100 protein-coding genes (2 of these 100 cut by a window edge) are annotated in these 115,343 nt (G+C 33.8%); 45 read left to right on the forward strand and 55 right to left on the reverse strand.

The genetic code is table 11. The annotated features are described in order from the left end of the window. Both CDH49_RS00225 and CDH49_RS00230 read left to right on the forward strand, forming a co-directional pair. Positions 1-1,182 carry the 3' portion of an MFS transporter gene (locus tag CDH49_RS00225; protein ID WP_100613321.1) on the forward strand. It extends 255 nt beyond the left edge of the window, so 1,182 of the gene's 1,437 nt are visible here — the last part of the coding sequence; the start codon falls outside the window, past its left edge; it ends in the stop codon at positions 1,180-1,182. Between the two features lie 26 nt (positions 1,183-1,208). Beyond that, on the forward strand, positions 1,209-2,246 hold the full coding sequence (locus CDH49_RS00230; protein WP_100613322.1) for a glycoside hydrolase family 43 protein: 1,038 nt from the start codon (positions 1,209-1,211) through the stop codon (positions 2,244-2,246). Positions 2,247-2,327: 81 nt separating this feature from the next. Here CDH49_RS00230 and CDH49_RS00235 read toward each other — a convergent pair whose 3' ends face one another. The 4 genes from CDH49_RS00235 to CDH49_RS00250 form a co-directional block, all read right to left on the reverse strand. Beyond that, positions 2,328-5,606: a VCBS repeat-containing protein gene (locus CDH49_RS00235; RefSeq protein ID WP_239970521.1), complete on the reverse strand. Its 3,279-nt coding sequence runs from the start codon at positions 5,604-5,606 to the stop codon at positions 2,328-2,330. Positions 5,607-5,795: 189 nt separating this feature from the next. Further along, positions 5,796-7,295, reverse strand: a complete 1,500-nt coding sequence (locus tag CDH49_RS00240) for a RagB/SusD family nutrient uptake outer membrane protein (RefSeq protein ID WP_239970523.1) — start codon at positions 7,293-7,295, stop codon at positions 5,796-5,798. 16 nt (positions 7,296-7,311) lie between these two features. Then, complete coding sequence (locus tag CDH49_RS00245) at positions 7,312-10,329, reverse strand: SusC/RagA family TonB-linked outer membrane protein (protein WP_239970524.1); 3,018 nt, start codon at positions 10,327-10,329, stop codon at positions 7,312-7,314. A 336-nt stretch (positions 10,330-10,665) separates the two neighbouring features. Next, positions 10,666-11,901, reverse strand: a complete 1,236-nt coding sequence (locus CDH49_RS00250; protein WP_100613325.1) for a 3-deoxy-D-manno-octulosonic acid transferase — start codon at positions 11,899-11,901, stop codon at positions 10,666-10,668. Between the two features lie 144 nt (positions 11,902-12,045). Here CDH49_RS00250 and CDH49_RS00255 point away from each other — a divergent pair, with 144 nt between their 5' ends. Both CDH49_RS00255 and galE read left to right on the forward strand, forming a co-directional pair. Next, on the forward strand, positions 12,046-13,200 hold the full coding sequence (locus CDH49_RS00255) for a DegT/DnrJ/EryC1/StrS family aminotransferase (RefSeq protein ID WP_100613326.1): 1,155 nt from the start codon (positions 12,046-12,048) through the stop codon (positions 13,198-13,200). Continuing rightward, on the forward strand, positions 13,193-14,215 hold the full coding sequence (galE, locus tag CDH49_RS00260; RefSeq protein WP_100613327.1) for a UDP-glucose 4-epimerase GalE: 1,023 nt from the start codon (positions 13,193-13,195) through the stop codon (positions 14,213-14,215). Before CDH49_RS00255 ends, galE begins: the two co-directional genes overlap by 8 nt. 49 nt (positions 14,216-14,264) lie before the next feature. Here the strand turns inward: galE and lspA are convergent, their stop codons facing one another. The 6 genes from lspA to CDH49_RS00290 all read right to left on the reverse strand — a co-directional run bounded on the left by lspA (position 14,265) and on the right by CDH49_RS00290 (position 19,474). Next, complete coding sequence (gene lspA / locus CDH49_RS00265) at positions 14,265-14,777, reverse strand: signal peptidase II (protein ID WP_100613328.1); 513 nt, start codon at positions 14,775-14,777, stop codon at positions 14,265-14,267. 12 nt (positions 14,778-14,789) lie between these two features. Next, positions 14,790-15,674, reverse strand: a complete 885-nt coding sequence (gene fabD, locus CDH49_RS00270; RefSeq protein ID WP_100613329.1) for an ACP S-malonyltransferase — start codon at positions 15,672-15,674, stop codon at positions 14,790-14,792. 32 nt (positions 15,675-15,706) lie between these two features. Then, positions 15,707-16,267: a sugar O-acetyltransferase gene (locus CDH49_RS00275; RefSeq protein WP_100613330.1), complete on the reverse strand. Its 561-nt coding sequence runs from the start codon at positions 16,265-16,267 to the stop codon at positions 15,707-15,709. Positions 16,268-16,277: 10 nt separating this feature from the next. After that, complete coding sequence (locus CDH49_RS00280) at positions 16,278-17,834, reverse strand: NAD(P)/FAD-dependent oxidoreductase (protein WP_100613331.1); 1,557 nt, start codon at positions 17,832-17,834, stop codon at positions 16,278-16,280. A 134-nt stretch (positions 17,835-17,968) separates the two neighbouring features. Then, positions 17,969-18,532, reverse strand: coding sequence for a DUF4256 domain-containing protein (locus CDH49_RS00285; RefSeq protein WP_100613332.1), 564 nt, complete (start codon positions 18,530-18,532; stop codon positions 17,969-17,971). Between the two features lie 57 nt (positions 18,533-18,589). After that, positions 18,590-19,474, reverse strand: a complete 885-nt coding sequence (locus tag CDH49_RS00290; protein WP_100613333.1) for a dihydrofolate reductase — start codon at positions 19,472-19,474, stop codon at positions 18,590-18,592. 286 nt (positions 19,475-19,760) lie between these two features. Between CDH49_RS00290 and CDH49_RS00295 the strand changes: the two genes are divergently transcribed. Then, positions 19,761-20,051 (forward strand): isoamylase early set domain-containing protein, encoded by a 291-nt coding sequence (locus CDH49_RS00295; protein WP_100614419.1) that lies wholly within the window; start codon positions 19,761-19,763, stop codon positions 20,049-20,051. A gap of 51 nt (positions 20,052-20,102) precedes the next feature. Here the strand turns inward: CDH49_RS00295 and CDH49_RS00300 are convergent, their stop codons facing one another. The 5 genes from CDH49_RS00300 to CDH49_RS00320 all read right to left on the reverse strand — a co-directional run bounded on the left by CDH49_RS00300 (position 20,103) and on the right by CDH49_RS00320 (position 25,127). Next, complete coding sequence (locus CDH49_RS00300) at positions 20,103-20,927, reverse strand: thymidylate synthase (protein WP_100613334.1); 825 nt, start codon at positions 20,925-20,927, stop codon at positions 20,103-20,105. A 158-nt stretch (positions 20,928-21,085) separates the two neighbouring features. Continuing rightward, the gene (locus CDH49_RS00305) at positions 21,086-22,609 is read right to left on the reverse strand and encodes a NupC/NupG family nucleoside CNT transporter (protein ID WP_193434704.1); all 1,524 of its coding nucleotides are present in this window, start codon (positions 22,607-22,609) and stop codon (positions 21,086-21,088) included. Positions 22,610-22,621: 12 nt separating this feature from the next. After that, positions 22,622-23,239 (reverse strand): bifunctional nuclease family protein, encoded by a 618-nt coding sequence (locus tag CDH49_RS00310; protein ID WP_100613335.1) that lies wholly within the window; start codon positions 23,237-23,239, stop codon positions 22,622-22,624. A gap of 121 nt (positions 23,240-23,360) precedes the next feature. After that, entirely contained in the window at positions 23,361-24,320 is a 960-nt protein-coding gene (locus tag CDH49_RS00315) for an electron transfer flavoprotein subunit alpha/FixB family protein (RefSeq protein WP_100613336.1), read from the reverse strand. Between the two features lie 60 nt (positions 24,321-24,380). Continuing rightward, positions 24,381-25,127 (reverse strand): electron transfer flavoprotein subunit beta/FixA family protein, encoded by a 747-nt coding sequence (locus CDH49_RS00320; protein ID WP_100614421.1) that lies wholly within the window; start codon positions 25,125-25,127, stop codon positions 24,381-24,383. A gap of 290 nt (positions 25,128-25,417) precedes the next feature. On the opposite strand from CDH49_RS00320, the gene CDH49_RS00325 reads away from it, so the two are divergent. Together CDH49_RS00325 and CDH49_RS00330 are read left to right on the forward strand one after the other, a co-directional pair. Further along, positions 25,418-26,395, forward strand: a complete 978-nt coding sequence (locus CDH49_RS00325; protein WP_100613337.1) for a pyruvate dehydrogenase complex E1 component subunit beta — start codon at positions 25,418-25,420, stop codon at positions 26,393-26,395. A gap of 64 nt (positions 26,396-26,459) precedes the next feature. Next, complete coding sequence (locus CDH49_RS00330; RefSeq protein ID WP_100613338.1) at positions 26,460-28,955, forward strand: DUF5686 and carboxypeptidase-like regulatory domain-containing protein; 2,496 nt, start codon at positions 26,460-26,462, stop codon at positions 28,953-28,955. 21 nt (positions 28,956-28,976) lie between these two features. Here CDH49_RS00330 and CDH49_RS00335 read toward each other — a convergent pair whose 3' ends face one another. The 7 genes from CDH49_RS00335 to CDH49_RS00365 form a co-directional block, all read right to left on the reverse strand. Continuing rightward, positions 28,977-29,297, reverse strand: a complete 321-nt coding sequence (locus CDH49_RS00335; RefSeq protein WP_157805251.1) for a hypothetical protein — start codon at positions 29,295-29,297, stop codon at positions 28,977-28,979. A gap of 201 nt (positions 29,298-29,498) precedes the next feature. Continuing rightward, entirely contained in the window at positions 29,499-30,731 is a 1,233-nt protein-coding gene (gene clpX, locus CDH49_RS00340) for an ATP-dependent Clp protease ATP-binding subunit ClpX (RefSeq protein WP_100613340.1), read from the reverse strand. 75 nt (positions 30,732-30,806) lie between these two features. After that, the gene (clpP, locus tag CDH49_RS00345; protein WP_100613341.1) at positions 30,807-31,481 is read right to left on the reverse strand and encodes an ATP-dependent Clp endopeptidase proteolytic subunit ClpP; all 675 of its coding nucleotides are present in this window, start codon (positions 31,479-31,481) and stop codon (positions 30,807-30,809) included. 138 nt (positions 31,482-31,619) lie between these two features. Beyond that, a complete protein-coding gene (tig, locus tag CDH49_RS00350) occupies positions 31,620-32,948 on the reverse strand; it encodes a trigger factor (protein WP_100613342.1) in 1,329 nt (442 codons plus the stop codon). 136 nt (positions 32,949-33,084) lie between these two features. Next, the gene (locus CDH49_RS00355; RefSeq protein WP_100613343.1) at positions 33,085-33,438 is read right to left on the reverse strand and encodes a phage holin family protein; all 354 of its coding nucleotides are present in this window, start codon (positions 33,436-33,438) and stop codon (positions 33,085-33,087) included. Positions 33,439-33,472: 34 nt separating this feature from the next. Beyond that, a complete protein-coding gene (locus CDH49_RS00360) occupies positions 33,473-34,237 on the reverse strand; it encodes an alpha/beta fold hydrolase (protein WP_100613344.1) in 765 nt (254 codons plus the stop codon). Positions 34,238-34,266: 29 nt separating this feature from the next. Beyond that, the gene (locus CDH49_RS00365; protein WP_100613345.1) at positions 34,267-34,980 is read right to left on the reverse strand and encodes a pyridoxine 5'-phosphate synthase; all 714 of its coding nucleotides are present in this window, start codon (positions 34,978-34,980) and stop codon (positions 34,267-34,269) included. Positions 34,981-35,088: 108 nt separating this feature from the next. Between CDH49_RS00365 and CDH49_RS00370 the strand changes: the two genes are divergently transcribed. The 8 genes from CDH49_RS00370 (at position 35,089) to murI (ending at position 43,364) form a co-directional block, all read left to right on the forward strand. Beyond that, positions 35,089-35,748: a CBS domain-containing protein gene (locus tag CDH49_RS00370; protein ID WP_100613346.1), complete on the forward strand. Its 660-nt coding sequence runs from the start codon at positions 35,089-35,091 to the stop codon at positions 35,746-35,748. 3 nt (positions 35,749-35,751) lie between these two features. Next, positions 35,752-36,633: an NAD kinase gene (locus CDH49_RS00375; RefSeq protein WP_100613347.1), complete on the forward strand. Its 882-nt coding sequence runs from the start codon at positions 35,752-35,754 to the stop codon at positions 36,631-36,633. A 99-nt stretch (positions 36,634-36,732) separates the two neighbouring features. Further along, entirely contained in the window at positions 36,733-37,419 is a 687-nt protein-coding gene (porG, locus tag CDH49_RS00380) for a type IX secretion system protein PorG (RefSeq protein ID WP_100613348.1), read from the forward strand. Between the two features lie 3 nt (positions 37,420-37,422). Next, complete coding sequence (locus CDH49_RS00385) at positions 37,423-38,163, forward strand: isoprenyl transferase (protein WP_100613349.1); 741 nt, start codon at positions 37,423-37,425, stop codon at positions 38,161-38,163. Beyond that, on the forward strand, positions 38,096-40,735 hold the full coding sequence (locus CDH49_RS00390) for a BamA/OMP85 family outer membrane protein (RefSeq protein WP_100613350.1): 2,640 nt from the start codon (positions 38,096-38,098) through the stop codon (positions 40,733-40,735). Before CDH49_RS00385 ends, CDH49_RS00390 begins: the two co-directional genes overlap by 68 nt. A gap of 254 nt (positions 40,736-40,989) precedes the next feature. Continuing rightward, a complete protein-coding gene (locus CDH49_RS00395) occupies positions 40,990-41,979 on the forward strand; it encodes an OmpH family outer membrane protein (RefSeq protein WP_100613351.1) in 990 nt (329 codons plus the stop codon). A gap of 31 nt (positions 41,980-42,010) precedes the next feature. Then, positions 42,011-42,517, forward strand: coding sequence for an OmpH family outer membrane protein (locus tag CDH49_RS00400; protein WP_100613352.1), 507 nt, complete (start codon positions 42,011-42,013; stop codon positions 42,515-42,517). Positions 42,518-42,584: 67 nt separating this feature from the next. Beyond that, entirely contained in the window at positions 42,585-43,364 is a 780-nt protein-coding gene (gene murI, locus CDH49_RS00405) for a glutamate racemase (protein ID WP_100613353.1), read from the forward strand. A gap of 75 nt (positions 43,365-43,439) precedes the next feature. Here the strand turns inward: murI and CDH49_RS00410 are convergent, their stop codons facing one another. The 3 genes from CDH49_RS00410 to CDH49_RS00420 all read right to left on the reverse strand — a co-directional run bounded on the left by CDH49_RS00410 (position 43,440) and on the right by CDH49_RS00420 (position 47,063). Then, the gene (locus tag CDH49_RS00410) at positions 43,440-43,955 is read right to left on the reverse strand and encodes a gamma carbonic anhydrase family protein (protein WP_100613354.1); all 516 of its coding nucleotides are present in this window, start codon (positions 43,953-43,955) and stop codon (positions 43,440-43,442) included. A gap of 104 nt (positions 43,956-44,059) precedes the next feature. After that, positions 44,060-44,794 (reverse strand): LytR/AlgR family response regulator transcription factor, encoded by a 735-nt coding sequence (locus CDH49_RS00415; protein ID WP_100614422.1) that lies wholly within the window; start codon positions 44,792-44,794, stop codon positions 44,060-44,062. A gap of 94 nt (positions 44,795-44,888) precedes the next feature. Beyond that, the gene (locus tag CDH49_RS00420; protein ID WP_100613355.1) at positions 44,889-47,063 is read right to left on the reverse strand and encodes a tetratricopeptide repeat-containing sensor histidine kinase; all 2,175 of its coding nucleotides are present in this window, start codon (positions 47,061-47,063) and stop codon (positions 44,889-44,891) included. A 203-nt stretch (positions 47,064-47,266) separates the two neighbouring features. Between CDH49_RS00420 and CDH49_RS00425 the strand changes: the two genes are divergently transcribed. Further along, on the forward strand, positions 47,267-47,992 hold the full coding sequence (locus tag CDH49_RS00425) for an SIMPL domain-containing protein (protein WP_100613356.1): 726 nt from the start codon (positions 47,267-47,269) through the stop codon (positions 47,990-47,992). Positions 47,993-48,028: 36 nt separating this feature from the next. Here the strand turns inward: CDH49_RS00425 and CDH49_RS00430 are convergent, their stop codons facing one another. The 6 genes from CDH49_RS00430 to CDH49_RS00455 form a co-directional block, all read right to left on the reverse strand. After that, a complete protein-coding gene (locus tag CDH49_RS00430; RefSeq protein ID WP_100613357.1) occupies positions 48,029-48,607 on the reverse strand; it encodes a PhnA domain-containing protein in 579 nt (192 codons plus the stop codon). 51 nt (positions 48,608-48,658) lie between these two features. Continuing rightward, the gene (locus CDH49_RS00435; protein WP_100613358.1) at positions 48,659-49,021 is read right to left on the reverse strand and encodes an MmcQ/YjbR family DNA-binding protein; all 363 of its coding nucleotides are present in this window, start codon (positions 49,019-49,021) and stop codon (positions 48,659-48,661) included. 12 nt (positions 49,022-49,033) lie between these two features. Further along, positions 49,034-49,435: a GNAT family N-acetyltransferase gene (locus CDH49_RS00440; protein WP_100613359.1), complete on the reverse strand. Its 402-nt coding sequence runs from the start codon at positions 49,433-49,435 to the stop codon at positions 49,034-49,036. Positions 49,436-49,462: 27 nt separating this feature from the next. After that, positions 49,463-50,578, reverse strand: coding sequence for a radical SAM family heme chaperone HemW (hemW, locus tag CDH49_RS00445; protein ID WP_100614423.1), 1,116 nt, complete (start codon positions 50,576-50,578; stop codon positions 49,463-49,465). Between the two features lie 103 nt (positions 50,579-50,681). Continuing rightward, positions 50,682-51,284, reverse strand: coding sequence for a crossover junction endodeoxyribonuclease RuvC (ruvC, locus tag CDH49_RS00450; RefSeq protein WP_239970525.1), 603 nt, complete (start codon positions 51,282-51,284; stop codon positions 50,682-50,684). 3 nt (positions 51,285-51,287) lie between these two features. Beyond that, complete coding sequence (locus CDH49_RS00455; RefSeq protein ID WP_100613360.1) at positions 51,288-51,917, reverse strand: outer membrane beta-barrel protein; 630 nt, start codon at positions 51,915-51,917, stop codon at positions 51,288-51,290. Positions 51,918-52,023: 106 nt separating this feature from the next. Between CDH49_RS00455 and CDH49_RS00460 the strand changes: the two genes are divergently transcribed. Next, positions 52,024-53,166, forward strand: coding sequence for a glycosyltransferase family 2 protein (locus tag CDH49_RS00460; protein WP_100613361.1), 1,143 nt, complete (start codon positions 52,024-52,026; stop codon positions 53,164-53,166). Positions 53,167-53,283: 117 nt separating this feature from the next. On the opposite strand, the gene CDH49_RS00465 is transcribed toward CDH49_RS00460, so the two are convergent. Genes CDH49_RS00465 through CDH49_RS00480 form a run of 4 tightly spaced genes read right to left on the reverse strand, consistent with a single transcriptional unit; the run spans position 53,284 to position 57,200 of the window. Continuing rightward, positions 53,284-53,760, reverse strand: a complete 477-nt coding sequence (locus tag CDH49_RS00465; protein ID WP_100613362.1) for a hypothetical protein — start codon at positions 53,758-53,760, stop codon at positions 53,284-53,286. Positions 53,761-53,802: 42 nt separating this feature from the next. Next, positions 53,803-54,912: a tetratricopeptide repeat protein gene (locus CDH49_RS00470; RefSeq protein ID WP_239970526.1), complete on the reverse strand. Its 1,110-nt coding sequence runs from the start codon at positions 54,910-54,912 to the stop codon at positions 53,803-53,805. Positions 54,913-54,969: 57 nt separating this feature from the next. Next, the gene (locus CDH49_RS00475; RefSeq protein ID WP_239970528.1) at positions 54,970-56,838 is read right to left on the reverse strand and encodes a M56 family metallopeptidase; all 1,869 of its coding nucleotides are present in this window, start codon (positions 56,836-56,838) and stop codon (positions 54,970-54,972) included. A gap of 2 nt (positions 56,839-56,840) precedes the next feature. Next, a complete protein-coding gene (locus CDH49_RS00480) occupies positions 56,841-57,200 on the reverse strand; it encodes a BlaI/MecI/CopY family transcriptional regulator (protein WP_100613364.1) in 360 nt (119 codons plus the stop codon). A 200-nt stretch (positions 57,201-57,400) separates the two neighbouring features. Here CDH49_RS00480 and CDH49_RS00485 point away from each other — a divergent pair, with 200 nt between their 5' ends. Then, a complete protein-coding gene (locus CDH49_RS00485) occupies positions 57,401-57,904 on the forward strand; it encodes a DUF456 domain-containing protein (protein ID WP_100613365.1) in 504 nt (167 codons plus the stop codon). Positions 57,905-58,164: 260 nt separating this feature from the next. Here CDH49_RS00485 and CDH49_RS00490 read toward each other — a convergent pair whose 3' ends face one another. From CDH49_RS00490 to CDH49_RS00505, 5 genes are all read right to left on the reverse strand, one after another. Next, positions 58,165-58,842, reverse strand: coding sequence for a response regulator (locus CDH49_RS00490; RefSeq protein WP_317044360.1), 678 nt, complete (start codon positions 58,840-58,842; stop codon positions 58,165-58,167). Positions 58,843-58,858: 16 nt separating this feature from the next. Beyond that, positions 58,859-60,892 carry a tetratricopeptide repeat-containing sensor histidine kinase gene (locus CDH49_RS00495; protein ID WP_100613366.1) on the reverse strand — a complete coding sequence of 678 codons (2,034 nt, stop codon included), beginning with the start codon at positions 60,890-60,892 and terminating at the stop codon, positions 58,859-58,861. A gap of 107 nt (positions 60,893-60,999) precedes the next feature. After that, a complete protein-coding gene (locus CDH49_RS15600) occupies positions 61,000-61,149 on the reverse strand; it encodes a hypothetical protein (RefSeq protein WP_157805253.1) in 150 nt (49 codons plus the stop codon). 369 nt (positions 61,150-61,518) lie between these two features. After that, the gene (locus CDH49_RS00500) at positions 61,519-62,523 is read right to left on the reverse strand and encodes a LacI family DNA-binding transcriptional regulator (RefSeq protein ID WP_100613367.1); all 1,005 of its coding nucleotides are present in this window, start codon (positions 62,521-62,523) and stop codon (positions 61,519-61,521) included. Between the two features lie 262 nt (positions 62,524-62,785). After that, positions 62,786-67,756 carry a LamG-like jellyroll fold domain-containing protein gene (locus CDH49_RS00505; RefSeq protein ID WP_100613368.1) on the reverse strand — a complete coding sequence of 1,657 codons (4,971 nt, stop codon included), beginning with the start codon at positions 67,754-67,756 and terminating at the stop codon, positions 62,786-62,788. A gap of 311 nt (positions 67,757-68,067) precedes the next feature. Between CDH49_RS00505 and CDH49_RS00510 the strand changes: the two genes are divergently transcribed. Together CDH49_RS00510 and CDH49_RS00515 are read left to right on the forward strand one after the other, a co-directional pair. After that, complete coding sequence (locus tag CDH49_RS00510) at positions 68,068-68,979, forward strand: SMP-30/gluconolactonase/LRE family protein (RefSeq protein ID WP_100613369.1); 912 nt, start codon at positions 68,068-68,070, stop codon at positions 68,977-68,979. A gap of 52 nt (positions 68,980-69,031) precedes the next feature. Continuing rightward, on the forward strand, positions 69,032-69,988 hold the full coding sequence (locus CDH49_RS00515) for a tetratricopeptide repeat protein (RefSeq protein ID WP_100613370.1): 957 nt from the start codon (positions 69,032-69,034) through the stop codon (positions 69,986-69,988). Positions 69,989-69,991: 3 nt separating this feature from the next. Here the strand turns inward: CDH49_RS00515 and rsmG are convergent, their stop codons facing one another. Continuing rightward, positions 69,992-70,621, reverse strand: a complete 630-nt coding sequence (gene rsmG / locus CDH49_RS00520) for a 16S rRNA (guanine(527)-N(7))-methyltransferase RsmG (protein ID WP_100613371.1) — start codon at positions 70,619-70,621, stop codon at positions 69,992-69,994. Between the two features lie 142 nt (positions 70,622-70,763). Here rsmG and CDH49_RS00525 point away from each other — a divergent pair, with 142 nt between their 5' ends. The 3 genes from CDH49_RS00525 (at position 70,764) to CDH49_RS00535 (ending at position 76,480) form a co-directional block, all read left to right on the forward strand. After that, complete coding sequence (locus CDH49_RS00525) at positions 70,764-71,864, forward strand: fatty acid desaturase family protein (RefSeq protein ID WP_100613372.1); 1,101 nt, start codon at positions 70,764-70,766, stop codon at positions 71,862-71,864. A gap of 18 nt (positions 71,865-71,882) precedes the next feature. Beyond that, on the forward strand, positions 71,883-73,067 hold the full coding sequence (locus tag CDH49_RS00530; RefSeq protein WP_100613373.1) for a pyridoxal phosphate-dependent aminotransferase: 1,185 nt from the start codon (positions 71,883-71,885) through the stop codon (positions 73,065-73,067). Positions 73,068-73,789: 722 nt separating this feature from the next. Continuing rightward, a complete protein-coding gene (locus tag CDH49_RS00535) occupies positions 73,790-76,480 on the forward strand; it encodes a T9SS type B sorting domain-containing protein (RefSeq protein WP_100613374.1) in 2,691 nt (896 codons plus the stop codon). Positions 76,481-76,499: 19 nt separating this feature from the next. Here the strand turns inward: CDH49_RS00535 and CDH49_RS00540 are convergent, their stop codons facing one another. Further along, the gene (locus CDH49_RS00540; protein WP_193434705.1) at positions 76,500-77,993 is read right to left on the reverse strand and encodes a TrkH family potassium uptake protein; all 1,494 of its coding nucleotides are present in this window, start codon (positions 77,991-77,993) and stop codon (positions 76,500-76,502) included. A gap of 91 nt (positions 77,994-78,084) precedes the next feature. Further along, positions 78,085-79,434, reverse strand: coding sequence for a Trk system potassium transporter TrkA (trkA, locus tag CDH49_RS00545; protein WP_100613375.1), 1,350 nt, complete (start codon positions 79,432-79,434; stop codon positions 78,085-78,087). 312 nt (positions 79,435-79,746) lie between these two features. Here trkA and ubiE point away from each other — a divergent pair, with 312 nt between their 5' ends. Next, positions 79,747-80,472: a bifunctional demethylmenaquinone methyltransferase/2-methoxy-6-polyprenyl-1,4-benzoquinol methylase UbiE gene (ubiE, locus tag CDH49_RS00550; RefSeq protein ID WP_100613376.1), complete on the forward strand. Its 726-nt coding sequence runs from the start codon at positions 79,747-79,749 to the stop codon at positions 80,470-80,472. A gap of 4 nt (positions 80,473-80,476) precedes the next feature. Next, positions 80,477-81,202, forward strand: a complete 726-nt coding sequence (porT, locus tag CDH49_RS00555; protein WP_100614426.1) for a type IX secretion/gliding motility protein PorT/SprT — start codon at positions 80,477-80,479, stop codon at positions 81,200-81,202. A 41-nt stretch (positions 81,203-81,243) separates the two neighbouring features. Here porT and CDH49_RS00560 read toward each other — a convergent pair whose 3' ends face one another. Next, positions 81,244-81,996, reverse strand: coding sequence for a TrmH family RNA methyltransferase (locus CDH49_RS00560; protein WP_100613377.1), 753 nt, complete (start codon positions 81,994-81,996; stop codon positions 81,244-81,246). A gap of 346 nt (positions 81,997-82,342) precedes the next feature. Between CDH49_RS00560 and tamL the strand changes: the two genes are divergently transcribed. The 11 genes from tamL (at position 82,343) to CDH49_RS00615 (ending at position 95,582) form a co-directional block, all read left to right on the forward strand. Continuing rightward, a complete protein-coding gene (gene tamL / locus CDH49_RS00565) occupies positions 82,343-84,874 on the forward strand; it encodes a translocation and assembly module lipoprotein TamL (protein ID WP_100613378.1) in 2,532 nt (843 codons plus the stop codon). A gap of 125 nt (positions 84,875-84,999) precedes the next feature. Next, a complete protein-coding gene (fbaA, locus tag CDH49_RS00570; RefSeq protein WP_100613379.1) occupies positions 85,000-86,067 on the forward strand; it encodes a class II fructose-bisphosphate aldolase in 1,068 nt (355 codons plus the stop codon). Positions 86,068-86,342: 275 nt separating this feature from the next. Then, positions 86,343-87,200, forward strand: a complete 858-nt coding sequence (gene accD / locus CDH49_RS00575) for an acetyl-CoA carboxylase, carboxyltransferase subunit beta (protein ID WP_100613380.1) — start codon at positions 86,343-86,345, stop codon at positions 87,198-87,200. A gap of 147 nt (positions 87,201-87,347) precedes the next feature. Beyond that, positions 87,348-87,617: a 30S ribosomal protein S15 gene (rpsO, locus tag CDH49_RS00580; RefSeq protein WP_100613381.1), complete on the forward strand. Its 270-nt coding sequence runs from the start codon at positions 87,348-87,350 to the stop codon at positions 87,615-87,617. Positions 87,618-87,851: 234 nt separating this feature from the next. Then, on the forward strand, positions 87,852-90,113 hold the full coding sequence (locus CDH49_RS00585; RefSeq protein WP_100613382.1) for a polyribonucleotide nucleotidyltransferase: 2,262 nt from the start codon (positions 87,852-87,854) through the stop codon (positions 90,111-90,113). Positions 90,114-90,270: 157 nt separating this feature from the next. Beyond that, entirely contained in the window at positions 90,271-91,284 is a 1,014-nt protein-coding gene (locus tag CDH49_RS00590) for a glycosyltransferase family 2 protein (protein WP_100613383.1), read from the forward strand. A 188-nt stretch (positions 91,285-91,472) separates the two neighbouring features. Then, a complete protein-coding gene (gene gpmI / locus CDH49_RS00595) occupies positions 91,473-92,990 on the forward strand; it encodes a 2,3-bisphosphoglycerate-independent phosphoglycerate mutase (RefSeq protein WP_100613384.1) in 1,518 nt (505 codons plus the stop codon). A gap of 48 nt (positions 92,991-93,038) precedes the next feature. Further along, a complete protein-coding gene (locus tag CDH49_RS00600) occupies positions 93,039-93,449 on the forward strand; it encodes a BT0820 family HAD-type phosphatase (protein WP_100613385.1) in 411 nt (136 codons plus the stop codon). Positions 93,450-93,541: 92 nt separating this feature from the next. Next, entirely contained in the window at positions 93,542-94,360 is an 819-nt protein-coding gene (gene map / locus CDH49_RS00605) for a type I methionyl aminopeptidase (RefSeq protein WP_100613386.1), read from the forward strand. Positions 94,361-94,426: 66 nt separating this feature from the next. Continuing rightward, the gene (locus CDH49_RS00610) at positions 94,427-94,789 is read left to right on the forward strand and encodes a GxxExxY protein (protein ID WP_262496601.1); all 363 of its coding nucleotides are present in this window, start codon (positions 94,427-94,429) and stop codon (positions 94,787-94,789) included. Between the two features lie 25 nt (positions 94,790-94,814). Beyond that, positions 94,815-95,582 (forward strand): class I SAM-dependent methyltransferase, encoded by a 768-nt coding sequence (locus tag CDH49_RS00615; protein ID WP_100613388.1) that lies wholly within the window; start codon positions 94,815-94,817, stop codon positions 95,580-95,582. Between the two features lie 103 nt (positions 95,583-95,685). Here the strand turns inward: CDH49_RS00615 and CDH49_RS00620 are convergent, their stop codons facing one another. Then, on the reverse strand, positions 95,686-96,663 hold the full coding sequence (locus CDH49_RS00620) for an FAD:protein FMN transferase (protein WP_100613389.1): 978 nt from the start codon (positions 96,661-96,663) through the stop codon (positions 95,686-95,688). Positions 96,664-96,715: 52 nt separating this feature from the next. Further along, complete coding sequence (locus CDH49_RS00625; protein ID WP_100613390.1) at positions 96,716-97,093, reverse strand: Na(+)-translocating NADH-quinone reductase subunit F; 378 nt, start codon at positions 97,091-97,093, stop codon at positions 96,716-96,718. 120 nt (positions 97,094-97,213) lie between these two features. On the opposite strand from CDH49_RS00625, the gene CDH49_RS00630 reads away from it, so the two are divergent. Further along, a complete protein-coding gene (locus CDH49_RS00630) occupies positions 97,214-98,653 on the forward strand; it encodes an SLC13 family permease (protein WP_100613391.1) in 1,440 nt (479 codons plus the stop codon). A gap of 29 nt (positions 98,654-98,682) precedes the next feature. On the opposite strand, the gene CDH49_RS00635 is transcribed toward CDH49_RS00630, so the two are convergent. Next, positions 98,683-99,384 (reverse strand): arylesterase, encoded by a 702-nt coding sequence (locus CDH49_RS00635; protein ID WP_239970531.1) that lies wholly within the window; start codon positions 99,382-99,384, stop codon positions 98,683-98,685. A 56-nt stretch (positions 99,385-99,440) separates the two neighbouring features. On the opposite strand from CDH49_RS00635, the gene CDH49_RS00640 reads away from it, so the two are divergent. The 3 genes from CDH49_RS00640 (at position 99,441) to CDH49_RS00650 (ending at position 103,274) form a co-directional block, all read left to right on the forward strand. Further along, the gene (locus tag CDH49_RS00640; protein WP_100613392.1) at positions 99,441-100,124 is read left to right on the forward strand and encodes an ABC transporter ATP-binding protein; all 684 of its coding nucleotides are present in this window, start codon (positions 99,441-99,443) and stop codon (positions 100,122-100,124) included. Further along, entirely contained in the window at positions 100,124-102,676 is a 2,553-nt protein-coding gene (locus tag CDH49_RS00645; RefSeq protein ID WP_239970533.1) for an ABC transporter permease, read from the forward strand. Before CDH49_RS00640 ends, CDH49_RS00645 begins: the two co-directional genes overlap by 1 nt. 136 nt (positions 102,677-102,812) lie before the next feature. Continuing rightward, positions 102,813-103,274 (forward strand): Na(+)-translocating NADH-quinone reductase subunit F, encoded by a 462-nt coding sequence (locus CDH49_RS00650; RefSeq protein ID WP_100613393.1) that lies wholly within the window; start codon positions 102,813-102,815, stop codon positions 103,272-103,274. Positions 103,275-103,347: 73 nt separating this feature from the next. Here CDH49_RS00650 and nqrF read toward each other — a convergent pair whose 3' ends face one another. From nqrF to CDH49_RS00680, 6 genes are all read right to left on the reverse strand, one after another. Continuing rightward, a complete protein-coding gene (nqrF, locus tag CDH49_RS00655; protein WP_100614429.1) occupies positions 103,348-104,655 on the reverse strand; it encodes an NADH:ubiquinone reductase (Na(+)-transporting) subunit F in 1,308 nt (435 codons plus the stop codon). Positions 104,656-104,659: 4 nt separating this feature from the next. After that, entirely contained in the window at positions 104,660-105,379 is a 720-nt protein-coding gene (gene nqrE / locus CDH49_RS00660) for an NADH:ubiquinone reductase (Na(+)-transporting) subunit E (protein ID WP_100613394.1), read from the reverse strand. 74 nt (positions 105,380-105,453) lie between these two features. Beyond that, entirely contained in the window at positions 105,454-106,098 is a 645-nt protein-coding gene (locus tag CDH49_RS00665; RefSeq protein ID WP_100613395.1) for an NADH:ubiquinone reductase (Na(+)-transporting) subunit D, read from the reverse strand. Positions 106,099-106,102: 4 nt separating this feature from the next. After that, a complete protein-coding gene (locus CDH49_RS00670) occupies positions 106,103-106,855 on the reverse strand; it encodes a Na(+)-translocating NADH-quinone reductase subunit C (protein ID WP_100613396.1) in 753 nt (250 codons plus the stop codon). A gap of 2 nt (positions 106,856-106,857) precedes the next feature. Beyond that, complete coding sequence (locus tag CDH49_RS00675; protein ID WP_100613397.1) at positions 106,858-108,084, reverse strand: NADH:ubiquinone reductase (Na(+)-transporting) subunit B; 1,227 nt, start codon at positions 108,082-108,084, stop codon at positions 106,858-106,860. Continuing rightward, a complete protein-coding gene (locus CDH49_RS00680) occupies positions 108,081-109,439 on the reverse strand; it encodes a Na(+)-translocating NADH-quinone reductase subunit A (protein WP_100613398.1) in 1,359 nt (452 codons plus the stop codon). The genes CDH49_RS00675 and CDH49_RS00680 overlap by 4 nt, the downstream gene beginning before the upstream one ends. A 152-nt stretch (positions 109,440-109,591) precedes the next feature. On the opposite strand from CDH49_RS00680, the gene CDH49_RS00685 reads away from it, so the two are divergent. The 4 genes from CDH49_RS00685 (at position 109,592) to CDH49_RS00700 (ending at position 112,261) form a co-directional block, all read left to right on the forward strand. Further along, positions 109,592-110,842, forward strand: coding sequence for a type IX secretion system plug protein (locus tag CDH49_RS00685; protein WP_100613399.1), 1,251 nt, complete (start codon positions 109,592-109,594; stop codon positions 110,840-110,842). Between the two features lie 107 nt (positions 110,843-110,949). Then, positions 110,950-111,336 carry a Co2+/Mg2+ efflux protein ApaG gene (gene apaG, locus CDH49_RS00690; RefSeq protein WP_100610988.1) on the forward strand — a complete coding sequence of 129 codons (387 nt, stop codon included), beginning with the start codon at positions 110,950-110,952 and terminating at the stop codon, positions 111,334-111,336. A gap of 197 nt (positions 111,337-111,533) precedes the next feature. After that, entirely contained in the window at positions 111,534-111,803 is a 270-nt protein-coding gene (locus tag CDH49_RS00695; protein ID WP_100613400.1) for a hypothetical protein, read from the forward strand. Then, on the forward strand, positions 111,803-112,261 hold the full coding sequence (locus tag CDH49_RS00700) for a PIN domain-containing protein (RefSeq protein ID WP_100613401.1): 459 nt from the start codon (positions 111,803-111,805) through the stop codon (positions 112,259-112,261). The genes CDH49_RS00695 and CDH49_RS00700 overlap by 1 nt, the downstream gene beginning before the upstream one ends. A gap of 32 nt (positions 112,262-112,293) precedes the next feature. On the opposite strand, the gene CDH49_RS00705 is transcribed toward CDH49_RS00700, so the two are convergent. Both CDH49_RS00705 and CDH49_RS00710 read right to left on the reverse strand, forming a co-directional pair. Then, positions 112,294-113,286, reverse strand: coding sequence for a DUF6695 family protein (locus CDH49_RS00705; RefSeq protein ID WP_100613402.1), 993 nt, complete (start codon positions 113,284-113,286; stop codon positions 112,294-112,296). After that, a complete protein-coding gene (locus CDH49_RS00710; protein WP_100613403.1) occupies positions 113,279-114,004 on the reverse strand; it encodes an NRDE family protein in 726 nt (241 codons plus the stop codon). Before CDH49_RS00710 ends, CDH49_RS00705 begins: the two co-directional genes overlap by 8 nt. A gap of 150 nt (positions 114,005-114,154) precedes the next feature. On the opposite strand from CDH49_RS00710, the gene pruA reads away from it, so the two are divergent. Then, positions 114,155-115,343 carry the 5' portion of an L-glutamate gamma-semialdehyde dehydrogenase gene (gene pruA, locus CDH49_RS00715; protein WP_100613404.1) on the forward strand. Its footprint extends 440 nt past the window's final position, so 1,189 of the gene's 1,629 nt are visible here — the first part of the coding sequence; the start codon lies at positions 114,155-114,157; the stop codon falls past the right edge of the window.

Raw genomic sequence — 115,343 nt, forward strand, 5'->3', positions numbered from 1 at the left:
ATTTTATGGACAGCAATCCCTTTGGGTGTGGCTTCCATGTTGGCTTTTAGCACACCAGATTTTGCCTATAAAGGGAAGGTTATTTATGCAGTAATTACTTATACGTTATTGCTTTTACTGTATGCTGCAAACAATTTGCCTTATTCCGCTTTAAGTGGTGTTATAACAGGGGATATGAAAGAACGAAATAGCTTATCTGCTTACCGCTTTATAGCTGTAATGGGTGCTCAATTTTTTGTTCAAGTTTTCATGTACGACTTTATTTTGAAAGCAGGTAGTGGTAACAAAGCTGCAGGAATGGAAACAGTAATGACTTGGTTAGCCGTTATTGGCACCATTATGTTACTCATTACATTTTTTACTACAAAAGAACGCGTTGTTCCTAATTTAGATCAAAAATCCAGTATAAAAGAAGATTTAGGTGATTTAGTAAAAAACAAGCCATGGGTTATTATGCTTACCTTAACAACGTTGGTTTTTATAACTTTAGCTATGAAAGGTGGCTCTTATGTATACTACTTTGAAAACTATGTGGATCAAAATGAATTAAAATCGTTCTTAGACCCTTTAAAGAGTTTTTTACCTACTTTTGAAAATGAAACATCTTTAGGATTGGGCGTTTTTAATGGAGGTGGTATCCTGATTGGATTGATAGGTATTGCACTTTCCAAAAGATTTGCAGACAAATATGGTAAACGTAATGTTTTTGGTGCATCATTGTTCATTTCAACATTGTTTATAATTGCCTTCTATTTTTATCCTCCGAATGCGATTGAAATAATTTTTGCATCTCAAATCTTACACATGTTTTTCTATGGAATTAGCACCCCTATTTTGTGGGCAATGATTGCCGATGTCGCGGATTTCTCTGAATGGAAAAACAACCGTCGTGCTACCGCAATTATATTTTCTGCAATGATGGTAGGTTTAAAAGGTGGTTTAAGCATAGGAAGCGCTTTAGTATCTTGGTTTTTAGGTGTATATGGATATATAACTAAAGAAGCCGCTGTAGTAGGAATAACAACTGTGCAACCAGAATCTGCTATACAAGGCACTAGAATGCTAGTAAGTATTTTTCCAGCAATACCTTTTTTAATTGGTGTAGGATTGTTGTTTTTCTATGAGATCAACAAAAAAATGGAGACTCAGATAGAAGCTGATTTAAAAGTAAGAAGATTATAAAAAATAAATAAAATAACATATTAACAATGCCAGAAGAAGCCATTGACCATATTGATTTTGAGATTTTAAACAAAAAAGCTATTTCCAAACCTTTGGTATCTCATATTTATACCGCAGATCCATCGGCGCATGTTTTTAATGATAAAATTTATATCTATCCGTCGCATGATGTAGATGCAGGCGAAGCATTTGATGATTTAGGAAGTCATTTTGCCATGGAAGATTACCATGTAATTTCTATGGATAGTATTGATAGTGATGCCGTAGATAATGGTTTAGCATTACATGTAAACGACGTGCCTTGGGCAGAAAAACAGATGTGGGCACCAGATGCTGCGCAAAAAGACGGAAAATATTACTTGTTTTTCCCAGCAAAGGGATACGATGGTATTTTTAGGATAGGAGTCGCTGTAAGTGACTCTCCTGTCGGTCCATTTACACCTCAAGCAGAACCAATAAAAGGAAGTTATTCTATTGACCCTGCTGTTTTTGAAGATAAGGATGGAAGTTATTATATGTATTTTGGAGGTATTTGGGGCGGACAATTACAACGTTGGAAAACAGGCGTTTTTAATGCTGAACATCCAGAGAGTCCAACCGCACATCTTCCTAAAGACCATGAACCTGCATTAACTGCTAAAGTTGCCAAAATGACCAATGATCTATTGGAATTTTCCGAAACCCCAAGGGATATAGTTATTTTGGACGAAAATGGAACTCCATTATTGGCTGGAGATCATGAACGACGCTTTTTTGAAGGTCCATGGTTACACAAGTATAATGGCAAATACTATTTTTCATATTCAACAGGAGATACTCATTTTATATGCTATGCTATTGGGGATAATCCTTATGGCCCTTTTACTTATCAAGGTAAAATTTTAAATCCCGTGGTTGGCTGGACTTCACACCATTCAATTTGCGAAGTAAAAGGTAAATGGTATTTATTTTACCATGATTCAAGTTTGTCTAAAGGGGTAACTCATTTAAGATCTATTAAAGTTGCCGAAATCACTTATAATGAAGATGGCACCATTAATACTTTAAATCCTTATAGAGATTAATCATTTATAAATTTAAATTAAGAAAAAAACCCTCAAAATGAGGGGTTTTTTGGTTAAATATAAATTCCTTATCTGGTTTAATTAAGGCTTTAAACACTCTATAAACTGTAAATAATCATTATTCTTTGCTGCGATAATATATGATTTGGCACCTACTTTTATTGTAGCCATATCTTTTACATCTCCAGGAACAAAGAACCCACTCTTGGTAACGGGCACTGCTTGAAAACCACCTTTACCATTACCTTTTAGAAAAAGACCATAGCCTGCATCATTACGAGGTGTTTCGACTTCAGAAGCGTGTAAGTTTCCTGCTATCAAAGCATCTAAGTAACCATCATTATCATAGTCATCAATTAAAATCTGATTGATACTTGATATTTGAGCCAAATTTGGCAATTTATGGACAATGAACTTACCATCTTTATTTTCTAGATATATACTTGCAAACGATTTAACTTGATAATGTAATGAATTCTCCAAATCTTTCTTTGAGTAAACATCAACTAAAGAGGCTTCAGCAAACGTTTCATAATTTTTGAATTTTTCTTTAATTGAAGGTATTTGTTGGGAAGAGCAACCCCTGCCTCTTACTGGATATTGAATCCCTTCATTGTAATAACTTAACACTATATCTGTTTTATTATTCTTATCAAAATCATTCGCATAAATATCGAAAGTTTCGTATTCGTTCGCTTGGTATTTATAATTCAATCCGTTATTTCCAATTATATAATCCATGTCGCCGTCGTTATCAAAATCACCTTGATTGATGCTCCACCACCAACCTGCTGAGCCTTCATCCAGACCCATGTCTTTTGATACTTCTTTAAACCCAGTTTTTACATTCTTGAAGACACGTATTGGCATCCATTCACCAACTACAATAATATCTAGCCATGTATCATTATCTATATCTGTAATAATGGCACTTGTAGCCATTCCTAAATCTTTAAAAACATTTGGCGATACTATATCAAACTTTACAGAGTTTCCCTCACTTTTGTTGATTAGTACAAAACTATCTGCCGGGGATGGATAATTTCCTGGAACTTGCCTTCCTAAAGTTAAAATATCCGGTTTTCCATCTTTGTTAAAATCGGCAGAATAAGCCCTTGACCCACTTGTAATCATTTCAGGAAGTGCATTATTTACTTTAGTAAAGTTGCCTTTTCCATCATTTAAATACAACCTGTCCTGTAAACTTTTTGCTTTTTTATCACTTAAAAATTCATAGCCTCCACTTACTATATATAAATCATTATCTCCGTCGTTATCTACATCGATAATTAAAGCGCCTAAATCTTCCGAAACTTTATCCTCAGCAAAAAAGTTTTGTGTTTGTTTTTCAAAAATTCCTTTTGATGTTTGATAAAACAACTGACCTTCAAAACCAGAGGCGCCACCAATAAAATAATCATCTAAACCATCATTGTTTAAATCGCCAACAGCAAGTGCTGGACCAAATGTTGACATTTTATGAGGGAGCAATACTTGTGTTTCAAAATCATCAAATATATTTTCTTGGTGTTTAAATATTGGGAAAATTTGGGAAGATTCTAAAACTGTTTGAAACAAAACATCATTATCCAATTGATTCTCATCAACTGTTTGTGTTATGGCATCAGCGTACTTTAACTTTAATTTTTGGTTGGCATTTACATTATTAAGTTCTTGTATTTTTCCGTCTCCCCAAACTACTTTTAGTTTTTCTATCGTTTGAGATTGTCCTAGTCCAAAATGTAATTCCGGTGCAACAGACGATTGAAATCCGCGAGTTAAAGTTAACTCTTGCATTTGGGTTTCATCTTTATTGGTAACATACACTTTATTTCCAAGTCCGAACTTATTACCATCCTTTCCTTCAAAATTTATGGAGATGAAATTTGCAGTTTCAGAGCTTTTATTTTCAAAAAGGGTCGCAATATCATCTATATTACTTATTACTATTTCTAAATCACCATCATTATCTAAATCTGCATAGGCAACACCATTGGAAAATCCTTCTATTTCTATGCCCCACTTTGCATTTACCTTTTCAAAATTAAGGTCGCCATTGTTTTTAAACATGAAATTATCAATCTTTTCAGAAGGAATTCCTAAGCTTTTTTCTAGAATAGACAAATCTTTCTTTTCATTATCAATACTTTTGAAATAGTCGTTATGGTTTATTTCCTTTCGTGTGCCATTAGTAATATATAAATCTTTGTTACCATCATTATCAAAATCAGCAAATAACGGTCCCCAGCTCCAGTCAGTTGATGTGGTTCCTGTAATTCCAGATACGTTTGTAAAATAAGGAACACCATCATCTGTATAAACCCCTGTGTTAACCTGCATCACATTATTCATGTATTGATAATGAAATCCAGCATCAACTACATCCCAAAATAATTGAGGGTTCATACTTGCCATATTGGCCTTTTTTCTACGGTTATTGTTGGCATCCATATCTACCTGAAATATGTCAAGGTGGCCATCATTATTTATGTCGGCTATATCGGCACCCATACCATAAAATGCGGTGTGTGGTGATGCTTGTTTGGTAACTTCTTTAAACGTACCATCTTGATTGTTAATGTAAAAATAGTCAGGTGAATTAAAATCGTTAGAAACATATATATCAGCCCAACCATCATTATTTACATCACCTACAGTAGCACTTAAAGAAAGTCCAAAGTTTTTAACCCCCGCCTCATTTGTTACATTTACAAACTTTCCATTATCATTTCTATATAAATGATCAGAATCAATATCCTTAACATTATTCATGGCATATGTGTAAACTTCTACAGGTGCAGAAAACGGTGTTGGCGGATAATTGGCTACATAAACATCCAGGTCACCATCGTTGTCATAATCAAAGAAAGTAGCTTGTACACTACTACCTTTGTCATCAAGACCATACTCGACAGCTCTTTCTGTAAAAGTTAAATCTCCATTATTAATAAATAATTGATTTTGTCTTGAACCCGATTGGCCACTAACAGAACAATAGATGTCCAACAACCCGTCATTATTTACATCGGCCATTGTAACACCCGTATACCAACGATTATCTCCTCCTACGCTGGCTTGTTCTGTAATATCTTCAAACTGAAGATTACCCTTATTTAAGTACAGTCTATTTTTAACCTGATTTCCTGTAAAATAAATATCTATTAAACCATCATTATTTATATCTCCAACAGCTACGCCACCACCCATATAAAGATAGCCATATGTAAAATAATTTAAAGTATCACTCTCTGTAAGTGTATTTATAAAATCAATTCCTGTTTTAGAAACCTCAAGCTTGCTAAATATTTTATTGGCGGCATCAGTAGTATCTGATTCCTCTTTTTTTACACAGTTTTGCAAAGTGGTAAATAAAAAGAGACCAATACAAAATTTGAAAAAATATATAGATATTAATCTATTACATATTATTATTCTCATGGTAAATATTTGTATTTATAATATAAAGTAAAGATAAAAAGCAGCGTATATAAAATACGCTGCTTTAATTTAAACTAACTCAAAATAAATTAACTAATAATATCCAAAATTTTAATACCCAGGATTCTGATCTTCTGGCCCTATAGCTTCATTCGAATCTATTTCTCTTCTTGGAATGGGCCACAAAGCGTGTATGGCTTGATATCCTTGACCTGACAATTCAGTAGCAGCTAATCCCCATCTTACTAAATCATTAAAACGTGATTGCTCGCCTGCTAATTCTACTCTTCTTTCATGAATGATAGCTTCAAAAACCGCAGGTGCTGCTAGTCCAAGTGGTAAAGCAGGTAACATAACGCTTGGTCTTTGTCTAACTTGATTTATATAACCAATTGCAGCATTTTGACTACCACCTGGTCTCTTATTCTCACATTCTGCCATCATCAACAAAACATCAGCATATCTTATATATTTGAAATTGATACTAGAGTCAGTATTCTCATTCAAACGTTTGTAATAATTTTGATATTTCTTCCATCCAGCTGCTCTTACAAATCCTGGTACTGTTAAGTCGGCTGCTAACACAGTTCTTCCTCCGGTGCCACCAAAGAAATCTCCAGCAACATAAAAAGTATCATCAAATCTTGTATCACCAGTTTCATATTCAGCAAGTAAGTCATCTGCAGGATATGTATTAAACCAATCGTTAAAACCATATTCTTGTCCGCGAAGTGTAGACTCATTAGCTCCTGCACCACTAACACTACTGTTCCATAAAGCACCAGCACCTAATGTTTGATCATATTCAATTTCAAATATTGATTCTACACCATGCTCTGTTTCATCCATGAAGTTATCATAAAAATCAGGCTCTAATGAAAATAGACCATTCAATTTATTAAACTCTGCCAAAGCTAAATCATACTCTTCTTGGTATAAATATACTTTACCCAATAATGCGATAGCAGCCTGTTTTGTAGCTCTACCATTCACTTCAACTCCTTTATCCATTAAAGCGGTTGAAGCACTTTGTAAGTCTGTTATGATTAAATCATAAACAGCTGCTTTAGGAGATTTAGGCACACCATCTGTAGTAGTTGGAATATCAGTTATTAAAGGTATATCACCCCATCTGGTAACCAAAAGAAAGTTATACAAAGCTCTTAAAAACTTTGCTTCTCCAATAAATTTATCCTTTTTTGCTTGACTTATTGGAGCCTCATTTATAGCTTCAGCATTTCCTATAACAAAATTTGCTTTATTTATACCTCTATAACAGCTTTCCCAATAATCACCAATATTACCATGGTTAGCATCAAAGGTGAATTCTAAATATTGTCTTTTGTCAGCTTCTAACTGTGGATTGCCACCAGCATCACCACCCATTAAATCGTACATGAAAAAATAGGCTCTTGAGAACAAACCTATAGTTTGTAGATTAGCATAGGCTGCATTTACAGAAGATTGAATTTGAGCTTCTGTTCTAAAAAAAGTTTCAGGAGATAACTCATTCGGGTTTACCAATTCCAAATCTTTTGTACTACAAGCACTTATTATCACAATGGCAATGCACATTGAGAAAAATGCAAAAATAATTTTGTGTGTTTTCATAAATTTTTTTTTTTAATTAAAATGTAAGTTGAAGACCTAGTAAATACGTCTTAGGCTGTGGATATGCACCTCTATCTATACCATAGTCAAATAAAGCACCACTAGCAATTTCAGGATCCAAACCAGAATACTTAGTGATAGTAAACACGTTTTGACCACTCACATAAATTCTGAATTTAGAAAACATCTCTTTACCAAACATATTATTAGGTAATGTATAACCTATAGTAAGGTTTTTAAGTCTTGTGAAAGAAGCATCTTCTAAATAACGTGTAGATATTGCAAGATTTTGAGGTGCTCCTCCTGCTCTAGGCACTGAGTTAGAAGTACCAGGACCGGTCCATCTATTTAAAACACCTACTCCAGCATTAAATAACCTTGGCATACCCTCAAGATCATATATATTGGTGTTCATTAAATCTCTACCAACTAGCCCAGTAAAGAATACGTTAAAATCCCAATTTTTATAAGTAGCATCTAAGTTTAAACCAAATGTAAGATCTGGATTGGCATTACCAATAATTGTTTTATCGCTGTTATTTATAAGACCATCACCATTTAAATCTTTGTATCTTATATCTCCTGGTTGTACTGTAGTTTGGCCTGGATTAGCAGTAAATACAGCATCTACCTCAGCTTGTGTTTGATAAATACCATCCATTACTAAACCAAAGAAATGAAATAAAGGCTGACCTTCAACAACTCTTGTGATGTTTTCGCCTTCAAAACCTCCTCCGTTTAACTCTTGTATTGTACCACCTAAAGATTTAGCAGTATTTTTACTGGTTCCTAAATTTAAATTTGCAGACCATTTAAAATCGCCTTCACGATCATTATATCCTAAACTTAACTCAAAACCTGTAGTTTCAACAGAACCAACATTCCTAGTTTGATTACCTGCATTGATACCTAATGATGTAGGTGTAGGCACACTAAGTAATAAATCATCACTAGTATTTACATAGTATTCAAGTGCTGCAGTTACCTTTTCGTTAAAAAGTCCTACATCCAAACCAATATTTGATTGCACTGTTTGCTCCCACTTTAAATTAGGATTTGGTAATCCAGCAGATGTTGTACCAACAGCATTCACACCACCTATTGGGTATTGAAAATTATCAGTTAGTGTAGCACTATATAAATAATTTCCAATTCTGTCGTTACCTGAAGTACCGTGACTACCTCTTAATTTTAAAGTACTAAATGCTGAGTCGCTCATGAAATCTTCTTTAGCAATGTTCCAGCCTAAAGACACAGAATAGAAACTACCCCAACGATTATTAGCTCCAAATCTTGATGAGGCATCACGTCTGATAGAACCTGATGCAATATACTTATCCATGTAATTGTAATTCAACCTTGCTAAATACCCTAATCTATTATATTCATTAGAGTTACTACCCAAATTTGAATCTTGGTTTGAAAGTTCAATAACATCGTTAGTTATATTATTTCTACTAGTTCCATTTATGCTACTGAATGTATTTTCATATTTCTCACTAAGTAATAACAATTCAAAATTATGAGCATCTGCAAGAGTTTTCTTGTAAGTCAAACTATTAGTATATATGATTGTTTGCCCAGAAGATCTATTTCTGTTGATATTTGCAAAAGCCTGATTGTGAGTTGCTCCTAAACTATCATCATTAAATGATGGAGTAAACGTAAAGTTGTTTGTACTGAAATAATCCAAACCTACTTGAGTTTTAAATTCTAAACCTTCAACAATCTCTAACGTAGCATAGATATTTCCAATAAGACTAAATCCATTATTCAATCTAGAACCATTTCTCATGATTCTTACTGGATTTTCTGCATCTTGTCCATCACCCGCACTATTAGGTCCTTGAAAACCTCCTGGATTATTAGGGTTATATACATTATAATATGGTGCCATTTTAATAGCATGCTCTAATAATGAACGTCCTCCAGCTCCAATTTCTGGCATGGTGGAATTAAAGTTAGCAGACATTGTTTGTCCTACTTTTACTCTTCCTAAATCAAAATCACTATTTCCTCTGAAAGTGAACCTTTCGAAACCTGTCTCTATAATAATACCTTCTTTTTCAGCATAACCCGCAGAAAATCTAAAAGTACTTTTTTCGCTACCTCCAGAAACCGCAAAATCATAATTCTGTACTAAACCACTTTGGTATAATTCATCTTGCCAATTTGTGTTTACTCCAGATTGCGATGCCGGTGTAGTTGGTACTACTCCAAATGCCTCTTGAGCGAATTGTAAATATTGGGCTGTATTCAATACATCATATCGTTGATTTTGTACTTGAAACCCTGTAAATACGTTAGCGGAGAATTGAGTTACTCCTTTTTTACCTTTTTTGGTTGTAACAATAATAACACCATTAGATCCTTGTGATCCATATACAGCAGTAGTTGATGCATCTTTTAAAACGTTAACCGATTCGATATCGTTTTGGCTAATACCAGAAAGATTGCCAACAATAACCCCATCAATTACATACAATGGTGCATTGTTACCAAAAGTACCTAGACCCCTTATAGTAACAGATGGCTCAGTACCAGGAGATCCAGTATTTACAACTAAAACACCCGCTGCACGACCTTGTAATGCCTCAACTGGATTTGCTACAGGAATTGCAGCAATTTCCTCTGTTTTAATACTGGAAATAGCTCCAGTAACAGATGCTCTACTTTGAGAACCATAACCTACAACAACAACCTCATCAAGAGCTTGTAAATCTTCGACTAGTGAAACGTTAACAGTTGTTTGTCCATTTACAGGAATCCTTTGGGTAACAAACCCAACATAACTGATTACAAGTGTTGCATTAGAAGCCACATTAGACAATGTGTACTTACCGTCAAAATCGGTAGCAGCTCCATTCGAAGTACCATCAACAACAACAGTTACACCAGGTAATGGTCCATTTTGGTCAGACACAGTACCGGAAACCCTAATTTGTGCATTCATACCTGTACAAAACATAAACACAAGCAAAAGGAATCCTAAATGCTTAATGCCTTCTTTTTTAAAAAATAAAAATTTTGTCATAAAATTTAGTTTAATTTAGTTTTAGTAATTAATTAGTATTAATACTTAGTTATTAAATAAAATAAAATATGTCCTATTTTAACCAGAACATGTTTTATTTTGCCAAATATAGAAATTTTTTCAAACCAAACAACCGATTGCGTTAATTTTTTCAGTTTTTTTTCTTACTAACATTATGTTAAATTTTCAATAAGTTAATAACAGAAATATGATTGTAATCTTTATTTGATAAGTTTGATTATGGCTTAAGCTATTGGATGATTTTTTTTGTATTTGTATTCTCATGAAAATATAAACACAGATGCAAGTGGATTCTTTAAAATATTTTGAATAAAATTACTGAGTTAAATATTCAATTATTTTGTTTGATGCTCCCTTGTTTTTTTTAATATAATTTGAATTACTATAACCTGAAAGAAGACGTTTATTTGGATTTTCAATTAAGTGGGTTAAAATTGAGTTTAATTCATTTTGGTTAGAAATTGAAAAAACACCTGTATTCTCAATCATCTCTTTGGCCTCAGGAAATTTTGAGTGATTGTTACCTATAATAATAGGTATGCCAAAGACGGCCGGTTCTAAAATATTATGCAATCCTGTTGTACCTACTGCTCCGCCAACAAAAGCAATATCAGCATAGCTATAAATTTTTGAAAGAATCCCAATAGTGTCAACTACAAACACTTTTGCTGTTTTAAGTTCATCATGGCTCATTTCTGAAAACAAAACAACTCCAACCCTTAGGCTTTCTTTAATACTCTTTATTTGATTTGGCTTAATATTATGAGGGGCAATAATGAACTTTACATCTTTTGGACTTACATAATTTATATACTCAATAAGAAGAGCCTCGTCTTCTGGCCAAGTGCTTCCTGCAACAACACATAATTTGTCTTGCTTAAAGATTTCAATAAAATCTAAATTATTGTCTTGTTCTAACTGACTTGAAACTCTATCAAAACGCGTGTCACCAGAAACTGTAATATTATTATAGCCTATAGATTGTAATAATTTTTCAGAACTTTCTTTTTGGGTAAAAATATGCTCAAAAGCAAATAATGCTTCTCGCCTTGGTTTTCCGTAAAACTTAAAAAAAGATTGATTAGCTCTAAAGTTTGCCGAAATAAGAACAGCTCTTAATTTCCGCTTCTTTAATTCATTTAAAAAATTTGGCCAAATATCATATTTAACAAAAACGATTAATTCTGGATTTACTATTCCTAAAAACCTTTTGGCATTATTTTTTGTGTCTAATGGCAAATAAATTACAACGTCAGCAATAGGTGAATTTTTTCTTATTTCATAACCTGACGGAGAAAAAAAACTAAGTACAATTTTATGGTTTTTATAATACTCCCTAATAACTGTAAATACAGGAAGTCCTTGTTCGTATTCTCCTAAAGATGCACAGTGAAACCAAAGCGCTTTATCGGTGGCTTTTAGATTGTCTTGAAGGGTTGTAAATGTATTTTTACGACCAATAATGCCTTTCTTTATTTTTTCATTAAAAGGCGCTGCACATTTTAAGCCAAAATGCACAAGATGAATACCAATATTATAGATAAAACCCAATTTTTTTTCTTTGATGCTAAATTACATTTCTTTAAAATAAATTAATCAATTACGTGAATGAATTTTGTAATTTTGTATGTCACTAAATCAAATTTTAGGAGTTATTAAAATTGACCATGCCTAAATGGTCTGTAATTTTTTTAGATGAAGAAAATTCAAATGGTTGACCTGAAAGGTCAATACGCCCAAATTAAAGATGTTGTAAATAGTTCCATCCAAGAGGTTATTGAAACCACCACATTTATTAACGGCCCAAAAGTTCATGAATTTCAAAAAAATTTAGAACAGTATTTAAATGTTAAGCATGTTATTCCATGTGCCAATGGAACAGACGCTTTGCAAATTGCTATGATGGGCTTGGGATTGAAACCTGGTGATGAAGTTATTACTGCCGATTTTACTTTTGCCGCAACTGTTGAGGTTATTGCTTTATTGCAATTAACACCTGTTTTGGTAGATGTCAATGAAGATGATTTCAACATCAATATCGATGCTATAAAAAAAGCCATATCCCCAAAAACCAAGGCTATAGTTCCAGTGCATTTATTTGGACAATGTGCTAATATGGAAGCTATTATGGAGATTTCCAAAGCACACAACTTATATGTTATTGAGGATAACGCACAAGCCATTGGTGCTAATTATACTTATAAAAGTGGTAAAAAAGTAAAAGCTGGAACCATTGGACATGTAGGGGCAACCTCATTTTTCCCTTCAAAAAACCTGGGATGTTATGGTGATGGTGGTGCTATTTTTACCAATGATGACAATTTAGCGCATACCCTTAGAGGCATAGTAAATCATGGCATGTATGAACGCTATCATCATGATGTGGTTGGCGTTAACTCCCGTTTAGACAGCATTCAAGCTGCTGTATTGGATGCCAAACTACCATATTTAAATGATTATAATAAAGCTAGACAAAACGCTGCAAGAAAATATAATAACGCATTTGAAGGTATTGATGCCGTGGTTACTCCAAAAGTGACAATCGGCTGTTCTGCTATTTGCGATACTTGTGACTGCCATGTGTTTCACCAATATACACTTCAATTAAAAGGGATTGATAGAGATGCTTTAGTAAAGCACCTAAACGAAAAATCAATTCCTTGTGGAGTTTATTATCCCATTCCCCTTCACAATCAAAAGGCATATGCAGATTCTAGATATAATGAATCGGATTTTCCTGTGACAAATCGATTGGTTAAAGAAGTCATTTCATTGCCCATGCATACGGAATTAGATGATGAACAAATTGAATACATAACCTCAACAATTATAAATTTTATAAATGGATAAAATATTAGTCACGGGAGGATTAGGTTTTATAGGATCCCATACCGTTGTAGAATTGCAAAATGAAGGCTATGAAGTCGTTATCATTGATAATTTATCGAATTCTTCTATAAATGTTTTAGATGGCATAACATCCATAACAGGCAAGACCCCTTTTTTTGAAAAATTAGATTTAAAAGATAAAGAAGCCGTTGAAACTTTTTTTAAAAAACATAATGATGTAAAAGGTGTTATCCATTTTGCTGCCAGTAAAGCGGTTGGTGAAAGTGTTCAAGAACCTTTATTATATTATGAAAATAACATAGGGACATTGGTCTATATTCTGAAAGAATTAAAAAAATTGCCTTCAGCAAATTTTATATTTAGCTCTTCTTGTACGGTCTATGGACAAGCAGATGAATTACCTATTACCGAAAATGCTCCTGTAAAACTAGCAGAATCCCCATACGGAAATACCAAACAAATAGGCGAAGAAATTATTAAAGATACTTGCAAAATAGCGACAAACATAAAAGCGATTGCATTACGTTATTTTAATCCAATAGGGGCACATGAATCTGCTAAAATTGGGGAATTACCTATTGGTGTACCTCAAAATTTAGTGCCTTTTATTACACAAACCGCTATGGGAATCCGTGAACAACTGTCTGTTTTTGGAGATGATTACCCCACGCCCGATGGCACTTGTATCCGAGATTATATTCATGTTGTTGATTTGGCGAAAGCGCATGTTATTGCTTTAAAGCGCCTTTTAAAAAATCGCAATAAATCCAATTATGAAACTTTCAATTTGGGAACAGGAAAAGGAAGTTCCGTATTAGAAGTTATTAATTCATTTGAGAAAGTTTCTGGTAAAAAATTGAACTATAAAATTGTTGACAGACGAGAAGGGGATGTTATTTCAGCTTATGCTGACACAAAAAAGGCTAATAATGAATTAGGCTGGAAATCACAATTAACATTAGATGACGCTATGCGTTCTGCCTGGAAATGGGAACAAATAGTTAGAGGAAAATAACTCTCAATTTAAAATAAAAAAATACTGCTAGTAATTTAGCAGCATTTTTTTATTCAGTAACTTTTTTCTTTTTAAAACTTAGTAACACTAGGATAATCATCCCCGTAGTTACGGATAGATCTGCCATATTAAAAATGCCCGTTTTAAATACACCTCCTAAATCTATGAAGAAAAAATCGGTTACAGAGCCATAAACAATACGATCGAAAACATTGGCTATGCCACCTCCAATAATACTTGAAAAGGCGAAAAGTGAAAGATTGTCTAAGCTTTTGTCTTTTAGAATATAACGCAGAACAAATCCTAATACAATAATTGGTAAAATAAGTAAAAAGATGAGCCTGAGTGTGGGATTCAAATCACTTCCCATTCCCAAAAATGCTCCTGTATTTTCAACATTCATCATTATGAAAGCATCTCCAATTAATGATATGCGCTCACCTTGTTGTATGTCAGTTTGCGGCTCTATAGAAGCTCTTACGAGTGTTTTTGATATTTGATCGACGGCAATAGTCAATACAATTATCAATATAATGTAGATAGAACGTTTAGATAATTTCATTTATCTTTTATATTAAGATAACGTTGCCGAAGTAGTTTCAGCATCTCTATAAATCTTCTTTACTAAGCCCTGCAAAACGTTTCCTGGTCCCACTTCAGTAAATAAAGTAGCTCCATCGTAAATCATTTGTTGCACCGATTGGGTCCAACGTACTGGCGCTGTTAATTGTAAAATTAAATTTGCTTTGATGTCGTTTTCATTGATGACAGCTTGAGCTGTTACATTTTGATAAATTGGGCAGTTTGGTATATTAAACATTGTGTTTTCAATAGCCGCTGCTAATTCTTCCCTAGCTGGTTCCATTAATGGTGAATGAAAAGCACCACCAACAGGCAATACTAAAGCCCTTTTTGCCCCAGCCGCTTTTAAAGATTCACAAGCTCTGTTAACGGCATCAATGTCACCAGAAATTACCAATTGTCCGGGACAATTGTAATTGGCTGCTACCACAACTCCATCTGTTGAAGCACATATTTTTTCAACAATACTATCTTCCAAACCTAAAACAGCAGCCATAGTACTTGGTTGCATATCGCAAGCCTTTTGCATAGCCAAAGCACGTTGGGAAACCAACTTTAATCCATCTTCAAAATTCAATGTACCATTGGCAACCAAGGCCGAAAATTCACCAAGCGAATGCCCCGCCACCATATCTGGTTTAAAACCATCGCCTAATGTTTTTGCTAAAATAACCGAATGTAAAAATATAGCTGGTTGCGTTACTTTGGTCTCTTTTAAATCTTCGGCCGACCCTTCAAACATAACATCCGTAATTCTAAAACCAAGAATATCATTAGCTTGTTCGAATAATTTTTCTGCCAAAGGTGAATTTTTGTAAAGATCTAAGCCCATTCCTGAAAATTGTGCGCCTTGACCAGGGAATATATATGCGTTCATGTATTTATTTTTTAGTTGTGCAAAAATAAGAATTAATTATTATTAATGGTCTTAATTACTTTGGCAGGATTTCCTCCTATAACAACATTACTAGGAAAACTTTTAGTCACAACTGCTCCTGCTGCAACAACCGTATTATCACCTAAAGTAACTCCCGGACAAATAATAGCGCCACCTCCAATCCATACATTATTTCCAATGGTTATGGGCTTCGCATATTCTTTGCCGCTGTTCCTTAATTTATACTCTAGAGGATGCGTTGCCGTATAAATTTGCACATGTGGCGCAAACATGCAATTATCACCAATTGTTACTGTTGCAACGTCTAAAATGCAACAATTAAAATTCATAAATACATTGTTGCCTAGTTTAATATTACTCCCATAATCGCAATGAAACGGTGGTTCTACAAATAAGTTTTCTCCTGCTCCTTTAAAAATTTCATATAAGACCTTAGTACGTTCTTCCATGAATTCTTCACTCAAATTATTGAATTTATGAAACAACAAACGTACACGATGGCGTTCCTTTGCCAGTTCTGGATCAGACGGATTATACATCTCGCCTGCCAACATTTTTTGTTTTTCTGTCATATTATCAAATTTATAAACCTACAATGGCAGCTTCTGCACAACGTTCGCCATCCATAGCCGCCGATACAATACCTCCAGCGTAACCGCCACCTTCCCCGCAAGGAAATAAACCTTGTATTTGCGGATGTTCAAGCCTTTCATTTCTGGGTATACAAACAGGGGATGATGTTCTAGATTCTACACCAACAATATTAGCTTCAGCAGTATAATAACCTTTCATTTTTTGACCAAACGCTTGAAACCCCTTTCGCAAACTACTTCCAATTAATTTTGGCAATAAGGAATGTAAAGGTGCCGAGTTCAATCCGGGTTGGTAAGAGCTAGGATTTAAATCAATTGATAATTTACCTTCCACAAAATCCGTTAAGCGTTGTGCTGGTGCTACCTGACTTCTGCCTCCTGCGGTAAAAGCCATTCTCTCTAAATTCTTTTGATATTCTAAACCTTTTAACGCTCCGAAATGTTCATATTTATGCAAATCTCTATTCACATCAATTTCAACTACAATACCAGAGTTGGCGAACAAATTATTTCGTTTTGAAGGCGACATACCATTCACGACCACTTCACCATTAGCCGTTGCAGCAGGCACGATAAATCCACCTGGACACATGCAAAAAGAATACACACCACGGTCATTGACTTGCTGCACCAAACTATATGACGCCGCAGGCAAAAGTTCATGACGATGACCTTCACAATGATATTGAATAGTATCGATAATGTGTTGCGGATGTTCCACCCGCACCCCCATAGCAAATGATTTCGCTTCTAAAGCAATTTCTTTTTTATGAAGTAAATAAAAGATATCCCTAGCCGAATGTCCTGTTGCCAAAATAACGCGGTTCACAGGTATTTCTTCGCCATTTAGCAATTGAATGGCTTGTAGCTTGTTGTTTTTTATAATGAAATCGGTAACACGGGTTTCAAAATGAATCTCCCCACCGTATTTTAAAATTGTTTCCCTAATATTCTGCACGACTTTGGGAAGTTTATTGGTGCCAATATGTGGATGTGCATCGACCAAAATTTGATCCGTAGCACCATGAAATACTAGATTTTCAAAAATGCGGCGTACATCACCACGCTTTAAACTTCTGGTGTATAATTTACCATCACTATACGTACCCGCACCTCCTTCTCCAAAGCAATAATTAGAATCTTCATTTACAAAATGGTCTTGATTGATGGCTCTTAAATCCCGACGACGGTCTTGTACATTTTTGCCACGCTCTAAAACAATGGGTTTAAACCCTAGTTCAATACAACGTAAAGCAGCATACATACCTGCGGGACCAAAGCCGATGATATGAATGAATTTTGCTTTTGAAACATCTTTATAATCAAATTTATAATCAGATGTTTTGGGCAACATTTCCCTAATATATACAGCTACTTTATAATTAAAAATTATTTTAGCTTTACGTGCATCAATAGATTTACGAAGCACTTTCACGCCTGTAATATCTTCTTTGTCTATATTTAAAGCTTGAGCCGATTTTATTACTAAAATATCGCTGCGTTCTTCTTCTTTAAGTGTTACACGAAGCTGAAGTTCTTCTATCATAACGCAAAATTACTGAAATTTGGGACATGCGATTAAAAGAATCATTTGATTTTATATTTAACAAAATCTATTTAATTTAATTAACATGTTTAAACAAAAGCTGTATACACATACCTCTATTACTGTAGGTAGAATCAAAACTTTAACAATCCACGAAATCCTCTAGCGGCATAATAAGATTCCGCACCATTATGGTATATAAAAACAGTCCCGTAACGGTAATCTCCAAAAATGGCGCCACCTAGCTTTCTAATGTTATCTGGTGTTTTTAACCAACTGGATGTTTTAGTATCGAAATTTCCAAGCCTTTGTAATGCTCTGTATTGTTCTTCATTTAAAAGTTCAATGCCCATAGCTGTTACCATATTAATAGCGCTATCTGCTGGTTTGTATTCTTTTCTTTTTTCTAGGGCTTCACGGTCGTAACATAAACTTCTGCGACCTGTAGGGCTTTCTGGTGAGCAATCATAAAAAACATATTCGCCTGTTTTGTTATCAAAATCAACGACATCAGGTTCTCCCCCTGTTCTTTCCATCTCGTTGAGCGACCATAGTTTTTCAGGATTAGCTTCTAACTTTCCTTGAACTTTAGTCCAATCAATATCACTATGGCGACTCTTGCTTTTCTCAAAACGTGCTTTTAATATTTTTATAAGCTCTTCAGCTTCTTGTGACAATAACTCTTTTTTAGTTCCCAATGTTATAAGATTTATTGAACTAAATTAGTTGAATTATTTTATAAAATCAAGAAATTTTCACCTTCTAATATAAGTAATAAACGAAAAGTCATGCTCATTATTTTCATCTTTTTTGTGAAATGACTTGGCTATTTCTTTCCAAAACGTTGTATCTATTTCTGGGAAAAACGTATCGGCTTCGAAGGTTTCGTGCACTCTGGTTATTTCAATTTTATCGGCAATAGCGATTGCTTGTTTATAAATTTCGCCACCACCAATCACAAATGGTTGTGAATCATTTTTTGAAATAGCTAAGGCTTCTTTCAAAGAATTGACTACAATAACACCGTCTGGAACCTGATAATTTTCCTGTCTTGTAATTACAATATGTATTCTATTTGGTAATGGTTTTGGAAAACTTTCAAAGGTCTTCCTGCCCATAATGATATGATGGTCGTTAGTAAGAGATTTAAACCGCTTTAAATCGTCACTTAAATACCAAATGAGCTTATTGTCCTTACCAATAGCATTGTTTTCGCCAGCGGCAACAATGAGGGTTAGTTCAGACTTTTTTTTTTCTAACCCTTCTCGGCTACCTTCCTGTTCCAATTTTTGCCCTAATTCCCCTACTCGCTCTTTTTGCTTAGAAACTAATTTTTGTAATTGTTCTTCTTCCCATGCTTTACCCATAAATTTATGGGTGATAAATACATTAAATAAATGATATATAAATAAAAATAACCAAATTAAAATGGCAAATACAAACCAATCTTTTCCAAATAAAGTCACGCCCTCCCCAACACCGATGAGGACATTTGCAATAATTAAAAACACGGCTCCAATTAAAAAAATAACAAAATGAATGTATAGTCTTTTCTTTTGCTTTATTCTTTTCTGTGCATTTTTCAGCAGTTCTAATTGGTCTTTATCTATCTGCGGTGTTATTCTGCTTTTTCCAAACATATTGTAATAATTATATTATGTAAAATTAATGCTTTTTAATGAGAACCCATCAATAACAACCATGTTATCTTAAAAATTAAGATTATGTTAAAACATTTAAAATCAGATAAAAACAAAATTTATGACACTGACAATTCTACAATTTAATCATTACTTTTTTACTCAGTTAAGATTATAAAGAACTCATATTAACAAATTGATAATTCTTTATTGCCAAACAAATTAATGTTTAATGCTTACCGAATTGTTTCCTAAATTTGCAATAACAACACAACACAAAATAATTATGGCTATTACAAAACAATACCTTAAAAGCAAACCCATTTGCAAAGTAACTTTTTCAATACTTGCCGAAGATGCTAAAAAAGTTGGACTCGCAGGCAGTTTTAATAAATGGAAAGCTACGCCCCTAAAAAAATTGAAAAACGGAACTTTTAAAGGAACCGTTGATTTAGATACCGAGAATTCTTATGAATTTAAATACATTGTTGACGGCACTTATGTAAACGATGATGCTGCCGATGATTATGTATGGAATGATTTTGCCGCTGCTACTAATAGCGTTGTAAATGTTTAGTTGAATCCGAAAAATTAAACAAAAAAGTGCTTTCATATGAAAGCACTTTTTTTATACTGCCACAGTTCCTTTTATATGTGGATGCGGATTGTAATCCACCAAAGTAAAGTCTTCAAATTTAAAATCAAAAATATCTTTAATCTCTGGATTTAATATCATTTTTGGTAAGGGTCTTAACTCTCTGGAAAGTTGTAATTCCAATTGCTCATAATGGTTGCTATAAATATGTGCATCGCCAAATGTATGGATAAATTCACCTGCTTGGTATCCACAAACCTGAGCCATCATCATGGTAAATAATGCATAAGAAGCAATATTAAAAGGGACTCCTAAAAATATATCGGCACTCCGTTGATACAATTGGCATGACAGCTTTCCATCGGCAACATAAAACTGAAAAAAAGCATGGCAAGGTGGTAACGCTGCTTTGCCATTTGCCACATTTTCGCTGAATGATTTAGACGTATCTGGCAATACCGAAGGATTCCATGCAGATACCAACATACGTCTGCTATTTGGGTTATTTTTCAAGGTTTCTACAACCTCTTTAATCTGGTCAATCTCATCACTGTTCCAGTTGCGCCATTGATGACCGTAAACAGGGCCTAAATCACCGTTTTGGTCAGCCCATTCATTCCAAATACGAACACCATTTTCGGTTAAATAATTAATATTGGTATCACCCTTCAAAAACCAAAGTAATTCGTATACAATGGATTTTAAATGCAGCTTTTTGGTAGTAACCATTGGGAAACCTTCACTTAAATCAAATCGCATTTGGTAACCGAAAACACTTTTTGTACCAGTACCTGTACGGTCCGCTTTTTCGTTTCCATTTTCTAAAACATGCTTTACTAGGTCGTGATATTGCTTCATATTATATTCCAGCGAAAGCCGGAATCTCTTTAAATTGAACTAAAATTTTATGAAGTTAAAAATAAAAAAAGGATTAGAAAATTTTCCCCAATGTTTCAAAACATATAAAAAAGTTATCAACTAAGATTGATAAGATTCCTGCCTCCACGGGAATTAGACTATCCAATAATCATTCCTGCAATGGTCGCAGAAATTAAAGAAGCAATAGTACCTCCAAGTAGAGCTCTCATACCAAATTCCGATAAGGTTTTACGTTGTCCTGGGGCAAGCGAACCAATACCTCCTATTTGGATGCCTATGGATGCAAAATTGGCGAAACCACATAACATATAAGTAGCAATAATTATAGATTTCTCGAATTTTAGGTGTGTAACGCTCGCTACATTTTTAAGTTCCGCTAATTGAATATATCCAACAAATTCGCTTGCTGCTAGCTTAATACCTAATAGTTGTCCCATTAGCGCCATATCTTCCTTCGCAACACCAATAATCCACATAAGCGGTGCAAAAATATACCCCAAAATTAGCTCAAGTGAAAGGCTTTTATAAACGGTATTATTTAAAACCCAATCGTTGATATTGGTAACATCACCAATCCAACCTAATATACCATTCATCATGGCTATAAAAGCCACAAAAACCAAAAGCATCCCACCAACATTGACTGCTAATTTTAAACCTTCGGTAGTTCCATTGGCTATAGCATCTAAAAAATTAGTCCCAATGACTTCTTGCGAAACACTCACATCGTTATTAACTTCTTCGGTTTGCGGATATAATATTTTTGAAATGACAATGGCTCCCGGAGCTGCCATAACTGAAGCAGCTAACAAATGTTTTGCATAAAACAATCTCAATGCTGTGTCTTCACCTCCCAAAAAACCAATATAAGCAGCCAATACAGCTCCAGCTACTGTTGCCATACCACCAATCATAACCAAAAGCATTTCAGACTTATTCATTTTTTCCAAGTATGCCTTAATCAGTAATGGCGCTTCGGTTTGTCCTAAAAAAATATTCCCTGCGACACTTAAACTTTCGGCCCCTGAAACTTTTAAAAATTTTGACAGCAGCCATGCCATCGCTTTCACTACTTTTTGTATAACACCCAAGTAAAAAAGGACGGATGTTAGTGCTGAAAAAAATATGATTGTTGGTAATACTTGAAATGCAAAAATGTATCCAAATTTTTCCTGATCTACGACCAAACCTTCAAATAAAAATTGGCTTCCTGCTTTTGTAAATTCTAAAACATTTACAAATAGACCGCCAACAAATTCGAATATGGTTTTAATAAATTCGACCTTTAGAACGCCAACGGCAATAAGTAATTGAAATCCCAGGCCTAAACCTACAATCTTCCAATCTATGGCCTTTCTGTTCTTACTGAATAAAAACGCTATAAATATTAAAAACCCCATCCCTAGAATACCACGCCATAAACTCTCTATTGAAAAACCTTGGCTTGGTATGATGTTATTTATTTCTAAAGATTGTGAAGTGATTTGTGAATTTTTATTTTGAAGTAATGCTGAATTCGCAGAATCTGAACTGATTAATGTTAATTGTGATTTGTCTTGTACTTGCTCAATGCCTGGAGCATCTTTTATGTCTGGTTCTTGTGCTACTAGTGTTATTACACTGAATAAAATAACAAAAACAGACAAAAAAATATGCTTCATATGTTTTGAGTATTATCGCTTGGAAATTTCATCCCTTATATGGGCTGCTTTTTCGTAATCTTCATTACCTACAGCCTCATCCAATAGATTATGGAGTTCTTCTAATGTTTTTGTTGAATAATTTTCTTTTGGTGTACTTGATTCAAGATTACTATCTAACAATTCATCCATTAGAATACTATTCTCATTTTCATCCTCCTTTTGTTTTTTCGACTCCACTTTTAAATATATTCCTGCCTTATCTAATATGTTTTTATACGTGAAAATGGGTGCCTCAAAACGAAGCGCAAGAGCAATGGCATCACTGGTTCTAGCATCAATGATTTCTTCAATTTTATCGCGTTCGCATATTAAGCTGGAATAAAATACACCATCAACCAATTTATGGATAATGACTTGTTTAATGACAATATCAAACCTATCCGCAAAATTTTTGAACAAATCGTGAGTTAAAGGTCTTGGTGGTTTTATTTCCTTTTCTAAGGCAATGGCTATGGATTGAGCTTCAAATGCTCCAATAACAATAGGAAGTTTGCGGTCTCCATCAACTTCATTCAATATTAATGCATACGCACCATTTTGGGTTTGACTATAAGATATCCCTTTTATATTTAATCTGACTAGACTCATAATTTATAAAAACGCAAAGAACTGTTTAAATTAGGACTTTACCAAACTGCCTAATGCAGATTTATCTATAAAAACCGAATTTAACAGCCTTTTTTTGCTAATACAATTTATAAAAAATAATTTATTGTTGTGCTTTAAATGCCTTTAATTTTTCTATAAGTTGCGGAACCACTACAAAAGCATCTCCAACCACTCCGTAGTCGGCCGCTTTAAAGAAAGGCGCTTCAGGATCTGAATTGATAACCACCTTAACCTTTGAGGCATTAATTCCAGCTAAATGCTGAATGGCCCCAGAAATACCGATAGCTATGTATAAATTTGCAGCAACAGGCTTTCCTGTTTGCCCAACGTGCTCACCGTGTGGTCTCCAACCTAAATCGGAAACCGGTTTGGAACATGCTGTGGCAGCACCTAAAACGGAAGCCAGTTCTTCAATCATGCCCCAATTTTCGGGTCCTTTTAAACCTCTTCCAGCCGAAACAACAATCTCAGCATCGGCTATACTTACTTTCCCAGCTACTTTATCAACCGATTCTATTTTCATCCCTGATTCTGCAAGCACAGGAGAAAATGTTTCGGCGGTAGCACTCCCTGAAGATTCTACTAAACCAAACGAATTATTAGACACTCCAACTATTTTTACATCGGTTGTTATCTGTACAAATTCAAAAGCTTTATTTGTAAATGCTGTGCGTTTAACAGTAAATGGGGACACATTTGAAGGTACCTCAATAACATTAGATGCAAAACCAGCATTAAGCTCCACTGCCAATAAGGGCGCTAAATACTTGCTATTGGCACTTGAGCCAATAATAACCACTTTGGTGCTTTCTTTTTCGGCAGCTTGTTTTATGATATTTGCATATATTTTAGCATTAAAATTATCCAACTGCGAGTTGGCTACATTTAATACTTTATCTACGCCATACATTGCCAATTGAGATGTATCACTAACATTCATTGCTATGGCTGTAACCGTTGTTCCCAATTGATTGGCAACTGCTTTGGCATAAGAAGCAACCTCAAAAGCTACTTTTTTAAATTTTCCTTGTTCTGATTCTGTATATACTAAAACTGACATAATTATTCTTTTTTGTCACCCTGAACTAGTTCAGGATCTCATTATTTTTTCTTTAAGTTGTTAAATCACTTTGGCTTCAATATGAAGTAAGTTTACTAACTCATCTAAATTATCCAGAGACACTAATTTTACAGCACCTTTTGGGGCCGGTTTCTCAAATTTAGTAGATATTGTTTCTGCATTAGTAGCAACGGGTTCTACAACCGTCAATGCTTTTTGACGGGCCATCATAATACCTCTCATGTTTGGTATACGTAGATCACTTTCTTCAACCAAGCCTTTTTGTCCGCCAATAACCAATGGTAACGATGTGGAAAGCGTTTCTTTACCACCATCAATTTCCCTAATAGCTTTCACTGAATTACCTTCAACCTCTAAACCAATACAATTGTTGATAAAATTAGCGTTTGTTAAACCTGCAATCATACCTGGCACCATCCCACCATTATAATCAATAGACTCACGACCTGCAATAACCAAATCGTAACCACCATCTTTTACCACATTTGCCAATTGTTTTGCTACCGAAAAACCATCCGTAGGGACTGTATTTACTCTTATAGCAGCATCTGCTCCTATCGCTAAAGCTTTACGAAGTGTTGGTTCAGTTTCTAGCCCACCAACATTAACAACAGTGACCGTTGCGCCTTGTTTTTCCTTAAACCACATAGCGCGGGTTAAGCCAAACTCATCATTTGGGTTAATTACAAATTGAACTCCATTAGCATCAAACTTGCTATTGTCATTAGCAAAATTAATTTTTGAAGTGGTATCCGGTACATGACTAATGCATACTAGTATTTTCATTTTCAATAATTTAAACATATTTATATTTCTTCTGTATTCTGGGCTATAAATAGCATATAATAGTATCTATAACCAAATACAAAAAGGCTAAAATCGGTAACGTTTTCATTGATTTTAAAGCTACGAAGTTAATTATTTTATTCTAAATAATTATTATGCACGCATAATAAATTTAAATAATTCTTTTAAGAATAGTACACCTTTTATTCCTATTTTTGCAATTGAATTTACACAAGGTATTCAAGATAAGTATTAAGAAATTCCTGTATTGGGGAAGATAAAATAAGCGAATGAAGACAATTCAATTTAGAGAAGCTATTTGCGAAGCGATGAGCGAAGAAATGCGCAGAGATGAAAGCATTTATTTAATGGGTGAAGAAGTTGCAGAATATAATGGCGCCTACAAAGCATCAAAAGGTATGCTTGACGAATTTGGAGCAAAACGAGTGATTGATACACCCATAGCAGAACTTGGTTTTGCTGGTATTGCAATTGGCTCTACCATGACAGGTTGCCGTCCTATTGTTGAGTATATGACGTTCAACTTTTCTCTCGTTGGAATTGATCAAATTATAAACAATGCTGCCAAAATAAGACAAATGTCTGGTGGTCAATTTAAATGTCCTATTGTATTTCGTGGGCCAACAGCATCTGCTGGTCAATTAGGTGCTACGCACTCACAAGCCTTTGAAAGTTGGTTTGCCAATACACCAGGATTAAAAGTGGTAGTTCCATCAAATCCTTATGATGCCAAAGGACTTTTAAAAGCGGCTATTCGTGACGATGACCCGGTTATTTTTATGGAAAGTGAGCAAATGTATGGTGATAAAGGCGAAGTTCCTGAAGGCGAATATGTTATTCCATTAGGAGTAGCGGACATTAAACGTGAAGGTACGGATGTAACCATTGTCTCTTTTGGTAAAATTATAAAAGAAGCTTACATAGCTGCCGACGAATTAGCTAAAGAAGGTATTTCTTGTGAAATTATAGATTTACGCACTGTAAGACCTCTAGATAAAGAAGCTATTTTGAAATCAGTTAAAAAAACAAATCGTCTAGTCGTTTTAGAAGAAGCATGGCCTTTTGGTAATGTAGCTACTGAAATTACTTATATCGTTCAATCTGAGGCATTTGATTATCTAGATGCTCCAGTTGTAAAAATTAATACTGCTGATACTCCAGCTCCATACTCACCTGTTCTGTTAGCAGAATGGTTGCCAAATAGCAAAGAGGTGATTAAAGCGGTAAAAAAAGTTTTATATAAATAAATTAAAGCATTTTACGTTATATAAACTTCATTAGCACACTTGTTGATGAAGTTTTTTTGTATATATGAAGTTAAAACTAACTGTTGCCCTATTTTTATTTGGAATTCTATCCCTACTTGCTCAAACTAAAGTAAGCGGCTATGTTTTTGACGAATACAACCAATCTGTTCCGTTTGCCAATATCTTGTTTAAAGGTTCTTCCCAAGGAACCATTACAGATGAAAACGGAAAATTTTATTTAGAATCTGCCCAAACTTGGAATACTTTAATTGTTTCTTTTATGGGTTACCAAACCCTTGAAATTGCTTTAGATAAAAAAGTGAATTTCGATTTAAAATTCACACTAAAGGAAGAAGCCTCTCAATTAGAACAAGTATTTATCACCACTGGTAAACAATCCAAGAAAAACAATCCTGCTATAGATATTCTTAGAAAAATATGGGAGCATGAGCGGAAAAATGGTTTACAAAAATTCAATCAGTATGAGTATAGCAAATACGAAAAAGTAGAATTTGACATCAATACCATTGATAGCTCGCTCATGAAAAGCAAGCTCTTTAAAGGGATGGAATTTGTTTTTGATCAAGTAGACACCTCCAGTGTTACCGGAAAAACATACCTACCTATGTTTATCAACGAAGCCGTTTCGCAAGTGTATGGCGACAATCTTATCAACAAGAAAAAAGAAGTCTTAAAAGGGAATAAAAACTCTGGCTTTAGTGATAATCAAACTATTATTGACTTTGTTGGTGAATTATATCCCGATTTTAATATCTATGATAATTATCTGCAGTTTTTTGATAAAGGTTTTGTAAGTCCATTGTCTAAAACGGGCATTAATACTTATAATTATGTATTAGCAGATAGCTCATTTATAGATAATAAATGGTGCTATAATATTATTTATTATCCCAGGCGAAAAAATGAATTGACTTTTAAAGGTAATTTTTGGGTGGCCGATACCACATATGCCATTAAAGAAATTAATCTTCAAGCATCAAAAAGCGCCAATATTAATTGGGTAAAAGATATTTATATCGAACAAGAATTTGAAGTATTGAACGATTCCGTTTTTCTCATAAAACGAGATTATATGATGTCTGATTTTGCTTTTAACAAAAAAGAAACTTCGCATGGTATTTATGGTAAACGCACCACATTGTATGATAATTATGTGTTCGATAACGTAATTGATAAAAAGTTCTACGACGAAGATGTTTATAACTATAATGAAGATGTTTACGACAGGGATGATGATTTTTGGACTGAAAATCGCTTAGAAGCTTTAAATAATGACGAGAAGGGTGTTTATAAAATGTTAGATACCTTAAAAACAGTCAAAAAATTTAAACGCCTGTATAATTTGGGCAGTATTCTAGCTTCTGGCTATATTGAGTTCAATTCGTTGCCACTTGATTATGGCCCTATATTTTCAACTTTCGGATTCAATGAAGTAGAAGGATTACGTTTACGGACTGGTGGACGAACCTATTTTGGAAGAAACGATTTATGGCGAGTGGAAGGGTTTTTAGCCTACGGATTTAAAGACGATAAATTTAAGTACGGTATTTCTGGTAAATGGCTTTTAGATAAAAAAAGCCGGTTCATTATTTCTGGAGGAAATAGGCGTGATGTTGAACAAATTGGGGCTAGCTTAACAACCTCTACGGACGTATTGGGACGTAGTTTTGCTTCCTCTGCAGTAGTAGGGACGGGAGCTAATGATAAATTAACATCTATAAATCTGACTAGTTTAGCTATTGAGCTTGAGCCTTGGCGTAATTTTATAATGAGATTGGGCGGGAATTACAGAACATTACAATCAGCTTCACCAACTTTTAGTTTGGATTACAACACACCAAACGGTATTGAGTCTGAAATAAAACAGTTTGAATCCTCTGTCTCTGTTTCTTATTTTCCAGGTAGAAAAATGACAGGTTTTGGAGTAGAACGTAAAATTGCCAATGATAACTTCGCCAGCCTTTTTGCTCAAGTAAGTCGGGGTGATAAAGGTGTGTTAGATAGTGATTTCGACTATACTAAAGTTCAGTTTTCTTATATTCAACCTTGGCAAGTTGGAGGTTATGGCAGATTAACAACTACCTTAGAAGCTGGTAAAACCTTTGGCGAAGTTCCTTTAGGATTGTTAAGCATCATACCAGGCAATCAATCGTATTTCTCAATTTATAATACTTTTCCCCAATTAGATTTTTATGAGTTTGTTTCAGACACGTATACGTCATTTCATTTAGAGCATAATTTCAATGGCCGGATCTTTTCAAGAATTCCCTTTTTAAGAAAATATAATCTTAGGGAGATTGTAAGTTTACGCGGTGTTTGGGGAGACATTTCAGATGCAAATGTGGCATTAAGCACAACAAGCAACCCAAACAGTATTCCATTAATAGCTCCTAATGATAAAGTGTATTATGAGTATAGCTTCGGGATTGGAAATATTTTTAAAGTCTTTAGAATTGACTTTAATTTTAGAGGTAACTATCTAGAAAATGAAAATGCCCGAAAATTTGGAATTACGGGCACTTTCGGATTTTATTTTTAACATTGCTTAAAAGCAATATATTTATTCAATTCTTTTATATTCTAAACCAGGGCCATCACAGGCATTCCAGGTTGCTCTCATATCACTTATAGATGTTATCCATAAAACTTCTACTAAAGACGTTGAATAACAATTGCCAATTAATTCATTATCTGCTTGATGCGTTAAAATTAAATATGTTCCATCAACTAATTCCTGAAAATCAAATGTTCCTGCTGACTCAGTAATAATATCATTCCTTTCTCTGGATTTTATGAAAGTCCCATCACTATTTAATACATAGATTTCCTGCCATTCCATGAAAAGACCTTCTGTCATAGAATTTGGTGTTTGTCCAAACATTTTTTTTAACTGCCATTTCTGTGGAAAAGAATCCAAATCTTGAAAAGGCTGTATATTATCATTGGAATTATTCGAACAGGAAAATAAAACTATCACACTTACTAAAAGGATTAAAACTTTTTTCATCTTTATCTTATTTTTAAATAAGAGATGTAAAATCCTTATTAAGGTTGCGTGAAAATACATTAAATTTTAAAAACTTTAAGAAACCGCTTTTAACTTTTTCAGTGTGGTTTTTGACAATTTATCTTCTGCATACATTTTAGTAACGTTCAATTTTTTCTCATCGCTACTGGGCAATTCAAACATCGCATCTGTTAGAATTTCTTCACATAAGGAACGTAAACCCCTAGCTCCAAGCTTATATTCTAAAGCTTTATCAACTATATAATCTAAAGCGCCATCAGTAATACTAAATTCTATATTATCCATGGTAAACAGCTTTTTATATTGTTTAATGATGGCATTTTTAGGCTCAGTAAGAATGGCTCTTAATGTTTCAGCATCTAAAGGATCCATGTATGTTAACACAGGTAATCGTCCAATAATTTCAGGTATTAAACCAAAATCTTTTAAATCTTTAGGAATGATATATTGCAATAAATTATTTTGGTCCACTACATCATCAGATATGGAAGCACTATAACCAACCGCTTGCATGTTCAAACGTCTAGATATGATACGCTCGATGCCATCAAATGCACCACCGGCAATAAATAAAATATTTTCTGTATTGACTTCAATAAATTTTTGGTCTGGATGTTTTCTACCTCCTTTTGGCGGCACATTAACAACGGTACCTTCCAATAATTTTAAAAGAGCTTGTTGCACACCTTCCCCAGATACATCACGCGTTATGGAAGGGTTATCACTTTTACGTGCTATCTTATCTATTTCGTCAATAAACACGATGCCTTTTTCTGCTTTTTCAAGATTATAATCTGCAGCCTGTAGCAATCGGGTTAAAATACTTTCAACGTCTTCACCCACATAACCTGCTTCTGTTAAAACAGTTGCGTCTACAATAGCCAAAGGCACGTTTAGCATTCTAGCGATTGTTTTAGCCATCAAGGTTTTACCAGTTCCTGTTTGACCAACCATAATGATATTACTTTTTTGAATATCAATATCATCATTAGTTGTTGGCTGTAACAAACGTTTGTAATGGTTATAAACCGCTACAGACATAACTTTTTTTGTTGAATCTTGGCCAATAATGTACTGATCTAAAAATTCTTTGATCTGTAAAGGTTTACGTAATTTTAGTTCTGCGGATAAATCGCCACTATCAGTTTGCTTAGATTCTTCAATAACAATTCCATGTGCTTGCTCAATACATCTATCGCATATATGTGCATCTAATCCTGCTATTAATAGGTTAGTTTCGGGTTTTTTTCTACCACAAAACGAGCATTCCAATTGTTCTTTTGCCATTAATCATTTGTTTAAAATGAGAGAAAAATGATGTTAATTCTCTTATTAGAATTTATAAAATTACAAAAAAAATGTTTAACTGCGAGCTAAAACCTCGTCAATCATACCATATTGTTTGGCCTTATCAGCTTTCATCCAATAGTCCCTGTCACTATCTTCATATACTTTGTCGTATGGTTGACCTGAATGCTTACTAATAATCTTATAAAGTTCTTCTTTTAAAATTAATATCTCTCTAGCTGTGATTTCTATATCACTAGCTTGCCCTTGAGCACCACCAAGAGGCTGGTGAATCATGACGCGAGAATGAGTCAAGCCGCTTCTTTTTCCTTTAGCTCCTGCACAAAGCAAAACGGCACCCATAGATGCTGCCATACCTGTACAAATAGTTGCTACATCAGGTTTAATAAATTGCATGGTATCATAAATACCTAAACCAGCATACACACCTCCGCCTGGAGAATTAATATACATTTGAATATCTTTGGATGAATCAACACTTTCTAAAAACAATAATTGCGCTTGAACAATATTAGCAATATTATCATTAATTCCGGTTCCAAGAAACAAAATGCGATCCATCATTAATCGTGAAAAAACATCTAATTGAGAAATATTCAATTGGCGCTCTTCAATAATGTAAGGTGTCATATTCGCTGGATACATACTACTGATAATTTTGTTGTAATATGTACTGCTAATACCTTGGTCTTTTATAGCGAATTTTTCAAATTCCTTTCCGTAATCCATAGTGATGTTTATTATAATACTTTAAATTAAAACCTCGATAGTATGCTGAGGCTTGTAGTTTTTTTAATGAATAAAGCGCTTTAATGTATAAATTAAAGCGCCTAAATATAAGGAATAATTTATTTAAATAATATGGTTTTATTTGTCTCCGTAAACTTCTTTAATAAAGTTTTCATAAGTCAATTCCTTAACCTTTAAATTTGCTTTCTCTTTGTATAAGGCTATAAGTTTTTGACTTATAAGTTGTTCAGAAATTCTACGAGCTTCGTCTTGGTTTGATAACACACGAGCTGCAATATCATCCAATTCTTTATCTGTTGGGTTTAATTGTCCGAATTGCGCCATTTGAACTCGAATCATGTCTCTTGCATGACCTTTGATATCCTCCAAAGTTACTTGAATGTTATTATCTGTAATTAACTTACCTTCAATTAATTGGTAACGTAAACTTTTTTCAGACTTCTCATATTCTTCTTTAGCTTGGTCGTTATCCATTGGTTTTTCACCAGCGGTTTGCATCCATTTTTGTAAAAAAGTTGCAGGCAAATCAAACTTCGTGTTCTCAACTAAATATTCAGTTACGTCATTCAACAATTTTTGATCGGCTTGTTGTTTGAATTGTTTTTCGGCATCCTCTTTTATTTTCTCTTTTAATTCTGTTACCGAATTAACATTGCCTTTACCAAATAACCTATCAAACATGTCTTGATCTAAATCCGCTAATTCACTTTTACTTATTTCGGTAATTGTGAATGTAACATCAATAGACAAACCATGAACATCATCATGACCTAACTTCAAAGCGTCCATCAAATCATGCTCATCATCATAAAGTCCTTTAGTATTTAAAGTGATTACATCACCAACTTTAGCGCCAATGAATTGTTTTTGGGTTGCTTTATTCTTAAATTTATCTAAAGTTAAAGTTACTGTATTTTCAATTTCGCGCTCTTCATTTTTGAAAACACCAGTGATATTACTATCTGCTTCAACTTCATTTTGAGATATTAATTTCCCGTACTGTTTTTGAATACGCTCCACTTGTTCATCAATCATTTTGTCATCGGCTGTGATAACATATTGATCGATTGGTTTTTTACTATTCAAATCAACTTCAAATTCTGGAGCTAACCCCAATTCAAATTCAAAAGAAAACCCATCAGAATCCCAATCAATATTATCTTGTGGTTTTGGTAATGGTTGGCCTAAAACATCTAGTTTTTCTTCAGTTAAATATTTGTTTAAAGCATCTTGCAATAACTTATTTACCTCATCAACCAAAACGGCTTTCCCATACTGTTTTTTTACCATTCCCATGGGCACATGTCCTTTTCTAAACCCAGGAATGTTAGCGGTTTTACGGTAATCTGCTAAGATTTTCTCTACTTTTGCAATATAATCTTCCTTAGTAATATTTACTTTTACTACAGCATTTAATGCATCAACGTTTTCTCTTGTAATATTCATTTTAAATGATATAAAACCCTAATAGGGGATTTAACAAAAAGCCTTTTTAAAGCTTGAATTTTTTGTGACTGAAATCGGGTTGCAAAAATATAACTTTTTTACATCCTAACAAAGTTTTAATATACTGTATTTTAGACTAGTCGTTGCCTTCTTTTAAAAGCGAATGTAAGATAGATTGAAGTATAGATAATAAGATACTAAACAAAATAGCCACCCAAATACTACTTACAGAAAAACCATCTATAAGCCTATCTACCAAAAGAATAATTAAAGCATTTATAATCAGCAAGAACAAACCTAACGTGAGAATCGTTATTGGCAGTGTTAGAATAACCAAAATCGGTTTTACCAACATGTTTAGAACCGATAACACAATGGCCACTATAATTGCTGTAACAAATTTATCTCCAGATAATTCTACTCCTGGCAAAAAATAAGCCAATATAAATACCGCTAAGGCGTTTAATAAAAGTTTGATAATTAGATTCATTTTAATGGATTTTCAATAAAAATACAAAATTTATTTATTTAATGAATTTAATTACAGCATCAAAAAAGTCTTCAGGGTTTTCGGCATGCAACCAATGTCCTGCATTTGAAATAGTTATTATTTGAACATTTGGAAAGTGATTCTTAATGATGCTTTCATCTTCAACTCCAATATATTCTGATCTATCCCCTTTCAAAAATAGCGTTTCTCTTTCAAATCTGGCTTGGTCTGGAAGTGGCTCACCTATTTCCGCAACTTCTTCCTTTAAAACCTCTAAATTCATTCTTAAAGCAAGCTTCCCTTTTTCAACCCAATACAAGTTTTTCAATAAAAATTGTCGGGTGCCAAAATCAGATACATAGTTGCTAAGTACGTCCTCAGCTTCACCTCTACTTTTAATAACATCGAAATCAAGGGCACTTAAACCGTTTAAAATGCCATCATGATGCACTGGATAAAAACGAGGTGAAATATCGGCCACTAATAATTTTGAAACCATGTATGGATACTTTGTTGCAAACAACATGGCCGTTTTACCACCCATGGAATGACCTAACAAAATAATATCATTCAAAGTATTTGCTTCACAATATGTTTTTAAATCATTAACAAGAACGTCGTAATTAAATTCATTGCTGTGAAAACTATGGCCATGATTTCTCTGATCTAGCAAATGCACTTGAAACCCATTTTCACTAAATTTTTGCCCCATGGTTTTCCAATTATCGTTCATTCCTAAAAACCCATGAAGAATAACAAATGGTTTGCCTTCGCCTAATATGTTTGAATGTAAAAGCATATTTTAATTTACGATTTTTGATTTACGATTCACTTCAACCTTTGAAGATACATTTGAATAACATTCTCAATCCCTAAATATAAGCTTTCTGCAATTAATGCATGACCAATGGAAACCTCCAATAAATTGGGAACATGGTCTTTAAAAAATTTAATGTTGTCAAGAGACAAATCATGCCCTGCATTAATTCCCAAACCTAATTTATAGGCTAGTTCAGCACTTTCAGTAAATGGCTTTACGGCATTTTTGTTGTCCAAACCATATTGATGCGCAAAACTTTCGGTATACAATTCAATTCTGTCCGTTCCTGTTTCTTTGGCACCTTCAATTTGTTTTAAAACGGGATCAACAAAAATAGACGTCCTAATCCCATTTTGTTGAAATTCTTTAATAACATCAATTAAAAAATCTTTATGTTTTATAGTATCCCAACCAGCGTTGGATGTTATGGCATCCTCGGCATCGGGTACCAAAGTCACTTGTGTTGGTTTCACTTCTAAAACCAGTTTCATAAATGAGTCGACGGGGTTACCTTCAATATTATATTCCGTATAAACTACAGGTTTTAAATCGCGGGCATCTTGGTAACGAATATGCCGCTCGTCTGGCCTTGGGTGTATGGTAACTCCTTCTGCCCCAAATCGCTGTACATCTTTTGCAAACTGCACCACATTGGGCACATTGCCACCTCTAGAATTTCTTAATGTAGCTATCTTATTAATATTTACACTTAACTTTGTCATGAATCCATTTTAAAACGCAAAAATACAAAGTAGAACAGGCATACATACTTTTTTTTTGATTAATTTGCACACATATAAAACTAGTAAAAACAAAGTAAACATCTACTGATGAAACTTTCTGAATACATTATTAATGACATAAAGCCTTTAAATAGGAATAGTAAAATAAGTGATTTGCAGATGATGTTCAATCAACTTACTTATTCACACATTCCCATTGAAAATGATGACCATATGTATTTAGGTTGTTTTTCTGAAACTGATGCTCATTGTTTTGAAAGTGACAAACCGTTAAGTGAGTTTAGCCATGCCTTTGAGGATTTTTTCGTTAGAAATACCACCCTTTGGTTAGATGTTTTAGAAGCCTTTGCCAGAAACTCTGCCAACATTATGCCTGTTCTTGATGAAAAAAACAAATATTTAGGCTATTACGAACTAAATGATATTATAAGCTTATTTGGCGATTCGCCATTTTTTACGGCTCCTGGCGGTATTTTAGTCATAGAAAAAGGGATAAACGATTATTCATTTAGTGAGATAAGCCAGATTGTTGAATCAAATAATGGAAAAATACTAGGTGCTTTTGTATCCAGAATAAAAAATGATGTTGTACAAATAACCATTAAAATTGGCAATGTTGGGTTAAGCTCTGTCATTCAAACTTTTAGACGTTATAGCTATAGTATTGTGTCCGGACATGAAGAAGATAGTTATACCGAAAGCCTTAAAGAACGCTCTGATTATTTGAATAAATACTTAAATATATAGTTTATGAAGGTTGCCGTTTTTGGAAGATTTTACAATAAAACCACGTCTAGCTCTGTTGAAACATTATTTAATTATTTATTGAAAAAAGATGTTGATGCCTATATAGAAACCGAATTCTATAACATCATTAAAGCGGCAGCTCCAAATAACAACTATTCTGACTTTAAAACATTCGATGATTTAGATAAATCCTTTGATTTGCTTGTTAGCGTTGGTGGTGATGGCACCATTTTAAGGGCCATTACCTTTGTTAAAGATATAGATATCCCCATTATTGGAATTAATACAGGTCGTTTGGGTTTTTTGGCAACCATTCAAGTTGATGGCATAGAAAGTGCCATTCAAGATATTATTGACGGCAAATATACCATTTCAGAACGCACATTATTATCCGTAGAAACGGTCCCAGAAAACAAAGACATCACGTCACTTAACTTTGCCTTAAATGAAATAGCCGTAAATAGAAAAAATACGACTTCTATGATTTCGGTTGAAACCTATTTAAATGGGGAATACTTAACATCCTACTGGAGTGATGGCCTTATTATATCATCACCAACTGGCTCAACAGGCTATTCTTTAAGTTGTGGCGGGCCCGTTATAACACCCGATACCAATAGCTTTGTTTTAACGCCTATAGCACCACACAATTTAAGTGCTCGCCCATTAGTCATTCCAGATTCTACAGAAATACACCTTAAAGTTGCGGGTAGGGAAGATAACCATTTAATATCCTTGGATTCTAGAATCGCTACCCTAGATAATAATACACTCATTATAATAAAAAAAGCACCATTTAAAATTAAAATGATTGATTTGTTAAATGAAAGCTTTTTGGATACCCTTCGTAAAAAACTTCTTTGGGGAGAAGATACTCGTAATTAGACAATATTTTTTACTAAATGCTGTTTTAAACTCATACAAATCAACTCAAATTGCTTTGGGCTAATCTTATTTATTATATTTGCAAACTTTTAAATTTTTATGAGGTATATAACCATAATTATTATAAGCATTTTGAGCATCCAATATAGTCATTCTCAAATCAATGAGCTTGGTGTTTATGTTGGTGGAAGTAATTTTATTGGTGATGTGGGCCCAACAAATTACATATCTCCAAATCAATTGGCTTTGGGCGCCGTTTATAGATGGAACAGGAGTAGCAGACACTCCTATAGAGCTGCATTAATTTTTACCGATTTAGAAGGTGATGATTTAAAATCTGATGATCCAAGACGTACACAAAGAGGCTATAATTTTACCAATAAGATTATTGAAGCATCCGTGGGTATGGAACTCACTTTTTTTGATTTCGATTTACATTCTGGAGAAAAATTAGCAACGCCTTATTTATATTCAGGGATAACAGTTGCCAATTATGATGATTATTATTTTCAAAATGGTGTACAAACATCTGAAAACGCTTCAAGTTGGGCATTTGGTATTCCCATGGCTATAGGCTTTAAAACAACATTTATTGACAACTTTGTTTTAAGTTTGGAAGTGGGTGCGCGTTATACATTTACTGATGCCATTGACGGAAACCTTCCTAATAATACAAACCATTTAGCAAATAGATTCGGTAATATTAATAATAACGATTGGTATGTCTTTTCAGGTATCATATTAACTTATACCTTTGGACAAAACCCCTGTTATTGTATAAACTAAAAAATGAACCTAGTAGAAAGCATACAAGCCAAAAAATTACCAAAACATATTGCCATTATAATGGATGGCAACGGACGTTGGGCAAAACAGCAAGGCATGATGCGCACTTTTGGTCATGAAAATGGTGCTAAAGCCGTTAAACAAGTTGTTGAGGGAAGCGCAGAACTTGGTATTGAAAACCTAACACTTTATGCCTTTTCTACAGAAAATTGGAACCGACCAAAATTTGAAGTTGACACCCTTATGAAGTTATTAATATCTTCATTAAGAAAAGAAATAAAATCACTTCATGAAAACAACATAAAATTATCGGCCATAGGCACATTAGAAACACTTCCTAGTAAGGTACACAAAGAATTATTGGAAGTTATTGAAAAAACAAAGAACAACAGTAGAATGACTTTAACCATCGCACTAAGCTATGGTTCGCGGGAAGAATTAATACATACCATAAAGGAAATTAGTATTAAAGTTAAAAATAATATAATTTCGCCAGAAAAAATTGATGAATCAATTATAAATGAGCATCTTTACACGCGAAATTTACCAGATGTAGATTTACTTATTAGAACAAGCGGGGAGCAACGAATAAGTAACTTTTTACTATGGCAAATAGCTTATGCCGAATTGTATTTTACTGATACGCTTTGGCCTGATTTTACTAAGCAACATTTGCATGAAGCTATTATTGAATATCAAAAAAGAGAAAGACGATTTGGGAAAACTAGTGAACAACTTAGCTAATAAACTACCTATAAAAACATATATAAAACAATGCATTGCACTATTTGTAGTTGCAATCAGTTTTAATGTAACTGCTCAAAACCCTTACGATACAGGTAAAAAATACACCATAGGAGGTGTTTCCGTTTCTGGGAATACTACATTTAACGAACAAACTATTGTAGCCTATTCTAGATTAAGTAAAGGCCAAGAAATTACCATTCCCGGAGAAGAGACTAGTAACGCCATTAAAAAACTTTGGGATTCTAAATTATTTAGCGATATAGATATTTATGTCACAAAAATTGAAGACAACGTCGCTTACTTGGAAATTCGTCTTTCAGATTTACCACAGCTTAACGAAGTTAAAATCAATGGTGTAAAAAAAGGCAAAATAGAAGCCATTATAAAGGAAAACAAATTAGAGAAGGGCACCAAAGTAACTGAAAACCTTAAAGCGACTACAAAAAATTACCTAACTACAAAGTATCAAAAAGAAGGCTTCTACAATACAAAAGTTAACATAAATACTGCTGAAGTAAAAGACTCTCTTCAAATTGCACGTGTTAACATGGTTGTTAATATAGACAAAGGCAAAAAAGTAAAAATAAAGGATATTGTTATTACTGGAAATGATTCTTTAAGCGATAAAAAGCTTAGAAAGAGCATGAAAAAAACCAAACAAATAAATCCTATACGTTTTTTAAAGCGTTCAAAATATGTAGAAAAAGATTACGAAGAGGATTTAACAAAGCTCATAGATGCTTACAAGGAAAATGGATTTAGGGATGCACGTGTATTATCTGATAGCTTAATTGTTAATGATGACAAAACCATTTCCCTTCATATTAATTTAGAAGAAGGAGAGCGTTACAAGTTTGGAGATATCACATTTATTGGTAATACCTATTATACTAACGAACAATTAAGCAGGTTCATGCGTATTAATAAAGGAGACACCTATAATGGTGTGCTTTTACAGAAACGAATTGAGGACGGTAATCCTGATGCCGACGATATAGCGAATGCTTACCAAAACTTTGGTTATCTATTTTCAAAAATAGATCCTGTTGAAGTAAGTGCAGACAACAACGTTATTGACTTAGAAATAAGAATAATAGAAGGAAAACAAGCTTATTTTAATAATGTAAGTGTAATTGGTAACGATAAAACCAATGACCATGTTATTTATAGAATGCTACGTACGCTTCCAGGCAAACTGTACAGCAAAGCCGATGTGGTACGTACCGTAAGGGAACTTGGGCAACTAGGTTTTTTTGATGCTCAGGAAATTAAACCGGATTTTGAAAATGTAAATCCTAATGAAGGCACTATAGATATGGTATACACTGTTAAAGAAACGGGGTCTAGCCAGATTGAGCTTCAAGGTGGTTATGGTGGTGGCGGTTTTATAGGAACTCTTGGCCTATCCTTTAATAATTTCTCAATAAAAGATATTTTTAATAAGGATGCTTATAAGCCTATCCCTATGGGCGATGGACAAAAATTAGCATTACGTTTACAAGCAAGTCAATTTTTCCAGACCTATAGTTTTTCATTTTCTGAACCTTGGTTAGGTGGTAAAAGACCGATGCAGTTTTCTACATCAATATCACAAACTAAACAGTTTTTATTTAACCCAATGACCAGAAGGGCCGACAAAACCCAAAGTTTTAATATTACTGGTATATCTGTTGGTTTAGCTAGACGCTTATCTGTACCAGATGATTATTTCACATTATCTCAGGCCCTTAGTTTTCAAATTTATGATTTAAATAATTATAATACAGGTCTATTTACTTTTGGTAATGGTACAGCAAAAAACTTGGCTTACACAATTGGATTAAGCAGAGATGATACCAATGTAGATCCTATTTTCCCAACAGGTGGTTCAAGATTTAGTATTACCACCAAATTATCGTTACCCTATTCCTTATTTGATGGGGTTGATTACAAAGCATTAAGTAATGAATACGACTTATTGGATAAAAGCAATCCTACCGATTTTGCAAGAGCTGGAGAAATTGACCAAGAACGTTACAAATGGTTAGAATTTTACAAAGTGAACTTTAAAGGTGAATGGTTCACCCAAATCACTAAAAATTTAGTTTTAAGACCAAATGTGGAATTTGGGTTTTTAGGTGCCTACAATAATGATAGAGGTGTGATCCCTTTCGAACGTTACTTCGTAGGAGGTGACGGGTTAGCTAATTTTGCGATGGACGGTAGAGAAGTCATTCAATTAAGAGGTTACCCAAATCAATCCATACAACCTATAGATAGAGACGGAAACACCACTAATGATGGCGCAACTATATACAATAAATTTTCACTGGAACTGAGGTATCCAATTACATTAAAAGCATCTGCTAAAATTTATGCCCTGGCTTTTATGGAAGCAGGTTCTGCCTTTAATAGCTTTAGAGATTACAATCCTTTCAACTTGTATCGTTCAGCTGGTTTGGGCGTTAGAATTTTCATGCCTGCATTTGGTTTACTGGGAATAGATTTCGGACATGGTTTCGACCCTTTAGTGGGAGAAACCGGCAACCATGGATGGGAAACTCACTTTATTATTGGGCAACAATTTTAATTAATATTTTTTTGGCACGATATTTTCTATTAACAGTTTAATATTTGAAACAAGAATTAAAATTTTTAAGATTAAAATTCGTTAATTTTGAACAAGCAATCTAAAATATTTATTTTGCGAATGGCATCTGACAATAAAAATCAATGAAATAGTCAGATTAAAATTAAGATTCAAAAAAAGGGATTAGGTTTCAAAATAAAATCATTTGTCTTTTTAGAATTTATACGATATAAATCATAAAATATTAATAACAGATGAAGCATAACGTTCTTTTTTTATTGACATTAGTTCTCATGTGTAGCATGTATTCAAACGCTCAACGCGGTGTAAGGATTGCTTATATAGATACCGAATATATTCTTGAAAATGTGCCCGAATATCAAGAATCCATGGTACAGCTTGATAATAAAGCGCAAGATTGGAAAAACGAAATTCAAACAAAACTTTTGGATATTGAACAGAAACGAAAGGATTTAAGCAATGAAAAAGCACTATTAACTAAGGAACTTATTGATGAGCGCGAAGAAGATATTGCTTTTGAAGAAAATGAAATATTAGATTATCAACAAAAACGGTTTGGCCCCAATGGTGATTTAATGATTCAAAAAAAACAATTGATGCAACCTATTCAAGACCAAATTTTTTCAGCAGTTCAAGATTTGGCAGCTAGTAGAACATATGATTTTATTTTCGATAAATCATCTGATGCCGTAATGCTATATTCAGCAAAGCAATTTGATTTAAGCGAACAGGTTTTAAGAAGTATCACAAGAACATCAAAACGAACCCAGGCGGAAACCAAAGCCCAACTTAGAGCCGCTGAAGATGAAGAATTGATTCCTGAAATTAATGAAGAACTTGAAGCACGTGAACAAGCTCTGGAAGAAAAGAAAGCTGAACGCGAAAGTGCCATAGAGAAACGCAGACAAGAAATTTTAGAAGCCCGTGAAGCCAAACAAAAAGAAATAGAGGATAAACGTCAACAGATTTTGGAAGAACGCGAAAAAGCCAAACAAGAAAAATTAGATGCTAGAAATAGTAACACACCAAATACAGTAAGTGATACTCCCTTAAATACAACTGTCGATAAAGAGGTAGCAACAAAAACAAGAGAACAACTTATTGAAGAAAACAGACAGAAAAAATTAGCGGAACGAGAAGCCAGACTAAAAGAGTTAGATGCTAAAAAGAAACAAATTTTAGACGACAGGCAAAAAACAAAAGATAGTATAAACAATAATTAAATAATTTATAACACACTAATATACATTTAAAATGAAACAATTAAAAACCCTATTATTAGCAACTGTATTATGTATTGGAACCGTAAGTTTTACATACGCTCAAAGTAAAATTGCACATATAAACACAAATGATTTAATTTCTGCTATGCCAGAAATGAAAGCTGCTACAGCAGAACTTGAGGCCCTATCCAAAACATATCAAACAGACTTACAAAGCATGGGTACAGAGCTTCAAAATAAAGCAAAACAGTATGATGCTGAAGCTGCTACAAAAACCCAAGAGGAGAACAATAAAAGACAGGAAGAATTATTGACTATGGAGCAAAATGCGCGTCAATTTCAAAGTAAAGCACAACAAGATTTACAAGCAAAACAAGAAACGTTGTTTAAACCTATTACAGAAAAAGCAAGAGCAGCTATTTTAAAAGTAGGTAGAGCCCAAGGCTTTGAGTATGTTTTAGACTCGGGTGTAGGCGTAACCATAGTAGCAGATGGAAAAGATTTACTTAATGATGTGAAAAAAGAATTAGGCATCTAATTTTTAAACAAATAAAATTACTTAAAGCTGTCTTTTTACAAGACAGCTTTTTTATTTTTGTTACACTATGAGTATACAACCTATTGGCATTTTTGATTCTGGTGTGGGTGGAACATCCATTTGGAAAGAAATCCATAAACTTTTGCCAAATGAAAACACCATTTATTTAGCCGACAGTGCCAATGCACCATACGGACTAAAAGGAAAAGAAACAATAACAGCCTTAAGTATTAAAAATACTGAATACTTGATTGATAAAGGTTGTAAACTTATTGTAGTAGCATGTAATACCGCAACAACAAATGCTATTAGTGTATTAAGGGAAACTTACAATATCCCTTTTATTGGTATCGAACCTGCCATTAAACCTGCCGCACTAAATACCCAAACAAAGGCCATAGGCATCTTAGCTACCAAAGGAACGCTTTCAAGTGAACTGTTTCATAAAACCACTAACTTATTTGCAAACAATATTAAGGTCATTGAACGAATCGGCGAAGGTATTGTTGAGCTTATTGAAAGTGGAAAATTAGATTCTGAGGAGATGAAGGGTTTATTAAAAGTCTATTTAAAACCCATGATAGAAGCCAATATTGATTATTTGGTTTTGGGTTGTACACATTATCCTTATTTAATCCCTATGCTTGTGGATTTGCTTCCAAATCATGTTAAAATAATCGATTCTGGTGAAGCTGTAGCCAGACAGACTAAAGCTATTTTAGAGCAACACAATCTACTCAATACTAAAAAAACAAAGTCTAAAATACAATTCTTCACCAATGCAAATCCAGAAGTTATGCAATCGCTTTTAGATTCTAAATTTAAAGTTGAGTATTTAGATTTTTAAACTAACAAAAATAGATTGCAACTTGGTAATGCTCTTATTATGAGATTCCGAAACAAGTTCGGAATGACAAGAAATTTAATCCTTAAACCAACTCGAATATTTAATGTAGTTATTGGCAATGCGGTCTATTTCGCCAGAAATAAGTTCTTTACTAATATCCTTAACTTTTTTTGCCGGAACACCTGCATAAATACTCCCCGCTTCTACATGTGTATTTTTTGTAACCACAGCCCCTGCAGCTATAATGCTATTGCTCTCTACAACACAATCGTCCATAATAATACTACCCATGCCCACTAATACATTATCATGAATAGTGCAACCATGCACAATGGCATTATGTCCGATAGACACATTATTGCCGATGGTAGTTGGCGAGGTTTTATAAGTTGCGTGAATAACAGCGCCGTCTTGAACATTCACTTTATTGCCCATTTTGATGAAGTGCACATCGCCACGAATGACGGCATTAAACCAAACACTGCATTGGTTTCCCATAACCACATCGCCTACAATGGTAGCGTTTTCGGCAATGTAACAGTCTTCTGGTATTTGAGGTGATTTTCCGTTTATTGGTTTTATAATTGGCATATTAAATTAATTATTTTCTTTTTACTATTGAATATTACCTATTTTGATAATACAATAAAATCGTTTTTATAAAGCTAGGAAAAGGCTATTTAACTGTTCTTAATTCATTTAAAAAAATCCAATAATTCTGATTTCTTAGAGGCTGAAACCATAATTTCCTTTCCATTACTAAGTACCACGCTTCCTCCTTTTCCTTTTAAGTATTTAACGACTTCATTAACGTTGATTAAATACGATTTGTGTACACGTGCAAAATTACTACCATTTAAAGCATCTTCAAAATATTTAAGTGTTTTGCTTACCAATTTCTTTTTATTGTTGTTCAAATAAATTTCTGTGTAATTATCATCTGCTTTACAATATAAAATATCTGCGGTATTAATAACTTCAAAACCATCTTGCACAGGAATGGTAATTTTACCGTTTACAGTATTTGTTTTTGGAATTAATACTTGGTCTTGAAGAGCATTTTCTTTGGTTCTAATTTCAGAAACATAATCAACTGCCTTTATAAGCTCGTCAATAGAAATAGGTTTCATCAAATAATAAGAAGCATGCGCATTCAACGCTTCCATAGCATAATGATTGTAAGCGGTAACAAATACCGTTTCAAACTGAATGTCTTCGAGCTTATCCAATAAATCGAAGGCATTGCCATAAGGCATTTCAACATCAAGAAACACCAAATCTAAATCATGATTATTAATTAAAATAAGGGCTTCATTAATGTTAGTAGCTTCACCCAAGACGTTAACGTTTGGACAATATTTTTTTAGATAATTTTTTAGAATGTCCCTACTGGTTTCTTCGTCTTCTACGATGATGGCGTTTAGTTTCATCAGTTTATATTTATTGTTCTTTTTTTGGTCAGATGCAATATCCATATCATTCTTTTATGAGCGACACTATATTTTATTAACGGGTGTTTCATCATCAATCCTTTTTAAGTGTTACAACAACTTTAGTTCCTGTGTCTTCTTCATCTTGATAATCTTCAATAAAGACATCTACTTTATCTTTGTACATGGCATTTAAAATGGAAACACGCTTTTTAATATTTCCCATGCCTTTTGAATTTTGCTTTTGCTGATTTTCCGTTTTTAAAGCTTTCGATTGTTCCCTACCTATACCATTATCTGCAATAGTAATGGTAATTTCATCATTTTTAGTTTGCGTGATGGAAATAGATAAATGCCCTTTACTTTTTTTATAACGCAATCCGTGCCAAACAGCATTTTCAATATACGGTTGCAATAACATTGGCGGAATTACAAAATCTTCAATGGTGATATTTTCATCAATATGAATCGTGTAATCGAACTTATCCTTAAACCTAAAATGTTCCAACTTGGTATATAATTCCAAAAGTTCAATTTCTTTTTCCAACGGAATAAAATCTTCTTCACTATTCTCTAAAACGGCTCGCATCAGCAATGAAAAATCTGAAAGATATTTATTCGCGGTGCGCTCATCATTAGACGCTATAAAACTATTTACGGAATTTAATGCGTTGAAAATAAAATGAGGATTCATTTGGCTCCTCAGCGTTTTTAAAGCGAGTAAATTATTTGCCAATCGCTGTTGTTTGATGTATTTAAACATTAAAAAAGCCATTAACAATAACAATAGAACGCCTCCAATAAGTGAGTAGATAACAAGTTGTTGGCGTTTTGTTTGTTCGGTAGTGAGTTGGTATTTACTTTCAGAAAGTTCCCTGTCGCTTTCCAAGCTTACAATCCTATTTTGTTTTGCTGCCAATTCTTTGCTAAAACGAGCTGATTGTGAAATTTCCTGTTCTTTTTTAATATAAACCTTATCTACCAAATCCACATACTCTTGATATACGCTCAATGCTTTCTTAAAATCGCCCGCATCTTTATGCACATCTGAAAGTCTTCTAGTAGCATCTTTTTGAACAATAAGGTCTTCCTTTTTATCAGCTTCAGCAATACTTTTTTCAAGAAACAGAATCGCATTTTGATAATCCCCTTGCAAGGCTAAGGCACTCCCAATTTTATAGTTTTGCTTTTGTGGCGTTAGTGCATTTTCATTATCTAAAACGGTTTCTTTTTCTGCACCCACTTTCTCAATGTCTTTTAAGGCTTCTTTCCTTAACTGGATTTCATTGGAATAATTGCTAATGTTATTTTGAAAATCGGCCACCTTCACTTTCTCTTCAGCAGCTCTTTTCTTGTTTTCGGTAGCTGCTAATTTTAATGATTTGCTAAAATAATCTTTTGCAGCTTCGTTATTTCCACTGGCACTGTAGGCTTCGCCTATTTTGGAATTCAAATCGGTGATTTTTGCTGAAATTTTATTGGCTTCCGCCACTTTTAATCCTTCTTTATAAAATTCGATGGATGCTTTATAGTTTTTTGTGAGCAAATTAACATCGCCCAACCCTTCATTAAGAGACACCAATTGCCATGTTGAAAGATCTCTTTTAGAGATACCATTATAAGTTTGAATACTTTCCTGATAATTTTTATTGAACTGAAACGCCTTTGCAAGTTTCAATTTGGTTTCATTCGATGAAATATTTTGAATACTTATCTTATAATTTGAAACCGCCAAATCATATTGCTTCCAATACATATAAATATCGCCAATAACATCATAAACCTCGGCATTTTCTTTTGCAGAACTACTCTTTGCTAAGGCATCGGTAATAAATTGCAAGCTCTTTTTTGCATCCTTTTTTAGATAGGTTTCAGCTGAATCAACAAGCGATTTGAATACTTGGGTGTTTCGTGATTTTGAAATTGTACTAGTTCTAGAATCTTCTATGTCGTTTGATTCCACCAAAACCATAATACGCTCGTTATTTTGAATGGTATAATACACCGTTTCAAAATCCTGATGCTTAATTATCAGTTCGTCTCCTTTTTTGACTTCAATTTTAAACTCTCCAAAAATATCGGTTGTTGTGTATGAACCACCGTTAACCTCAACATTAACGTTTTTAATGGGGTTACGTGTATCTTTTTCAGCAACAGAACCTCTTACCATAAATTTTTCGGCAGTATTAAAAGTGCTGTTCTGGGCCTGTAAAATAGTACCAATACACAACAGAAAAAAAACACATATATATTTAACAACTAGTTTCATATACCACTTAAAAGCAGATAAACTTACGCACTTTACTTGGTATAATAAAATACTGTTCTTGCAATTTACTGTCATTTATATACTAAAAACAGGTCTTCACTCAATAATAAAGATGGTTCACTCACCAAACCTTTTGTTTTACTCATTGTTCATTTTTTAAGAAAAAAGTTGCTCTTAGATTTACTTCATAAAAAAATCATATTATGAAAATTAAAAGAACACTTTTATTCACATTCATTTTAGTATCATCTATGTCATTTTCCCAAAATGGAGAAAAGAATTTTATTGATCAACCTTATATTGAGGTTACTGGAGAGATAGAAACCGAGGTTATCCCCAATGAAATTTATTTGAATATCACACTAAACGAAAATGACAAAAAAGGAAAAATAAGTATTGAAGATCAAGAAAACCAAATGATTGCGGTATTGAAATCGCTTAACATTGATTTAGAAAAAAACTTCTCTATTTTAGATTTTGATGGCTACTACCAAAGAAAATTTTTAACCGAAAATGCAGTTACCAAAATCAAACGTTATGAGCTCATTGTAAATGATGGAAAGACATTGGGAATGGTTTATGAAGCCTTAGACCGCATTGACATTTCTAACATTTCAATTACAAAAACCGATCATTCTGATATTGAAACTATTAAAAGAGATACTAAACTGAAAGCTTTGAAAGTTGCCAAAGAAAAAGCCGAAGATTATGCGAAAACAATAGACCAAAACTTGGGGAAAGCATTATATATTCAGGAAATTAATAACGATATAATTAATACTTTACAAGGTACTGCAAACGGAATTATGATTAGAGGACTAAGCAGCAGTTATGAAGGTACAGGGGCGGGCTATATAAAAAATGAAGATTTAAATTTTAAACCTATTCTAGTAAAAGCCACCGTATTAACAAGATTTGCCCTAAATTGACAATCAAACAAAAAGCCCCGAGAATGGGGCTTTTGTTTATGATTTCTTTACGTATTTGGTAATAATAACAATTTGCTGTCCGTCAACCTTCCCTTCTATATATTCCGCGTTTTCATGATCTAAGCGAATGTTTCTAACAGCGGTTCCTTGTTTAGCAACCATACTGGAACCTTTCACTTTTAAATCCTTGACCAAAACTACAGAATCTCCAGTTTCTAAAATAACACCATTCACATCTCTATGGATTATTTTTTCACTATCGTCCAATCCTTCATTTGTGGCTTTTGCAAAAGCTAATGTGTCATCATCTAAATACAACATATCCAACAAATCTTGCGGCCAGCCTTCCGCTTTTAAGCGGGATAATAATCTCCATGCCACAACTTGCACGGCTCTATGCTCACTCCACATGCTATCGTTTAAACAACGCCAATGATTAGAATCTGTCGTACTCGGATTTTCTATTTGATCTATACAAGTATCGCAAGCCAACAAACTGCCATCAACACCACCAGCCGACGTTGGAGGCACTTCATATATTTTAAGATTCGTTGTTGCTGTGCATAACTCACATGTATTTCCGCTTCTATTTTGTAAATCTTGTAGTAAACTCATCATCAAATTTTATTTTGCAATGATACATCTAATTTGTCCTTGTCAAAAATGTTAAAGCAATGATTCTCGCAATTTTTTAGGCATACTTTTAACAACCATATCATAAGAATGATCTATAAGCTCTAAAATTAATTTTTGTGATAATTCCCCTTTGTGAATATTTACGGTATTCCAATGCTTTTTATTCATGTGAAAGCCAGGTTGTATGCTTTCATATTCTGCTCGAAGTTCTTCAGAATAATTAGGGTCGGCTTTTAAGTTTATAGTGGCATTGCCAGACTCCCAACTTTTTAACGACACCAATAAAAACATCTTTCCTAAAACTTTAAACACCAAAGTATCTTCATCAAAAGGGAAATCTTCAGTAACACCTTTTTTTCTTAAACAATATTGATGGAGTTGTTCGATGTTCATGTTTAAATATTTTTATTTTAAAATACGCTCCATGACTTTTTCTGGATGCCCTAATTCGGTATAACCAAATTGTTTATATAAACCATGAGCATCCCGTGTTTTTAACATCCAAACTTTACATGATTTTAGTTGAGTTTCTTCGTTGATGGCCTTCATTAACTGCTTTGAATAGCCATTTCCTCTGTGTTCTGGCAGAATAAACACATCCATTATATAAGCAAAAACAGTATAGTCTGTTGCTATTCTAGCAAATCCAATTTGCTTGTTTTCAAGATAAACTCCGAAACAAAAACAATGGGCTATTGATTTTTTAACATCATCAACGGTTCTTCCTTTTGCCCAATAAGAATTGGTTAAAAACTCATGAATCACCTCTATTTGAAGTTTACTTTTCTCAGTGGAAATTTCTATCATGTTTTACCTATTTTTATCTGAATAAATTTAAACAATAAACAATTCTGAAGCCATGCCATCCACTAAAAATTTACCTTTTGGAGTAGCTTTTAAAATATCTTCTTCAATAATTAATAAACCTTCTTCAATAAATTTTTCGGATAATTTTTTTAAATTCTTTACATAATCGTTTCCGAATTCATTTTCAATTTTATCAAAAGACACACCCCAAATAGTGCGTAACCCTGTCATGATATATTCGTTATATTTATTTTCAACTGTAAGCGTTTCAGTTTCCATTGGTAACACACCATAAGATAGCGAATTAATATAAATGGAATTGTTCCTAACATTCCAACTACGTTCATTTCCATTAAATGAATGTGCCGAAGGGCCGATGCCTAAATAGGGTTTTCCTTGCCAATAACTGGTATTGTGTTTTGAGAAATAATCTGGCTTTCCAAAATTTGAAATTTCATAATGTATAAAACCTTGCTCTGCCGTTTTCTCTATTAAATGATTGAAATGCTGAAGTGCCAAATCCTCATCTATTGCTGGATAATTTCCCTTTTTTATAAAATTATCCAACGCTGTATTTGTCTCAACCGTTAAGGCATAACTGGATATATGATTAATTCCGAAATTGAGTACCTTTTCTAAATTTTCGTTCCATTTTTCCAAACTCATGTTGGGTATGCCATATATCAAATCAACCGTTATATTATCAAAATATTGGGTTGCTAAAGACAAACATGTTTTGGCTTCTTCGGCATTATGTGCTCGATTCATGCTTTTTAAATCGTCTTCAAAAAACGACTGGATTCCTATACTAAGTCGGTTGATTTTACTTTTTGAAAGTTCTTTGATGACGTCTTCCGATAAATCGTCTGGATTCGCTTCCAAAGTTATTTCTGGATTTTTTACAACTTTATAATTTTTATAAATAGCATCGAGTATCGATTGTATTTCGTAGTTTTTTAAAAGGCTTGGCGTTCCCCCACCAAAATAAATGGTTTCTATAAATTGCCCTTGAAACTCATTTTTTCTAAGTTCCAATTCTTTAACAAGCGCGTCAATAAGTTCCGTTTTTTTCTTTAGTGACGTAGAAAAATGGAAATCGCAATAAAAACATGCTTGCTTGCAAAATGGGATATGGATGTAGATAGCCCCACCCAACCTCCCCGAGAGGGAGGAGTTAGCCCCCAAACCCCCAAAGGGGACATTGTCTTTATTGTCATTACTATGTTTCAATAAAATACTTTGAAATTTACTTTAATTTTTTACGAAGTTCAACAATTGGGTTGTTTTTCGCTCCCCCTTTGGGGGTTGGGGGGCTATTCTGCTTCACAAAAGCATCCCAACCGCTATAACTTTTGCCAACCTCAACTTTACCATCATTATAAAAATGGCAAACGGCTGCTGCCAAACCATCGGTTGCATCCAAATTTTTTGGAAGTGTTTTTAGTCCCAATAAACTTTGGAGCATTTTTGCCACTTGTTCTTTACTCGCATTTCCGTTTCCTGTAATGGCCATTTTAATTTTTTTTGGGGAATATTCAGTAATGGGAATTTGCCTTGATAAACCTGCAGCCATAGCAACACCTTGCGCCCTTCCAAGTTTTAGCATACTTTGTACGTTCTTTCCAAAAAAGGGTGCTTCAATAGCAATCTCATCGGGGTGATGCGTTTCAATAAGTTCGATGGTGCGCTCAAAAATGAGCTTCAACTTTAAATAATGGTCATCATACTTTTTTAAATCCAACTCATTAAGCTGCATAAACTGCATGGATTTTCCCGTTACTTTTATGAGTCCGAAACCCATAATAGTTGTACCGGGATCAATTCCTAATATAATTTTTTCTTTTGTCATTTATTAACAATAATTGCACCCGCTTAAAGAAAAGGAAATGCCAAACGATAGGTAAATTAAATCGCCATTAAAAGAAAACCCATCAATATTAGTATTATATTTTTCTTCACCAGACAAGGACAAAACATAACCCAAATCGCTATAAATGGAAAATGTATTGGACAACGCATAATGGAATTCAATGCCCGCCAAGGCATTTAAAAAGGTATACTTGTTTTCTTTAAAATCACCAAGAGGATTTGAAAAGCTCATTCCAGGACCTGCATGACCAATAACCGTAATTCTATCTGGAAAAAAGCGAAGCAATTTATAAAAATCATAAACCGCCTGTAAATTTATGCGTGTATAATTCAGTTTAAATTCCGGTGAGTCATCATTATTGGAAGATCTGTTGAACCCTATATCCAATTTAGCACCTAACGTCTCGGAAATCATGTGCTGTACTCCTAAATTCACTGTGGGAATATTTAAATATTTAGAATAATACCCCAAATTTTCGCTCGTTTCAATAGGATTGTTAACCCCTACTGAAATTTGTCCTTTCCATTTTTCCTTATTTCTTTGTGCAATCATCTGAAACGATATTACAAATAACAATGCTAAAAGTAGGTTATATTTAAGATTCCCGTTCATTCTTGATTATATTTTGATTTAATTTGTTGGGGCTTATTACAGGGTCTTACAAATCTAATCAATTCTTTTTTGTGCTCAATTTTAAATTCCCAAATAATAAATTAATATGCTTGTAATTGGTTTTATAATAACGCTTATTTATGTGCTTTTAATTGGAATTTTAGTTCTTGGTTTTGATAAAATACCGGTTTTTAAATTGGAAAAATCCCTTTCAAAAACAACCTTTTCGGTTATTATTCCTTTTAGAAATGAAGCTAGAAATTTGCCTGATTTATTGGACTCCCTTTCTAAATTGAATTATCCAAAAAATTTATATGAGGTTATTTTTGTTGATGATGAGTCTGAAGATAATTCAAGGGAGATTATTAATAAGGTTCTGAATATATCGCAATTCCATCCAGATACTCAAATTGACATAAGGATAATTAATAATGAACGCAAAACCAAATCGCCAAAAAAAGATGCCATTACCTCAGCCATCAATTTGGCAAAACACGAATGGATTATTACCACCGATGCCGATTGCCAGCTTCCTGAATTTTGGTTAAATAGCTTTGATGAGTTTATTCAGCAAACAAATGTCAAATGTATTGTAGCTCCTGTAACTTACGGTAAGGACATTAGTTTTTTAAGCAGATTTCAAGCGCTAGATATATTTAGTTTACAAGGAGCAACCATTGGCGGTTTTGGTATAAATAAACCCTTTTTGTGCAATGGTGCTAATTTTGGGTATCAAAAATCCATTTTTAAAAAATTGAATGGGTTTGAAGGCAATACCAATATTGCGAGCGGCGATGATATTTTTCTATTGGAAAAAATAGTAAAATTATATCCAAAAGAAAGTCATTATTTAAAATGTCATGATGCTATTGTAACAACAAAACCTCAGGAATCTTGGCAAGAATTGCTCATGCAACGCATTCGATGGGCTGCTAAAACAAGTGCTTATAGTAATGGTTTTGGAAAACTAACCGGACTTATCGTTTTATTAATGAACACCCTTGTTGTTACAGCTTTATTATTCACTTTATTCAACATGGTTCATGTTAAAATATTCCTCTATATCTTAGTAATTAAACTTTATTTAGACTTTTTACTTATCTATAAAACCGCCTCTTTTTTTAATCAAAAAAGGGTTTTAAGAAGTTATTTGTTAGGGTTTTTAGTGTATCCCTTTTTTAGTGTTTTTATTGCTTTTTTGTCCGTTTTTAATGGCTATACTTGGAAAGGCAGAACGTTTAAAAAATAACTTAAAATCAGTATAAAATTTGATTCTCGATACAAATTTCACTGATAAAAAATCAGTAAAATTCACTCGACACCAGGCAAAGCCGAATTGAACGAAGTTAATTGACAAATTCCAGAATTAATTAACACTTATAATTATGGGTAATTTAAACTCGGTCGTTACTTGCTGACCTCGTTTTATGGCTGGAAATATTCTTGGCAAGGAATCTAAACTTTCGGTAAGTAGTTGTTTGATATTTGGTATTTCACTATTGGTTAAGGAATCTATTTTGGTGTCTAACAGAATTAAATCTCCTGCATCGGTAACTTTAAAATTTAAGTTAATCGTATCGTGAATATCCTGAGTTACTATAATGGCATCTTTTTGTAAATAACTGGTAATAAAACTAGTTAATGTTTGCACAAAACATGCTTTTTTTTCTTCTTTTGTAGACCTTGAATCGCATACAGAAAACGTGGGGTATTCATCAACATCATTCCAATTGAAAGTTTGTAGTTCTTCCTTTAAAATAGTTTCGGAAGACACTTTTTTCACATTAAAATACTCGCACGAACAGAGCATCAATAATAAAAGAAAAGTACAAAATTGTTTCATGGATTAAAACTGATGCCGAAAAGTACGATTTTTTCTTAGATTTCAATCGTTTACAGTGCCTTCCTTGATGAATTTTTCTTTTTTTAGTTCTCGAATTCTTGCATCAATGTATTCTGCATAATTATCTGAAGGAAATCTTCTTTTGAAATCTTCATAGGCTTGTATTTTGGAGTCTATATCGGCATAATATCTATCTTTAGTCAACACTAACATAAATTCAGCGCCAATATTTTCAGGATTTTCTTTTATAGCTTTTTTTAAAGCGGCTATGGCCTCATCATGTTTTTTCTGACTGTTTAAAACGACTGCCAATTGGCCATATTCGGCATCCATAGGATTATCCATTAAATCCAAAGCTTCTTTTATGTACTTTTCTGCATTGGCGAAATCATTATTTTGATAATAATAGGTACCAATGGTATATATGGATTTAGCATCTTCGGGATTAAATTCTAAAGCTAATTGCCGTTGCTCTATGGCTTTTTCAAATTCGTATAAATGGTAATAACATAAACTAAGCTGTTTATGAACAAACTCCGATGATTCCCCAAGTTCAATCAACTTTTCAAACCAAATAGCTGCATTTTTATAATTTTCTTTAAAATAATAGTTTTGAGCCTTTAAGCTTATGAGTTCCAAATTATTTTCATAGGTTTTTAAACCAATATCTGCATAGTCTTCAGCTAATTGATTTTTGCCTTTTTGAAGAAAATATTTAGCAATTTTATATATGGCTTTTTGATGGGTTGAATCTAATTGGAATGTAGAACGGTAGCTTTCAATAGCTGTGGAATCATTCATTTTTTCTAAGGTTAAACCCAATTGGTAGTGGTAATTTGGATTTTTATTATCCATAGTTACCAAATCTTTAAAAACCACTGAAGCCTCCTTATTCTTTTTTGTTTGGGCAAGCAATATGGCATATTCAAATATTGTTAACGCATCACTAGGTTTAACGCTAATATGTGCTTCGTAATTTTTTAGTGCTTCATCATAATTACCAATGGCAACATAAGATTTTGCAATTTTATTATATACTTCGCTCGGTGTTTTGTATAATTTGAAGTGTTCAATAGCTTTAGAATGATTTCCTATGGCATACAAACTATCTGCAAGGTTTAAAACCGAAGTTTGGGCTTCGGTTCTAAACATAATTAATAATAAAAAAATTAAAGCAGATCTTATCATTTACTAAAAAGCAATATTAAATCATTTTTTTTCTAATTCAGGTTTATCGTCTTGAACCACAAATACAATAGGTAAAGAATATGGTACAATAACGGCTTCTCCGCGTTGTTTACCAGGCTGTATTTTTGGTAATAATTCAATAACTCGGATAATTTCAGCTTCTAATGCAGGGTGAGACGCTCTTGATTTTATATCTACAATATTACCTTCTGTATTAATCTTAAACATGGTGGTAATCCTTTGTCTACCAACTAACCCATTTTGAGATGCAAGGTTAGTATTAAAGTTTTTACCTACGAATTCTTGAATTTTCTCAGACATACATCGTCTCTTTTCATCATTAGAAACTAAATCTTCACAACCTGGAAATACGGGTACTTGCTCTATAACTGCAAAAGGCACTTCAGGGATTTCACCGTAACCAACTATAACGGTTTCACTTAACATTAATATGTCCTCTCCCTCTGTTATACTAGGTTTTATCTTTGTATTATTAGTAATGGATGTTTCATCTGTGCCCGCTACAATAAACATAATAGGTAAAGAATATGGAACAATTACTTTTTTACCATTATGCTCTCCAGGCACCATTTTTGGCAAGGTATTAATAACCCTAATAGCTTCTGCCTCTAAAGAAGGATGTGGCGCTCTTGATTGTACACCTACAATATTACCATCAACATCAATTTTAAAGATAACGAGTATGCGCTGTCTGCCTTTTAAACCTAATTTAACTGCCATATCTGTATTAAAATTTTTGCCAATATGTTCTGTAATACTTTTTGATGTACAGTCCATTTTTTCCTCCCTAGAAGCTAAATTTTCACAACCTGGGAATACTGGCACATTATCTATAACAGCGAAGGGAACTTCTAATTCATCTTTATATTTCTCTTTCAATTTTAAAAGTCTTTCTTCTTTTTCCTTTTTGGTTTCTTCGCTTTCCTCAGGTGGAGGTGGAGGAGGCGGTGTCAATTCTTCTAAATTCTGTTCTTTTTGCTGAGGTACTTTGTCATCGTTTTGAGCGAAAGATGATGTATATATTAACATTCCAAAAACTAATGGAATGAGCATTATATACTTCAGCAAATTGACTTGTTTTGATTTTGATTTTTGTAACATAACGATTCGTTTTTTGATTAATGATTGTTTAAAAAATGGATTGATGAATGAAATATTTTGAGTTTGAAAAACCTGTGACAACAAGTTTTGATAATACTGAGATTTATCTTGATGTTTAACGGCTTGTTGGTCGGCTATAAACTCGTGCAAGGTCATGATTCTATTTTGGTACATATACACCAAAGGATTAAACCAAAACAGGATACGCATGACTTCAAAAAACAGTAAATCGAAGGTGTGTTTTTCTTTAACATGTACCATTTCATGTTTTAGAATGGCGTCTTTATCGGTTTCATTTAAATGGTCTCCTAAAAATATATAATTGAAAAAAGAAAACGCGGCATTACTATTTAATAGGTTTATGATAAGTAAATTACCAAACTTACTTTTAGGATTTTTGATAAGCATCAAAATCACTTTTGCAATTTTAAAAGCAAACAAGAGTGCAGCTAATGTGATTCCTAAATATAATACGTTTTCCCAAGTCCAAAATGGTTTCGATTCTATGATGACCGTGTCCAGTTGTATGGTATTTTGGCTTGTTAGCGTATTACCAATTATAACTTCAGGAAGGTTTACAATGTACTGTTGCGGTATGGTATTTTTAAATGCTTCCAATCTAATAAATGGAATAACAACAGATAAAATAGCTGTAGAAAGTAAATAAATTCGATTCCAATTAAAAAAGGTTTCTTTTTTTAAAAAGGCATCATAAATCATTAAAAACACCAATTGGAACGCCGCAACTTGTATAAAATATGCTATCATGACTATTCTTTTTTATTGATTTCCTTTAAAACAGATTCCAACTCATTTAAACTGATGTCGTTTTTCTTGACGAAAAAGGATACCATGCTTTTAAATGATCCTTCAAAATAATTATCCACCAATTTATTTATAGATTGGTTACTATAATCTTGTTGTTGAATTACTGGAAAATACACATGACCCTTACCTTCTTTTTCATAATCAACAAAACCTTTACTTTCTAAAATCCTAACAATGGTAGATACTGTATTATAAGCGGGTTTAGGTTCTGGAAATTCCTCTACTATGGCTTTTACATTGGCTTTTTTTAGTTGCCAAAGTATTTGCATAATATCTTCTTCTGCTTTAGTTAACTGTTTCATATGTAGATTTTTATTGTTCAATTTTTGTCAGATGCAACATTCCTTTTTAATATTCAAGTTTTATTAAATATCCATTAATGAATGTCTCATTTTTAAATGTATTTTTACAACTAATAACTTAGTTGAATAAAACAAATATAACTAAAATTTTAGTTTGAACTAATTTTTTAGTTAAAATATTTCAGCAATAAAATTTTTATATGGACATAATTCTAATTATTGTGGCGGCTTTATTGATGGTTTTGGGTATTCTTGGAAGCTTTCTGCCTGTAATACCTGGACCCTTTTCCAGTTGGGTTGGATTATTACTATTATACGTCACCGAAGCCATCCCTACTAATTTAACCTTAATAATTGTTACGTTTATTGTTGCAGTAATCATTTCAATTTTAGATTACATTATTCCATCCCTGGGCACCAAACGATTTGGTGGTACGAAAGCAGGTGTTATAGGTACTTCGATAGGATTGGTTGTAGGTTTAGTAGCCCCGATTCCAGGAGGTATTATCATAGGGCCATTTCTTGGAGCATTTATTGGCGAGCTGATAAATAAGAGTAATTCTAAAGCAGCATTAAAGGCCGCCTTTGGAAGTTTTATTGGTTTTTTAGCCTCTACTTTTATAAAATTTATAGTAACCGTGATTTATTTGGGCTTATTTATTTCTATTCTATGGAAAAATAGAGAAGGTCTTTTTTCTTTTTAAAAGAAGAAGTCCCGTGGGTCTCTCACCTCCACGGGACTTATGTAAATTGCTATTATCAACATAAAAATTGAGGGATCAATTAATTTTGAAGTGTTGACAATACAAATATAATTATTCGTTTTTTGTTTAAACTGCGGTAAAACCGTAACGAAGTTACGGTTAAAGCCGATATGCCAGATACAGCCTAGCTTTACCGCGCATAAAAAAAATATTAAAATAAAAACTTTAACATTCTATAAGATGAAAAATAGTACGCATATTTAAACAAAACCCTTTTTTCTTGCTTCTTCGAGTAATGTTTCATCTTGTCCATCTTCAACCGAGAATAAATATTTAAGTTGTTTTTTTCGCTTTTCAACAGCACTTAGGGAAATATCTAAATGCGTCGCTAAATTTTTGGTTTTAACACCTTGTGATAGTAAATGAAGTATTTTTCTGTTTTTTTCATCAATAACAATATCGGCTGTGATGGATTTTCGGATATGGCTATTTACGGTTCCACTGTAAAATGGCGGATTTTTTAGTACCGCTTGAAAGGCACTTGCCAATTCACTAGATGTTAAATCGCTTTTAATTAAAAACCCTTCTGGATCGATATTCTTTATAATATTATGTATCCTGAAAGACTCATTAAACATGGTTAGAATAATAATTTTGGCTTTGGGCAGAATCGTACGGGCATATTCTGCCAAATCTTCTCCCGATTGCATTAAACCATCTTTAGAAGGCGGCAAACTGATGTCAACAAACAACACATCGTAAGGGATGCCTCTTTCAAGGGATTTATCCATAAATGATATGGCTTGATCGCAATTATTGGCAATATCTATATGTAATTCTTGGTTGGATTTTTTAGTAAATTGTAATGTGTTTTGGTACCCTTCTATAATCATTGGGTGATCGTCAATCATTAGTATTCTAATCTTTTCTGGCATCATTATAATTGGTCGGTTATTAATTGGGAATATTGATTCGTATGGTTGTTCCTTTTTGCTTTTCTGAAGTGATATGTAATGTCCCGTTAATCTCTTTAATTCTGGAGTTTATATTTTTAAGACCAATGCCCGATTTTGCTTTAGTAACATCAAACCCAGAACCATCATCTTCAATCATTAAGCAAATTACATCATTTTTCAATTTAAAGCTAATTTTAATCTTTTTGGCTTGGGCATGCTTATAAATATTATGCATTGCTTCTTGTATAATTCTATAAATGTGTATTTTATATTTGTTGGAGATTTCATCCCAATTAATAGCGCCATCATGGTCTATTTTATACTTTAAATTATATACTGTTGTTTGAGTTTCTACTAAAGTATTAATAATATCGACAAAGCCAGAACCTGCAACAAAATCGGTATTCAGCTCATGGGATACTTTTCTAATATCGTGCTCAATAGTTTTGAGTTCATTAATGTATTGCCCCCTTGTTTTAATGGCATCTGGCGTCGTACCCATATTTAAACTGTCAAGACTTAATCTTGTACCAAACAACCGCCCTAAAACGCCATCATGTAATTCTTGCGAAATACGCTTTTTTTCTAAGACTCTAGCCTCTTCAACGCTTTCATTTTGATTTAACATGAGGTTATATATTTCTTCATTAGCCTCTTGCTGCTTTTGAATAAACTTTAACTCTTTGTTTTTATTTATTTGGCTTATCACTATATATAATAAAAATGAGCTTATTACTAAAACTATAGATGTTATTAATAACCACATGCGTTCTCTGGCTATTTTAATATTCTCTTCCTCAATTTTATCAGTTTCGTATTGTATTCTAGCAAATTTATTTCTAGTTGCTCTTTCATTTTTTGTAATGCTATCGTTAAGTTTTATGTATTCATTGTAATGTCTTACCGCAATACTATCGTCTTCCACTTCAGCTAAAACCGAATATGATTCCAATAAAGCATCGGTGTAGTTTGGATAGGCAATATCTTTTGCTCGATAAGCATAATACTTTGCTGAATCTTTTTGCTTTTTGAAATTGTAATATTTTGCCAGATGCTGATTAATTACTATTGTCCTGTAACTATCACCAATGCTATCACAAATTCTCAAGGCTTTAAGAAATAAACCAGGAAGTTGCTCGTACTTTTGGGACAAAAACAAGGTATGTGCATAATTATCGAGCACAACGGCATAAAAGGCGGGCTCTTCATCTCTTATTTTTTTATTCTCAAAAATCTCATTGTAGTATTTAATTGCCAAATCGTAGTCTTTAGAACTTTTATAAACATTAGCTAAATTGTTTATTTGACCATCAATAAGATATTTATTATTGCCTTTTAATTGCTTTTGTAAATCAATAGCTTTTAAATTATATTTTACTGATTCATCAAATTGAGACAGTTCTTTGAATAAAATGCCTAAATTGTTATAAAAATAGGATTTGTATCTTATAACATCATCCGACTCATCTAATTCATCGAGCAAAGATATAGCTGTTATAGAGGTTATTTCACTGCCAATATAATCCTTCTCATCTTGTTGAAGAAAAGCTATATCAAGTAAAACTACAGCAGCGTTAAAATTATCGTTGAGTGCCCTATATAATTTTTCTGCCTTACTATCATAATAATATGCACTATCTATAGACTTATCGTAAAAATAATATCCCAAATTCTTATTTGTTTCAGCTAGTGATAACGAATCATTTAGTCTTACAGCTAACTTTAGTGCCTTATGATTATCCCTTAATAATAGCTCATCTTTATAATTTATATTTAATTTGAAATTTTTATTATTGTCAAAATAAATGGTGGATAACTCTAAGTAACTTTTCAGTTTAAGTGAATCTAAATCATATTGTTCTGATAGTTTTTTGGCTCGTTTTGCATTTTTTAGTCTCAATCCAATATCCGAAATATTTCTATTTGAGTTTTTTAAATAAAACTTTACACTATCAACAATAGATCTGTTATCCTTTTGAGCAAAAGAAGCACATGAAAAAATAAACGCGAAAATAAAAATTTTAAGATTCAATACAATGACATATATAGTATCTCAAATGTATCTATAATTTTTGTTTTTTTAAAAGAGAAAGCCTTTATGTTAACATAAAGGCTTTAATTGTATAGTAAAGTTAAATATTATCTAGGTCTAATATCACCATCACCACCAACTACAACGATTGGAGCTGGGGCATCTAACAAATCGTCTTCATTTAAGTCTTGTTTGGTACATGATGATAAAGTTGTAATAAGGATTGCTAATACTAGAGTAAATTTTAGGGTTTTCATATTTATTCAATTTAAGGTTATACAGTTTTTCTCTATGTGTTTAAAAAAAATTTAAAAATGTTTACAAGGATTTTGAAACCAAAATCGCTGTTGAGGGAAAAAATGGATAATTAACTTTAAATCGAATGCACAAAAAATAGCAAAGATTCTTTAACTTAAATTCTGAGGGAAATGACCGTTAAGTCAAAATGGATTAATTCATCTTACTAAACTGAGGGGAATATTTTGGGCGCTCGGTAAGATGTGGTAAATGTATGCTAAACGGATAGATGAAATACAATAAAATCGATAAAATGTATCATTTAGTCGATGAAGTGATATTTTGGAAAAGAGTTATCAACTTTTTGTTGTTGATAACTCCTTAGGAAATTACAATGTTGACCCGTTTTTTATAAAACTTGTTTTAATAATTCGAGTGGAAACATCATTATCAAAAACATTTTTATGTTGCAGACGCTTAATTAATAATTGTACCGCATTGGCACCTATATCTTTAGCATGCTGCCTGATACTCGTTAATCTAGGCACAGAATGGTTAGAAATGTATTTACTTGAAAACCCTATTACAGATATATCTTTTGGAACATTAAGTCCAATGCTAATAGCTATATTTATGGCTATAACACCCGATGCGCTATCGGCGGCAAGAACCCCATCAATATGATTATTCTCAATAAATGTTTTGATTTTTAATTGAGAGTCTTCCATTTTAGAGATTCTTAAAACCATTGGTTTTTGATTGCCACCATCTAATATCGCTTTATTATAACCTCGCTCCCTTAACTTCCCAACACTTAAATCATCAATAGTACTAATAAAGCCAATATTTTTTCTTCTTTCAAGTAATAACTCTTTAGTAGCATTATAAACGGCATCAAAATCGTCTACAATAACTTTATCACATAATACATCATTTGCCACCCTATCGAACATCACTATAGGCAAACCTTGACCTATGGCCTTCTTAAAATGTGCAACTTCATTTTTTATTTGGGTCTCTTGTGCAAGCGATAGTATAAAACCATCTACACTGCCATTAGCCAACAGTTGCAAACTTTCTTTTTCCTTGTCAAGAGATTCGTTGGATATACAAGTGATGATGTTGTAGCCATGCATTGCTGCTTCCCTTTCAATTCCAAACAACACTTTCGCCAAAAAATGATTTAATATATCGGGTATAATTACACCTATGGTTTTGGTTTTATTTTGCTTTAAACTGAGAGCCACCTTATTGGGTTTGTAATTATAAAGCTCGGCAAGTTCTTTAACCCGCTTAATAGTATCTTCCCCTATTTCTTCGCTATTATTAAGCGCTTTTGAAACGGTTGATATAGAAACATTTAATTCTTTGGCAAGTTGTTTAAGAGTAACCATAGTATACATTAATAAAAGTATTGTAATTTACAAAATTACCAATACCCTAGTATATTAGTTACAAATAAGTTACTATTAATTTAAATGGCTGGATTTTTTTTATTGTTAAAAAAAATGGCGTATATTAAATATACGCCATATTGCTATTAATATCCTCAATTCTCTAGGGAAAATTTTGAAGAGTACAAATATCATATTATCAAAAAAAATGTTATGTAACAAATGTTACATAACATTAAATGATAGTATAAACTTTCAAAAACTATTCTACATTTATTTTCTTGTTTACCACCCCATTAGTTGTATTTAATTTAACAATATGAATTCCCGAATCTGGAGATATTGGTATTGAGACATCTTCTGATGAGTTCAGCCTTATGGTTTTTTTGTTCTGACCCAGCATATTATACAACATCACTTCAGACAAGGTAATGTGATGCTTGTTTATGATTCTTAATTCAGATATTTCAGAATTGTAAAATACAGAGATGGTATTATCAATAGCAACTTCATCATAAGTTTGAGATGTTTCAGACGTTTCACTTGCCTGAAAGACAAGCTTAAATCTATCATTATAGGTTCCAGGTTCTAACTGAATTTCAAATGGCTTATCATTAATCCTAAACACTTCATTGGTAACCCCATCTTTTATATAAACATCTAGTTTTGGATCTATATTTTCAAGTGCGTCTACTTGTATTCGCGCCATACCAGCTTTTTTAACAATAAGTCCAAGTGATAATTCTTGGGATGCATCAAAATCACCAACTCCTTGTATTACAAATTTACCACCATCAATAACCCAATACATGTCTTCTTGGTTAACATCTACCATTAAAGCATCATATCCTATATCAAACTTATTAGACGCTTTATGGTTTGTACCAACGACAAGCTGTCTGTGATATCCTTGTGGGGAATCATACACCAATCGAATTAAAGGGTTATTGACAGCAATTTGTTTGCTAGTTTCTGCGTCCCTTTCTCTAGTTGTAACTTTTCTTCTAATGGAAGGTTTCAAAAACAAAGATGACGACCCATCTTCTGGTGCAAAAACACGTTGGCTGTTTTTAAACACAATATTACCACCATTTACTGTCGCTATGGGTACACCATTGTCATTCTCAAATCCTTCTACAACGGTGTACACAAAAAACCCTTGATTTACGGGGATATATTGTCCTGGTACTTTTGAACCAGTTGATAAATTAGCATCAATTCTAGTATCATTTGAAATGGCTACTGCACCGCCAATTAAACTATATGTAGCATAACCGCCCACATAATCTTTTAAAACATGGGAGTTTTGCTCACCAAAATGATCCCAAAAATAGAGGGCTCCGTTAAAAATGGTTCCGTTAGTATTGTTTCCACCATCGGCTACGCTAAGATTATCCAATATAAATTCAACAGCATCAATGGCAGATGGGTAAGGGTTTCCAATAAGCCTCTCCACATCACCGCCGGATATTTTGTTTAATGGCAAGCTAATATCACCATTATTGGGCAACCCTTTAAACACATAGTTTTGGTAATCTGACAATGCCGTTGAACCTGATGTTCCTTTCATTGTAAACCCTTCCCCCGCACGTAATGAGGACAAATGATTTATTTTAGTCCATGAACTATAGCTATCACTTGGCCCATAAAATTTGTATAACCAATAAGCACTTATCGTTTTGGGCGTTGTTGGTGTACTTGAATCGGCAGCAAATGCTGATGTGCCATAAGTTAACCCTTGATAGGATGACGATGATGTACCATCGTTTAAAACCCCCGCTAGGTTATAATTGGGATTTGTACTTGAAATACCTGTTCCTCTGGTAGACGTATTACCTCCTATTGGACTGACTGAAGACGACCAATAATTATAGTTAAATGAATTTGCTGTACCTTGTTGATCCCTTTCAATATAGCCACCACTATCAGCATCAAGAATGCTTCCATCTGTTTGTACTAATTGAGATTCTCCCACTAAATCTATAACGCCATCCAATTCCAAATAATTTATAATGACTAATCCTTGTCCAGAATTTGTTTCATCTTGTGCATCATTAGGATCTGCAACTGTTAATGTCCCTGCCGTTTGTATTAATCCCAAAAGATAAATATCCCTGTCACCAGATGTGATATTATGCCCAATTTGTACAATATTCCAATCTATTATGGTTACACCATCTAAACTTAATGAGTTTGGAATGTTTTGGTCTTGGCTATTACTCCAAGTATTATCGGAATCCCAAGCACCATCATTTGCAGAAATGTAAGGCACCGGAGTTGTTTGATTTTCAACAATGTTTTTATTCTTAGCTAAGTAATTTATTCTTAAAAAATATCCATTATCTGCTAATCCCTCTATTGTAGTGCCATAAAAAGAATTAAAATCATAATATGCTTTTAGCTTACTCCAAGGCATCATTGCCACTTCATTACTTGAGGAAGATTGAGGAATAATTTTTCCTGTTACAAAATCCCCAGCACCTTTTTCCACTTCTTGATTCATTAGGTAATGAACTTGATCTTCTGTGAGTCCTTGATCCCAAATATAAACTTCATCAATTTTTCCTAAAAAAGGATTGATTATATTGTTTTTATCAATATAAACTGCTCCAATTGAAAACCTATTATAATTTGGCGATGGTGCTACTACGTTTTGCTCCGATTTATCCAGAACGCCATCCACATATAAATATATCGTTCCACTTACATATACAAAGGTTATTTGATGCCATTTATTATCATTTAACGCCATAGAAGTTATAAATCTTGGAGTGATGTCATCATCTAACATGACTTCAATTTGATGGGAGGAGTTCAATCTTAATTGAAATTTACTTCCCTTAGCCATAATGGTTCTAATGGACGTTTGACTCGCATCAGCTTTTACCCAAGCGGAAATTGTAAAATCGTTGGCATTTAAATTTAAATCATATTCTCCGACCAAATAATCCCCTGAATCAATATGTATGGAATGATTTTTAGATAATTTCGGAGCTTTGCCAAACGTAAAATATTTAATACCATCGAAATCATACCAAGTCTTAAGATTTCCAATCCCATCAAATTTTAAAGGAACAACATCTATGATGTCTCCATTTGCAAAGGCATCATCATCGGCAACTATTAATACATATTCTTCATCAGCACTTAATGCAAAACTACTAAACGCATCCATCGGTATGGAAATTTCTATATTTTCTACATCACTATTTACATCTTCAGTGGATTCAACAATTTTCCATTGTCTTAATATTCTCGTAACTGAGGTAGTAATACCAGGAGCTATTGTTATGGTATTACTACCACTTGCTAAATAAGCATCATTATTACTCCCCCAAACTAAAAAATCGCCATCTTTACTAAACTCGTTAATATTTAAGTTATTAGTTGCAAATACACCATTCAATCCAATAGTAACTTCATTTGAAGAGTTCAAGGTTTTTGATTGCTTTTGATTTAAATCAGAAATGGAATCCTTACCAATTCCGGTCACATGGTAATTATATCCAGAATTTGCTGTAATGTCCCAAACTTTGGTTCCAAAAGAATTTATATAATCCTTTTGTGCCATGTTCGAACTCCCAAGGGTAATACCATATTTAATGGCTAGATATGATTCTATTTTATGTCTATCTGCATCCGATACGCGCTCTGCAAACGTAAATATTTCAGCAACCCGTCCATTTAAATTTCCTAAAGTAGAATTAGTGTTTTTCCCTATATAATAAGGAGTTCCATAAGTAATATCTGGTTCTGCAACCGTGTCTATATAGCCAACGTTTTGAAATGAAGTAATAGTTTGGGTTGAAGACAAGGCATCATCTACACTATTAAACAATATACGCATGCCATCTGAAGCTGTTGTTGTTTTATTCCCTGCATTAATAATGCCTGATGTATTATAAGTTCTAATTGAAGACGCAGGCAACGCATAAAAAGGATTTGCGGCAGATGATCCTTGATTATACCATAACCGCTCGCCGGTTAAATTAGTTGTGTAATTGCCCAATCCAATACCAGTAACATCATCCGCATCATCCACATAATTTTCAGGAGTAATTATATCAGATATGGATCCTGAAAAAATGGTCATTCCTATAGAACTCGTAACATCTTCATCTGGTTCCATAACAATAAAAATATCTTGATTATAGAAACCATTATCTAAATTATACAAATACTGACTGATGGCACTTCCGTCATTTTCAAATTTTATAACGGGATTAAAGTTGATATTGGAGGCTTCATCATCTAAATAAGTAGGTTGGGCACTAGATATTGGCTGGATGGCATGTTTACCATTGGTACCTATATCTGACCATTGTGATACTTTTGAATTTGATTTTGTAACCCCGCGCGTTGATTTTAACCATAATCTGAAATCGGCTGTTATGCCTCCTGGACCAGGTATATTATAATTGAACATTTCTGCACTTACATTAAATGTAAAAACCGTATTTGCCGTGTTTGATATGCTAATCGTTGATGTTAGAGTTCCAGAACCTGCAACTGGGGCGATAAAAGTGACGGGCAGTATTACATAAGAACCCGCAGCTACACTTGCTGTTAAAAATGATGGTGAGTTATTAGGCAATAACACATAAGGCCCCGGGGATGTTGGCACAACAAAATCGGTAGACGAACTTGTAATAGATGTGATGCTTAAAGGGCAACTACCTGTATTAGCAATAATATAATTCCTTGTTACTGTATTGCCTTCATCTACCACTCCAAAATAAGTGCCATTTGTAGGCCCAGTGGTTACCGATCCATTTAGTATATTGGCAGAAGGACTCCCTCCTAATAAATTAATTTCCGGATTTCCACTGATTGAAAATGTAAAGAAAAAATCAGGATCTTTTTTAACCTCAATTAATATATCTGTTGATGCACCGCAATTACCACTTATGTTAGTTATAGTAAAATCTATATTGTTATTATTTCCTTTACAATCTGGAGAATCTACATTTTTAGGCACCTTATCAGTTGACAAACTAAAGTCGGTAGTATTTGTTATGCTTATGGATTCAATTTTAACTTTTTCGCAATCAGTCCTAATATTTGTAATTCTAAAGGAAATGGTATTACCTGCTGAAATGGCTACCGTTGAACCATCTGATACCGTAGAGCCCCCTAAAACTTGGACTTGAATATCCTGAGCATTACAAAAAAAACCAAATAGCGACAATACAAATATAATTCTTACCGAGCGTAGATTAGAGAGATGTTTCATTGAGAAGATTATAGCATTTTACCTTCCAAAAATAAAATTAATTTTTTAAATTAAACGATAAAAAGCATATAAATGCGACAAAAAGCATTTTAGTTGCAGTTCATCGATAAAATGACGCTTACAAAAAAAGTAATTGTGTGAAATATATTATACAGATAAATTAATACAAACCTCATTATATAATACAAAAGGAATGAGGGTTTATTAAATTAATATTCCTTTATAATAAGAATATAAGGTCTTTTGCAACATTAAAACACTAAAATTCCTTAGTTTTATTGCAAGATAAAAATTAAGCAAATAAGACAACAATGACTAAACTGAAATTTACTATACTAATCGCTTCATCGCTTTTACTAAATTGTTTTTCGCAATCCGAAAAAAAAGAATCAATAATAGCAACAAATGCAACATTAGAATTGGTTACATCCGATTATGAATTTGCCTTTACAGAAGGCCCTATTGCTGATAAAAAAGGTCGCGTATATTTTACAGATCAACCCAAAAACAAAATTTATATCTGGGATGAAAAAAAAGGAGTTAGTCTCTATACTGAAGACGCTAAAAGAGCTAACGGTTTATTTTTTAATGCCAAATGGGAATTATTTGCTTGTGCTGAAGAGAACAACCAAATTGGTTATTTTGATAAAAATAAAAACTTTCATGTGGTTTTTGAGAACTATGATGGCAAGCATCTTAACGGACCTAACGATTTATGGATTGCTCCTAATCAAGGCATCTATTTTACCGATCCATATTGGCAACGACCATTTTGGTCAAAAGACCATAAAGAAATCCAAGACACAAAAGGAGTATATTATATAAATCCAAAAGGGGAAACCATCAGGATTATAAATGATTATAGAATTCCAAACGGTATTATAGGAACTCCCGACGGAAAAACTCTTTATGTTGCTGATATGGGAGCAAGGGAAACGTTTAGGTATGACATTCAACCCGATGGCTCCATAACAAATAAAACGCCATTTGTAAAATATGGGAGTGATGGTATGACTATAGATAATGAAGGTAATGTTTATTTGACCACCTCAAATAAAGTCATGGTTTTTAATCCACAAGGCGAACTTCTTGAGGAAATTACAGTTCCCGAAGCACCTACCAATGTATGTTTTGGGGGAAAAAAACGAAATATTCTTTTTATTACTTCAAGAACCACTAATTATACATTAAAAATGAACGTGAAAGGAGTGGATAAGGTATAAATTAAAAGTTTATAATTTTAAATTCAGTTGTTCGTTTATAATTAAAAAGACTATGCGAAAATCTATACTTATTGCAATTATATTTCCTTTACTGTCTTTTGGTCAAGCAAACAAGTTATTAAGGCAAGGTTTAAAGTCAACAAATTTTAATGAGCAAATTGAACTCTTTACTCAAGTCATTAAATTAGAACCAAAAAATCTGGATGCTTATTTTTATAGAGGACTAGCAAAATACAATTTGGGTGAATACACAAGTGCCATTTTAGATTATACCAATGTTATATTTTACAAGCCAGATGCCGATACATACTACAATAGGGGCAATAGCAAATTTGCTCTTGAAGATTATGTTGGCGCTAAAGAAGATTATACAAAGGCCTTAGAATTAAACAACAGGCTTATAGATGCTATTTATAATTTAGCGCTAGCAAACGTTTACTTAGGTGAATTTAGTGAAGCCATTGTACACTTTGATAAAATTACCAATCTATTCCCTGGTGATGCTAATGTTTATAATCAAAAAGGGATGGCCTACATGGAACTTAAAAATTATAAAGAAGCCTTTAACAACTTTACCAATAGCATTTTATTAAATCCGAATACCAATGCCTTTTACACTCGGGGCATTGCACTGTTAAGTATTAATTATTACAAAGAAGCAAAAGCCGATTTTTACAAAGCTATAGAACTTGACAAAAATAATTCGCCTTGTTATTTTTATGCCGGTGTAACCAATCTTTTTTTAGGTGAGTTTGTTCCTGCGGTTACAGCATTTACCGAGTCTATTAAATTTGATGCTTTAGATTTTGATGCCTATTTAGGACTAGCCATGGCCCAATACAAGGCTAATGATAAAATACAAGCCAAAATTAATTTTCAGAAGGCAAAAAGTATTATCAGTCCAAATGCTTCTAATACTGATAGTATGGACGTTTTCAACAACACCTATTGGTATAAAAACCAATCTTTTTACTTTAATGATATGTTTAAAGAACTTAATGCTTTATAGCAGCTATCCTTTGTACTTTAAAGGCAAGTATACCAGTTTTTTAGTTTCGTAAAATTCTTCTGAGAAATAATCGCTTAAATTATAAACCACAATGTTTTTATAATCTTTTAGTTCTTCCTCAAGGTCTCCTCCCTTCAAATATAAAACGCCATTTTTGATGGTGTGCTTTTGTTCTTTAGCTATTTTACCTTTAGTCCAATGTACAAAGGTTGGCATAGCCGCTACCGCCCTACTTACTATAAAATCATAATGACCAGTAATATCTTCAACACGGCTATTAGTGGTTTTTACATTTTCTAAACCCAAACCTTCAACAACCTCATCAACAACCTTTATCTTTTTTGCTATGCTATCAACCAAATGAAATGAGGAGTCGGGAAACATAATGGCTAAAGGAATACCTGGAAAACCACCACCCGTGCCCACATCTAAAATATTACTTCCTTCGTTAAAACTTATAAACTTAGCAATCCCTAAAGAATGTAAAACATGTCGCAGATAAAGTTCATCTATATCTTTTCTTGAAACCACATTTATTTTTAAATTCCAATCTTCATAAAGTGATTGCAAGGCCGTGAATTTTGTTATTTGGTCTTCAGTGAGATGTGGGAAATATTTTAAAATAAGCTCCATTTACTTCAAATTTTGAGCAAAAATATACTTTTTACAGTCATAAATTTAATAAAAAACGTTATTAGTATAAACTGGTTTATACCTATCTTTGCACCGCGTATGGTATAACGCCGAAAACCAAATATCATATTTAATTAATAGCATGAATAAACAAGCACTTTCATTTTCAAGAACAGATTCAGCAAACTTTTTTAGAACGCTTAATAAGCGTGTTAATGATTACTTTAAGGAGAATAATATAAAACGTACTGGTAATTGGAATATTTGGTTAAAAACCGTTGTCATGTTTTCTTTGTTTTTAACACCCTACTTTTTACTATTAACATTAAACATGCCTGGCTGGGCACAATTATTACTGACCATTGTGATGGGTATTGGCATGGCGGGTGTCGGTATGAACGTCATGCACGATGGTAACCATGGATCTTTTTCTAACAAGGAGTGGATAAACCGTTTAATGGGAAGTAGTATTTACATTCTTGCTGGTAACACTTATAACTGGAAAGTACAACACAATGTTCTGCACCATACCTATACAAATATACATGGGCATGATGAAGATTTGGATGCTGGACGTATTTTGCGTTTTACTGAACACACCGAATGGAAATGGCATCATAAATTTCAGCATTATTACTCTGTTTTACTATACGGCTTGTTAACCATTAACTGGGCCATTACTACAGATTTTCTGCAAATGAGACGTTATATGAAACGCAAATTATCTTATGGTAAATTCCCTAACCCAACATGGAACTGGAGCAAACTTGTTATATCTAAAGTAATCTATGTAAGCATTTGGATTGTTATACCCATGCTCGTTTTAAGTATTGCTTGGTGGAAAATACTTATTGGTTTTTTTATAATGCACTATACTGCTGGTTTAATTTTAAGTGTTGTGTTTCAATTGGCACATGTTATGGAAGATGCCGAGATGCCTTTACCCGAAGCAGATGGCACCATGAAAAACACTTGGGCTGTACACCAACTTAAAACAACCATTAATTTTGGCACAAACAGCAAAATTGTAAATTGGTTTACCGGTGGCCTAAACCACCAAGTAGAGCATCATATATTTCCAAATATTAGCCATGTTCATTATACTAAAATATCTAAAATAGTTAAGGAAACAGCGAAAGAATTTAACTTACCTTATAACGAATATCAAACAACCCGTAAAGCCATCGTCGCTCACTTTAAACACTTAAGGTACATGGGCATGAAACCAGCTTTACAAGTCTAACCATTATTATTTATTTAAATGCAATTACTATCCGATAGAATTTTAAACATGGCTACGTCTGCAACTTTAGCAATGGCCGCTAAAGCTAGAGAGCTTAGAACTGAAGGAAAAGACATTATTGGTTTAAGCCTTGGCGAACCAGATTTCCATATTCCAGATTTTATAAAAGACGCCGCCATTCAAGCCATTAATGAAAATTACAATTCTTACTCACCTGTTGATGGCTACGTAGAGTTAAAACAAGCTATTATCACTAAATTTAAACGTGATAACAACTTAACTTATACTCCTGGCCAAATAGTTGTATCGACTGGAGCTAAACAATCTTTGGCAAATATTGCTGCGGTTATGACCAACAAAGGTGATGAGGTAATAATACCTTGTCCGTATTGGGTTAGTTATGCCGACCTTATAAAACTTAACGATGGTATTCCTGTAGAAGTTGCAACATCTATCGACACGGATTTTAAAATGACTCCGGCCCAATTGGAAGCTGCTATCACACCAAATACTAAAATGATTTGGTTTAGCTCGCCTTGTAACCCAAGTGGGTCTATTTATAGCAAAGATGAATTAAGGGCTTTGGCAGATGTATTGGTAAAATACCCTAACATTTATGTTGTATCGGATGAGATTTACGAACATATTAATTATGTAGGCAAACATGCGAGCATGGCTCAATTTGAAGACATGTACGACCGCACCATTACCGTAAACGGGGTATCGAAAGCGTTTGCTATGACAGGGTGGCGTATTGGATATATTGGTGCACCAGAAAAAATTGCGCGTGCTTGTAACAAGATGCAAGGACAGATTACGAGTGGTGCCAATTGTATTGCTCAACGTGCTACAATAACTGCTCTAAACGAACCACCATCTAGAGTGCAATATATGATAGATGAGTTTAAAGTACGCCGTGATTTAATTATAGGATTACTTAGCGACATAGAAGGTTTTAAAACTAATACCCCTGAAGGTGCGTTTTATGTATTCCCCGATATTTCTTATTTCTTCGGAAAAACAATAAAAGGCATGACCATAAATAATGCTTCTGATTTCTCCATGTTTTTATTGGAAAAAGCATTAGTTGCCACAGTTGATGGAGAATCGTTTGGAAATCCAGATTGTATTAGAATTTCTTATGCAGCTTCACAAGAACAAATTATTGAAGCCATTAAAAGAATAAAAGAAGCTGTGAGTTAAAGAAAACAGCATTAATAAAAAAGCCGCTAATAATATTAGCGGCTTTTTTTATGCGAAAATGATAAGCTATACTCTTTTTAAATATCAAGTTTATAATAAAAAAACTGCCTAGAGTTTTATAACGTGTTTTTAATTCCCAAACTAATACAAGTCATTCCTTTAATAATTCTAGACAGTTTGTTTTAATAATTCTCTTTTTCAATGAAGCTTAGACAACAACTATAAATTTAAATTCTATTGAGTATTACAAACAAATAATTATATCACATACTACTAAAATAAATTATATAGTCTTATCCATATTGTTGTTATAAATGATTACGCGATGGGTCATATAATTTAAACAAATGTAATAGGCACTCGCTTATATTTAATTACACAATTCTAATGAAATATTATAAGATTCAATGAAATGGTACTTAAACGAATCCCATGCAATAAGATTAGTTAATTATATATTACATACAGAAATATTATCAGCTTTGAAATTGTTCCATTAAACAATATTTCTCTAATATTAATAAGAATGCCAAGACTGCTTTGTTAAACAAACAAACAATACCAGTTATAATGTTCATGTAATTTCGCAAAAACCACATTTAAAATTTATTAAGTTGATAAATTCAACGAATAAACATGTAAAAAGACCTTTATAATTCTCATATTATATTGACATATTGTACTTTAACACCTTAAAGATTACCATATATTGTAGAGATGCCATGGACTTGTTCAAATTTACATTATCGTTTTTAGTCTTATTTGGCTCCATAACTTCCTTTTCACAAAATGAAGCCAATAATTGGTACTTTGGGGAAAATGCTGGCATGGATTTTAATGATGGGATGGTAGCGGTTTTAAATGATGGCGCCATGGATACCCCTGCCGGATGTTCTACCATATCAGATACTGATGGCAATTTGTTATTTTACACCAATGGCCAAACGGTTTGGAACAGGAAACACGAAATTATGGCTAACGGCACCGATCTAGCCGGAGATATAAACCATGTACAGTCTTCCCTTATTGTTCCAAAACCAAATGACCCTGACACCTATTATATATTCACGACACGGTTTTTGTCATCTGTAAATCCAACGCAAAGACCTGGGCTATACTACTCTGAGGTGACATTTTCCAATGAAAACCCTTTGGGAGCGGTATCTATCAAGAATACACGTTTGATACATACGTCAAGCGAACGCTTAACGGCCATACATGATGCCGCAACCAATTCCATCAAAGTGATTACATTTGGAGCCTTTCCGCCAAGTGCCATAAACAACACCTTTTTTATTTTTAATGTTACCGAAAACGGGGTGGACCGGATACCAAAAATATCCCAACATAATGATTTAGTTTCCATAGTGGGGGCGCTAAAAATATCACCTGATGGAAAAAAAATAGCACTTGCAGATTTTACCGGATACTTTATCTATTTATATGATTTTGATATCAGTAATTTAACAATGACCTATGACACCACGATAAACCCTAGTATGATATTGGATCCTCGTTCTCCTTATGGACTGGAATTTTCCCAAGATTCTAAAATTCTATATTTCTCTGTTACTAACCAAAGTAACATAGGCTATCTATACAAATATCTTTTAAACAATAAAATGGACCCAGCCAATGAAAAAATATTAATTTCTAGTTCTTCAGAAATCAATTTTGGTTCTTTACAATTGGCGACAAACGGAAAAATATATGTTGCCAATTATGTGCCTGGAAAACCTGCTATTCCATTCAACAGAATAGGTGTAATCAATGATCCGGAGAATTTTGAGAATCCAGATTATGAGTCTACATCTATCAGTTTAAGGAATAGCAATTCACTTAAAGGCCTTCCTAATTTTATTACCTCATTTTTAAGAAATAGAATCATTACGGAAAACAAATGCCTTAATGAGCCATTGGAATTTATAACGGACACCTATGCGCCTTTGGATGCCATATTATGGGAGTTTGGGGACGGCACTACCTCAACAGATTTTGAACCCGCCCACCAATATACCACCAGTGGGACTTATATGGTAAAGGCCACGATTTATTTCAATAACCAAACCAACGAAATCTTTAAGGAAGTTGAGGCATATCCGGTTCCTGAAATTGCTCCAAACGAAACACTTTTACAGTGTGATACTGATAACGATGGCATCATTTTAATAAATCTAAACAATATTGAAGATAAGGTTTTAAACTATACTAGGGATTTTGAATTTTCATTTTTCCACTCCTATAATGACGCCATAAATGAGTCAAATGAAATAGTAAATCCAGAAAACTACACAACTTCTTTTGACGGCAATAATCTGGAAGAAATCTTTGTTAAGATCATCACTGAGCAAGGCTGCTATACCATAAGCAATTTTTTTATTGAGGCCATTTATAATGAGCTTACGGACATACCGCCCATGTACGCCTGTGAAAATTCAGATTTTAAATTCGATAATCAAGAAGGACGTTTCGATTTGGGCGTGAAGGCAGAGGAAATAAGGGCACAGTTTAATCTCCCGCAATCCTCCTCAATAAGTTTTTATGAATCTTCCCTGGATGCGCAAACAAAAACAAACGCGCTGTGGATAAGCCATGAAAGCGAATCTACCCGTCTTTGGGCAAGGGCCGAAACAGAAGACAATGATTGTGCAGGTATAGGTTCCTTTGATATAGTTGTTAACGATGCCATTGAATTGGATGTTGAAAAAACATACACCATTTGTGCCCTTGAACCATCCATTCTGCTGGACGGAAATCAAAACAACAATGCTTGGGAATGGTTTGATGGTAACGGAACTATTATTTCCACAAATAGAACTATAGAACTGACGCAGCCGGGGAATTATTCCGTAACCGTTTACAATACCGAGAATGGTTTAATATGCCCTTTGACTAAAAATTTCACTGTCAATCCGTCAAAATCCGTGATTTTCGATGAAGTAATATCAGGAGACAACCAAATATACGTTTCCGTAATTGGAGATAGCAGCTATGAATATTCCATAGATGGTGTTAATTATTTTGGGAATGGAAAAGCGTACACATTTAGCAATGTAAGTGCAGGCTTATATACCGTGTATGTTCGAGACATTAATAATTGTGAAAGCCCCATAAGCACTAAAACTTACTTTATTGGTTATCCGAGATTCTTTTCGCCCAATGGGGATGGGTATAATGACACATGGAGGATAGAGGGCATTTCAGGTGACTTTTATCTATCCGCGGACATATATATTTTTGATAGATATGGAAAAGTCCTTTACTATATGGATCTAGCTTCAAACCAAGAGGGGTGGAACGGTCAGTTCAATGGACAACTCCTTTCTTCCGACGACTATTGGTTTAAGGCAACTTTAGTAGATATTGAAAATAAAACGTTCGTTAAAATGGGTCATTTTACTTTGAAGTATTAGAATTAAATCCCAAGCAAAATCACCTATTCCTCCAAAAGAAAGGCGTGAATAAAATAAGTACCGTAAAGAGTTCCAATCGTCCAATAAGCATTAAAAAAGATGACCACCATTTTGCCAACGGTGGTAATGCCGAATAATTATTAACAGGGCCGAAATTACCAAGTGCCGGACCAATATTGCCCAAACTTGAAGCTGATAAGCCAATTGAAGATTGAAAATCTATTTGAAACATAGAAAACACCAAAGCACCAATTATAAAGGAAATCATATACAGTATAAAGAATGCCAAAATATTAAAAACGATAAATCTATTAATGGCCTTATTATTATAGCGAACAGGTACGATGGCATTTGGATGGAGGGTACGCTTAAATTCCAAAAAACCATTTTTAATAAGAATTAAATGCCTTACCACTTTCACACCACCTGCCGTACTTCCTGCAGAACCACCCAAAAACATAAGTCCGAAGAAGAAAACCACCAAGAAAGGTGTCCACAACGTATAATCTGCAGTTATGAAACCAGTAGTAGTTATAACGGATAGTACTTGAAACAAAGCGTGTCTAAAAGCACTTTCCGCTTCTCCCCATACCATAGGATGCTCTATGGACGAGATGGATACATCTGCCCTAAAATAAATGATAAGTGCCGCTATTATTGTAAAAACAAGTACGAACTTAAAATACAATTTAAACTCTTCATCATTGATTATTTTTTGAACTTTCCCTTTAAAGGCAAAATAACTAAGAACGAAATTAGAACCAGCCAAAAACATAAATAAAACAATAATATATTGAATAATGGGTTGATGGTTCCAATAGGCTACACTTGCATTTTTTGTTGAAAACCCACCAGTGGACAAGGTTGCCATAGAATGATTGATAGCATCAAAGAAAGACATCCCCGCTAGGTTGAGCAATAATGTTTCGGCAATAGTGTAACCAAAATAAATTAACCACAAACGTTTCGCAGTATCCGTAATTCTAGGATGTAATTTATCACCACTGGGGCCAGGTGCTTCGGCCGCAAAAAGCTGCATACCTCCAATACCTAGCAAAGGCAAAATAGCTATTGCTAACACAATAATACCCATACCACCAATCCAATGTGTGGTACTACGCCAGAATAAAACACCTTTGGGTATTATTTCAATATCATTTAAAATAGTGGCTCCGGTTGTTGTATAGCCAGAAATAGTTTCAAAAAAAGCATTTGTAAAATTGGGAATACTACCTGTTAATACGTATGGTAACGTGCCCGATAATGACATAATAATCCATCCAAAAGCAACCACAATATAACCATCTCGTTTATTTATTTCTTTTTTATGGCTTCGAGTAATTAACATAACGACCACCCCAGCAACCAAAGTTAAAATACCAGCAAGACATATGTGAAATGTGACTCCATCTTTATAAATAAAACTTATAAGAGCAGACAATAACATAAAACCGCCATTAAACAATAATAGCAATCCTAAAAAGTGAAAAATGATTTTATAGTTAAGTTTCAATTATATTTTATTTATTTTATGTGCCACAAATACACCAATTCTTTTAAAATGTTTGAAATATTAACACTACTGAATTTAGGCATAATAATTTTTACAAGAAAAATTTTTCTACCCGTTTTATAGACTGAAGCAAACAACAAACCACCACACGATCGCCTTCTTGAATTTTAAAACTACCAAGCGCTATCATTCCAACACCATTTCTAATTACCCCTCCAATAATGGCTGTTCTAGGAAAATCAATGGATTTAATGGTTTTATTACAAACAGCAGAGGTTGCTTTCACTTCAAATTCCAATAACTCTGCATTCAAATTGCTGAGTTTCGTCATGGCAACCACCTCTCCTTTTCGTATGTACCTAAAAATATTATTGGCAGCCAACAATTTTTTATTAATTAATGTATCGATTCCTATGGATTGCGATAGCTCAAAATAATCCATGTTTTCTACTAAAGCAATGGTTTTTTTCACCCCTTTCGATTTAGCGACCAAACAAGACATTATATTAATTTCAGAATTGGCTCCAACAGCAATAAAAGCATCCATATCAGCAATGTTTTCTTCATCTAATAAATCCACATTACGGCCATCGCTATTTATTACCAAAACCTTAGTTAATTGTTCGGCAAGATCAAACGCTCTATCTCTATTTTCTTCTATGAGCTTAACATTAAAATCCTTTTCACTTAAATCCCTAGCCGTTTTAAATCCAATTAGGGTGCCACCTAAAATCATGACGTTTTTAATGGTTCTATTAATCTTTCCTGTAAGTCTGCAAAGCTCGTCTGCGCCGCCTTCAGATGTTATGAAAACCACACTATCTCCACGTTTAAACTTAGTATCTCCTCTGGGTATGATAGTGAACTGCGTTCCAAAACGTTGAATGGCGATGGGCACAAAATGTAGTTCTGGGAAGATTTCGGCAGCCTCTCTTACTGTTTTTCCAACAAATGAAGCCGATCTAGAAAGTGTTAAACCTGCCATGGTGAGTGCGCCACCTTCAAACTCGTAATTTTCATTGAAAGATGATTGTTTTAATGATAGTTCAATTTCAGAAGCCGCTAATGCTTCTGGTGAAATCAACTCATCAATACCAAATTTTGTAAATCCTACTTCATCCTTGTGTTTTATAAATTCAGTATTTGAAATTCTGGCAATGGTTTTCTTAGAGCCTAACTGCTTAGCTAAAACACATACCGTAATATTTGTAGTTTCACTAGACGTTACGGCTATAAATAAGTCACACGTTGCAACACGCGCTTCCTTTAAAATTGCAATAGACGTAGCATCTCCTTTAATAACCCTAATGTCTAAATGGGTGTCTGCGTATGCTAAACTAGTCTTATTTGGATCTATTAAAGTAATCTCTTGAGATTCATACGACAATAATTTGGCTAAATGAAACCCAACTTCACCAGCACCAGCAATAATTATTTTCATCCGTTTACATTATTTTAAATTTCGGGCATCCCGATAACTATCGGGAGCAACACCCTGAAAAATCATCCTCGTATGTATATGTGATACCATGGTGTTTCATTTGTTATGTGTCATAAAAAGTATAACAAATATACTATAAATTAAATATTACGTTTTACAATTATTTATAACTGTGTTGTTTAATATTTTTTAAAGATTTATTTTTCATATTTATAATATAATATACGCAATAGACCCAATTAATTATTTTGATTTTGATAGACATTTAAAAGCTGAAATAAATTATGTAGGTTTGCCAAAAAAAATAGCGATTTGTCAAAGATAAAACCATATAAGGATAGCGAGTTAGGTAAAAAAGAGCAGGTTACAAAAATGTTTGATACCATTTCTGGAGACTATGACGGTTTAAACCGAGTCATTTCTTTTGGAATTGATATAAAATGGCGCAAAAAAGTAGTCAATATTGTAAAAGAAACCAACCCTAATACCATTTTAGACATTGCCACAGGAACTGGCGACCTAGCCATTGCTTTAACAAAAACCAATGCTACTCAAATTATTGGATTGGATATTAGCAATGGTATGCTTGAAATTGGGAAAGAAAAAATAAAAAAACAAGGCTTAGAAAACAAAATTCAGATGGTTTTGGGTGATTCTGAAAACATGCCTTTTGAGGATAATACATTTGATGCCATTACAGTGAGCTTCGGAGTTAGAAACTTTGAAACTTTAGAAAATGGTTTAAAAGAAATCCTTCGCGTTTTAAAACCTGGAGGCTGCTTTGTTATTTTAGAAACATCGATGCCTACAAAAACACCTTATAAACAAGGGTACAATTTTTACACAAAAAACATTTTACCGGTTATTGGACGGCTGTTTTCAAAAGACAAAAGTGCCTACACATACTTATGCGAATCGGCTTCTATGTTCCCATACGGAGAGGCTTTAAACAATATTTTGCGTAAAATTGGGTTTATTAGTGTTAAAGATTTTCCGCAAACGCTTGGTGTGGCAACCATATATGTGTCATCAAAATAATTTTATGAAGCACCTTTTTATATTATTATCGTTTTTAATCCTATTCCAAACTTCCAACGCACAGCTATTCAGAAAAGAAAAAGTGAGTTATGATGCCAATCAAGGAAAAGGATCTACTGATTATAATTTGCTAAGATGGGGCTATTTTTTAGGATTTAATAGCTACGATTTTAATTTTGACTATAATCAAGATTTAAGGGATATTTATGTAAAAAGAAGTGCTGGTTTTAATGTTGGCCTTATTGGAAATTTAAGAATCAATGATTATATTGATTTACGCCTAGAACCAGGTTTATTAATCACTACAAGAGAGTTATATTACAGTCAAACTTATTTTATTGGAGCACCTACAAGTTCTGATTTAATACGAGAGGTGAAATCTACATACATACATTTACCGTTATTGGTTAAGTTTTCTACCAAACGCATTAACAACTTTAAACCTTTTGTTGTAGGTGGATTTTCAACGGCGCTAAATCTTTCCAGCAATGAAGATAACCCAGACGACAACAGAAATGGGCAATTTAGAACTACAAAAAACACACTGTTCTATGAGCTAGGATTTGGTATTGATTTTTATTTATATAATTTTAAATTCACGCCTTCCATTAGAGGTGTATTTGGTATTAATGATGAGCTTGTACCAGACCAAGACCTAAATAGTCCATGGACTAGCAATATTAATAGTATGAAAACACGAGCGATTCTCATAAACTTTACGTTCCAATAAAATATTGTTTATTGTTTAGATGTTTTGTTGTTTATCCGTTTTTAAACACTTAACTTTCTTCTAAATTCGCTGAGCAAAATAGCGGTTGCAGTTGCCACATTTAAACTTTCGGTAACTTGAATGTTGCCAAATCTAGGAATTGCTATTTTTTCATTAATTAAGACTTCTAAATCTTTAGAAATACCATTGGCTTCGTTGCCTAAAACCAAAACACCTTTTTTAGGCAAACTTTTGTTGTACACATTTTCGCCATCCATAAAGGTGCCAAAAATAGGCATGGCAACTTCTTTTAAAAACGATGGCAAATCTGCATACGTAATATTTACCCTGGTTATAGAGCCCATCGTGGCTTGAATGACTTTCGGATTAAAACAATCTACCGTTGCATTACTACAAACCAAATCTTTAACCCCAAACCAATCACAAAGTCGGATGATGGTGCCTAAATTACCAGGGTCTCTTATATCATCCAAAACCACAATCAATTCATTGGTATCAATAGGTTTTGATGTTGGTATTTTAAAAATGGCAAGTGCTTTATTGGGGGTAGTCAAAAAGCTTATGCGCTTTAAATCGGCTTCAGAAATTAAAATTTCATCCCAATAGCCATCTGTGTTGGCATCATTCTTGAAGCTTTCGGTTGTGAAAAGAGTATAAAGCTGTATATTAGAGCTTAAGAGTTCCCTAATCGTTTTAATGCCTTCAACAACAAAAAAACCATGTAACAGCCTATACTTTTTTTGCTTTAAATTAGTTATTAATTTTATTTGATTTTTAGATAGTGATTGAGACACAATGCTAGGTTTATTTTGATTTATAAAGAAAGTGAAAAAATATTCAACCCCTAATTTATATCATTTTTTATTTAATTATTTTTAAGCATAAACAATCATACTTATAAAATACACACAAGCGAAGATGCTAATTAAAAAAAATAGAAACAAAGAGATGAAATATTAGTATTTTTGAATCCATATTAAAAAATATTTTAAACCCTTTTTATTGGTTTCACCACCAAATCGAACAACTTTAATTAATTAAAATTTTCATCTGAAATGAGCAATGAAAAGTTCTAAAATAAAACATCATGTTCAATATAAGAATTCCATCTGACCAATTTAAAAAAATAGAAATTAGCAGATGAAAAATCAACTCTCAAAAATAGTATTATTTATTATCACTATACACTTAATATCCTGTGATAGCACAAAAAGAGTTGCTGAAAACGAGTATTTGCTTACTAACAATACGGTTTATGTAAATGGCAAAAAAGACAAATCTGAAACCATAACCAATCTAATTTCACAAGAGCCAAATCAAAAAATTTTAGGATTTCCATTGCGCCTTCACTTTTATAATTTGGCTAGACCTAACATAGATTCTATCTTAAATACAAATCTTGATAAAAACCCTAAACACAGGGAAAACTTAGAAAGTCTTCTGTCTAAAAAGCAATTGGATAAATACATCCAGTCTCGTACTAATTTTAATAAATGGATAAAAAAAACAGGAGAAGCCCCTGTAATAGTTGATGAAGGCAAAGCCATAAGCTCGGTTAAGAGGCTTCAAGATTATCATATAAATAATGGATGGTTTGATGTTGAAGCTTCTTATGATATTCAAAAAAAAGAAAATAAAAGTGCCGATATTGAATACAAAGTAGAAACAGGCAAAGCATTTATTATTGACTCTATTTCTGAAGACATTTCAACACCGATAATTGATACTCTTTATAAAAGATCAATTAAAAAAAATTCTTTAATAAAGCAAAACGAGCAATATAAGACGGTGAATTTTGAATTGGAGCGTAACAGAATTTCAACGGAGTTACGCAATATGGGCATATTTCATTTTGGTCAAGATTATATAACCATGGAAATGGATACCATAGGCACAAATAAAAAGGTAAATGTTGAAATACAAATTCAAGATAGGGCCATAAGAACACAAGATACCACTGTTAGGGTCCCTTTTAAAGTCTACACTATTGATGAAGTAAAAATAATTACAGACTATACTTTTGAAAACAGCGGAAAGCCATTTCAAGATTCTGTTTCTTATAATAGCTTTAAATTATATAGTTATGGAAAAATGCGATATCGCCCAAAGGCTTTAACCGATGCTGTTTTTATTTCTCGTGGAGAAACTTTTAGGGATTTAGACAGAACGAGAACCTATAGCTATTTAAATGAATTGCGCACATTTAAATACCCTAATATTGAGTATGTTGAGAATTCTGATAATACACTTAGTACGACCATTAGTTTAACACCATTAAAAAAATTCAGTTTAGGTTTTAGCACCGAAGTATCGCAGAGTAATATTCAATCGATTGGCTTATCGTTAAATCCCAGCTTATTAATTAGAAATATTTTTGGAGGCGCGGAAACCTTTGAGATTTCTGCCATTGGAGCTATAGGGTCTTCCAAAGGCCCTTCAAACGACAAAAACTCCAATGACCCTTTCTTTGATATCAATGAATATGGCGTTGATTTAAAATTAACCATTCCCAGATTTTTCACTCCTTTTTATACAGAGGGCATTGTACCAAAATATATGTCGCCTAGCACAAGAATGAGTTTATCCACTACCAGTCAAACCAATATTGGGTTAGATAAACAAACCTTTAATGGTATTGTTAGTTTCAACTGGAGGCCATCTTCAAAAGTGACCAATAGGTTAGATGTATTTAATTTACAATACATAAGAAACTTGAATGTAGGTAGGTATTTTGATGTTTATAGAACATCATTTAATTCGTTAAATGAAATAGCAAAAGATGTTAATTATATTAATCCAGATGACAATTTAATTACTGAAGAAGCAGACACCTTTATTGCATATGCTTTAGCAACACCAACACCGGGCGGAATTTCAGAAAACCAACTGAGAACCATTAACAACATAGGCGAGAGGAAAAACAGGCTGACTGAAAACAACTTGATTATTTCATCAAGTTTTAGTTTAACCAATGATGAACGTGTGAGCTTATTTGATGATGATTTTTCGATTTTTCGATTTAAATTGGAAGTTGCAGGAAACCTATTATCTTCAGCTTCAAAACTTATAGGTCTCGAAAAAAATCAAAATAACAACTATGAAATTTTCAATGTTGCCTATTCCCAATTTGTAAAAACCGAATTAGATTACGTAAAACATTGGAATTTAGGTAAAAAGAATATTCTTGCCATGAGAACCTTTTTTGGTATAGCCATTCCATATGGTAATTCAAATAACATTCCTTTTTCAAAAAGTTTTTTCGCTGGTGGCCCCAACGATAACCGTGCTTGGACAGCTTATAATTTAGGACCTGGAAGTTCCCAAAGTCTAAATGAATTTAATGAGGCCAATTTAAAACTCGCATTTAGTGTTGAACAACGTTTTAACTTATTTGAGAGCTTGAATGGTGCCGTTTTCGTTGACACTGGAAATATTTGGAATGTTATGGACAACGTTACTACAGAAGGAGCCACATTTAAAAACTTAAGCTCTTTAAAAGATATTGCTATTGGCTCTGGTTTTGGACTCCGCTATGATTTTAGCTTCTTTGTTTTTCGTTTTGATGTTGGTTTTAAAACCTATGACCCCTCATATCCAAGTGGAGATAGATGGTTTAAGGATTATAATTTTGGAAACGCCGTTTACAACATTGGTATAAACTACCCTTTTTAACCTATTTTATAAATACTTACACTATAACGTTTTCGCGTATTTTAAGCTTTTCATGGGCTGAAATCAAGAATATATATTCAAAAAATGATTACTTTTGACTTAATTATTAATAAAATAAAATAAAAATGGGACACAACATAAAACCAGGTGTTGCTACAGGCAGCGAAGTTCAAGCTATTTTTAAGCATGCAAAAGAAAATGGCTATGCTTTACCGGCTGTAAACGTTATTGGTTCAGATACTATAAATGGTGTATTAGAAACCGCAAAAGCATTAAATGCACCTGTTATCATACAATTTTCAAACGGTGGCGCACAATTTAATGCTGGAAAAGGCTTGAGTAATGAAGGTCAAAAAGCAGCTATCGCAGGCGCTATTGCAGGCGCAAAACACGTACATATTTTATCTGAAGCTTATGGGGTACCTGTTATTCTTCATACAGACCATTGTGCTAAAAATCTTTTACCTTGGGTGGATGGCATGCTGGATGCCAGTGAAAAACATTTTGCTGAAACGGGCAAATCGCTTTTTAGTTCCCACATGATAGACCTATCAGAAGAGCCTATTGAAGAAAATATAGAAATATGTAAGCAATATTTAGCTAGAATGAGCAAAATGGGCATGACTTTAGAAATTGAACTTGGAGTTACAGGTGGTGAAGAAGATGGCGTTGATAATACAGATGTAGACGATTCTAAACTTTATACACAACCAGAAGAAGTCGCTTACGCTTACGAAGAATTAAGCAAAATAAGCAGTCAGTTTACTATTGCTGCGGCTTTTGGTAATGTTCACGGTGTTTACAAACCAGGAAATGTAAAATTAACTCCAAAAATATTAAAGAATTCCCAAGATTATGTGTCTAAAAAATATGGGGTTGGCCACAATCATATAGATTTCGTATTCCATGGTGGTTCAGGCTCTACTGTTGAAGAAATTCGTGAAGGCATCAGCTATGGTGTTATTAAAATGAATATCGACACCGATATGCAATATGCGTTTATGAGTGGTATTCGTGATTATATGAATAGCAAAAAAGACTATTTACAAGGTCAAATAGGAAACCCTGATGGCCCAGATTCACCAAATAAAAAATATTACGACCCACGTGTATGGTTACGTGCTGGTGAAGTTACATTTATAGAGCGCTTAAAACAAGCCTTTGCAGATCTTAACAACGTAAATACACTATAAAAAGATTCATTAAGTATATAAAAATCCTGCTAAAAGCAGGATTTTTTCATTTCTACAATCTAAGTAATATAAAAATTCAATTAATAAAAAAAGTATGACCTGACTACTAAATTAAAATAAAGCCTTAATTTTGTAGTCGGGCTTTTTGCTTTTTCATTTTTAAATTTACACCTTAGGTGTTTCTCAAAAAGAACTTAGCAACGATCCTTAACGAAAATACCGATGTACAAGGTTTTTTAAATCTAAAATCGTAAATCTAAAATCATAAATCACATATGTCTTGGTTTAAAAGAAAAACAAAAGGTATAACTACTACAACCGAAGAGAAAAAGGACACTCCAAAAGGTCTTTGGTATAAATCACCCACAGGCAAAATTGTTGATGCAGAAGAACTGGAAAAGAACTTCTATGTAAGCCCAGAGGATGGTTATCACGTACGCATTGGAAGTCACGAATATTTTGAAATTCTTTTTGATGATAACAATTTTAAAGAACTAGATGCCAATTTAGAGTCTAAAGACCCTCTAAAATTTGTCGATACCAAAAAATATCCTGATAGGCTAAAAGCTGCTCAAGAAAAAACAAAATTGAAGGATGCGGTTCGCGCTGCTGTTGGTAAATCCAAAGGAAAAGATTTGGTGATAGCATGTATGGATTTTGCTTTTATTGGTGGTTCCATGGGAAGTGTTGTAGGTGAAAAAATTGCGAGAGCAGCAGACTATTCCTTAAAAAACAATATTCCTTTATTGGTTATTTCAAAATCTGGTGGTGCCCGTATGATGGAAGCTGCTTTGTCATTAATGCAATTGGCTAAAACATCCGTAAAACTGGCACAATTGGCAGAGGCAGGCATCCCCTATATTTCTTTGTGCACAGACCCCACCACAGGAGGCACTACAGCATCTTTCGCTATGTTGGGCGATATTAATATTGCTGAACCTGGTGCCTTGATAGGCTTTGCTGGCCCTAGAATTGTGAGGGACACTACGGGTAAAGAATTACCTGAAGGATTTCAAACCTCTGAATTTTTGTTAGAACATGGCTTCTTGGATTTTATTACCCCTAGAAAAGAGCTAAAAGATAAAGTGAACCAGTACTTAGATTTAATTTTGAATAAGCCTTTAAGAGCTTAAAATAATAATACAACGTATTGACCTGATTGGTTTTCAAACCTTCAGGTCTTTTTATTTAAATGGCTTGCAAATCATTAAATTTTACTATATTTGCCGCTCGAAAGATAGACTTTCGTGTACATAACAATTATTTACAATAATATTAGCATGTATTTAGCAAAAGAAGTAAAAGAAGAAATCTTCACAAAACACGGCAAAGGAAAAAACGATACCGGTTCTGCTGAAGGTCAAATTGCGTTATTTACGCACAGAATTAATCACTTAACAGAACACTTAAAAAAGAATCGTAAAGATTATAATACAGAGCGTTCGTTAGTAAAATTAGTAGGTAAAAGAAGAAGCTTACTAGATTACTTAACTAAGAAAGATATCTTAAGATATCGTGCGATAGTAAAAGAATTAGGATTAAGAAAATAATAAAAAGAGGCTTTTTAGCCTCTTTTTTGTTTTAGAGATAACATAGTTACAGTGTCATTACGAGGAGTGTAACGACGTGGTAATCTTTTTAAAAGAAACACATTGCCACAGCAAATTAAAAATTTGCTTCGCAATGACGTAAAATAGAAGAAGCTTATTATAGTTTTTCATTGGTCACACAACAACTACACACAACAACACAACGACCATTGTTTAATTAGAATTAAAAAATTTATGATTCCAAAAGTTTTTAGAGAGGTCATTGACCTTGGTGATGGACGCACAATTTCCATCGAAACCGGAAAATTAGCAAAACAGGCCCACGGTTCTGTTGTTGTACAATCAGGAAAATGTATGCTTTTGTGTACAGTTGTATCTAACTATGATGCAAGTCCAGGTATAGACTTTTTACCATTAACGGTAGATTATCGCGAAAAATTCGCTGCTTCGGGTCGTTATCCAGGCGGTTTCTTTAAAAGAGAAGCTAGACCAAGTGACGGCGAAGTATTAACCATGCGTTTAGTAGATCGTGTATTACGTCCGCTATTCCCAAAAGATTACCACGCAGAAACACAAGTAATGATTCAGTTAATGTCTCATGACGACGACGTTATGCCAGACGCTATGGCTGGATTAGCCGCTTCTGCTGCCATTCAATTATCTGATTTTCCTTTTGAATGTCCAATTTCAGAAGTGAGAGTGGGTCGTATAAACGGTCAATTAATTATCAATCCTACAAGAGCTCAATTAGAAGTTTCTGAATTGGATATGGTTATTGGTGCTTCAGCAGATTCAGTCATGATGGTTGAAGGTGAAATGCATGAGATTTCCGAAGAAGAAATGGTTGAAGCCATTAAGTTTGCACATGACGCTATTAAAGTACAATGTGCTGCTCAAATAAAATTAGCAGAAGCTTTTGGTAAAAAAGAAACTCGTACTTATGAGGCAGAACGTGAAGATGAGGCTTTAGCAAAAAAAGTGGAAGCTTTAACCTATGATAAAGTGTATGCCGTAGCAAGAGCTGCTTCAGCAAAACATGAACGCAGTGCTGCTTTTCAAGCGATTAAAGAAGAAGTAAAGGCAACATTTACTGAAGAAGAATTAGCCGATTTTGGAGATTTAGTTTCTAAGTATTTCTACAAAGCGGAAAAGAAAGCGGTTAGGGATTTAACGTTGAATGAAGGTTTACGTTTGGATGGAAGAAAAACAACGGACATCAGACCTATTTGGTGTGAGGTAGATTATTTACCATCTGTTCATGGTTCTTCCATATTTACCCGTGGAGAAACTCAAGCTTTAGCAACCGTTACTTTAGGAACTTCTAGAGAAGCAAACCAAATAGATATGCCATCGTTTGAAGGCGAAGAGCGTTTCTATTTACATTATAACTTCCCACCTTTTTCAACTGGTGAAGCGAAACCTTTAAGAGGAACGTCTCGTCGTGAAGTAGGACATGGGAATTTGGCACAACGTGCCTTAAAAAACATGGTTCCTGCCGATTGTCCTTACACAGTAAGAGTCGTGTCTGAGGTATTAGAATCTAACGGTTCTTCATCTATGGCAACAGTTTGTGCTGGTACAATGGCGTTAATGGATGCTGGTGTTCAAATGAAAAAACCGGTTTCTGGTATTGCCATGGGATTAATTTCTGATGCTGAAACTGGAAAATACGCAGTGTTGTCTGATATTTTAGGTGATGAAGATCATTTAGGTGATATGGACTTTAAGGTAACTGGTACTGCCGATGGTATTACTGCTTGCCAAATGGACATCAAGGTAAAAGGTCTTTCTTATGAAATTTTAGTAAATGCTTTAAAACAAGCACAAGCTGGAAGATTACACATTTTAGGAAAACTGGTTGAAACCATTGCGCAACCAAATGCCGATGTGAAACCACATGCTCCTAAAATGATTACACGTGTCATTCCTAATGCATTTATTGGTGCCTTAATTGGTCCTGGTGGAAAAGTAATTCAAGAATTACAAAAAGCAACTAAAACTACGATTGTTATTAATGAAGACCCAATTACCGAAGAAGGTATTGTTGAAATATTAGGAACCAATCAAGCTGGTATTGATGCTGTGTTAGCTAAAATCGACTCGTTAATGTTCAAACCAGAAGTTGGCGGAACGTATGAAGTAAAAGTGATTAAAATGCTTGATTTTGGTGCTGTAGTAGAATATTTAGATGCTCCAGGAAACGAAGTATTATTGCACGTAAGCGAACTAGCTTGGGAGCGTACCGAGAATGTTACTGATGTAGTTAATATGGGCGATGTTTTTAATGTGAAGTATTTTGGTGTTGATCCAAAAACCCGTAAAGAAAAAGTATCCCGTAAAGCATTATTGGAAAAACCAGAAGGTTATGTTGCAAGACCACCAAGAGAGAATAACGACCGTGGTGGACGTGATAATAGAGGTGGAAGTCGTGATAATCGCGGACGTGATAACCGTCGTGATGATAGAAGACCTAGAGAAGATAGAAAAGAAGATTAAATTCCTTTTATTCTTATAATTTAAAAGCTGTCAAATTTATTTTTGGCAGCTTTTTTATTTGGATTTATTGGTAATCAACAATGGATTTATCAATTTTTAAATGTTCGCCATCAATTTTATAGAAAGTTTAAAACAAAAAAAATAATTATATTTAACTATGAAGTTAAGTATAATTATTCCAGCTTACAATGTTGGAAACTATATAGAAACTTGTATAACAAGTTGTTACAACCAGGATTTACAACTCCATGAATTTGAAATCATATTAATAAACGACGGATCTACAGATGATACTGAAAAAAAAGTATTACAGATTACAGAAAAGCATTCCAATATACTTCTAAAATCTCAAAAAAATAGCGGCTTAGGAGCATCTAGAAATTTAGGAGTCGACCTCTCAAAAGGTAAGTATATTTATTTTTTAGATGGAGATGATTATATAGCTAGAAACACGTTGGCCACTTTAATTACGTTAATTGAAAAACATAGCCTAGATGTCATTGGTTTTAAATCCAAAAATGTTACGGATAGCAACCAAGTAGACTCAAAACACACAAACAAAGACATTGAAGTAGATAATATTTATAATGGCATTGATTTCATGGCAACATACAATTATATGCCAGAAGTATGGTGGTACATAACTAAAAGGTCTTTCTATTTAGATAATAAATTCAGTTTCTACAATAGAAAGTTTTTACAAGATTCCTACTTCACGCCAACGCTCATAAGCAAAGCTCAAAGAATAGCTCGTGTAGATTATGATGTTTATAGGTATAGAAAATCTATTAATTCAATTACTAGAAAAAAATCAATGGAGCACGTTAAAACACATATGGAAGATATGTGTTTTGCAATCCATAAATTAGGTGAACTCAAAAAGGATCTAATTAGCGAAGGCATTACTAACAAAAAGGTCTTTCAACGCATAGATGTAAAACAACAACACTATGCGTTTATTTTAATCAGTAGGTTTGTCAAAACTAATTTGAATATTTCAATGCTAAAAGAAATATTATCCGATCTTAAACTTATTGGGGCTTACCCTTTAAATAAATTTTTGTCTACTTCAGATTATAAAAGCAAGCTATATCAGATACTTACTTTTGTATACAACAGAAAATGGCTCCTTTTTCCAAGCATAAAAATATTTAGACTATTGAAAAGATAGCAGTATGTTTAAAAATTAGAGTACACTACTTAAATGTTATTTTTTAAAGTTTTTTTATCATATAACCGTTTAAAAAAACTTTATTTTATTTCACTCTTAAAAAGCATTAATCCCTCTGTTTTTGTGCCTACTTTTTAAGGCTATTGTCTCGAACTTCCGTATTTTTGCATTACAAAATTCTTATAAAAATGAACAAAAAAGTCATCCTTATGATTCTTGATGGCTGGGGAAAATCACCAGACCCAAAAGTATCGGCCATAGATAATGCCAACACCCCTTTTATAGATTCTTTATATACCAAATATCCAAATGCATCCTTGCGTACCGACGGCTTACATGTAGGTTTACCAGAAGGTCAAATGGGAAATAGCGAAGTAGGACATATGAATCTGGGTGCTGGTCGTATTGTGTATCAAGATTTGGTAAAGGTTAATCTGGCTGTTCAAAACAAAACATTAAATACCGAAAAAGTATTGGTTGATGCTTTTAATTATGCCAAAAACAATAATAAAAGTGTTCATTTTCTTGGCTTACTTAGTGATGGCGGGGTACACTCCCACTTCTCTCATTTATATGGTTTGGTTGAGGCAGCAAACGACTTTGGGTTAAAAAAAACATATATCCATGCCTTTACTGATGGTCGTGATGTAGACCCAAAATCTGGTGCTAGCTTTGTTTCGGATTTACAAAATAATTTAATTAACACACCTACAAAACTGGCTACCGTTACAGGTCGTTATTACGCCATGGACAGAGATAAACGTTGGGAACGTGTTAAACTAGCTTATGATGCTATTGTAAATAGTATTGGTGAAAAGTCATCGAATATTGTAGCATCTATTGAAAGTAATTATGCAAATGACATTACCGATGAGTTTATAAAACCTATTATTGCTGTTGATGCTGACAACAATCCGATTGCTTCCGTAAAAGAAGATGATGTTATTATTTTCTTCAACTTTAGAACAGATCGCGGTCGCGAGCTTACAGAAGCCTTATCACAACAAGATTTTCACGAACATAATATGCACAAGCTTAATTTATATTATGTAACGCTTACCAATTATAACGATACCTATAAAAATGTGAAGGTTGTATTCAATAAAGACAATTTAACAGAGACTTTGGGTGAGGTTTTATCAAAAAACAATAAAACCCAAATCAGAATTGCCGAAACGGAAAAATACCCTCACGTAACGTTTTTCTTTTCTGGCGGACAAGAAATTCCTTTTGAAGGTGAAACCAGAATATTAAGAAATTCACCTAAAGTGGCTACGTACGATTTGAAACCTGAAATGAGTGCTTTTGAATTAAAAGATGCTTTAATTCCTGAACTTGAAAAAGGCGAAGTGGATTTTGTGTGTTTAAACTTTGCAAATGGCGATATGGTTGGGCATACAGGTGTTATGGAAGCTGCTATTAAAGCTTGCGAAGCTGTAGATATCTGCGTTAAAGAGGTTGTAACTACAGCATTGAATCATGGCTATACAACACTGCTTATTGCAGACCATGGTAATTGTGAGACCATGATTAACCCAGATGGCTCTCCAAATACGGCCCATACAACAAACCCTGTCCCAATTATTTTAATTGATAACGATTTAAACCGTATTCAAGATGGTGTTTTAGGAGATATTGCTCCTACTATTCTTAAATTAATGGGTGTAGAACAACCAAAAGCAATGACCAGACATTCATTAGTTTAGATTTTAGGTGAAAATTTATAACTTTACAATAAAATCATACCCAGATTGATGAATTTTAATGGCGGACTTGTAATAGCAGTTGATTTTGATGGAACCATCGTTGAAGATGCCTATCCAAAAATCGGCAAACCCATGCTTTTCGCTTTTGAAACCTTACAAAAACTTCAAAAAGAGGGGCATCGTCTTATCTTATGGACCTATCGAAGTGGCGATAAATTAGATGAAGCCGTCGCATTTTGCGAATCACATGGTATCTTTTTTTATGCCGTAAATAAAAGTTTTCCAGAAGAAGAATTTGACGGCTCTTTTAGCAGAAAAATACATGCCGATTTATTTATTGATGATAGAAACATTGGCGGATTTTTAGGTTGGGGCGAAATATACCATTTGCTTATAAATTCGGATGAGCGTCCTATTTCATTAGAAAAGAAGAAAGGATTTTTCGATTTTTTAAAATAGTTTTCTGCACTTCAAAAGAATTATAAACCCAATACACATTCAAAATTCCAAACATTTTAATTTTAAGTATCTTTGCCTTTATTTTTTAAAAGATGATTGTAGTAAAAACAAGAGAAGAGATTGAATTAATGCGCGAAAGCGCCTTAATCGTATCAAAAACATTGGGAATGCTCGCCAAAGAGATTAAACCTGGTGTCACTACCAAGCAACTGGACAAACTTGCTGAAGATTTTATAAGGGCTCAAGATGCCCTTCCTGGTTTTTTAGGTTTGTATGACTGCCCTTCCACCTTACTATGCAGTGTTAACGAAGCTGTTGTTCATGGTTTACCAACAAATATCCCGTTAAAGGAAGGTGATATCGTGTCTATAGACTGTGGTGCTTTAAAAAATGGATTTTATGGCGACCACGCTTACACTTTTGAAATAGGCGAAGTAGCCCCAGAAACGAAAAAACTTATTCAAGTTACCAAAGAATCATTGTATGCTGGTATTAGGGAATTTAAAATAAATAATCGAGTTGGCGATGTTGGCTATGCCATTCAAAAATATTGTGAAGATCATGGTTATGGTGTGGTAAGGGAATTAGTTGGTCATGGCTTAGGAAGAAAAATGCATGAAGACCCAGAAATGCCAAACTACGGAAAACGAGGTAAAGGAAAGAAATTTATTGAAGGCATGGTAGTTGCCATAGAACCCATGATTAATATGGGAACTCACCGCGTAAAACAACTTAAAGACGGCTGGACCATTGTAACTTTAGACGGTAAACCAAGTGTGCATTTTGAACATGACGTTGCTATTATTGATGGAAATCCAGAAATCCTTTCCACGTTTGCTTATGTTCATGATGCGTTGGGTATTATTTCTAATGAAGAGGAGGAATTTAGACAAAAAGCATTAGTGCTTTAGAATTATAATGACAGGACTAATTCTCACACTAATTTCACTAATTTCCACAAATTAAATGAGTCATTAATTTATAGAGAAGAATCCTATAAAATAATAGGTATTTGCATGGAAGTTCATAGAGAATTAGGGAAAGGATTTAATGAAATTGTTTACAGTGACGCGTTAGAAATCGAATTTGTTGACAATAATATTAATTATTCAAGAGAAAAGACGTTTGATATAAATTATAAAGGCAATTTATTGCCACATAAATATAAGGCTGATTTTATTATTGAGGATAAAATTATTCTAGAACTTAAGGCTATTAGTTGTCTTCATCCCGCAAACATCAAGCAAACTTTAAACTATCTAGCTATTTCTAAATTAAAACTAGGACTTTTGATTAATTTTGGTGAAGACAGTTTAAACTATAAAAGAATTGTTTTATAGTGATTTGTGAAAATTTGTGAAATTCGTGTCAAAAAAACTTTTCAAACTTCTTCTAAATACAATACCTAGGCCTCTTCTCATTAGGTTGAGCTATCTTACTCGTCCTATTTTGGCCTTTTTCTTAAAAGGAAATAAGTTTACCGACCCTATAGACGGCAAACATTTCAAAACCTTTCTTCCGTATGGATATGGAAAACAACGCCCTAATGTATTATCGCCTTCCACATTAAGTTTGGAAAGACACCGATTATTGTGGCTATACCTAAAAAATGAAACGGATTTTTTTACTTCCCATAAAAAAGTTCTCCACTTTGCACCCGAACAGGCTTTTTACAAACGATTTAAATCCATGGAAAATTTGGATTACACCACAACGGATTTAAATTCTCCACTGGCCGATGTAAAAGCAGACATTTGTAATCTTCCTTTTGAAGATAATAGTTTTGATGTCATACTTTGTAATCATGTATTGGAACACATTCCAGATGACACCAAAGCAATGCAAGAACTGTATAGAGTTATGAAAATTGGAGGCATGGGCATTTTTCAAATTCCGCAAGATGTATCCAGAAAAACCACTTTTGAAGACAATACCATTACTGACAAAAAAGAGCGTTCTAAAATTTTTGGACAATACGATCATGTACGCATCTATGGCTTAGATTATTTTAATAAATTAAGATCTATTGGTTTTAAAGTTGAAGAAGTTGATTATACTTCTAAACTTTCAGAAGAAGACATTACCAAATATTGTTTGGCAAAAGGCGAAATCATTCCTGTGGTTTATAAGTAATTTGTCATTCCTGCGAAGGCAGGAATCTAATAAATATTATCCTTTTATTATATTAATAGATTCCTCTTTTCACAAATCGAAGATTCGCCGAGGTCAATGACAATTAATTTTCAGGAAACCCATTAAGCAATAAGGTCTCTAATTCTTGTTTATCATTTTCAAAAATCAAGAACACTTTAAGTTCCGGATGCTGTTGTAAAAACGCTTTTACTTTTTCAATACCCATAGCCTTAAAAGCCGTTGCATAACCATCAGCCATCATACAATTCTCTGCAATAACTGAAATACTCAATAAATTAGTCGCACTTGGATAACCCGTTTTGGTATCAATAATATGCGAATAGCGTTTACCATTTTCATCTACTTTAAATTTTCTGTAAGTGCCAGAAGTCGCCATGGATTCATCTTTGAGTGAAATGGCTTTTAAAATGGATTGTGTACCATCGAAATGCGGCATTTCAACTCCCACTTTCCACTCTTGGTTTTTTTCAATATTCACACCTTTGGCTCTTATTTCACCGCCTATTTCAACCAAATAATTTTCAACATGTTGGCTTTCTAAAAACTCACCAATAACATCAACACCATAACCTTTAGCAATGGCATTAAAATCGATAAAAGCATTTGGGTCGTCCTTAATAATACTGTTTTCTAAACGTTTTACTCTATCAAAACCAACAGATACCATTAAACTATCAATTTTAAGACTATCAAGATTCACTATTTTTCCTTCTGGTCCAAAGTCCCAAGCGTTAACCACATCACCAATGGTTGGGTCGAAAACACCTTCGGTAAATTGATGAATAACTTTAGAGGCTTCAAAAACTTTTATAAAATGTTCATCAATTTTTACTGATTCATTTCTATTGATTTTTGAAATATCAGAATCGTCTATGTATGTTGACATGGATTGGTTAATAACTCTAAACAAGCTGTCAAATTGCTTTTCAAAATTAATTTCAGAATGATACGTGATATTGTAAGTCGTACCAAAAACCGCTCCCGAAAGCTTCGTGTTTTTAATATTTTTATTACAAGATAAACAGCATACAAAAATTAATAAAGTAAAGATTCTGTTCATTTGGTTTTTATGATTTAATTAATTAGATGCCTGCCTGCGCAAAAATATCAAATCAGTTCAGATTGGTTTCTAAAACTTGAATACCGTTGTATTCTATTAAGTATTCTTCATTTAAATAAATGGGCAAATGGTCTCCATCAGGGTTTCCAACACCAACGCCTGCATATAACACTTTAGCATCGTTTTCCCTTGCATGTTCTTTAAATGATTCCATCCAAAGAATATCGTAATTATTTGGATTCTCTGGCAGCATAACGGCCCTTACTATCACAAAATAATACTGTTTGTTCTTATCCATGCATACAAACTGTGGGTGCTTTTTAAGTTTACTGTTAATGGCTATAAACTCAAATCCACGCGTTTCTAAATCTTTGCCAACATGGTTCATGGCAAGATTGTGCAATTCTTGTTGATTAAGTGGTTTGCTCATGTTACAAAAATACAATAAACCATGATTTTACAAATAATACATTCACAAATTGAATCGCTCTTTACTTGGGAAAGCTAGAAATGTGTAACTTTAAAATCGCTAAACCAACGTAATAAGTACATGCCAAAACATCCTACTTCAAAAAAAATAGGTCTTTTTTTAGGCCCAATTCTGTTTTTAATTGTTCAGTTTTTACCCTTTGAAATGTTATCTGAAAAAGCAGATACCGTCATTGCCATTGGTTTATGGATGGTTTGCTGGTGGATTACAGAAGCTGTTTCCATTTCGGTAACTTCTTTATTACCTCTTTTACTATTTCCACTCTTTAAGGTTATGAGCATTGATGATGTTGGTGCTAATTACGGAAGTCCGATTGTTTTCCTGTTTTTTGGTGGTTTTGTATTGGCACTGGCCATAGAAAAAGTAAATCTTCATAGACGCATTGCCTTAACCATTATAAAAAAAACGGGCACTAGTCCTAATAAAGTAATTCTTGGTTTTATGATTGCTACTGGATTTATGAGTATGTGGATTAGCAATACGGCTTGTGCCGTGGTTATGCTTCCCATTGCCATGTCGGTGATATCCCTTTTGATGGATGATGCGGACGGGTATACCAAAAAAGACCAGAATTTTGCTCTTAGTGTAATGCTAGGCATCGCGTTTTCGGCAAATGCAGGCGGCATTGCTACTGTTATTGGCACACCCCCAAATTCTGTTCTAATAGGCTTATTAGAGAATGTATACCAAATTGAAGTATCCTTTTTTAAATGGATGCTGATAGGTTTACCGATTTCAATCATTCTAATTACTATTATTTACTTTGTGATGGTGAAGTGGATGTTTCCAAGTAAAGGACTTGTTTTTAATGCATCAAAAGATGTTATTAATGCCGAGTTAATAAAGCTTGGAAAAACATCAGCTAAGGAAAAACAGGTGCTTATAATATTTAGTATCATGGTTTTTTTATGGATTTTTAGAGTTCCCATTAATTCGTTAATTCCGGGATTGGGCCTCTCTGATACCATGATAAGTATTTTTGGAGCTTTGGCCTTTTTTACGATTCCCTTTAATTTAAAACAAGGTGATTTTATATTGAATTGGAACGACACCCAAAAACTATCTTGGGGTATCTTAATTTTATTTGGAGGGGGTTTGGCTCTAGCTAATGGCATGTCTGAAAGCGGCATCATAGAAATAATTGCTACCTCAATTTCTACCAGTCAGATTAGCATCCTTTTAATGGCGGCATTACTTATTACCTTGATGTTGTTTATGACCGAATTAATGAGCAATGTTGCACTTACAGCCGTTTTGGCCCCTGTGGTGGCTGGTATCGCTATTGGATTGAATATTCCGATTCTTTATTTATTAATTCCAGTCACTATAGCCAGCAGTTGTGCATTTATGCTGCCTATGGCAACACCACCTAATGCCATCGTTTTTGCTAGTGGATATGTTAAAATAAATGACATGGCAAGAATAGGGTTGATTTTGAATTTGATTTCGGTGGTTTTATTGATTTTGGTATTTAAGTTTTTTGTGCCTTTAGTCTTTTAAGCAAAGAAAAGTTCTTGATCAGTTTTAACTTATAGTATGTCCTTTAATACCACCCACACATTTTCTGCTAATATTTTTTGACCTTGTACAGTGGGATGAATACCATCACCTTGGTTCAATTCTGGAATACCTGCTACATTCTCAAGTAAAAAAGGAATAAGTTTTATATTATTTTTCTCTGCTAATTCTGGAAAAATAGTCTTGAATTTTGTGGTGTAATCTTCCCCTAAGTTTGGGGGCATTTGCATGCCTGCCAAAATAATCTCTGTATCGGGATTTTTTTCTTTAACGACATCAATAATAGCCTGCAAATTATTTTTTGTTTCATTGGGTGGAATCCCACGCAAACCGTCATTGGCACCAAGTTCTAATACAAAAATATCCACTTTTTGATTCAGAATCCACTCTACTCTATTTTTCCCGCCTGCCGTGGTTTCTCCACTTATACCAGCGTTTATAACCTTATAGGATAAACCCAACGAATCCAATTTGTGTTGTATTACAGCTGGAAAGGCTTCCTCTACATCTAATCCCATACCGGCAGTTAAACTGTTTCCGAAACATAAAATAACCTTATCTTTAGATATTGTAGCTTGCAAGCTATCTGCAACCTCTACGTCATCACTGGAAGTTGGCGTGTTTTTATCGTTTGTTTCACGACATGATGTACTGGTAATCAACAATAAAATATAACAAAAGATTAACAGGATTCTCATAGCTTTGGAAGACATATTTAAAATCATTTTTCTAATTTGTCGGATATATAAAAATACACCCTAAAAAATTCATGACAAAGATATTAAACGTTAATAACTTAGGGAAAAGTTATTTCAGTGGTTCAAAAAAACTCACCATTCTCAAGGATATCAGTTTCTCAGTAGAGGCTAAGGATACTTTTTCTATAGTAGGCCCTTCAGGAAGTGGAAAAACTACATTACTGGGGTTGTGTGCCGGGTTAGACCAACCCGATTCTGGTACCATCGAACTTTGCAACACTGAAACCAGCAATTTAAGTGAAGATGATCGTGCCCAACTTCGCAACCAAAAGGTAGGCTTTATTTTTCAGGATTTTCAGTTGTTGCCAACACTAACGGCTTTAGAGAATGTCGCCGTACCACTAGAACTCCAAGGTAATAAACTTGCCAGCAAAAAAGCTATGGAACTTTTGGAAAAAGTAGGACTTGCCGACCGTTCACATCATTATCCTTCACAATTATCGGGAGGAGAACAACAGCGGGTGGCATTAGCAAGAGCGTTTTCCAATAGTCCGACCATACTATTTGCCGATGAGCCCACTGGAAATCTTGATGCTGAAACTGGGGAAAAAGTGATTCAGCTGCTGTTCGAACTTAATAAAGAATTAGGCACAACCCTAATCATTGTAACCCACGACATAGAACTGGCACAAAAAACCAAGCACATCCTTAAACTTAAAAGTGGACGCATTGTTGAAAATATCACATTGGCTTAATGGATAGAAAAACAAATATTTCAAAAGCAGGATTAGGTTGGCTATTAAAAATGGCATGGCGCGATGGTAAAGCCAGCTGGAAAAAGTTAATGCTTTTTATGGCCTCGATTGTATTGGGAATAGCCGCACTAGTTTCCATACAATCCTTTAGCGACAATCTAAAACGTAATATTGCCTCTCAGTCCAAATCTTTAATGGGAAGTGATTTTAAGATTGATAGTGATAAAGCCCCCACCGATAGTTTAGTTGCCATTATGGATTCATTGGGAGGTTTCGATTCCCGTGAAATTAGTTTTGCTTCCATGGTGGCTTTTCCAAATCAAGAAGGGTCAAAGTTGGCACAAGTACGAGGTATTGAAGGCGATTTTCCTTTTTATGGTGCTATGGAAACCGAACCAGTAACAGCTGCCTCTACCTACCAAGAACAAGGAACGGCATTGGTTGATGCTACGCTAATGCTACAATTTGGACTCAAGGTGGGAGATACTATAAAAATAGGAAACGCCACATTGCCAATTGGAGGTGCCTTAAAATCGATAGCGGGCAGTAATTCTTTGTCCAGTTCAATTGCACCACCCGTAGTTATTCCCTATAGTTATATCGAGGCTTCAGGACTTGTACAAACAGGTAGTCGGTTGGATTATGAGTTTTATTTTGTGGCCAAACCCGAAACGGACCTTGAGCTGCTAAATGAAAGTCTAGGTGATAGGCTACATGCCATAGACGCTGATTTGGACATTCATACAACAACCAGTGAAAGGTTGGGAAGACGCTACGACAATTTTGGTAAGTTTCTTAATCTTGTCGCCTTTATCGCGTTGTTATTGGGTTGCGTGGGTATTGCCAGCGCGGTTCATATTTATATTAAAGAAAAACTACGATCTATAGCAATCTTAAAATGTTTGGGAGCCACCAAAAAACAAACCTTTTTAATCTACCTCCTTCAAATTGGTTTTGTAGGCTTAGTGAGTGGCTTTATTGGAACATTGGTTGGATTATTGTTGCAACAATTGTTTCCTTTGATTTTGCAAGGCTTATTACCTGTAGAAGTTCAAATAGCATTCGTCCCCACGGCCATTTACTCGGGTATATTACTCGGTGTTTTTATGTCCATTTTATTTGCCTTATACCCGTTGATTGGCACTATATACACGTCGCCATTACAGACACTTCGTATTGAGGAAAATAACAATTCGAAGTCAATAAAAGCTGGGTTGCTTGTATTGGTTGCCATATTTTCTTTTATTTTTTTGTTTGCATACTGGTTGTTAAAAGATATCACCTTCGCTTTTGCCTTTCTTATTGGGATCATCGTAACCTTTTTAATATTGGGTGGCATAGCCCATGGTTTTATGAAAGCGATAAAAAAATTCTTTCCCCATTCCTGGGGATTTGTGGCTCGAACAAGTATGCTGAATTTGTATCGTCCAAAAAACCAAACCCTTGTATTAGTAATGACCATTGGCGTAGGAACGTTTTTGATTAGTACATTGTTTTTTAGTAAGAATCTATTGTTGGCGCAAGCATCTATTGAAAGGAAAGCCAATAGTGCAAATATGATATTACTCGATATTCAAAATGAACAAACAGACCAAGTTGCCTCCCTCATTACTGATAAAGCCTATCCTTTGGTAGACAACATTCCTATTGTAACCATGCGTATTCACAGCATTGACGGAAAAACCGTGAACGAAATACGTGAGGACAGAACCTCCACAATTCGCAGATGGGTATTAAGCCACGAATTTCGTGTTACCTATCGCAATACGCTTATGGCCTCAGAAACATTACAATCAGGTACATTTACTCCTGAGGTAACCTCGACCGATTTAGTTCCTATTTCGGTAAGTGATAATTTTGTTGAAGATACCCAAGTAGCCGTTGGTGACAACATTACCTTTAATGTACAAGGTGTTTTAATTAATACGGTTGTGGGTAGCATTAGATCGGTTGATTGGAGCACGATGCAACCGAATTTTACCGTGTTGTTCCCAAGAGGTGTTTTGGAAAATGCTCCCCAATTTAGAGTGATTACCACCTATGTTCCGAACGAACAGGCTTCTGCTATTTTACAACAGGAATTGGTAACTAAGTTTCCCAATGTTTCTATTTTGGATCTGAGACAAATATTAAATGTGGTTGAAAAACTGTTGGATAAAATTGGTTGGATTATCAATTTTATGGCATTCTTTAGTATCCTTACAGGGATTATTGTGCTGATTGGTGCCGTGCGTACCAGTAAACACCAACGGATTAGGGAAAGTGTATTGCTCCGAACTCTAGGTGCCAAAAGCAGTCAGATACTTAAAATGATAGCCTTGGAATATACTTACTTGGGAATCATTGGTAGCTTGACGGGCATTTTACTCTCTTTGGTAAGCAGTCAATTATTGGCATTGTGGATTTTTGAAACACCCTTTACACCTTCCATTATTCCCTTTGTTGTTCTGTTTCCTTTGATTACACTTTTAGTGGTTGGCATTGGTCTAGCCAATAGCAGGAGTGTTATTAAAAATACGCCTTTAGAAGTATTAAGAAAAGAAAATAACTAGCTAGAAGTACTTTTGAAATAACAATGATATCTTAAATGGGTTTATTAGTTTTGAAGAACTCAAATTTAATTTGAATGATATAAATGAAATTCCGAAATAATAAATTGCCATTTTTTTTATATCTTAGAAATAAAAAATGGAAACTTCAAGTCGTTTAGAGCAGGCCATAAAAAAACTATATATAGCATTTCACAACCATGAACTACATCCTGAATGTTGTAAACAATGTGCTGTTGGCAATATTTTAGATAATACGGATAGTTGGAAACATTTATCAGACCATCATGGCTCATTGAAACTAAATTATGTTGGACAAGTTCATGAATCGCTTGGCAGAAAATTTAATGGCTATTCACCTTTAGAATTATTAAAAATTGAAGCCATCTTTTTAAAAGCATGTGGCTATCAATTACCTATTCATCATAAAAACAGCAAACCTAAAAATCCAACTAGCAAAGATGTTTTATTTGATGGCTTAAGTGCTGTTATAGTATTTCTTTGCAGATTGGATAATATTCCAAATGTCATGGATTATTCTAAATTATTTGAATATGAAAATGACAAGCCCAGATATAAACTAAAAGACGTTTTACTTTAAATTATTCAAGCATCTTAAACAAGAAACCCAACACATTCTGTGTTGGGTTTCTTGTTATAATGAATATTTTAGATTATCCTCCAAAGTCATCAAAACGTATGTGTTCATCTGGGATACCAAAATCTTCTCCCATTTTTTGAACTGCTTTGTTCATTAACGGCGGTCCACAGAAATACAATTCAATATCTTCAGGCGATTCGTGTTTGCTTAAATAATTATCAATCACACAATTATGTATAAACCCAACAAAACCATCTCCAGGCGCATCAATGTCTGCTTTTACTTTCCAATTATCCTCTGGTAAAGGTTCAGATAATGCCAAATAGAATTTAAAATTAAGGAAACTATCTTCCAATTGTTTAAAATGGTCTAAGTAGAACAACTCACGTTTAGAACGTCCACCATACCAGTAAGTTACTTTTCTTCCTGTTTTTAAGGTTTTGAATAAATGATATAAGTGAGAACGCATTGGAGCCATACCAGCACCACCACCAACATACAACATTTCAGAATTAGACTCATTGATAAAGAACTCACCGTAAGGTCCGGAAATAGTCACTTTATCACCTTTTTTCTGATTAAATATATAAGATGATGCTACTCCTGGATTGACATCCATCCATCCGTTTTTATTTCTATCCCATGGTGGTGTAGCAATACGAACGTTTAACATGATTTCACGCCCTTCTGCTGGGTAAGACGCCATAGAATAAGCCCTTTCAACCGTTTCGTTATTTTTCATAACTAATGACCATAAACCAAATTTATCCCATTCAGCTTGGAATTTATCTGGGGTTTCATGTTCTTCAGGATGTGCTGTAATATCCATATCTGAATACTTCACTTCACATGCAGGTATTTCTATTTGAATATAACCTCCAGCTTTATAGCCCATATCTTCTGGAATTTCAACAACAAATTCCTTGATAAACGACGCCACATTATAATTACGCACAACGGTTGCTTCCCATTTTTTAATACCAAAAACCTCTTCAGGAATAGTGATATTCATGTCTTGTTTTACTTTAACCTGACATGCCAAACGTGCTCCATGCTGTAATTCTTTACGTGTGAAGTGCGGGGTTTCAGTAGGCAATGCCTCACCACCTCCAGAAAGTACATGACATTCACATTGAATACACGTACCACCACCACCACAAGCGGATGGTAAAAATATTTTTTGGTTTCCTAATGTTGAAAGTAAGGAACCTCCCGAACTTACTTCTATTTCCCTTTCACCATTAATGGTGATCTTTACTGGCCCTGAGGGCGATAATTTTTGTTTTACTACTAATAACAATGCCACTAATAATATGGTGATTATTAAAAATACGGTTACCGTAGCTATAATTGTTCCTAATGTCCCTACTGCTAAAATCATCATATTATTCAATTATTTTAGTGTTATTAGCTAACTCTTTTTCTGTTTTATCTTTAGTAGAATCTTCAACCTTTACGGTTTTCACTTCTTTTTCAGCAGGTTCATCACCTCCTGTTAGCATCCCACCAAAACTCATAAATCCAATCGCCATTAATCCTGTAATGATGAATGTAATCCCTAAGCCTCTTAATGCTGGTGGCACATTAGAGTATCTAATTTTTTCACGAATGGCTGCAATGGCAAGGATAGCCAAAAACCAACCAATTCCTGAAGCAATACCATAGTTAAATGCCAATCCTAAGGTTGGAATTTCTCGAGATTGCATAAATAAAGAGCCTCCTAAAATAGCACAGTTAACAGCAATAAGTGGTAAAAAGATACCTAACGAATTGTATAAAGAAGGTGAAAATTTTTCAACAACGATTTCTACCAATTGTACCATGGTTGCAATGGTTGCAATAAACATGATGAATGATAAGAAACTCAAATCGTAATCGGCATATTCTGCACCCAACCATTTTAAAGCACCTGGTTGTAATAAATATTGATCCAATAACCAATTTAAAGGAACTGTAATAGCTAATACAAAAATGACTGCTGCACCTAAACCAACTGCTGTAGCTACTTTTTTAGATACCGCAAGATAAGAACACATCCCTAAGAATGTAGCAAATACCATGTTATCTATAAATATTGATTTGAAAAATAATTCTATGTGTTCCATATCTTTTAAGTTTTCAGTCGCAGTTTTAAGTATTCAGTTCTGTAAAATGGATACTGTGACTGCTAACTAATTTTTTAGTCTTCTATTAAAGCTTTATTTCTACTACGTTGAATCCAGATGATAATTCCTAAAACAATCAATGCCATTGGCGACAATAACATAAAACCGTTATTTTCATATCCTAAAGCATATAAACCTGTTTTTTCGATAGGGTCTCCTAATACTTTAAATCCTAATAACGTACCTGAACCCAAAAGTTCTCTAAAAAAACCAACAATTATTAATATTAAGCCATAACCCGCAGCATTACCAATACCATCCAGAAATGATTTCCAAGGCCCATTAGCCAAAGCAAATGCTTCAAAACGTCCCATGATGATACAGTTGGTAATAATCAATCCAACAAAAACCGATAAGGTTTTACTTAGTTCATACGAATATGCTTTTAAAACTTGGTCTACAATGATTACTAAGGCAGCTACCACCACTAGTTGCACAATGATTCTAATTTTAGAAGGTATAATATTTCTCATTAAAGAAATAACAACATTACCAACTCCTAATACCACTATAACTGAAAGCGCCATAACAATAGATGCTTTTAACTGTGCCGTAATAGCCAATGCCGAACAAATACCAAGCACCTGTATGGTAACTGGGTTATTATCTGTTAATGGATCCAGTATTAATTTGCTGTCTTTTTTTGATAAAAGTCCCATGTTGTTAATTGTTTTTTAAAGATTTAAAATAAGGAGCATAAAGCTTCAAGTCACTTCGTATCATAGCAGTAACCCCATCACCAGTAATGGTTGAACCAGCTATAGCATCAACGGCATTATCGGTCTTTCTATCATTTTTAGGATCTGCATTTCCCTTAGCTACTGTAATGCCTCTAAATTCACCAGATTCGTCTAATAAGTGTTCGCCAATAAAATCATCCATAAAGAAACGTTCTTTAATATTGGCACCAAGACCTGGCGTTTCACCTTTGTGGTCAAAATAAGCGCCTTGTACCACCATGTTTTCGTCCATTCCTACATAACCCCAAATAGCATCCCAAAGTCCTTTACCATGAATTGGTGCTACATAAATAGTTTTACCATCTACTTCACCAACAAACAATGGCAAACGTCTTTTCGAGGCATCATCTTTAGCACCTGATTTTTCTTTTTTAACATCTATCAAATAGGCTTGGTCATCTTCTGTTACATTTCCATCTTGAATCACCAATTGCTTGGTAACATATTTTGAAAACTCACCAGCCACTTTATCAGCAGACACAAAATTGGCGCTAGTTTCATCATTTTCATTGATACCAAATGCATACAAAATGTTTTGTTGCTTTTCAATACGCTGGTTTTCAGAAATCTTTCCTTTTAATGAAGACGCTGCATATGCTAAAACAGAGCCCACAACTAAAACCATAACAATGGCAAAAATAATGGTATATGAATTTTTATCTGTTCTATTTTCCATAATTAAGCTGTTTTAACTTTTACACGTTTCAATCTCTGTTTAATATTTCCTTGAATGATATAATGGTCGATGGTAGGTGCAAATACATTCATTAATAAAATGGCTAACATCACTCCTTCTGGGTAAGCAGGGTTAAAGACTCTAATTAAAATGGATATGAATCCTATAAAAAATCCGTAATACCATTTTCCTTTATTAGTTTGTGACGCCGTTACAGGGTCTGTTGCCATAAATACAACTCCAAAAGCAAAACCTCCTATGATTAAATGTTCCCAAAAAGGAGTGCTCATTAAACCATAAAATTTACTGCTTTCCGTGATAATCCCTGCACTAACCACTTGATTGAAGATTAATCCCATAACGATGGCTCCTAATGCCGATGACAACATAATTCTCCAGCTTCCTATTTTGGTAAAGATTAAAAACAAACCTCCCAAAATAATGAGTAATGTGGACGTTTCTCCAATGGAACCGGGAATAAACCCGAGAAACATATCAGACACCGAATATGCGATTTCTTTACCTTGAGCTAAACTTCCTAAAATCGTTTCACCAGAAATGGCATCTAAATTAGCCCCCGCAGCAATATCATTTGTTCTTTGAACCGCACCTTCAACCCATACTTTATCACCACTCATCCAAGTTGGATAAGCAAAGAATAAAAAGGCTCTAATAGTTAATGCCGGATTTAAGATATTCATTCCGGTACCGCCAAAAACTTCTTTCCCAATAACAACACCAAATATAACGGCAATGGCCAACATCCATAATGGAATATCAATAGGTACAATAAGTGGCACAAGCATCCCTGTTACCAAATACCCTTCCTCTACCTCATGGTTTTTAATAACGGCGAATAAAAACTCCACGCCCAAACCAACACCATAGGAAACGATAACCAATGGGATGATTTTCCAGAAACCAATCATGAAATTATCTAAGGTCCAAAATTCTGAACTAAAAAAACCAGAAGTTACTGCCTGAATATCACCAACTGCCAAGTTATGTTGATAACCAGCATTGAACATACCAAATATCAAACATGGGAGCATGGCTAATATAACCGTATTCATGGTACGCTTTAAATCGTCTGCCACCTTAATATGGGTACCATTGTGCGTGGTATCATTTGGCGTATATAAAAAAGTATGTAGCGCATTAAACGCAGGCGCCATTTTAGTGCCCTTATACTTTTCCTTTAAACTGTGTAAATTACTTTTTAAACTCATTCTCCTATCTCTTTAAGCATTAAGTCCAAGCCCTTTCTTATAATATCTTGATGTGGTTGTTTAGACACACAAATAAACTCTGTTAACGCAAAGTCTTCAGGAGCCACTTCATACATGCCTAAAGCTTCCATTTCATCTAAATCTTTATACATACATGCTTTTAAGATTTGCATAGGGTAAATATCCAAAGGAAACACTTCCTCGTAATTACCTGTAGTCACGAAAGCTCTATGTTCACCATTGGTATTGGTATCTAACTCGTATTCTTTTTTAGGATTTAACCATGAAAACGTTAAGGCTCTTGAGGTTGAAACTTTATTAAAAACCGGTTTGGTCCAACCAAACAATTCATAATCGTCACCTTCTGGAATTACGGTAATTACATTACTGTAATAATCTAAATAACCATCTGGCTTTATGTGTTTTCCGCTTAATACGTTTCCTGAAATGATTCTTACATTGGCATCTTGAGGAATCCCTTTATCATAGATAATGGTAGCAACTTCACAACCAAGTTTAGCAACAAAATATCTTGGTTTTTCTATGGAAGACCCAACTAAAGCAACGATACGCTCTGCATTAAATTTACCTGTTAAAAGCAATTCGCCAATAATGACTAAATCTTGCGCATTAACGGTCCAAACGACTTCACCTTTATTTACAGGATCAATTTTATTGATTAATGTCCCAACATTTCCTGATGGATGAGGTCCAGAAACTTTGTGCAAAGTAATTCCAGACAACCCAGCAAACGGTGAGGTTGAAGATTTTCCAATCGCCACATGTACCTTGCCTGATGTAAGTTTACCTAATGCAGTAACAGCTGCTTGTAGCTCTCTTTCTTTACCTTTTAGGGTAAAATCTAAATCGGCTGCCAAGGGCGCTGTTGCATAACCAGAAATAAAGATGGCTTTTGGCGATTTGTTTGGGTTAGCAATCACATCGTAAGGACGTTGCTTAATAAATGCCCAACATCCAGATTCCAATAAACGCGCTTTTATAGCCTCTGCATTAGCTGTATCTGGATTAACACTACCATAATCTTTATAGGTTTGTGTTTTATCTGCTTGAATTTTTACAGATAATATTTTGCGTTTTTCACCACGATTAATTTCTATAACCTCTCCAGAAACGGGAGAAACAAACTTGATGTTTTCATTGGATTTATCATAAAACACAGGGTCTCCTGCATTTATTATTGATCCAACTTTAGAAATTAATTTGGGGGTCAGTCCGTGGAAATCTTCAGGCCTTAAAGTATAAAAGTTGCTTAAAATTGCCTTTTCAAGGGTTTTTTCAGCTTCACCTTTAAGTTTAATGTCTAGACCTTTTTTAATGAGAATGTCTTTTGACATATTTTTTTTATTGAAATTATTGTCTAAAAATCGGTGCAAATTTACAAATTAAAAAACCAGTTTTCATAATAAATTAACAGATTTTTGTATAGAATGGCATATGCTTACTTTTGGGCATAAATTTTGTTTATATTTACAAAAACTGCTTTAAAATGCCGCTTAAATATATTTTCTTATCTTACTTCACTTCCATGTTTGCTATGGCCTTTTGCCAGGTTCGCGAAGTCAATCCACCAGATTTTATAAAAACCATTTACTTTAAAGGAAATACCGCTGAAAGTCAATTGCCTGTTTTAAGACTTGGCGAGTATTTGGTTTTGGAATTTGATGCACTAAATGGCAATGAAGATGATTATTACTATAAAATTCAACATTATAATTATGATTGGACGCCTTCGGTGTTAGTAAAAACAGAGTATATGGATGGTTTTGATAACCAACGCATCAGAAACTACGAAAACTCATTTAACACCTACCAAATTTATTCCCATTATAAACTCACCATTCCCAATGAGCAAACCAAACGGTTAAAGATTTCGGGGAATTACATGATGCAAATATTTAATAATAATGATGAATTGGTTTTTTCAAGAAAGTTCATGATTTATGAAGATACTGCCACTGTTGGCGTTAGCCTTAAACGTTCTAGAGCCATTGAGTTTATAGAAGCCAAGCAACGCGTGGACATTGTTATTACTTCAAACAACTTACAACTTAACAACCCAAAGGAAAATGTTAATGTGGTTATTGTTCAAAACAATAATTTAAATACCGCCATTTCAAACTTAAAACCGCAATATACCATTGGCAATCAGTTAATTTATAAATACGACCATGAAACCAGCTTTTGGGGCGGTAATGAATATTTGTATTTTGAAAATAAAGACGTCCGCGCCGCCAATACGGGCATTCAATATGTTGATTTAAAGGACTTGTACCATAATTATTTATTCACCAATTTTTCGAGGGCGAAAAGGCCCTATACATATAATCCAGACATTAACGGGAATTATTTAATTACTAGCATAGATGCTACAAATCCGAGTATTGAAGCCGATTATGTATGGATGCATTTTTCATTGTTACCAGACCCTTCGTTTAAAAACAAGGATATTTATGTATACGGCAATTATAACAATTATGCTTTAGAAGAAAGCAATAAAATGGTTTACGACGAACAGGACAACCTTTATAAAAATGAGATGTTGCTAAAACAAGGCTTTTACAATTATAAGTATATGGTTGTTAATAATGACAATACTTTAGATGAAGGCGCCGTTAGCGGCAATTTTTATCAAACCGAAAACAATTATAAAGTGCTTGTTTATTATAGGGATTTAGGTGCCCGATACGACAAAATCATTGGTTTGGGTGAAGGCAGTTCCATAAATATCTCCAATTAAAGTTAATTAATCGTTATAATTTATTTTAAACACGTTTAAAAATTCGGCTAACATATTAATATTTATTAATTTAGCAGCATTAAATACAACTCTCAGTAGTATCAAATATGGTTCAACAAGTAACAAAAGGCATAAAAATTTCGGTGGAAACTACCTTCGAAGGCTCGTTTTATAAAAACTATAAAATACAGTACGCTTTTGGTTATACCGTAACTATTGAGAACCAAAGTAAGGATTCCGTGCAGCTTAACGCACGCCATTGGGAAATTCTGGATGCCCTAAACAATGTAGAAATTGTGTCTGGCGAAGGTGTTATAGGCAAAAAACCGGTTTTAAAACCTGGCGAATCGCACACCTACACGTCTGGTTGTTTGCTAACCTCTCCTTTTGGTGCCATGTCTGGACATTACAGCATGATTAACTTTACTACTGCTAAAAACTTTAAAGTTAACATCCCTACATTTAAGTTAAGCGCTCCTTTTGCTATAAACTAACGTCATTGCGAGGAGTGAGCGACGAAGCAATCTGTTAAATTTTATCGAAATTATATTGGGGCTGGCTTTCCTCCGCACAACCATGTAAATTTTAAAAAAGAGAAATAGAATTTCTATTATGTAGAATTATTTGTGAGATAATAATTATATTTATCAGCATGTAATTATTGTGTGCAATTTGACGAACAAAAAATAATATGAACTTAAAAGAATTATATCAAATAGCTAAAACTGAATTATCAGGACTTTCTTCACTTGACAATTCTGATTTTAGATTAGAGCAAGCTGAATATAAAAAAGAAGAAGAAATTTGGGAAATAGTTGTTTCATATTTAGTCGAAAACACAAATAAATCCATTTCGCCTTTAGGAGCTTTAACATCTGGATTTAATTATCATAGAATTTATAAGAAAGTAAAAATAGACAATGACAAAAGCGTTATTGGATTTTATATCTATGAAAAATAATGATTTTAATAGATTCTAACTCTCTTTTAGTTTTAATATTAGGATTAATGAATCCAACTTTGATAAATAAACACAGCAAAACGTCGATTTATGAAGAAGAGGATTTTCATTATTTAGTTTCTACTATTAAAAGTATAGAATCAATTGTTGTTCTTCCAAACATCTGGACTGAAGTTGACAATTTACTTAATAAGTTTACAGGAAGTCAAAAAGAATTATATGTTCAAAGGATAATAGAGACAATTAAAAAAACTTCTGAAAAATATTTTGAATCCAAAATTGTTGAAAACAGCGATTCGTTTTATGACCTCGGACTTACTGATACGCTTATTTTGGAATGTGCCAAAAATTGCGAAATGCTTATAACTTCTGATTCTGCTCTATCTGACTATGCAAGAGCTTATGGTATTAACGTTTATGATATGAAAGAATTAAAAAATATAAGATTAAAACAATAAAAGCATTGCACAACAAAGAACTGAGCTAACAATTAAACAACCCTCTCAAACCTAAAAACCACCCCATCCTGCTTCACATGAAAAAATTTACAGTTTGAATAATGTACAAACTCAAAAGGTTTATGGTAATTAAAGTTGTTGTTATCAATTTTATATTCGGCATCCACATCTATGTTTCCATGCGGTGAAATGCGTCTAAATCTGTAATGTGAGTTATTTGTGGTTTCATGAAGCTCAAACCAAGCGCCCGCCGCAATGCCAGATAACCATTGGGCGTTTTCATGTACACCAGCAACTGGTTTTGGCTGTAAAGTGCCTATAAAATTGGGTTGGTGGCTTTCAAGTTTATCTAAAAAACAACGCCTGTTTTCACTTTTTTGAGAGCCTGAATACTTAGAAATCACACCCGTTTGCGAAACTTCAAACGCATGTGCTTCCGTATTTGCCAACAACACGTTTCCAACCGTGCTGGGCGTAAACCAATTGGATATTTCAAGTTTCTTTTTGATTTTTAAATCCGTTACCGAAGCAATTAATGTATCGGTTACAAATCGGGCACAATTACAGGCATTTTTTATAAAGGCGGCATACCTAATAAAATGCTGTTCTTGCATGTGGGTGATGTGAGTTCTCGCTTTATGGTAATCTATGGCGTTACAAACGGAAGCTACTAATTTTCCATCGCCATGGGTTAATTTGGGGTGCGTTCCTAAAAACTCTAAAATCTCGTTCAAGTTTTCAATGTTTCCATCTTTTATTCGTGCCATCAACGGAAAATCCAATTCATTGTCGGTATCTTTTCCCCTCACTCTTCCATGAGGTTCGGAGGTGATGTATCTACCAAAATCATGGTATTCTAAAACGCACGTTTCTTTATTGATCAACACCAATGCAGCATGACCCGCCATTAAATAATTCTTTTTTCCAACGCCCAAAAATCGTAAATACGGCGAAAACCATTCTTTTGAAACCATGACAATAGTTTCGGGATATGCCAACGTTAAAATGATTCCTGTATTACTCATTCACCGTTTGCGGAAGGTTAAAAACAGTATCCGTTACCGTTTTATTTTGAAAATTTTCATAATGCATTTTCAGGGCATCGTTTGTTTTTTCAACTTGAGTAATACTAGTTGTTTTTACAAACCCACGGTTCATAATGACGCCATAATCTTCATTGCCAGCCCCAGCAGTTTTATGAAATTGCAAAAGTGACTCAGATTTTAATTTGTTTTCAGATTTAAAGGTGTTAAACCATTGTAAACGCTCGTTCCGCATGGCTTCAGAATACAAGGTTGCAGACGACCAAATTTGAGGTTCTAGAGATAATTCTTTAGTATGCCTTTTTTCGCCATCCCAAACCAATTCAAAAAATCGAAGCGTATCATTCCAATCAGCCATAACCATCGTAAACGGTTCGATATTAGTAAGTTTATAGGTTTGGATAGTGGTTTCTAGGGTGTCAGAAATCATAAAATCCTTAGCTACTATACCTCTACTTAACCTGTAACTGGGCTGCCTTTTATGAGATACAAAACCGCCGTTCAATAGACAAACCAATCTGTTTTTTTCGCTTATCCCAATCCACGTACCTCCAGATAGATCATCTTTCGGATATAACATCTTAACCCCTTCTACAGAATAGAAATGAGGTGGTGAAGACGTTCTACTAGGGTCTTCATCTCTATTGGACGTTATCACAAAATCGTTTTTACCTTTCGGAATGATGGTAACTGTACACATAACCTATCTAGTCTTAAAATACCTAGCCAACTTACAAAAAATAAATAAATTTTAACTAGGTTTTAATAAGCTTCACCCCAAAAAGTCCTTAGATAATTCGTAAATTTGTGGCTTATTCACTGAAAATTCAATAACAAAAAATCGATTATCATGGGAAAAGGCTTTTTTAATGTACCAATTGCTTATAACGAACCTGTAAAAACGTATGCTCCGGGAAGTCCTGAGCGCGATGCGGTTCTTAAAGCATATAAAGAGATGTTCAAAAGTAAAATTGATGTGCCTTTATACATTAACGGAAAACATGTAAGTACAGGAAATACCAAAACCATGTCGCCGCCACACGACCATAAACATATTGTAGGCACCTACCATCTTGCTGAAAAATCGCATGTGGAAGCTGCTATTTCGACGGCTTTAGAAGCCAGAAAAACATGGTCGCAAATGCCCTGGGAACAACGTGCCGCCATCTTTTTAAAAGCAGCCGAATTAATTGCCGGACCTTACAGAGCAAAGATAAATGCTGCTACCATGATAGCGCAATCTAAAACCATACATCAAGCTGAAATAGATGCCGCATGCGAATTTGTTGACTTCTTGCGTTATAATGTGCAATTCATGACAGACATCTACGCTGAGCAACCTGAAAGTACCAGCGACGTTTGGAATCGATTGGAATATCGTCCGCTTGAAGGCTTTACTTATGCCGTAACCCCTTTTAATTTCACGGCCATTGCGGGTAATTTACCATCGTGTATGGCATTAATGGGCAATGTGGTGGTTTGGAAACCAAGTGACAGCCAAATATATTCCGCCAAAGTGATTATGGACGTTTTTGAAGAAGCAGGTGTTCCTGCCGGCGTTATTAATGTGGTTTTCGGAGACCCTATAATGATAACAAATACCGTTTTATCCAGTCCAGATTTTTCTGGGTTGCACTTCACAGGATCCACATTTATTTTTAAAGAACTTTGGAAACAGATAGGAAATAATATTCACAACTATAAAACCTACCCAAGAATTGTTGGTGAAACGGGGGGTAAAGATTTTGTTATCGCGCATAAAAGCGCGAATGTAAAACAAGTCGTCACCGCTATTGTGCGTGGTGCTTTCGAATTTCAAGGTCAGAAATGCAGTGCTGCCTCAAGAGCCTATATACCTAAAAGTTTATGGACAGATGTAAAAAAACAGCTGATTGCAGATGTAAAATCTTTTAAAATGGGTTCACCAGAAGATATGGGCAATTTTATTACGGCGGTGATTCATGAAGGATCTTTTGATAAGCTTGTGAAATATATTGAACAAGCTAAAAAAGATGCTGATGCAGAGATTATCATTGGTG

This window comes from Confluentibacter citreus (assembly GCF_002807055.1).
In the GTDB taxonomy this organism is placed as follows: Bacteria; Bacteroidota; Bacteroidia; order Flavobacteriales; family Flavobacteriaceae; genus Confluentibacter; species Confluentibacter citreus.

Excerpts from the sequence above, each read along its gene's own strand:
- CDH49_RS00295 (WP_100614419.1), top strand. The coding sequence starts at position 19,761 with ATGGCTATTACAAAACAATACCTTAAAAGCAAACCCATTTGCAAAGTA.
- CDH49_RS00585 (WP_100613382.1), top strand. The coding sequence starts at position 87,852 with ATGATTCCAAAAGTTTTTAGAGAGGTCATTGACCTTGGTGATGGACGC.
- CDH49_RS00620 (WP_100613389.1), bottom strand. The coding sequence starts at position 96,663 with ATGAACAGAATCTTTACTTTATTAATTTTTGTATGCTGTTTATCTTGT.
- CDH49_RS00365 (WP_100613345.1), bottom strand. The coding sequence starts at position 34,980 with ATGACAAAGTTAAGTGTAAATATTAATAAGATAGCTACATTAAGAAAT.
- CDH49_RS00530 (WP_100613373.1), top strand. The coding sequence starts at position 71,883 with ATGCAATTACTATCCGATAGAATTTTAAACATGGCTACGTCTGCAACT.
- CDH49_RS00430 (WP_100613357.1), bottom strand. The coding sequence starts at position 48,607 with ATGAGTTTACTACAAGATTTACAAAATAGAAGCGGAAATACATGTGAG.
- CDH49_RS00440 (WP_100613359.1), bottom strand. The coding sequence starts at position 49,435 with ATGATAGAAATTTCCACTGAGAAAAGTAAACTTCAAATAGAGGTGATT.
- CDH49_RS00535 (WP_100613374.1), top strand. The coding sequence starts at position 73,790 with ATGGACTTGTTCAAATTTACATTATCGTTTTTAGTCTTATTTGGCTCC.
- CDH49_RS00385 (WP_100613349.1), top strand. The coding sequence starts at position 37,423 with ATGAACCTAGTAGAAAGCATACAAGCCAAAAAATTACCAAAACATATT.
- CDH49_RS00280 (WP_100613331.1), bottom strand. The coding sequence starts at position 17,834 with ATGATAGAAGAACTTCAGCTTCGTGTAACACTTAAAGAAGAAGAACGC.
- CDH49_RS00485 (WP_100613365.1), top strand. The coding sequence starts at position 57,401 with ATGGACATAATTCTAATTATTGTGGCGGCTTTATTGATGGTTTTGGGT.
- CDH49_RS00415 (WP_100614422.1), bottom strand. The coding sequence starts at position 44,794 with ATGAAACTAAACGCCATCATCGTAGAAGACGAAGAAACCAGTAGGGAC.
- CDH49_RS00630 (WP_100613391.1), top strand. The coding sequence starts at position 97,214 with ATGCCAAAACATCCTACTTCAAAAAAAATAGGTCTTTTTTTAGGCCCA.
- CDH49_RS00635 (WP_239970531.1), bottom strand. The coding sequence starts at position 99,384 with ATGTCTTCCAAAGCTATGAGAATCCTGTTAATCTTTTGTTATATTTTA.
- murI (WP_100613353.1), top strand. The coding sequence starts at position 42,585 with ATGAGTATACAACCTATTGGCATTTTTGATTCTGGTGTGGGTGGAACA.
- trkA (WP_100613375.1), bottom strand. The coding sequence starts at position 79,434 with ATGAAAATAATTATTGCTGGTGCTGGTGAAGTTGGGTTTCATTTAGCC.
- CDH49_RS00360 (WP_100613344.1), bottom strand. The coding sequence starts at position 34,237 with ATGCTTTTACATTCAAACATATTAGGCGAAGGCAAACCATTTGTTATT.
- CDH49_RS00640 (WP_100613392.1), top strand. The coding sequence starts at position 99,441 with ATGACAAAGATATTAAACGTTAATAACTTAGGGAAAAGTTATTTCAGT.
- tig (WP_100613342.1), bottom strand. The coding sequence starts at position 32,948 with ATGAATATTACAAGAGAAAACGTTGATGCATTAAATGCTGTAGTAAAA.
- porT (WP_100614426.1), top strand. The coding sequence starts at position 80,477 with ATGAAGCACCTTTTTATATTATTATCGTTTTTAATCCTATTCCAAACT.
- CDH49_RS00675 (WP_100613397.1), bottom strand. The coding sequence starts at position 108,084 with ATGAGTTTAAAAAGTAATTTACACAGTTTAAAGGAAAAGTATAAGGGC.
- CDH49_RS00290 (WP_100613333.1), bottom strand. The coding sequence starts at position 19,474 with ATGTTTGGAAAAAGCAGAATAACACCGCAGATAGATAAAGACCAATTA.
- CDH49_RS00525 (WP_100613372.1), top strand. The coding sequence starts at position 70,764 with ATGAATAAACAAGCACTTTCATTTTCAAGAACAGATTCAGCAAACTTT.
- accD (WP_100613380.1), top strand. The coding sequence starts at position 86,343 with ATGTCTTGGTTTAAAAGAAAAACAAAAGGTATAACTACTACAACCGAA.
- CDH49_RS00275 (WP_100613330.1), bottom strand. The coding sequence starts at position 16,267 with ATGACAGAAAAACAAAAAATGTTGGCAGGCGAGATGTATAATCCGTCT.
- CDH49_RS00490 (WP_317044360.1), bottom strand. The coding sequence starts at position 58,842 with ATGATGCCAGAAAAGATTAGAATACTAATGATTGACGATCACCCAATG.
- CDH49_RS00460 (WP_100613361.1), top strand. The coding sequence starts at position 52,024 with ATGCTTGTAATTGGTTTTATAATAACGCTTATTTATGTGCTTTTAATT.
- CDH49_RS00315 (WP_100613336.1), bottom strand. The coding sequence starts at position 24,320 with ATGTCAGTTTTAGTATATACAGAATCAGAACAAGGAAAATTTAAAAAA.
- CDH49_RS00680 (WP_100613398.1), bottom strand. The coding sequence starts at position 109,439 with ATGTCAAAAGACATTCTCATTAAAAAAGGTCTAGACATTAAACTTAAA.
- CDH49_RS00245 (WP_239970524.1), bottom strand. The coding sequence starts at position 10,329 with ATGACAAAATTTTTATTTTTTAAAAAAGAAGGCATTAAGCATTTAGGA.
- lspA (WP_100613328.1), bottom strand. The coding sequence starts at position 14,777 with ATGAAATTATCTAAACGTTCTATCTACATTATATTGATAATTGTATTG.
- CDH49_RS00230 (WP_100613322.1), top strand. The coding sequence starts at position 1,209 with ATGCCAGAAGAAGCCATTGACCATATTGATTTTGAGATTTTAAACAAA.
- CDH49_RS00505 (WP_100613368.1), bottom strand. The coding sequence starts at position 67,756 with ATGAAACATCTCTCTAATCTACGCTCGGTAAGAATTATATTTGTATTG.
- CDH49_RS00330 (WP_100613338.1), top strand. The coding sequence starts at position 26,460 with ATGAAGTTAAAACTAACTGTTGCCCTATTTTTATTTGGAATTCTATCC.
- ruvC (WP_239970525.1), bottom strand. The coding sequence starts at position 51,284 with ATGACAAAAGAAAAAATTATATTAGGAATTGATCCCGGTACAACTATT.
- gpmI (WP_100613384.1), top strand. The coding sequence starts at position 91,473 with ATGAACAAAAAAGTCATCCTTATGATTCTTGATGGCTGGGGAAAATCA.
- CDH49_RS00465 (WP_100613362.1), bottom strand. The coding sequence starts at position 53,760 with ATGAAACAATTTTGTACTTTTCTTTTATTATTGATGCTCTGTTCGTGC.
- CDH49_RS00665 (WP_100613395.1), bottom strand. The coding sequence starts at position 106,098 with ATGGGACTTTTATCAAAAAAAGACAGCAAATTAATACTGGATCCATTA.
- CDH49_RS00645 (WP_239970533.1), top strand. The coding sequence starts at position 100,124 with ATGGATAGAAAAACAAATATTTCAAAAGCAGGATTAGGTTGGCTATTA.
- clpP (WP_100613341.1), bottom strand. The coding sequence starts at position 31,481 with ATGGATTACGGAAAGGAATTTGAAAAATTCGCTATAAAAGACCAAGGT.
- CDH49_RS00305 (WP_193434704.1), bottom strand. The coding sequence starts at position 22,609 with ATGAAGCATATTTTTTTGTCTGTTTTTGTTATTTTATTCAGTGTAATA.
- CDH49_RS00355 (WP_100613343.1), bottom strand. The coding sequence starts at position 33,438 with ATGAATCTAATTATCAAACTTTTATTAAACGCCTTAGCGGTATTTATA.
- CDH49_RS00435 (WP_100613358.1), bottom strand. The coding sequence starts at position 49,021 with ATGAACATCGAACAACTCCATCAATATTGTTTAAGAAAAAAAGGTGTT.
- clpX (WP_100613340.1), bottom strand. The coding sequence starts at position 30,731 with ATGGCAAAAGAACAATTGGAATGCTCGTTTTGTGGTAGAAAAAAACCC.
- CDH49_RS00325 (WP_100613337.1), top strand. The coding sequence starts at position 25,418 with ATGAAGACAATTCAATTTAGAGAAGCTATTTGCGAAGCGATGAGCGAA.
- CDH49_RS00375 (WP_100613347.1), top strand. The coding sequence starts at position 35,752 with ATGAAGGTTGCCGTTTTTGGAAGATTTTACAATAAAACCACGTCTAGC.
- CDH49_RS00600 (WP_100613385.1), top strand. The coding sequence starts at position 93,039 with ATGAATTTTAATGGCGGACTTGTAATAGCAGTTGATTTTGATGGAACC.
- porG (WP_100613348.1), top strand. The coding sequence starts at position 36,733 with ATGAGGTATATAACCATAATTATTATAAGCATTTTGAGCATCCAATAT.
- CDH49_RS15600 (WP_157805253.1), bottom strand. The coding sequence starts at position 61,149 with ATGAAAACCCTAAAATTTACTCTAGTATTAGCAATCCTTATTACAACT.
- rpsO (WP_100613381.1), top strand. The coding sequence starts at position 87,348 with ATGTATTTAGCAAAAGAAGTAAAAGAAGAAATCTTCACAAAACACGGC.
- fabD (WP_100613329.1), bottom strand. The coding sequence starts at position 15,674 with ATGAACGCATATATATTCCCTGGTCAAGGCGCACAATTTTCAGGAATG.
- CDH49_RS00455 (WP_100613360.1), bottom strand. The coding sequence starts at position 51,917 with ATGAACGGGAATCTTAAATATAACCTACTTTTAGCATTGTTATTTGTA.
- rsmG (WP_100613371.1), bottom strand. The coding sequence starts at position 70,621 with ATGGAGCTTATTTTAAAATATTTCCCACATCTCACTGAAGACCAAATA.
- CDH49_RS00420 (WP_100613355.1), bottom strand. The coding sequence starts at position 47,063 with ATGAAACTAGTTGTTAAATATATATGTGTTTTTTTTCTGTTGTGTATT.
- CDH49_RS00300 (WP_100613334.1), bottom strand. The coding sequence starts at position 20,927 with ATGAAGCAATATCACGACCTAGTAAAGCATGTTTTAGAAAATGGAAAC.
- CDH49_RS00370 (WP_100613346.1), top strand. The coding sequence starts at position 35,089 with ATGAAACTTTCTGAATACATTATTAATGACATAAAGCCTTTAAATAGG.
- nqrE (WP_100613394.1), bottom strand. The coding sequence starts at position 105,379 with ATGGAACACATAGAATTATTTTTCAAATCAATATTTATAGATAACATG.
- CDH49_RS00500 (WP_100613367.1), bottom strand. The coding sequence starts at position 62,523 with ATGGTTACTCTTAAACAACTTGCCAAAGAATTAAATGTTTCTATATCA.
- CDH49_RS00255 (WP_100613326.1), top strand. The coding sequence starts at position 12,046 with ATGAAGAAAATTCAAATGGTTGACCTGAAAGGTCAATACGCCCAAATT.
- CDH49_RS00695 (WP_100613400.1), top strand. The coding sequence starts at position 111,534 with ATGAACTTAAAAGAATTATATCAAATAGCTAAAACTGAATTATCAGGA.
- CDH49_RS00335 (WP_157805251.1), bottom strand. The coding sequence starts at position 29,297 with ATGTTTGGACAAACACCAAATTCTATGACAGAAGGTCTTTTCATGGAA.
- CDH49_RS00685 (WP_100613399.1), top strand. The coding sequence starts at position 109,592 with ATGCCGCTTAAATATATTTTCTTATCTTACTTCACTTCCATGTTTGCT.
- CDH49_RS00240 (WP_239970523.1), bottom strand. The coding sequence starts at position 7,295 with ATGAAAACACACAAAATTATTTTTGCATTTTTCTCAATGTGCATTGCC.
- CDH49_RS00700 (WP_100613401.1), top strand. The coding sequence starts at position 111,803 with ATGATTTTAATAGATTCTAACTCTCTTTTAGTTTTAATATTAGGATTA.
- CDH49_RS00650 (WP_100613393.1), top strand. The coding sequence starts at position 102,813 with ATGGAAACTTCAAGTCGTTTAGAGCAGGCCATAAAAAAACTATATATA.
- CDH49_RS00410 (WP_100613354.1), bottom strand. The coding sequence starts at position 43,955 with ATGCCAATTATAAAACCAATAAACGGAAAATCACCTCAAATACCAGAA.
- CDH49_RS00400 (WP_100613352.1), top strand. The coding sequence starts at position 42,011 with ATGAAACAATTAAAAACCCTATTATTAGCAACTGTATTATGTATTGGA.
- CDH49_RS00625 (WP_100613390.1), bottom strand. The coding sequence starts at position 97,093 with ATGAGCAAACCACTTAATCAACAAGAATTGCACAATCTTGCCATGAAC.
- tamL (WP_100613378.1), top strand. The coding sequence starts at position 82,343 with ATGAAAAATCAACTCTCAAAAATAGTATTATTTATTATCACTATACAC.
- CDH49_RS00395 (WP_100613351.1), top strand. The coding sequence starts at position 40,990 with ATGAAGCATAACGTTCTTTTTTTATTGACATTAGTTCTCATGTGTAGC.
- CDH49_RS00705 (WP_100613402.1), bottom strand. The coding sequence starts at position 113,286 with ATGAGTAATACAGGAATCATTTTAACGTTGGCATATCCCGAAACTATT.
- CDH49_RS00510 (WP_100613369.1), top strand. The coding sequence starts at position 68,068 with ATGACTAAACTGAAATTTACTATACTAATCGCTTCATCGCTTTTACTA.
- nqrF (WP_100614429.1), bottom strand. The coding sequence starts at position 104,655 with ATGATTTTAGCAGTAGGGACATTAGGAACAATTATAGCTACGGTAACC.
- galE (WP_100613327.1), top strand. The coding sequence starts at position 13,193 with ATGGATAAAATATTAGTCACGGGAGGATTAGGTTTTATAGGATCCCAT.
- CDH49_RS00670 (WP_100613396.1), bottom strand. The coding sequence starts at position 106,855 with ATGGAAAATAGAACAGATAAAAATTCATATACCATTATTTTTGCCATT.
- apaG (WP_100610988.1), top strand. The coding sequence starts at position 110,950 with ATGGTTCAACAAGTAACAAAAGGCATAAAAATTTCGGTGGAAACTACC.
- CDH49_RS00515 (WP_100613370.1), top strand. The coding sequence starts at position 69,032 with ATGCGAAAATCTATACTTATTGCAATTATATTTCCTTTACTGTCTTTT.
- CDH49_RS00590 (WP_100613383.1), top strand. The coding sequence starts at position 90,271 with ATGAAGTTAAGTATAATTATTCCAGCTTACAATGTTGGAAACTATATA.
- CDH49_RS00310 (WP_100613335.1), bottom strand. The coding sequence starts at position 23,239 with ATGAGTCTAGTCAGATTAAATATAAAAGGGATATCTTATAGTCAAACC.
- CDH49_RS00470 (WP_239970526.1), bottom strand. The coding sequence starts at position 54,912 with ATGTTTAGAACCGAAGCCCAAACTTCGGTTTTAAACCTTGCAGATAGT.
- CDH49_RS00475 (WP_239970528.1), bottom strand. The coding sequence starts at position 56,838 with ATGATAGCATATTTTATACAAGTTGCGGCGTTCCAATTGGTGTTTTTA.
- CDH49_RS00425 (WP_100613356.1), top strand. The coding sequence starts at position 47,267 with ATGAAAATTAAAAGAACACTTTTATTCACATTCATTTTAGTATCATCT.
- CDH49_RS00480 (WP_100613364.1), bottom strand. The coding sequence starts at position 57,200 with ATGAAACAGTTAACTAAAGCAGAAGAAGATATTATGCAAATACTTTGG.
- map (WP_100613386.1), top strand. The coding sequence starts at position 93,542 with ATGATTGTAGTAAAAACAAGAGAAGAGATTGAATTAATGCGCGAAAGC.
- CDH49_RS00390 (WP_100613350.1), top strand. The coding sequence starts at position 38,096 with ATGAAGCTATTATTGAATATCAAAAAAGAGAAAGACGATTTGGGAAAA.
- CDH49_RS00320 (WP_100614421.1), bottom strand. The coding sequence starts at position 25,127 with ATGAAAATACTAGTATGCATTAGTCATGTACCGGATACCACTTCAAAA.
- fbaA (WP_100613379.1), top strand. The coding sequence starts at position 85,000 with ATGGGACACAACATAAAACCAGGTGTTGCTACAGGCAGCGAAGTTCAA.
- CDH49_RS00710 (WP_100613403.1), bottom strand. The coding sequence starts at position 114,004 with ATGTGTACAGTTACCATCATTCCGAAAGGTAAAAACGATTTTGTGATA.